At 54.6% G+C, this 109,125-nt stretch carries 131 protein-coding genes (2 of these 131 cut by a window edge); 71 read left to right on the top strand and 60 right to left on the bottom strand.

The genetic code is table 11. The annotated features are described in order from the left end of the window. The 4 genes in view from hypD to hypA are tightly spaced (each overlapping or abutting the next) and all read right to left on the bottom strand, a layout consistent with a single transcriptional unit that may run on beyond the window. Positions 1–306: the start of a hydrogenase formation protein HypD gene (hypD, locus tag GAH_RS00985; RefSeq protein WP_048094282.1), read on the bottom strand. 753 nt of this gene lie to the left of the window's left edge; only the first 306 of its 1,059 coding nucleotides appear in the window; it begins with the start codon at positions 304–306; its stop codon lies off the left edge, out of view. Then, positions 282–497 (bottom strand): HypC/HybG/HupF family hydrogenase formation chaperone, encoded by a 216-nt coding sequence (locus GAH_RS00980; RefSeq protein WP_048094281.1) that lies wholly within the window; start codon positions 495–497, stop codon positions 282–284. Before GAH_RS00980 ends, hypD begins: the two co-directional genes overlap by 25 nt. Beyond that, the gene (gene hypB, locus GAH_RS00975; RefSeq protein ID WP_048094280.1) at positions 475–1,137 is read right to left on the bottom strand and encodes a hydrogenase nickel incorporation protein HypB; all 663 of its coding nucleotides are present in this window, start codon (positions 1,135–1,137) and stop codon (positions 475–477) included. Before hypB ends, GAH_RS00980 begins: the two co-directional genes overlap by 23 nt. Then, positions 1,124–1,471 carry a hydrogenase maturation nickel metallochaperone HypA gene (hypA, locus tag GAH_RS00970; protein ID WP_048094279.1) on the bottom strand — a complete coding sequence of 116 codons (348 nt, stop codon included), beginning with the start codon at positions 1,469–1,471 and terminating at the stop codon, positions 1,124–1,126. The genes hypB and hypA overlap by 14 nt, the downstream gene beginning before the upstream one ends. A gap of 52 nt (positions 1,472–1,523) precedes the next feature. On the opposite strand from hypA, the gene hypF reads away from it, so the two are divergent. Genes hypF through GAH_RS00945 form a run of 5 tightly spaced genes read left to right on the top strand, consistent with a single transcriptional unit; the run spans position 1,524 to position 7,173 of the window. Next, positions 1,524–3,773: a carbamoyltransferase HypF gene (gene hypF, locus GAH_RS00965; protein ID WP_052747705.1), complete on the top strand. Its 2,250-nt coding sequence runs from the start codon at positions 1,524–1,526 to the stop codon at positions 3,771–3,773. Next, entirely contained in the window at positions 3,770–4,801 is a 1,032-nt protein-coding gene (gene hypE / locus GAH_RS00960; RefSeq protein ID WP_048094277.1) for a hydrogenase expression/formation protein HypE, read from the top strand. The genes hypF and hypE overlap by 4 nt, the downstream gene beginning before the upstream one ends. A gap of 37 nt (positions 4,802–4,838) precedes the next feature. Beyond that, positions 4,839–5,720, top strand: a complete 882-nt coding sequence (gene mvk / locus GAH_RS00955) for a mevalonate kinase (RefSeq protein WP_048094276.1) — start codon at positions 4,839–4,841, stop codon at positions 5,718–5,720. After that, positions 5,683–6,390, top strand: coding sequence for an isopentenyl phosphate kinase (locus GAH_RS00950; RefSeq protein ID WP_048094275.1), 708 nt, complete (start codon positions 5,683–5,685; stop codon positions 6,388–6,390). The genes mvk and GAH_RS00950 overlap by 38 nt, the downstream gene beginning before the upstream one ends. A 21-nt stretch (positions 6,391–6,411) precedes the next feature. Then, positions 6,412–7,173 (top strand): slipin family protein, encoded by a 762-nt coding sequence (locus GAH_RS00945; protein ID WP_048094274.1) that lies wholly within the window; start codon positions 6,412–6,414, stop codon positions 7,171–7,173. Positions 7,174–7,185: 12 nt separating this feature from the next. On the opposite strand, the gene GAH_RS00940 is transcribed toward GAH_RS00945, so the two are convergent. From GAH_RS00940 to GAH_RS00930, 3 genes are read right to left on the bottom strand one after another with little or no spacing between them, the layout of a single operon-like run. Then, positions 7,186–7,569, bottom strand: a complete 384-nt coding sequence (locus GAH_RS00940; RefSeq protein WP_048094273.1) for a PaaI family thioesterase — start codon at positions 7,567–7,569, stop codon at positions 7,186–7,188. Positions 7,570–7,573: 4 nt separating this feature from the next. Further along, positions 7,574–9,784, bottom strand: coding sequence for an efflux RND transporter permease subunit (locus GAH_RS00935; protein WP_048094272.1), 2,211 nt, complete (start codon positions 9,782–9,784; stop codon positions 7,574–7,576). Then, complete coding sequence (locus tag GAH_RS00930) at positions 9,781–11,586, bottom strand: COG1361 S-layer family protein (RefSeq protein ID WP_169745329.1); 1,806 nt, start codon at positions 11,584–11,586, stop codon at positions 9,781–9,783. Before GAH_RS00930 ends, GAH_RS00935 begins: the two co-directional genes overlap by 4 nt. Before the next feature lie 58 nt (positions 11,587–11,644). Here GAH_RS00930 and GAH_RS10250 point away from each other — a divergent pair, with 58 nt between their 5' ends. Further along, positions 11,645–12,283 carry a TrmB family transcriptional regulator gene (locus GAH_RS10250; protein ID WP_052747703.1) on the top strand — a complete coding sequence of 213 codons (639 nt, stop codon included), beginning with the start codon at positions 11,645–11,647 and terminating at the stop codon, positions 12,281–12,283. Here the strand turns inward: GAH_RS10250 and GAH_RS00920 are convergent. From GAH_RS00920 to thsA, 3 genes are all read right to left on the bottom strand, one after another. Then, positions 12,280–12,537: a helix-turn-helix domain-containing protein gene (locus GAH_RS00920; protein WP_048094270.1), complete on the bottom strand. Its 258-nt coding sequence runs from the start codon at positions 12,535–12,537 to the stop codon at positions 12,280–12,282. The two genes, GAH_RS10250 and GAH_RS00920, sit on opposite strands and share 4 nt — an antisense overlap. A gap of 65 nt (positions 12,538–12,602) precedes the next feature. Then, entirely contained in the window at positions 12,603–13,970 is a 1,368-nt protein-coding gene (locus tag GAH_RS00915) for a single-stranded-DNA-specific exonuclease RecJ (RefSeq protein ID WP_048094269.1), read from the bottom strand. 37 nt (positions 13,971–14,007) lie between these two features. After that, on the bottom strand, positions 14,008–15,657 hold the full coding sequence (gene thsA / locus GAH_RS00910; protein WP_048094268.1) for a thermosome subunit alpha: 1,650 nt from the start codon (positions 15,655–15,657) through the stop codon (positions 14,008–14,010). Between the two features lie 130 nt (positions 15,658–15,787). Here thsA and GAH_RS00905 point away from each other — a divergent pair, with 130 nt between their 5' ends. From GAH_RS00905 to udg, 4 genes are all read left to right on the top strand, one after another. Continuing rightward, positions 15,788–16,861 carry an acyl-CoA dehydrogenase family protein gene (locus GAH_RS00905; RefSeq protein WP_245604036.1) on the top strand — a complete coding sequence of 358 codons (1,074 nt, stop codon included), beginning with the start codon at positions 15,788–15,790 and terminating at the stop codon, positions 16,859–16,861. Positions 16,862–16,927: 66 nt separating this feature from the next. Continuing rightward, entirely contained in the window at positions 16,928–17,518 is a 591-nt protein-coding gene (locus GAH_RS00900; RefSeq protein WP_048094266.1) for a DUF4350 domain-containing protein, read from the top strand. Between the two features lie 57 nt (positions 17,519–17,575). Next, positions 17,576–18,889 (top strand): FAD-dependent oxidoreductase, encoded by a 1,314-nt coding sequence (locus GAH_RS00895; RefSeq protein WP_048094265.1) that lies wholly within the window; start codon positions 17,576–17,578, stop codon positions 18,887–18,889. A 37-nt stretch (positions 18,890–18,926) separates the two neighbouring features. After that, a complete protein-coding gene (udg, locus tag GAH_RS00890; protein ID WP_048094264.1) occupies positions 18,927–19,535 on the top strand; it encodes a type-4 uracil-DNA glycosylase in 609 nt (202 codons plus the stop codon). Here udg and GAH_RS00885 read toward each other — a convergent pair. Further along, entirely contained in the window at positions 19,528–20,205 is a 678-nt protein-coding gene (locus GAH_RS00885; RefSeq protein WP_048094263.1) for an HFX_2341 family transcriptional regulator domain-containing protein, read from the bottom strand. The genes udg and GAH_RS00885 overlap by 8 nt on opposite strands. A 244-nt stretch (positions 20,206–20,449) precedes the next feature. Then, the gene (locus GAH_RS00880; RefSeq protein WP_245604034.1) at positions 20,450–20,737 is read right to left on the bottom strand and encodes a transcriptional regulator; all 288 of its coding nucleotides are present in this window, start codon (positions 20,735–20,737) and stop codon (positions 20,450–20,452) included. A 55-nt stretch (positions 20,738–20,792) separates the two neighbouring features. Between GAH_RS00880 and GAH_RS00875 the strand changes: the two genes are divergently transcribed. From GAH_RS00875 to GAH_RS00855, 5 genes are all read left to right on the top strand, one after another. Then, the gene (locus GAH_RS00875; RefSeq protein ID WP_048094262.1) at positions 20,793–22,337 is read left to right on the top strand and encodes a type II/IV secretion system ATPase subunit; all 1,545 of its coding nucleotides are present in this window, start codon (positions 20,793–20,795) and stop codon (positions 22,335–22,337) included. Next, complete coding sequence (locus GAH_RS00870) at positions 22,312–22,971, top strand: hypothetical protein (RefSeq protein ID WP_048094261.1); 660 nt, start codon at positions 22,312–22,314, stop codon at positions 22,969–22,971. The genes GAH_RS00875 and GAH_RS00870 overlap by 26 nt, the downstream gene beginning before the upstream one ends. 26 nt (positions 22,972–22,997) lie before the next feature. Then, positions 22,998–23,804: a rhomboid family intramembrane serine protease gene (locus GAH_RS00865; RefSeq protein WP_048094260.1), complete on the top strand. Its 807-nt coding sequence runs from the start codon at positions 22,998–23,000 to the stop codon at positions 23,802–23,804. Next, a complete protein-coding gene (locus tag GAH_RS00860) occupies positions 23,801–24,715 on the top strand; it encodes an archaeosine biosynthesis radical SAM protein RaSEA (protein WP_048094259.1) in 915 nt (304 codons plus the stop codon). The genes GAH_RS00865 and GAH_RS00860 overlap by 4 nt, the downstream gene beginning before the upstream one ends. A 110-nt stretch (positions 24,716–24,825) precedes the next feature. Next, entirely contained in the window at positions 24,826–25,299 is a 474-nt protein-coding gene (locus GAH_RS00855; protein ID WP_048096608.1) for a pyruvoyl-dependent arginine decarboxylase, read from the top strand. Here the strand turns inward: GAH_RS00855 and GAH_RS00850 are convergent. Further along, the gene (locus tag GAH_RS00850; protein WP_048094258.1) at positions 25,276–26,724 is read right to left on the bottom strand and encodes a dihydropteroate synthase-like protein; all 1,449 of its coding nucleotides are present in this window, start codon (positions 26,722–26,724) and stop codon (positions 25,276–25,278) included. The genes GAH_RS00855 and GAH_RS00850 overlap by 24 nt on opposite strands. 36 nt (positions 26,725–26,760) lie before the next feature. Between GAH_RS00850 and GAH_RS00845 the strand changes: the two genes are divergently transcribed. Then, positions 26,761–27,387 carry a PHP domain-containing protein gene (locus GAH_RS00845; RefSeq protein ID WP_048094257.1) on the top strand — a complete coding sequence of 209 codons (627 nt, stop codon included), beginning with the start codon at positions 26,761–26,763 and terminating at the stop codon, positions 27,385–27,387. A 128-nt stretch (positions 27,388–27,515) separates the two neighbouring features. Here GAH_RS00845 and GAH_RS00840 read toward each other — a convergent pair whose 3' ends face one another. Beyond that, positions 27,516–28,055, bottom strand: coding sequence for a CDP-2,3-bis-(O-geranylgeranyl)-sn-glycerol synthase (locus GAH_RS00840; RefSeq protein ID WP_048094256.1), 540 nt, complete (start codon positions 28,053–28,055; stop codon positions 27,516–27,518). Positions 28,056–28,125: 70 nt separating this feature from the next. On the opposite strand from GAH_RS00840, the gene tes reads away from it, so the two are divergent. Genes tes through GAH_RS00810 form a run of 6 tightly spaced genes read left to right on the top strand, consistent with a single transcriptional unit; the run spans position 28,126 to position 32,664 of the window. Beyond that, on the top strand, positions 28,126–29,652 hold the full coding sequence (gene tes, locus GAH_RS00835; RefSeq protein WP_245604033.1) for a tetraether lipid synthase Tes: 1,527 nt from the start codon (positions 28,126–28,128) through the stop codon (positions 29,650–29,652). Continuing rightward, positions 29,649–30,170 carry a nicotinamide-nucleotide adenylyltransferase gene (locus GAH_RS00830; RefSeq protein ID WP_048094254.1) on the top strand — a complete coding sequence of 174 codons (522 nt, stop codon included), beginning with the start codon at positions 29,649–29,651 and terminating at the stop codon, positions 30,168–30,170. The genes tes and GAH_RS00830 overlap by 4 nt, the downstream gene beginning before the upstream one ends. After that, positions 30,151–30,621, top strand: coding sequence for a methylated-DNA--[protein]-cysteine S-methyltransferase (locus GAH_RS00825; protein ID WP_048094253.1), 471 nt, complete (start codon positions 30,151–30,153; stop codon positions 30,619–30,621). The genes GAH_RS00830 and GAH_RS00825 overlap by 20 nt, the downstream gene beginning before the upstream one ends. A gap of 22 nt (positions 30,622–30,643) precedes the next feature. Beyond that, positions 30,644–31,057 (top strand): MarR family winged helix-turn-helix transcriptional regulator, encoded by a 414-nt coding sequence (locus GAH_RS00820; protein WP_048094252.1) that lies wholly within the window; start codon positions 30,644–30,646, stop codon positions 31,055–31,057. Further along, positions 31,041–32,405 (top strand): MATE family efflux transporter, encoded by a 1,365-nt coding sequence (locus GAH_RS00815; protein WP_048094251.1) that lies wholly within the window; start codon positions 31,041–31,043, stop codon positions 32,403–32,405. The genes GAH_RS00820 and GAH_RS00815 overlap by 17 nt, the downstream gene beginning before the upstream one ends. Positions 32,406–32,442: 37 nt before the next feature. Continuing rightward, complete coding sequence (locus GAH_RS00810) at positions 32,443–32,664, top strand: hypothetical protein (protein WP_048094250.1); 222 nt, start codon at positions 32,443–32,445, stop codon at positions 32,662–32,664. Here the strand turns inward: GAH_RS00810 and GAH_RS00805 are convergent. The 9 genes from GAH_RS00805 to GAH_RS00765 are packed head-to-tail and all read right to left on the bottom strand — an operon-like array spanning position 32,627 to position 38,074. Then, a complete protein-coding gene (locus tag GAH_RS00805) occupies positions 32,627–33,613 on the bottom strand; it encodes an NOL1/NOP2/sun family putative RNA methylase (protein WP_048094249.1) in 987 nt (328 codons plus the stop codon). The two genes, GAH_RS00810 and GAH_RS00805, sit on opposite strands and share 38 nt — an antisense overlap. Continuing rightward, positions 33,610–34,155, bottom strand: coding sequence for a ferredoxin domain-containing protein (locus GAH_RS00800; protein WP_048094248.1), 546 nt, complete (start codon positions 34,153–34,155; stop codon positions 33,610–33,612). Before GAH_RS00800 ends, GAH_RS00805 begins: the two co-directional genes overlap by 4 nt. Before the next feature lie 10 nt (positions 34,156–34,165). Further along, a complete protein-coding gene (locus GAH_RS00795) occupies positions 34,166–35,008 on the bottom strand; it encodes a UbiA family prenyltransferase (RefSeq protein ID WP_048094247.1) in 843 nt (280 codons plus the stop codon). Beyond that, complete coding sequence (locus GAH_RS00790) at positions 35,005–35,694, bottom strand: phosphoglycerol geranylgeranyltransferase (protein WP_048094246.1); 690 nt, start codon at positions 35,692–35,694, stop codon at positions 35,005–35,007. Before GAH_RS00790 ends, GAH_RS00795 begins: the two co-directional genes overlap by 4 nt. 40 nt (positions 35,695–35,734) lie before the next feature. Next, positions 35,735–36,385: a hypothetical protein gene (locus GAH_RS00785; RefSeq protein WP_048094245.1), complete on the bottom strand. Its 651-nt coding sequence runs from the start codon at positions 36,383–36,385 to the stop codon at positions 35,735–35,737. Positions 36,386–36,424: 39 nt separating this feature from the next. Next, positions 36,425–37,000, bottom strand: a complete 576-nt coding sequence (locus GAH_RS00780; RefSeq protein ID WP_394298888.1) for a pyruvate kinase alpha/beta domain-containing protein — start codon at positions 36,998–37,000, stop codon at positions 36,425–36,427. Next, positions 37,000–37,323, bottom strand: a complete 324-nt coding sequence (locus tag GAH_RS10245; RefSeq protein ID WP_052747702.1) for a TIGR00304 family membrane protein — start codon at positions 37,321–37,323, stop codon at positions 37,000–37,002. The genes GAH_RS00780 and GAH_RS10245 overlap by 1 nt, the downstream gene beginning before the upstream one ends. Before the next feature lies 1 nt (position 37,324). After that, positions 37,325–37,540, bottom strand: coding sequence for a TIGR00304 family membrane protein (locus tag GAH_RS00770; protein ID WP_048094243.1), 216 nt, complete (start codon positions 37,538–37,540; stop codon positions 37,325–37,327). Positions 37,541–37,555: 15 nt separating this feature from the next. Further along, on the bottom strand, positions 37,556–38,074 hold the full coding sequence (locus GAH_RS00765; protein WP_048094242.1) for a flavin reductase family protein: 519 nt from the start codon (positions 38,072–38,074) through the stop codon (positions 37,556–37,558). A 109-nt stretch (positions 38,075–38,183) separates the two neighbouring features. On the opposite strand from GAH_RS00765, the gene GAH_RS00760 reads away from it, so the two are divergent. Genes GAH_RS00760 through ftsY form a run of 9 tightly spaced genes read left to right on the top strand, consistent with a single transcriptional unit; the run spans position 38,184 to position 41,993 of the window. Further along, positions 38,184–38,423, top strand: a complete 240-nt coding sequence (locus tag GAH_RS00760) for a YhbY family RNA-binding protein (protein WP_048094241.1) — start codon at positions 38,184–38,186, stop codon at positions 38,421–38,423. Between the two features lie 3 nt (positions 38,424–38,426). Further along, on the top strand, positions 38,427–38,876 hold the full coding sequence (locus GAH_RS00755; protein ID WP_048094240.1) for a 30S ribosomal protein S19e: 450 nt from the start codon (positions 38,427–38,429) through the stop codon (positions 38,874–38,876). A 45-nt stretch (positions 38,877–38,921) separates the two neighbouring features. After that, complete coding sequence (locus tag GAH_RS00750; protein WP_048094239.1) at positions 38,922–39,257, top strand: DNA-binding protein; 336 nt, start codon at positions 38,922–38,924, stop codon at positions 39,255–39,257. Positions 39,258–39,266: 9 nt separating this feature from the next. Then, positions 39,267–39,419, top strand: coding sequence for a 50S ribosomal protein L39e (locus GAH_RS00745; protein WP_048094238.1), 153 nt, complete (start codon positions 39,267–39,269; stop codon positions 39,417–39,419). 10 nt (positions 39,420–39,429) lie between these two features. Beyond that, a complete protein-coding gene (locus tag GAH_RS00740; protein ID WP_048094237.1) occupies positions 39,430–39,699 on the top strand; it encodes a 50S ribosomal protein L31e in 270 nt (89 codons plus the stop codon). A gap of 1 nt (position 39,700) precedes the next feature. Next, positions 39,701–40,357: a translation initiation factor IF-6 gene (locus GAH_RS00735; protein ID WP_048094236.1), complete on the top strand. Its 657-nt coding sequence runs from the start codon at positions 39,701–39,703 to the stop codon at positions 40,355–40,357. A 10-nt stretch (positions 40,358–40,367) separates the two neighbouring features. Further along, a complete protein-coding gene (gene rpl18a, locus GAH_RS00730) occupies positions 40,368–40,544 on the top strand; it encodes a 50S ribosomal protein L18Ae (protein ID WP_048096606.1) in 177 nt (58 codons plus the stop codon). After that, positions 40,541–40,966: a prefoldin subunit alpha gene (gene pfdA / locus GAH_RS00725; RefSeq protein WP_048094235.1), complete on the top strand. Its 426-nt coding sequence runs from the start codon at positions 40,541–40,543 to the stop codon at positions 40,964–40,966. The genes rpl18a and pfdA overlap by 4 nt, the downstream gene beginning before the upstream one ends. 1 nt (position 40,967) lies before the next feature. Beyond that, positions 40,968–41,993 carry a signal recognition particle-docking protein FtsY gene (ftsY, locus tag GAH_RS00720; RefSeq protein WP_048094234.1) on the top strand — a complete coding sequence of 342 codons (1,026 nt, stop codon included), beginning with the start codon at positions 40,968–40,970 and terminating at the stop codon, positions 41,991–41,993. A gap of 70 nt (positions 41,994–42,063) precedes the next feature. Here the strand turns inward: ftsY and GAH_RS00715 are convergent, their stop codons facing one another. The 4 genes from GAH_RS00715 to GAH_RS00700 are packed head-to-tail and all read right to left on the bottom strand — an operon-like array spanning position 42,064 to position 46,135. Next, positions 42,064–43,734 (bottom strand): ATP-dependent DNA ligase, encoded by a 1,671-nt coding sequence (locus GAH_RS00715; RefSeq protein ID WP_048094233.1) that lies wholly within the window; start codon positions 43,732–43,734, stop codon positions 42,064–42,066. A gap of 25 nt (positions 43,735–43,759) precedes the next feature. After that, a complete protein-coding gene (locus tag GAH_RS00710) occupies positions 43,760–44,863 on the bottom strand; it encodes a LutB/LldF family L-lactate oxidation iron-sulfur protein (RefSeq protein ID WP_052747701.1) in 1,104 nt (367 codons plus the stop codon). Then, positions 44,860–45,231, bottom strand: coding sequence for an LUD domain-containing protein (locus GAH_RS00705; RefSeq protein WP_048094232.1), 372 nt, complete (start codon positions 45,229–45,231; stop codon positions 44,860–44,862). The genes GAH_RS00710 and GAH_RS00705 overlap by 4 nt, the downstream gene beginning before the upstream one ends. Then, a complete protein-coding gene (locus tag GAH_RS00700; RefSeq protein WP_048094231.1) occupies positions 45,218–46,135 on the bottom strand; it encodes a (Fe-S)-binding protein in 918 nt (305 codons plus the stop codon). Before GAH_RS00700 ends, GAH_RS00705 begins: the two co-directional genes overlap by 14 nt. Positions 46,136–46,197: 62 nt before the next feature. On the opposite strand from GAH_RS00700, the gene GAH_RS00695 reads away from it, so the two are divergent. From GAH_RS00695 to GAH_RS00685, 3 genes are read left to right on the top strand one after another with little or no spacing between them, the layout of a single operon-like run. Continuing rightward, positions 46,198–46,422, top strand: a complete 225-nt coding sequence (locus GAH_RS00695; RefSeq protein ID WP_048094230.1) for a hypothetical protein — start codon at positions 46,198–46,200, stop codon at positions 46,420–46,422. Positions 46,423–46,444: 22 nt separating this feature from the next. After that, on the top strand, positions 46,445–46,993 hold the full coding sequence (locus GAH_RS00690; RefSeq protein WP_048094229.1) for a GMP synthase subunit A: 549 nt from the start codon (positions 46,445–46,447) through the stop codon (positions 46,991–46,993). Then, complete coding sequence (locus tag GAH_RS00685) at positions 46,994–47,545, top strand: MFS transporter (RefSeq protein WP_048094228.1); 552 nt, start codon at positions 46,994–46,996, stop codon at positions 47,543–47,545. Here the strand turns inward: GAH_RS00685 and amrS are convergent. Together amrS and GAH_RS10240 are read right to left on the bottom strand one after the other, a co-directional pair. Further along, entirely contained in the window at positions 47,505–48,533 is a 1,029-nt protein-coding gene (amrS, locus tag GAH_RS00680) for an AmmeMemoRadiSam system radical SAM enzyme (protein ID WP_048094227.1), read from the bottom strand. The genes GAH_RS00685 and amrS overlap by 41 nt on opposite strands. A gap of 4 nt (positions 48,534–48,537) precedes the next feature. Continuing rightward, a complete protein-coding gene (locus tag GAH_RS10240; RefSeq protein WP_169745328.1) occupies positions 48,538–50,070 on the bottom strand; it encodes a sensor histidine kinase in 1,533 nt (510 codons plus the stop codon). A gap of 131 nt (positions 50,071–50,201) precedes the next feature. On the opposite strand from GAH_RS10240, the gene surE reads away from it, so the two are divergent. The 5 genes from surE (at position 50,202) to GAH_RS00650 (ending at position 55,315) form a co-directional block, all read left to right on the top strand. Next, positions 50,202–50,975 carry a 5'/3'-nucleotidase SurE gene (gene surE / locus GAH_RS00670; protein ID WP_048094226.1) on the top strand — a complete coding sequence of 258 codons (774 nt, stop codon included), beginning with the start codon at positions 50,202–50,204 and terminating at the stop codon, positions 50,973–50,975. Further along, entirely contained in the window at positions 50,968–51,636 is a 669-nt protein-coding gene (rpiA, locus tag GAH_RS00665) for a ribose-5-phosphate isomerase RpiA (protein WP_048094225.1), read from the top strand. Before surE ends, rpiA begins: the two co-directional genes overlap by 8 nt. 109 nt (positions 51,637–51,745) lie before the next feature. Continuing rightward, complete coding sequence (locus tag GAH_RS00660) at positions 51,746–52,969, top strand: ATP-binding protein (protein ID WP_048094224.1); 1,224 nt, start codon at positions 51,746–51,748, stop codon at positions 52,967–52,969. A 58-nt stretch (positions 52,970–53,027) separates the two neighbouring features. After that, positions 53,028–55,046, top strand: a complete 2,019-nt coding sequence (gene metG, locus GAH_RS00655) for a methionine--tRNA ligase (RefSeq protein WP_048096602.1) — start codon at positions 53,028–53,030, stop codon at positions 55,044–55,046. Beyond that, positions 55,043–55,315 (top strand): hypothetical protein, encoded by a 273-nt coding sequence (locus tag GAH_RS00650; protein WP_048094223.1) that lies wholly within the window; start codon positions 55,043–55,045, stop codon positions 55,313–55,315. Before metG ends, GAH_RS00650 begins: the two co-directional genes overlap by 4 nt. Here GAH_RS00650 and GAH_RS00645 read toward each other — a convergent pair. After that, the gene (locus GAH_RS00645) at positions 55,305–55,631 is read right to left on the bottom strand and encodes a dihydroneopterin aldolase family protein (RefSeq protein ID WP_048094222.1); all 327 of its coding nucleotides are present in this window, start codon (positions 55,629–55,631) and stop codon (positions 55,305–55,307) included. The two genes, GAH_RS00650 and GAH_RS00645, sit on opposite strands and share 11 nt — an antisense overlap. Before the next feature lie 48 nt (positions 55,632–55,679). Between GAH_RS00645 and GAH_RS00640 the strand changes: the two genes are divergently transcribed. The 7 genes from GAH_RS00640 to GAH_RS10610 all read left to right on the top strand — a co-directional run bounded on the left by GAH_RS00640 (position 55,680) and on the right by GAH_RS10610 (position 63,553). Continuing rightward, complete coding sequence (locus tag GAH_RS00640) at positions 55,680–57,029, top strand: bifunctional hydroxymethylpyrimidine kinase/phosphomethylpyrimidine kinase (RefSeq protein ID WP_048094221.1); 1,350 nt, start codon at positions 55,680–55,682, stop codon at positions 57,027–57,029. A 101-nt stretch (positions 57,030–57,130) separates the two neighbouring features. Further along, a complete protein-coding gene (locus GAH_RS00635; RefSeq protein WP_048094220.1) occupies positions 57,131–58,567 on the top strand; it encodes a pyruvate carboxylase subunit B in 1,437 nt (478 codons plus the stop codon). Between the two features lie 321 nt (positions 58,568–58,888). Continuing rightward, positions 58,889–61,468: a PGF-CTERM sorting domain-containing protein gene (locus tag GAH_RS10915; protein ID WP_048094219.1), complete on the top strand. Its 2,580-nt coding sequence runs from the start codon at positions 58,889–58,891 to the stop codon at positions 61,466–61,468. A 133-nt stretch (positions 61,469–61,601) separates the two neighbouring features. Further along, entirely contained in the window at positions 61,602–62,417 is an 816-nt protein-coding gene (locus tag GAH_RS00625) for a translation initiation factor IF-2 subunit alpha (RefSeq protein WP_048094218.1), read from the top strand. Position 62,418: 1 nt separating this feature from the next. Then, positions 62,419–62,607, top strand: coding sequence for an RNA-protein complex protein Nop10 (locus GAH_RS00620; protein ID WP_048094217.1), 189 nt, complete (start codon positions 62,419–62,421; stop codon positions 62,605–62,607). Further along, positions 62,604–63,383, top strand: a complete 780-nt coding sequence (locus tag GAH_RS00615) for a proteasome assembly chaperone family protein (RefSeq protein ID WP_048094216.1) — start codon at positions 62,604–62,606, stop codon at positions 63,381–63,383. The genes GAH_RS00620 and GAH_RS00615 overlap by 4 nt, the downstream gene beginning before the upstream one ends. A gap of 2 nt (positions 63,384–63,385) precedes the next feature. Continuing rightward, complete coding sequence (locus GAH_RS10610) at positions 63,386–63,553, top strand: hypothetical protein (protein ID WP_156967339.1); 168 nt, start codon at positions 63,386–63,388, stop codon at positions 63,551–63,553. Here the strand turns inward: GAH_RS10610 and GAH_RS00610 are convergent. From GAH_RS00610 to GAH_RS00560, 12 genes are all read right to left on the bottom strand, one after another. Further along, positions 63,550–64,332: a sugar phosphate isomerase/epimerase family protein gene (locus GAH_RS00610; RefSeq protein WP_048094215.1), complete on the bottom strand. Its 783-nt coding sequence runs from the start codon at positions 64,330–64,332 to the stop codon at positions 63,550–63,552. The genes GAH_RS10610 and GAH_RS00610 overlap by 4 nt on opposite strands. Next, the gene (locus tag GAH_RS00605) at positions 64,329–65,342 is read right to left on the bottom strand and encodes an ATP-grasp domain-containing protein (protein ID WP_048094214.1); all 1,014 of its coding nucleotides are present in this window, start codon (positions 65,340–65,342) and stop codon (positions 64,329–64,331) included. Before GAH_RS00605 ends, GAH_RS00610 begins: the two co-directional genes overlap by 4 nt. After that, positions 65,318–66,079, bottom strand: a complete 762-nt coding sequence (gene cofE, locus GAH_RS00600) for a coenzyme F420-0:L-glutamate ligase (RefSeq protein WP_048094213.1) — start codon at positions 66,077–66,079, stop codon at positions 65,318–65,320. Before cofE ends, GAH_RS00605 begins: the two co-directional genes overlap by 25 nt. Next, positions 66,076–68,787, bottom strand: coding sequence for an alanine--tRNA ligase (alaS, locus tag GAH_RS00595; RefSeq protein WP_048094212.1), 2,712 nt, complete (start codon positions 68,785–68,787; stop codon positions 66,076–66,078). Before alaS ends, cofE begins: the two co-directional genes overlap by 4 nt. 32 nt (positions 68,788–68,819) lie before the next feature. Further along, entirely contained in the window at positions 68,820–69,104 is a 285-nt protein-coding gene (locus GAH_RS00590) for a hypothetical protein (RefSeq protein ID WP_048094211.1), read from the bottom strand. A 25-nt stretch (positions 69,105–69,129) separates the two neighbouring features. Beyond that, the gene (locus GAH_RS00585; RefSeq protein ID WP_048094210.1) at positions 69,130–70,299 is read right to left on the bottom strand and encodes a radical SAM protein; all 1,170 of its coding nucleotides are present in this window, start codon (positions 70,297–70,299) and stop codon (positions 69,130–69,132) included. Then, positions 70,296–71,366 carry a (Fe-S)-binding protein gene (locus tag GAH_RS00580; protein ID WP_084632209.1) on the bottom strand — a complete coding sequence of 357 codons (1,071 nt, stop codon included), beginning with the start codon at positions 71,364–71,366 and terminating at the stop codon, positions 70,296–70,298. Before GAH_RS00580 ends, GAH_RS00585 begins: the two co-directional genes overlap by 4 nt. Further along, positions 71,318–72,583, bottom strand: coding sequence for an FAD-binding oxidoreductase (locus GAH_RS00575; RefSeq protein WP_048094208.1), 1,266 nt, complete (start codon positions 72,581–72,583; stop codon positions 71,318–71,320). The genes GAH_RS00580 and GAH_RS00575 overlap by 49 nt, the downstream gene beginning before the upstream one ends. A 66-nt stretch (positions 72,584–72,649) precedes the next feature. Further along, positions 72,650–73,645 (bottom strand): transcription initiation factor IIB, encoded by a 996-nt coding sequence (locus tag GAH_RS00570; protein ID WP_048094207.1) that lies wholly within the window; start codon positions 73,643–73,645, stop codon positions 72,650–72,652. Next, positions 73,548–73,874: an H/ACA ribonucleoprotein complex subunit GAR1 gene (locus GAH_RS10510; RefSeq protein ID WP_245604032.1), complete on the bottom strand. Its 327-nt coding sequence runs from the start codon at positions 73,872–73,874 to the stop codon at positions 73,548–73,550. The genes GAH_RS00570 and GAH_RS10510 overlap by 98 nt, the downstream gene beginning before the upstream one ends. A gap of 96 nt (positions 73,875–73,970) precedes the next feature. Then, complete coding sequence (locus tag GAH_RS00565; RefSeq protein ID WP_048094206.1) at positions 73,971–75,563, bottom strand: radical SAM protein; 1,593 nt, start codon at positions 75,561–75,563, stop codon at positions 73,971–73,973. Beyond that, positions 75,560–76,558 carry a nucleotidyltransferase family protein gene (locus GAH_RS00560; RefSeq protein WP_048094205.1) on the bottom strand — a complete coding sequence of 333 codons (999 nt, stop codon included), beginning with the start codon at positions 76,556–76,558 and terminating at the stop codon, positions 75,560–75,562. Before GAH_RS00560 ends, GAH_RS00565 begins: the two co-directional genes overlap by 4 nt. A gap of 71 nt (positions 76,559–76,629) precedes the next feature. Between GAH_RS00560 and moaC the strand changes: the two genes are divergently transcribed. From moaC to GAH_RS00510, 10 genes are all read left to right on the top strand, one after another. After that, the gene (gene moaC, locus GAH_RS00555) at positions 76,630–77,097 is read left to right on the top strand and encodes a cyclic pyranopterin monophosphate synthase MoaC (RefSeq protein ID WP_048094204.1); all 468 of its coding nucleotides are present in this window, start codon (positions 76,630–76,632) and stop codon (positions 77,095–77,097) included. 28 nt (positions 77,098–77,125) lie between these two features. Next, positions 77,126–78,130, top strand: coding sequence for a ketol-acid reductoisomerase (gene ilvC, locus GAH_RS00550; protein ID WP_048094203.1), 1,005 nt, complete (start codon positions 77,126–77,128; stop codon positions 78,128–78,130). Positions 78,131–78,306: 176 nt separating this feature from the next. Further along, positions 78,307–78,669 (top strand): 50S ribosomal protein L7Ae, encoded by a 363-nt coding sequence (gene rpl7ae, locus GAH_RS00545; RefSeq protein ID WP_048096600.1) that lies wholly within the window; start codon positions 78,307–78,309, stop codon positions 78,667–78,669. 27 nt (positions 78,670–78,696) lie between these two features. After that, positions 78,697–78,912 (top strand): 30S ribosomal protein S28e, encoded by a 216-nt coding sequence (locus GAH_RS00540; protein WP_048094202.1) that lies wholly within the window; start codon positions 78,697–78,699, stop codon positions 78,910–78,912. Between the two features lie 10 nt (positions 78,913–78,922). Then, on the top strand, positions 78,923–79,105 hold the full coding sequence (locus tag GAH_RS00535; protein ID WP_048096598.1) for a 50S ribosomal protein L24e: 183 nt from the start codon (positions 78,923–78,925) through the stop codon (positions 79,103–79,105). Between the two features lies 1 nt (position 79,106). After that, positions 79,107–79,565 (top strand): nucleoside-diphosphate kinase, encoded by a 459-nt coding sequence (ndk, locus tag GAH_RS00530; protein WP_048094201.1) that lies wholly within the window; start codon positions 79,107–79,109, stop codon positions 79,563–79,565. Next, entirely contained in the window at positions 79,562–81,328 is a 1,767-nt protein-coding gene (gene infB, locus GAH_RS00525) for a translation initiation factor IF-2 (RefSeq protein WP_048094200.1), read from the top strand. Before ndk ends, infB begins: the two co-directional genes overlap by 4 nt. Before the next feature lie 11 nt (positions 81,329–81,339). Next, entirely contained in the window at positions 81,340–81,729 is a 390-nt protein-coding gene (locus GAH_RS00520; protein WP_048094199.1) for a 30S ribosomal protein S6e, read from the top strand. Positions 81,730–81,731: 2 nt separating this feature from the next. Further along, positions 81,732–82,349 (top strand): methyltransferase domain-containing protein, encoded by a 618-nt coding sequence (locus GAH_RS00515; RefSeq protein ID WP_048094198.1) that lies wholly within the window; start codon positions 81,732–81,734, stop codon positions 82,347–82,349. A 9-nt stretch (positions 82,350–82,358) separates the two neighbouring features. Further along, on the top strand, positions 82,359–82,997 hold the full coding sequence (locus tag GAH_RS00510; protein WP_048094197.1) for an RNA-binding protein: 639 nt from the start codon (positions 82,359–82,361) through the stop codon (positions 82,995–82,997). On the opposite strand, the gene GAH_RS00505 is transcribed toward GAH_RS00510, so the two are convergent. Continuing rightward, complete coding sequence (locus GAH_RS00505) at positions 82,992–84,047, bottom strand: phosphotransacetylase family protein (RefSeq protein WP_048096596.1); 1,056 nt, start codon at positions 84,045–84,047, stop codon at positions 82,992–82,994. The genes GAH_RS00510 and GAH_RS00505 overlap by 6 nt on opposite strands. 105 nt (positions 84,048–84,152) lie before the next feature. Here GAH_RS00505 and GAH_RS00500 point away from each other — a divergent pair, with 105 nt between their 5' ends. The 4 genes from GAH_RS00500 to GAH_RS00485 are packed head-to-tail and all read left to right on the top strand — an operon-like array spanning position 84,153 to position 87,084. Then, the gene (locus GAH_RS00500) at positions 84,153–84,473 is read left to right on the top strand and encodes a hypothetical protein (RefSeq protein WP_048094196.1); all 321 of its coding nucleotides are present in this window, start codon (positions 84,153–84,155) and stop codon (positions 84,471–84,473) included. Between the two features lie 30 nt (positions 84,474–84,503). Continuing rightward, entirely contained in the window at positions 84,504–85,514 is a 1,011-nt protein-coding gene (gene fen / locus GAH_RS00495; protein WP_048094195.1) for a flap endonuclease-1, read from the top strand. Then, positions 85,514–86,023, top strand: coding sequence for a MogA/MoaB family molybdenum cofactor biosynthesis protein (locus tag GAH_RS00490; RefSeq protein WP_048096595.1), 510 nt, complete (start codon positions 85,514–85,516; stop codon positions 86,021–86,023). Before fen ends, GAH_RS00490 begins: the two co-directional genes overlap by 1 nt. Continuing rightward, positions 86,020–87,084 (top strand): AAA family ATPase, encoded by a 1,065-nt coding sequence (locus tag GAH_RS00485; protein WP_048094194.1) that lies wholly within the window; start codon positions 86,020–86,022, stop codon positions 87,082–87,084. The genes GAH_RS00490 and GAH_RS00485 overlap by 4 nt, the downstream gene beginning before the upstream one ends. Here GAH_RS00485 and GAH_RS00480 read toward each other — a convergent pair. The 14 genes from GAH_RS00480 to GAH_RS00415 all read right to left on the bottom strand — a co-directional run bounded on the left by GAH_RS00480 (position 87,062) and on the right by GAH_RS00415 (position 98,487). Next, entirely contained in the window at positions 87,062–88,105 is a 1,044-nt protein-coding gene (locus GAH_RS00480; protein ID WP_048094193.1) for a tRNA (guanine(10)-N(2))-dimethyltransferase, read from the bottom strand. The two genes, GAH_RS00485 and GAH_RS00480, sit on opposite strands and share 23 nt — an antisense overlap. Next, positions 88,095–88,601, bottom strand: coding sequence for an NTPase (locus GAH_RS00475; RefSeq protein WP_048094192.1), 507 nt, complete (start codon positions 88,599–88,601; stop codon positions 88,095–88,097). The genes GAH_RS00480 and GAH_RS00475 overlap by 11 nt, the downstream gene beginning before the upstream one ends. Then, positions 88,601–88,993 carry a biotin/lipoyl-containing protein gene (locus GAH_RS00470; protein WP_048094191.1) on the bottom strand — a complete coding sequence of 131 codons (393 nt, stop codon included), beginning with the start codon at positions 88,991–88,993 and terminating at the stop codon, positions 88,601–88,603. Before GAH_RS00470 ends, GAH_RS00475 begins: the two co-directional genes overlap by 1 nt. A gap of 23 nt (positions 88,994–89,016) precedes the next feature. Beyond that, positions 89,017–89,985 (bottom strand): nucleotidyltransferase domain-containing protein, encoded by a 969-nt coding sequence (locus tag GAH_RS00465; protein WP_048094190.1) that lies wholly within the window; start codon positions 89,983–89,985, stop codon positions 89,017–89,019. Continuing rightward, positions 89,966–90,535, bottom strand: a complete 570-nt coding sequence (locus GAH_RS00460) for an HVO_0476 family zinc finger protein (RefSeq protein WP_048094189.1) — start codon at positions 90,533–90,535, stop codon at positions 89,966–89,968. The genes GAH_RS00465 and GAH_RS00460 overlap by 20 nt, the downstream gene beginning before the upstream one ends. A gap of 2 nt (positions 90,536–90,537) precedes the next feature. Then, entirely contained in the window at positions 90,538–91,323 is a 786-nt protein-coding gene (locus tag GAH_RS00455; RefSeq protein ID WP_048094188.1) for a DNA-directed RNA polymerase subunit D, read from the bottom strand. Positions 91,324–91,353: 30 nt separating this feature from the next. Continuing rightward, on the bottom strand, positions 91,354–91,755 hold the full coding sequence (locus GAH_RS00450) for a 30S ribosomal protein S11 (protein WP_048094187.1): 402 nt from the start codon (positions 91,753–91,755) through the stop codon (positions 91,354–91,356). 1 nt (position 91,756) lies between these two features. Then, the gene (locus tag GAH_RS00445; protein ID WP_048094186.1) at positions 91,757–92,281 is read right to left on the bottom strand and encodes a 30S ribosomal protein S4; all 525 of its coding nucleotides are present in this window, start codon (positions 92,279–92,281) and stop codon (positions 91,757–91,759) included. 11 nt (positions 92,282–92,292) lie between these two features. Then, on the bottom strand, positions 92,293–92,739 hold the full coding sequence (locus GAH_RS00440; RefSeq protein ID WP_048094185.1) for a 30S ribosomal protein S13: 447 nt from the start codon (positions 92,737–92,739) through the stop codon (positions 92,293–92,295). A gap of 115 nt (positions 92,740–92,854) precedes the next feature. Beyond that, positions 92,855–93,076: a hypothetical protein gene (locus GAH_RS00435; RefSeq protein WP_048094184.1), complete on the bottom strand. Its 222-nt coding sequence runs from the start codon at positions 93,074–93,076 to the stop codon at positions 92,855–92,857. Positions 93,077–93,194: 118 nt separating this feature from the next. Beyond that, positions 93,195–94,157: a diphthamide biosynthesis enzyme Dph2 gene (dph2, locus tag GAH_RS00430; protein WP_048094183.1), complete on the bottom strand. Its 963-nt coding sequence runs from the start codon at positions 94,155–94,157 to the stop codon at positions 93,195–93,197. Then, entirely contained in the window at positions 94,129–94,689 is a 561-nt protein-coding gene (hpt, locus tag GAH_RS00425; protein WP_048094182.1) for a hypoxanthine/guanine phosphoribosyltransferase, read from the bottom strand. The genes dph2 and hpt overlap by 29 nt, the downstream gene beginning before the upstream one ends. Further along, positions 94,689–96,947, bottom strand: a complete 2,259-nt coding sequence (ppsA, locus tag GAH_RS00420) for a pyruvate, water dikinase (protein ID WP_048096594.1) — start codon at positions 96,945–96,947, stop codon at positions 94,689–94,691. The genes hpt and ppsA overlap by 1 nt, the downstream gene beginning before the upstream one ends. Before the next feature lie 322 nt (positions 96,948–97,269). After that, a complete protein-coding gene (locus GAH_RS00415) occupies positions 97,270–98,487 on the bottom strand; it encodes a dihydroorotase (RefSeq protein ID WP_245604029.1) in 1,218 nt (405 codons plus the stop codon). A gap of 71 nt (positions 98,488–98,558) precedes the next feature. Here GAH_RS00415 and ftsZ point away from each other — a divergent pair, with 71 nt between their 5' ends. The 6 genes from ftsZ (at position 98,559) to GAH_RS00385 (ending at position 102,502) form a co-directional block, all read left to right on the top strand. Continuing rightward, a complete protein-coding gene (gene ftsZ, locus GAH_RS00410) occupies positions 98,559–99,647 on the top strand; it encodes a cell division protein FtsZ (RefSeq protein ID WP_048094180.1) in 1,089 nt (362 codons plus the stop codon). A 33-nt stretch (positions 99,648–99,680) separates the two neighbouring features. Beyond that, complete coding sequence (locus GAH_RS00405) at positions 99,681–99,854, top strand: protein translocase SEC61 complex subunit gamma (protein WP_048094179.1); 174 nt, start codon at positions 99,681–99,683, stop codon at positions 99,852–99,854. After that, on the top strand, positions 99,851–100,309 hold the full coding sequence (locus GAH_RS00400; RefSeq protein ID WP_048094178.1) for a transcription elongation factor Spt5: 459 nt from the start codon (positions 99,851–99,853) through the stop codon (positions 100,307–100,309). Before GAH_RS00405 ends, GAH_RS00400 begins: the two co-directional genes overlap by 4 nt. A 3-nt stretch (positions 100,310–100,312) precedes the next feature. Further along, the gene (locus tag GAH_RS00395) at positions 100,313–100,786 is read left to right on the top strand and encodes a 50S ribosomal protein L11 (protein WP_048094177.1); all 474 of its coding nucleotides are present in this window, start codon (positions 100,313–100,315) and stop codon (positions 100,784–100,786) included. Between the two features lie 103 nt (positions 100,787–100,889). Continuing rightward, positions 100,890–102,116, top strand: a complete 1,227-nt coding sequence (locus GAH_RS00390) for a translation initiation factor IF-2 subunit gamma (RefSeq protein WP_048094176.1) — start codon at positions 100,890–100,892, stop codon at positions 102,114–102,116. Continuing rightward, positions 102,083–102,502, top strand: a complete 420-nt coding sequence (locus GAH_RS00385; protein ID WP_048094175.1) for a type II toxin-antitoxin system VapC family toxin — start codon at positions 102,083–102,085, stop codon at positions 102,500–102,502. Before GAH_RS00390 ends, GAH_RS00385 begins: the two co-directional genes overlap by 34 nt. On the opposite strand, the gene GAH_RS00380 is transcribed toward GAH_RS00385, so the two are convergent. Genes GAH_RS00380 through GAH_RS00370 form a run of 3 tightly spaced genes read right to left on the bottom strand, consistent with a single transcriptional unit; the run spans position 102,496 to position 105,301 of the window. Continuing rightward, on the bottom strand, positions 102,496–103,368 hold the full coding sequence (locus GAH_RS00380) for an ATP-binding protein (RefSeq protein ID WP_048094174.1): 873 nt from the start codon (positions 103,366–103,368) through the stop codon (positions 102,496–102,498). The two genes, GAH_RS00385 and GAH_RS00380, sit on opposite strands and share 7 nt — an antisense overlap. Continuing rightward, positions 103,365–104,819, bottom strand: coding sequence for a site-2 protease family protein (locus tag GAH_RS00375; protein ID WP_048094173.1), 1,455 nt, complete (start codon positions 104,817–104,819; stop codon positions 103,365–103,367). Before GAH_RS00375 ends, GAH_RS00380 begins: the two co-directional genes overlap by 4 nt. Positions 104,820–104,857: 38 nt before the next feature. Further along, positions 104,858–105,301, bottom strand: coding sequence for a hypothetical protein (locus GAH_RS00370; RefSeq protein WP_048094172.1), 444 nt, complete (start codon positions 105,299–105,301; stop codon positions 104,858–104,860). A 53-nt stretch (positions 105,302–105,354) separates the two neighbouring features. On the opposite strand from GAH_RS00370, the gene cutA reads away from it, so the two are divergent. The 5 genes in view from cutA to GAH_RS00345 are tightly spaced (at most 23 nt apart) and all read left to right on the top strand, a layout consistent with a single transcriptional unit that may run on beyond the window. Next, positions 105,355–105,666, top strand: coding sequence for a divalent-cation tolerance protein CutA (gene cutA, locus GAH_RS00365; protein WP_048094171.1), 312 nt, complete (start codon positions 105,355–105,357; stop codon positions 105,664–105,666). Beyond that, complete coding sequence (locus GAH_RS00360) at positions 105,663–106,364, top strand: nucleotidyltransferase domain-containing protein (protein ID WP_048094170.1); 702 nt, start codon at positions 105,663–105,665, stop codon at positions 106,362–106,364. Before cutA ends, GAH_RS00360 begins: the two co-directional genes overlap by 4 nt. A 23-nt stretch (positions 106,365–106,387) precedes the next feature. Beyond that, complete coding sequence (lysS, locus tag GAH_RS00355) at positions 106,388–107,881, top strand: lysine--tRNA ligase (RefSeq protein WP_048094169.1); 1,494 nt, start codon at positions 106,388–106,390, stop codon at positions 107,879–107,881. After that, on the top strand, positions 107,878–108,870 hold the full coding sequence (locus GAH_RS00350; RefSeq protein ID WP_048094168.1) for a radical SAM protein: 993 nt from the start codon (positions 107,878–107,880) through the stop codon (positions 108,868–108,870). The genes lysS and GAH_RS00350 overlap by 4 nt, the downstream gene beginning before the upstream one ends. Positions 108,871–108,874: 4 nt before the next feature. After that, positions 108,875–109,125, top strand: partial view of a DUF2551 domain-containing protein gene (locus tag GAH_RS00345; protein WP_048094167.1) — the 5' portion only. Its footprint extends 49 nt past the window's final position; only the first 251 of its 300 coding nucleotides appear in the window; it begins with the start codon at positions 108,875–108,877; its stop codon lies off the right edge, out of view.

Genomic DNA, 109,125 nt, shown 5'->3' with positions numbered 1-109,125 from the left:
GCCCCTGCTCCTGTAGTAGAAGAGGCTCCTGTCCTCGAAGGGCACCCTCGCCATGTCCCCGAATGTGGCGAGCACGACGTCCTTCCTCTCTATCAGGTGGAACACCTTCTGCAGGTCTGTGTCGGGTATTATGCACACCGGACATCCCGGCCCACTGAGGAGCTTCACGTTCTCCGGCATCAGGCTCCTCAGGTTGTACTTGGAGATTGTGTCCTCGTGTGTCCCGCACAGGTGCATGAGCGTAATCTCTCTGCCCTCGCTGATCTCCTCAATCTTTCTGGTCAGTCTTCCAATATCTTCTGCCATAGGCTCTCAATCTCCTCGACTTCCTTTTTGCTGACCTTCTGGATCGCCAGCCCCACGTGGATCAGCACGTAGTCTCCGGGTTTCACGTCATCGAGCAGATCAACTCTCACCTTCCTCTTCGCTCCGTTGAGGTCAACCACCGCGTATGGCCAGTTCACCTCAACTATCTCAGCCGGAATTGCCAGACACATTCAGAACACCCCTCAGAAACTCGAGCCACTCATCAAATCCAACACCCTTCTTGAGATCCATCCTGATTATCTTGGCGTTCGGGTTGAGCCTCCTCGCGTCCTCGACCATCTTCTCAACGTCTGCCTCAACAAACTCGGCGAGGGCGACCTTGTTGATTATGATCACGTCAGCGAGCCTGAATATCTCGGGATGCTTCTCGACAACGTCGTCCCCTTCAGTCACGCTGACCATTACAACCCTCACATCCTCTCCCAGATCGAAGTCCACTGGGCATATCAGGTTTCCAACGTTCTCTATGAGTATGAGATCCACATCGCTGAACTTCTGGATGCTGTGGTGAATCAGGTGAGCGTCAAGGTGGCACTCCTTGCCCGTGTTTATCGGCTCCGCCAGCACGTCATGCTTTTGAACCCTCTCGTAGTCAGCCTTGCACACCACATCTCCCAGAATCACACCCACCCTGATATCCCTGAGCGCGTCTACCGTCTTCTCTATCAGCAGCGTTTTCCCGGAGCCTATCGCACCCATTATGTTCACGGCCTTGATCCCGTGCTTCTTGAGAAACTCCCTGTTCTCCCTCGCGAGCCTCTTGTTCTCGCTGAGCAGGTCAACCTCGGCATCCACCTCAATTCTGTGCATCCTCCACCTCCATAACCACGCTCTTTAAAATCATTTCCTTGCCGCCATTAACGCTCACAAACCCTCCGCACTCGCAAACACCAAGGGGAACGTCATACTGCCTCCCGCACTTGATGCACCTGATGTCCGGCTTCACAAACTCGATCTCGACCTCTGCCCCCTCCATGGGGGTTCCCCTGCTTATGGCGTTGAGGCAGAAGGTGAGCTGATTGGGATTTATCAGGAGGAGCTCCCCTATGACGAGCTTTATCTTTTTGACTTCTTTTGCTCCATTCTCTTTTGCCAGTCTCACGACCTGCTCGAGTATCGCCTCAGCGTAGCTCATCTCGTGCATTTTCAGCACATGGATGAATAAGAGTAATATAACCCTTTTGCGGCCGTTGATTGTGTACCGCATCACTGTGACTGGCAGAGTGCAGGGGGTCGGATTTCGCCCCTTCATCTACCGTCTCGCCACGTCAATGGGCCTCAGGGGCTACGTGAAGAACGTTGGGGATGGGACGGTCGAGATAGTTGTTGATGGAAGTGCGGAGAGGTTCGTGGAGAGGATGAGGGGAGAGAAGCCTCCGATGGCAGTCATAGAGAGGGTGGTGATTGAGGAGTTCGGGCCTGCTGAGGAGTTCAGCGGCTTCTCAATAATCGAGAGCGGTGGGAAGTCCGGACTCTTCTCCCTACCACCCCCCGACTTCGCCGTGTGCGAAAGATGCCTGAAGGAGGTCTTCGACCCTGCCAACAGGCGCCACCTCTACCCCTTCACCACCTGCACGGACTGCGGTCAGAGGTTCAGCGTGTCCTTCAGGCTGCCCTTCGACAGGGAGAACACGACGATGTCCGCGTTTCCGCTATGCGAAGACTGCCAGAGGGAGTATGACGATCCGGGGGACAGAAGGTACTACGCGCAGTCAATCGCGTGCCCGAAGTGCGGGCCCCGCTACTTCCTCCACCCCCACGGTGCTGAGGGGGTCGAGGCAATCAGGCTTGCGGCCAGAATCCTTGATGAGGGCGGGATAGTTGCGGTGAAGGGCATAGGCGGGTACCACATAGCCTGCCTGACAGACGATGGTGTGGTGGAGAGGCTGAGAAAGCTCCTGAAAAGGCCCCAGCAGCCCTTCGCCGTGATGGTGAGGGATCTGGATGCCGCGGGCAGGTACGCTCACATAGGTGATCTCGAAAGGGCTGAGCTTGAAAGCTATGTGAGGCCAATAGTCGTGCTCAGGAAGAAAAAGGAGCTCCATCAGGTGGCTCCGCATCTTGACACTGTCGGAATCATGCTGCCCTACACGGCTCTGCATGCGATCCTGTTCTCTTTCCTTGAAGCAGACGCTCTCGTCATGACCTCTGCAAACCTCCCTGGGGAGCCGATGGCTATCGAGTGGCCAGACGTTGAATGCGATGCCGTGCTGCACCACAACTTGAGGATACACAACAGGGTTGACGACTCTGTCGTGAAGGTGGTCAATGGCAGAAGAATGATCATCCGCAGGTCGAGGGGATTCGTTCCCACCCCAATTCCGGTAGGAGTAGAGAGGGAGGCGATAGCCCTCGGAGCTGAGCTGTACAACTCCGTAGCCGTCCTCAAGGACGGCAAGGCAATCCCCTCCCAGTACATAGGCAACACCTCCAACTTCAGGACATTCAGCGAGTTCTTCAAGAGAGCCGTGGACTTCTGGATCGAGTATCTGGACGTTAGGCCAGAGTATGTGGTGAGAGACCTCCACCCGCTCTACAACACCTCGTCATACGCGGATGAGCTGGCAGGGAGGATGGATGCGAGGGTGATATCTGTCCAGCACCACCTCGCACACGCGCTGTCGGTCATGGCCGAGAGGGGGATTGACGAGGCTGTTGCCATAGCTGTTGACGGAGCTGGCTTCGGGGCCGATGGCACCATATGGGGAGGGGAGGTGCTGCACGTCAACGCCAACGAGGGCGTCTTTGAGAGGGTCGCGAGGATGGAGAGGATAAAGCTTCTCGGTGGAGATCTATCCACTGCTTACCCCCTCAGGACTCTCTTCTCCATAATTTACGAGCACACTGGAAGCTGGGAGCTCCTCGAGGACTATTCGAAATACCTGAGGGAGAACGAGAGCTTCGAGCTGATGGAGATGCAGTTCAGGAGGAATTTGAACGTCGCTCCCGCATCGTCTGCCGGAAGGTACATGGACGCGATATCCGCGATGCTCGAGGTCTGCTTCGAGAGAACCTACGAGGGAGAGCCGGCCATGAAGGTGGAGAGCGTGGCGAGGAGGGGAGAGCAGATTTACGAGCCTGAGATAGGAGAGAGCTTTGAACCGAGCACATTCTCGTTTGATGGCAGGGAGCTGGGCAAGGGGCACGTCAGGGTTCTGGAGTTCGGCAGCGTTTTCGTGGACTCGCTCGAGAGGTACAGGGCTGGAGAGGACAGGGGCGTGGTTGCGTGGAGGCTCATCGATTACCTCGCGATGTGCTTCGCTGAGGTTGTGAGGGACTTCGACCTCCCCGTGGTTCTCAGTGGAGGTGTGGCCTTCAACACCCACTTCTCCCGGTCTCTTGCCGAGAGGGTTGATTACCTGACAAACGAGCTTGTTCCTGCCGGGGACAATGGCATTTCCCTCGGGCAGATCTATGCGCTGAAATCTCTGGAGGTGTTGGAATGATAAGGAGAGAGGATGGCGCCGGTGGAAAGTACATGACCGAGTTCCTTAGGAAGAGGATATTCTCGAGGCTCGATTCCAGAGCTGGAGAGATCTCGCTCTCGGACATGGAGGATTCTGCGGACTTCGATGAGAAATACGTGTTCACGACCGACAGCTACACAGCATTTCCACCAATTTTCAGGGGTGGCAGCATTGGCAGCTTGGCTGTCTGCGGGACATCAAACGACCTCGCGGTAATGGGCGCTCAGCCGGCATACATGTCCCTCGCGCTCATAATTCAGGAGGGGTTTGATGAGGGGACGTTCGAGAGGATAATGGACGATGTGAGGTACTGGAGCGAGAGGATTGGAGTTAAGGTGATAACAGGCGACACAAAGGTTGTGGAGATGAACGCGGGCATATTCGTGAACACCTCAGGCATCGGTGTGAGGAACGAGGCTCTGGAGAACAACCTGAGAGTTCTGAGGGAGTACAGGGACTACCCGTACAGGTGGGTGAGGGACAGGGGTCTGAAGGCGGGAGATGCGGTAATTGTCACCGGAAACATAGCCGAGCACGGGCTTGCAATGCTCCTCGAAAGGGAGGATCTCGGATTCGAGGTGGATGTTGAGAGCGATGTTCAGCCTGTGTGGTTTGCCGTGAAGGCTGCGATGGAGGTTGGGGGAGTTTCGGCCATGAAGGATCCGACGAGGGGTGGTGTGGCCGAAGCTCTCAATGAGATGGCGGAGAAGAGCGGTGTTGGGATACTTGTGGAGGAGGAGAGGATACCCGTCAGGGATGATGTTAAGGGCGTTTGCGACGCCCTCGGGCTCGATCCCCTCACAATGGCCAACGAGGGCAAGGTGGTTATGGGCGTGGAGGGTGAGATGGCTGAGGACGTGCTCAGGGTTCTCAGAAAGTTTGACGAAAGTGCCGAGATAATCGGCTACACGACCGACGAGTTCAGGGAAGTCGTGGTTAAGACGAGGATAGGGACGACCAAGATACTGCCGTGGCCCACGATAGACCCGATTCCGAGGGTGTGCTGACAGCACATTTTTATTTATCCCTGCAGGAGTTGTGGTGATGATCGCCTCTGCCCCGGGGAAGGTGATAGTCTTCGGAGAGCACTCCGTGGTTTACGGCAAGCACGCGGTAGTCTCGGCCATAGACTTGAGGTGCTATGTGAAGGCCGAGAAATCCGGAGAGGTCAGGATAACCTCCTCATTCGGAACAACCGGATACGACTTCGCCGGAAAGCACGCCTACATCTCCCACGCGATCAGGAGGTTCTCGGAGGTCTGTGAGGTTGGAGGAGTTGAGGTGGAGGTCAGAAGCGACATTCCACCTGCAAGCGGGCTTGGTAGCTCTGCTGCAGTTACTGTGGCAACCCTTGGAGCCCTGAACGCCGAGTTCAACGCCGGCCTTGGAAGGGAGGAGATATTCGAGCTCGCGAGGAAGGTTGAGCTGGACGTTCAGGGGATAGGCAGCGGGACAGACCCCTTCGTCTCCACATTCGGCGGCAGCTGGGTTCTGCCGGAAAAGAGGAGGTTCCACACGGACCTCGAGTTCGAGGTAATTGACAGCGGGGAGACCTCGGTCACGGCGGAGATGGTCAGGAGGGTGAGGGAGCTCAGGGACGCTTACCCGGACGTCATCCTCCCCGTGCTCGATGCCATGGACGCGATAGCGGTGAGGGGTGCGGAGGCGCTGGAGAGAAACGATATTGCTGAGGTATCGAGGCTGTTCAGGATGAACCAGAGCCTTCTGAGGGCCATAGGCGTGAGCACGCCTGAGATAGACAGGATAGTGGCGAGGGTTGAGGAAGCCGGCTATTCCGCAAAGATAACAGGTGCCGGAGGTGGAGGCTGCGTTCTCACCACCGGAATGGGGGAGATGAGGATATCACTTTCAGCGGAGGGGGTAAGGGTTGAGGATTTTGAAGATTGGGGGAGCGCTGATAACTGACAAGTCTGATGGAGCGTTCGAGGTGGCGAGGCTCGACGTGATCGAGAGCATCTCCCGCCAGCTGGATGGAGAGGTGATTCTTGTCCACGGAGTCGGCAGCTTCGGCCATCCGCACGTGAAGATGTACGGGCTCAGCAGGGAGGGCGTGGCGAAAACCCACCACGCCTGCCTGAAGCTCAACTCGATCGTCTGCGAGAGCCTTATAAGGGCCGGGAAGCACCCCCTCCCCGTCCACCCCCTCGAGTTCTTCTCCAGCCCGGACTTCGACTTCCTGAGGTCTGCGGTGGAGGAGGGCTTCATCCCCGTCATGCACGGCGACATCGTCTACGAGGCGGGAAGGTTCAGGGTCATGAGCGGAGATGAGGTCGTGAGGATTCTTGCGGAGAAGCTCAGGCCGGAGGCCGTGGGATTTGCCAGCGATACTGCTGTTGTTGTTGACGGAGAGGTGGTCGAGCTCGTTCACTCCGGCAACGTTGACTCGGTTCTTGAGGCAACGTCTCCAGCAAGCGGCAAGGCTGATGTGACGGGGGGAATGAGGGGGAAGCTTGAGGAGGCGCTCAGGATAGCGAGAATTTGCGACGTGTACATTTTCAGCGGTTACGAGAAGGATGCGATCAGGAGGTTTCTGAGCGGCGAGCATGTTGGCACGAAGGTGGCAAAGGTTTTTTAACATCTAAACCGCTCTTTTGATATGGTAAACGAGATTGTGATTAGTGCGATAGCCGTAGTGCTACTCTTCCTGATCTCGGGGCTCAAGATAGTCAAGGAGTACGAGAGGGGTGTCATCTTCAGGCTCGGAAGGCTCGTGGGTGCGAGGGGTCCGGGCCTATTCTTCGTCATCCCGCTGCTTGAGAGCATGCAGGTGGTCGACCTGAGAACGGTAACCTACGACGTACCCTCTCAAGAGGTCGTTACGAGGGATAATGTGACAGTTAGGGTGAACGCGGTCGTCTACTACAGGGTTATGGATCCGGAGAAGGCAGTTACCGAGGTGTTCGACTACAGGTTCGCCACTGCTCAGATAGCCCAGACCACCCTGAGAAGCGTGATCGGTCAGGCGGATCTGGACGAACTGCTTTCGGAGAGGGAGAAGCTGAACGTCAAGCTCCAGCAGATAATAGACGAGGCCACGAACCCGTGGGGAATAAAGGTCTCTGCGGTCGAGATAAAGGACGTTGAGCTTCCCAAGGAGATGCAGAGGGCAATGGCCATGCAGGCGGAGGCAGAGAGGGAGAGGAGGGCCAAGATAATCAGGGCGGACGGAGAGTTCCAGGCGGCCATGAAGCTCAAAGAAGCGGCAGAAATCTTAGCTCAGAGCAGAAACGCCCTGATGCTCAGGATACTGCAGACGATGAACGAGATAAGCAACGCTCAGAACACAACAATAGTGTTCCCGATACCCATCGAGATCCTCGAGTACTTCGCGAGGGAGAAGGAGGAGAAGAAGGAATAACCTTCTCCTCTTTTATTTTTCCAGAACGTGTTTTTCCGGGATGTAGCAGTGCATAACTCCCTCGAGAACCGTTCTGTCGGTCTTGGCGACCACATTCACCCTGACCTTCCTGCCCTCCCTCTCCTCAACCCTCGCCTCGGCCGTTATAACCTCTCCAGCCCTCACCGGGGCCGTGAACCTCACCTCTGCCCTGTACAGCACCACGTTAGGGTGGTTGACGGCAACCATTGCCGCGAGGTCTGCGGCGCCGAACGTGAATCCTCCGTGGACGAGACCGAGCTCGTCAACAGCCATCTGCTTTGTGGTCTTCAGCACAATCCTCGCGTAACCCTCTTCAGCCTCCACGACCTCCCCAACCAAATTTCTGTCTGCAAGCCTGTGGGTTCTGACCTCCATGTCCTTATGCTTCTTCGCCTGACTTCACCTTTTCTGTTTTGTTCAGGTTGTCGGTGAAGACGAGGAACGCTGGCACAACTGTGAGCGCGGCGAGGAGGCTGAGGAGTATGGCCATCAGGCTGACAACTCCGAAGTCAGACATTATCGGGAAGGGTGATGCGAGCATCGCCGCAAACCCACCTGCCATGGTCAGGCCGGATGTGAGGATCGGCTTTCCGATGTTCGTTATGGTTATCTCCACCGCCCTCTCTGGAGACAAACCCCTCCTGCGCTCCTCGAAGTACCTCTCCATGACGTGGATGGAGAAGTCGATTCCCAGCCCTATGGTCAGCGAGTTCAGGCTTGCTGTGACGAGGGTTCTCGAGTAGCCGAGGACGTACATCAGCCCGCCGTTCACTAGTATAACGACCGTTATCGGGATTATAGGCACTATCGCCTTCCTCGGGCTCCTGTAGACGAAGAGCAGGAGCATGAACACGAGAGCGAAGCTTGCGAGGGTCATCTTGTTCTGCCCGTTCACGATGATGTCGGCGACGAACATCTTGAGCACAACGTCTCCCGTGAGGAAGAACGGGCTGTCGCTGCCGTAGAACTTTATCTCCCTCGTGACCCTCTCGTACAGGTCTCTGAACTCCAGCCAGTCCATTGGTGCTACGGTAAAGTAGATTGCGTAGCTTGACCCGGAGAGGTAGGATGAGACCCTGTCGTCTCCGATCCTCGCAAGCTCCTTCTCCAGCTCGTAGCTCGTTTCAGGGATAGAGCCGAACTGCATCTTCAGAATCTTGCCGAGGGAGGAGTAGTCTATGATGTTCTGCTCCGAGTTGAGCACGTAGCTTGCGAGTTCCTCGAACTCCTTTATGGTGTCTGGGTCGAAGGAGTCTATCTGGAACACCGCGATTATCCTGTCCTGACTGCCGACAAGGCTCTGGAGCTCGTTGAACTTTCTCATCGCCGGCAGATCCTGAGGGACGTACTTCATGAAGTCCGTCTGGAGTGGAACCTTTGAGTAGCCGAAGTAGCTTGCGGACGTTATGATGAGGGTCGCGAGGAGGACGATTTTGTAGTGTCTGGCGGAGAGGAGCGAGGCGGTGTCGAGCAGTCTCTCCGTAAGCGGAACACCTTCCTCCTCTCTTCTCTTCCTCTCGCTCCTGTCGGTTGTGAGCATTATTGCCGGCAGGAGTGTGATGCTGAGGAGGTAGGCTATGACAAGGCCGATTGCTGAGACAATGCCGAACCACCCGAGCGCCGGAACGCCGGAGAACACCATCGAGAGGAAGCCTATGACCGTCGTGATCATCGCAAGTGAAAGGGCGAGACCCACGCTCTTTATTGAGATCACGGAAGCCTCCACGACGCTCAAACCCTTCCTCCTCTCCTCCTCGTACCTGCCCATGAACTGGGCAGCATACTCTATGCTCAGCCCTATGAGTATGGGAGCTATTGCGTTCGTCACCTCCGTCAGCGGGATGCCGAGGAGGGGCATGAGGCCGAACGCGAGTGTTGCGGTGAGAATGGAGACGAGGAGGGGGAGCAGCAGGTACTTCTTGTGCTCCACAACCCCCCTGAAAACGACGACGAGGGTAATGACCATCAGCAGCACGGCAACTCCGCCCATCACCCTCATGCTCTGCCCGATGCTCTCCTCGATCTGGTACCTTATCATCGGGTTCCCTGTGGCCTCTACCGTCACTCCGGGAGGCGGGTTGAGCTCAGCAATTCTCTCCTCGACCTCCTTGGCGATCCTGTTGTACTGGCTCTCGTCAGCCGTTACCTCGAACTCCATCAGCATGAGGGACTTCTTCGGGATGTAGAACGCCCCGTACTCGTAGGCAATCTCTTTGAGCTTGTTCTCGTCCGCAGGGAGGTATCCGAGCACGTTCACGACCGTGTGGGCTGGGGACTTCACCCTCCCTATCCCGTCCACCTTTGAGATCTCCCTGCCGAGCTTGAGGGCGAAGTCGAAGGTTTCGTAGTTTACGACGTCATCTCCCTTGATGAAGACGAAGATCGACGCGACCCCTCCTCCGAACTTCTTGGAAAAGAGCGTGTACTGCTGGTACTCTTTGTAGTCCTTGCTGAAGTACGTCTCGTACCCCTGATTCATCTGGATGTTCTGGGTGTTGTAGCTGGCCAGCAGGAAGGCCAAGACGACGATCACTATGATCGCGTACCTTCCCTTTACCACAAGGGAGGAGAGGAGGTCGAGTGCCTTCATCTTCTCATCCAGTAGGCTGCGAGGAGTATCGAAACTGCAGCCAGAACCACTCCTGCGGAGGGTATCACTTTCCTGCTCTCGGTGACGTCAATCGGGAGCTTTACGGGGTCGCTGATCACCCACTCGCCGTTGAAGTCCCTGTACTTCACCTCGAGGTTGAGGGCGTAGCTCTTCGGAGTCGCGTCCTTGTCGGCCTTTATCTTGAACGAAACATCCTTCTCCTCTCCCGGTCCGAGCTCTCCGATGTAGGACGAGTCGTCAGTCGTTGAGAACGGATCGACGACCGTTATCCTCGCCGTCGCGTCCCTGATCGCAACGTCCCCCAGATTCTTGATTTTGACCGTAACTATTCTCTCCTCTCCTGCCGGAATCTCACCCTTGCCGATTATCTCGAACCTCGTCTTCTTGCCGACCTTCACGCCAACGTCGAAGCTCTCCTCTACCTCCTTCCCGTTGATGTCGTAGTAAATTGTCAGCTTCGCCGGGTAAACGGTGTCCTCAGCATCTCCGCTCGCCTTCACCTTGAACTTCAGGACGGCCTTGTCAACATCGCCTGCAAAGTACTCCTCAGCGAGGGCTGTGAGGGGTGGCTTCACCTCGAGCTTTGCCCTCAGGGAGTGGAGAACCTGATCCGCTTTTATGGTCACCTCCACGTCTCCCTTGCTTCCCGCGTGCACGCTCGAGTTCACCCTCTCAACCAGAATCTCCGGCCTGTCCTTTACAGGCACTCCGAAGGCCCTCGAGGGTGTTTGCTTCACCTCGCCGTTGAGGGAGTAGATTCCCTGAATCTGGAACGGGTAGTAGCCGCCCTCATCGGCGCTCACGTCAACTGTGAAGCTCACATTAACGCTCTGCCCCGGCTCGAGCTCTCCTATGTACACAGAGCCCTGTGAGAGGATGGCCTGAAGCTGCGGCGGCAGGTTGAGCTTCAGACTGTCGAGACCCAGCATGGAGAGCTGCGGATTCTGGGAGGCGAGGTTCTGCAGGGCCTTTGTGTACTCCTCGACGTCAACCTGCTGCACGCCTTCCACGCTGAAGCCTGACGGGGCTGTGAGGATCAGGAACAGGTTCTCCGCCACGCTCTGCCCATCGTTTTTGACCGTGAGTGTGATTCTCCCCTTGCCTCCGGCTATGAGGTCGGAGCTAACGTCAGTAACGTTGAGGAGAACGTCTGGCCTTTCAACCACGACCTTCAGGTCTATCCTCTGCTCCTCCTCGGTGTAGGTGAACTTCAGGTACTCCATGTAGTACTGGGTCATGTTCTCGAGAACCTTCTCCTTGGAAACCGGGAAAGTTGGGCTGATGGAGAGGTTGTAGTAGTAGATCTCCTGAGCCGGGAATGGGGTTATGGACGTCTTGGACTCGATGCTGACGTCATCCACCGCCTCGTAGCTTATGTTGAGGGTGAGCACGTACTCACCCGGCTTTACGTTCCTCGCATCCAGAACAACTGGTATCTGGAGCGGCTGGAAGGCTGGAACTGCGGGGAAGAACATCTCGGGGGTCTTCACCTTCAGTCCATTGCTCTCAAACCTGACCGAGACGTTATATGCAGTTGTCAGCATCTCGGGGTTCTTGGAGATCAGGTTGTACTCCTCCATGCTGTCGTAGCTCTGCTTCCAGAGCCTTGCGCTGTTCTGCAGCACTACCATAACCGTGCTCTCCTTTCCCGCGTCAATGTGGTTGCTCTGGGCTATGTATGCTGTAAAGTAAGGCTTGTCCTTGTAGCTCAGAGCAGAAGAGGTTCCGATGAGCAGACACATCGCGATAATCAGCATGAGCACCCTTCTCATATCGACCACCTGTCGTAGCGGTAGCTACAAAAGTTATATAAATATTGCGGGATCAACATTTTCTGTCATGGACAGGATAGTGGAGGTTCTCAGGGACTTCAGGTTCTCCGACTACGAGATCAGGGTACTCCTCGCCCTTGTGATGGAGGGGGAGATGACCGCCTCAGAGCTTGCCGAGAAGAGCGGGGTGCCGAGGACGTCCGTTTACGAGGTGGTCAGGAGCCTTGAGAGCAAGGGCTTTGTGGAGTCCTTCGGCAAGCCCCTGAAGTTCAGGGCCCTGTCTGCAGACAGGCTTGTCGAGCTCTTCTCCCTCAGAATCAAGGAGAAGATCGAGGTGCTGAGCTCGGGGCTGAAGGAGCTGGAAAAGCACAGCAGGAAAGAGGTAGTGGAGTTCTATAGAGGTGATATCGCGTATCAGGTTGTTGACGAGTTTGTCAGGCATTCTGATGGCGTTGAGGTTTACGCGATCTCGCTAAACGGTGAGATGAAGAGGATCTTCGAGAAGTACGAAGACAAGGTGAGGGTTTTTCTGTCCGGAAAGAGCGAGGTTGTGCACGGAATTGCCTTCTCCGGAGAGAAGGTGCTGATATTCACTGTGAGGAACGATGAGCCCCACATAATGGTCGGGTCGGGAGAGTTCGTTGAGTTTTACAGGGATATGGTTGAGGCCTTCAAAAAGAAAAGAGACGGAGGTGTGGAGGTTTAACCGGCCTCGAGAAGCTCGATTCCGTCGTCAGTTAGCTTGAGCTTTCCATCTTCCTCAACCACAAAGCCCTCCCTTATCAGCCAGTCGAGGTTGAACTTCAGCTGGAAGTCCGTCAGGTTGAGCTCGTTCTTTAGCTCCTCCCTGCTTTTACCGTGAATTCCAATTGCCGCGACTATCTGCCTCCTGATCGGGCTCATGGAAGCCTTGAAAAGCTTCTCGTGGTGCTCCCTATTTCTCTCCTTCTTCTCTGCCATCTCTAACCACCTCTTCTGTAGTTGAAAGTGTATTCCTTCATAATAATTTTTTCGAATTTTTCGGTTCACTTGCAAAACTGTTCACCTATCACCCTGTCCAGTATCCTCAGGAACTCCTCCTCGCTCCCCTTTGGTATCGTCGCTCCGGCAGCTATGCTGTGCCCACCCCCTTTTCCACCAACCTTCTCGGCGGCGATCTTTATTGCCTGTGCCAGATGCACGCCCCTTTCCACGAGAAGCTTCGTTGCTCTCGCAGACACCTTCACCCCGTCCTCGTTTTCCGCGAAGGCTATGATGGGCTTGTTCCTGTTCGCGAAGGAGTAGCTCATTCCCGCGACTATTCCCACTATCGTGTCCAGTATCTTCCTGCCCGCGTGGAAGTACTGGATGTTTTGCATCTCTTCTATTCCAATCTCGTCAACGAGCCTCAGCCCATCGCTCAGGTTTCTCCTGTGGTTCTGCAGCAGCGACCTTGCCCTTGAAAATGCCTTCCCCCTGTCACCGAGGCAAACGAGAAGCCCGACCTCCTCCTCTCCATACCTCGCAGTTGCGTTAAGCAGCGTGGAGAACTCCATCGCGTCCCTAAGCTCGCTCCCTTCCTCCTCTTCCAGCAGGATGTATGTGTCCCCGACCATCCTCATTATCTGGCTGAACGGGGTGTTGCTGCTCATCAGAAGCCTCACTATCTCGGACACAGCCTTCCTCTTCTCCTCCTCGCTGAGGTCTATCCACCTGAGCCACCTCTCCCCGTCCTTCACCCTCACACCTATGGAGTCAAGGAACCTGATCGCTCCTCTCTCACTTCCGCTTATCCCGGGCATGTAGGGGTCGAACGTGTACTCCAGCATCTTGTAAACGGGCCTCGTCTGCTTCCCGAAGAACTTCAGGTCCCTGACAACTTTAACGTACCCGTTCCTCACGGCCTCGTCCACAATGCTGCTGTTCAGCCCGATGAGTCTTCCGTAGTTGCTGTCCTGCAGATCTCCAACCGCTCCGACTATGGCTATGGCTGAGAGGTCGTAGTTCAGGCCAAGAGCCCTTGCGAGGAGGTATGTGGTTGTCGCTCCGCTCAGCTCGTAGCTGCCATCGTATCCGAAAATGTGGGGGTTCAGCTGATTCTCCGTGACCTTCTCAGGAACGTGATGATCTGTTACGATAAAATTGAGTCCGGATTTCTCTATGGAGCTGATCTGCCCTGAGCCAAGATCCGTGAACCAGACGAACGTGCTCTCGTTGGCTATTCTCTCAATCTCCTCATCATCGAGCGACTTCACGAACCTTATCCTTACCTCCTTTCCCGCCCTTTCTAAGCACCTGTAGGCTATCGCCCCGGAGGTTATGCCGTCTGCATCAATGTGGGTGACAACCGTAACCTCTTCTGCCTTTCTTACAACATCTGAGAGCTCAGAAGCCCGCTTTAGAATTTCTTTCACAGAAAAATGGTGGGGAAAAAAGAGTTAAATTTTTTGCTCAGAAGCCCATGCCGCCCATTCCGCCCATGTCGCCGCCTTCGTCGCCCTCGTCCTCCTTGCCCTTGCTGAGCTCCTTGGCGGCTATGACGTCGTCGATCCTGAGTAGCATGACCGCAACCTCAGTCGCGCTCTCGATGGCCTGCGTCTTGATCCTGAGCGGCTCGAGGACGCCAGCCTCCTTCATGTCCACGACCTTGCCGGTCTCGACATCAACGCCAGCGTACTTGTTACCCTTCTCGTGCTCGGCCTTGAGGTCCACCAGCACGTCAATCGGGTCAAGTCCAGCGTTCTCGGCAAGGGTCTTGGGTATTATCTCGAGCGCGGCAGCGAAAGCCTCTGCAGCGAGCTGCTCCCTACCACCAAGGCTCGGTGCCCACTCCTTGAGTCTCAGGGAGAGCTCGATCTCTGGCGCACCAGCTCCGGCAACGACCTTACCATCCTCGAGAGCGACCGCGACAACCTTCAGCGCGTCCTCGATTCCCCTCGCGATCTCATCGACTATGTGCTCCGTTCCACCCCTCACGAGGATCGTTACGGCCTTCGGGTTCTTGCAGCCTGTGACGAAGACCATCTTCTCGTCGCCGATCTTCTTCTCCTCGACGAGCTCAGCCTCTCCAAGATCCTCGCTGCTTATGTCCCTCAGGTCCGTCAGAATCTTAGCTCCGCAGGCCTTGGCGATCTTCTCGATGTCGCTCTTCTTGACCCTTCTGACTGCGAGTATTCCAGCCTTCGCGAGGTAGTACTGGGCCAGGTCATCGATACCCTTCTGGCAGAAGACAACATTAGCTCCAGCCTCTGCAATCTTGTCCACCATGTCCTTGATCATCTTCTCCTCCTGCTCGATGAACTTCTGGAGCATCTCAGGATCGGTTATGTTGATCTTCGCGTCGGTTTCAGTCTCCTTGACCTCAAGAGCGCCGTTGAACACCAAAATCTTCGCGTTCTTCACCTTCTTGGGCATCCCCGGATGGACGACCTCCTTGTCGAGGACGATTCCCTCGATGAGCTCAGTCTCCTCAACGCTCGCACCCGTCCTCTTCTCGATCTTGATGTTGTCTGTATCAACCTCAATCTTTCCGTTGCTCTCCTCAGCAACGGCCTTCACCGCCTTCACAACAATCTCCGAGAGCTTGTCAATCGCAACCTCGGCACCCTTTCCGGTCATTGCGGTTGAGGCTATCTTCTTGAGTGTCTCCTCGTCCTCCTTGCTCACGTCAATGGCAATCTCTCTGAGAATCTCCATCGCCTTCTCGGCCGCAAGCCTGTAACCGTTCGCGATGACGGTCGGGTGGATCTCGTTGTCAAGCAGCTCTTCAGCTCTCTTGAGCAGCTCTCCGGCGATTACAACAGCCGTGGTGGTTCCATCGCCTACCTCATTCTCCTGAGTCTTGGCGATCTCGACAACCATCTTGGCAGCCGGGTGCTCGACGTCAATCTCCTTGAGAATCGTAACGCCGTCGTTCGTTATCACAACATCGCCAAGGCTGTCAACCAGCATCTTGTCCATTCCCTTCGGGCCGAGTGTGCTCCTCACGGCCTCGGCAATAACCCTCGCGGCAAGGATGTTCATCCTCTGCGCATCTCTGCCAACAGTCCTCTGGGTTCCCTCCTTCAAAATCAGCACAGGCTGACCCTGCAGTGTTGCCATTTCACATCACCTCAAAGTTTGGTGGGTGGGTATTTCTATATAAGAATTTCGGTAGTGACTCGTGTGCTCCTTGAAAGGAGTTGGAGGGTTTACGAAAACGTTATTATGCATGATTAATGAAAACAGAAGTATGCAGGAGGTTGTTGAGAAACTCAGGGCCGTTCTGGCCGAAAAAGCCGGAGAGATTGACAGGAACAATGATATGGGTGACGTGCTCGACTTAATCAAAAGCTCTGGAATCCTCGGTCTGATGGTACCGGAAGAGTTTGGCGGAATGGGTAAGGGTTACTACGAGGCCTGCGTGGTTGGGGAGGAGCTCGGTAAGGTTTCGGGAGGTGTGGCTCACAGCGTTGTTGTTCACAACATGGCCGTTGATGCCTTAAGACTCTTCGGCAGCGAGGAGCAGAAGAGTGAGTTCTTCCCGAAGCTTGTCAGGGGTATAGGGACGATTGCCATAACAGAGGGGAAGGGCGGCAGTGATGTGGCGAATGCGGTGAGCATGAAGGCCGAGAAGCAGGGAGACAGCTACATACTCAACGGGAGCAAGACGCTTATAACCAACGGCATGTATGCGGATGTTTTCGTGGTCGTTGCGAGGACGGGGGAGGGTGCCAAGGGACTCACGGCGTTTGTTGTTGAGAGGGGTGACGGGATAACGGCGACGAAGATAGACCTTGCCGGCATGAGAGGCAGCGGGCTTGCGAGCGTCAGGTTCGAGAATGTAGAGGTGCCTGAGAGCAATGTGCTCGTTGGAGAGGGCAAAGGGATGAGGGTCGCTCTCGGAACGCTCGCGCCCAACAGGATACCTTTCTCTGCCATGGGGCTGGGTATAGCGGAGAGGTGCTTGAACCTCGCTGTGGAGAGGGCCAAGAAGAGGAAGGCCTTCGGAGGAACGCTCGCAGACCTTCAGGCGGTTCAGTTCATGCTCGCAGATGTTGCGGTTGAGATTGAGGCTCTGAGGAGGGTCATCTACTCGATGGCTGAGAAAATGGAGGACCCGGGCTACGAGGGCGCGGTGGCGAAGATTCTTGCAGCAAGAGTTGCTAAGAAGGCTGCAGATGTCGCGGTTGAGATACACGGAGGCTTCGGCTTGCTTTCGAGCAGCGAGGTTGAGATGGCCTACAGGGATGCGAAGGTTCTGGACATAGCTGAAGGTGCTACAGAAGTGATGAAGCTGCTCGTGGCGAGGAAGATCTTCTCTTAATTTTTTCCTGCAATTTCGCATTTTTGCTTAACCTATTTATATCCCGTCGCCCCCTCACGGGGACTGATGAGGGTCGGGTGGAGCTCCAGCCACGGCGAGTTCCTCATTGACGATTACTACTACTTCAGCAAGCTCAAGAAAATTGCAGAGGATGAGGGGATTGTTGCCGAGTGTGTGGACTCCTTCTACAGGCTCGAGAACTACGACGTCATCGTCTTCAACTATCCAGAGGTGCAGTTCAAGCTCAGGGAGCTCAGCAGGATGAGAGGGTGGCTGAGGAGGAGGAAGACGGTAGTCTTCGCCTCCTACTACAACAACCTCGACAGGGTGTCGGAGGTCATAAACCGCGCCCTCAAAAGGCTGAACTCCGAAATCAGGCTGGAGATGGACATGGTTGTTGATGAGGAGAACAACCTGGGTGACCCGAGGTTCCCTGTTGCCGAGTGGAACGGCAGGAAGGTTGTCATGCCGTGCAGCTCCTCTGTCAGCGGTGGAGTACCTGTTGTGAAGAGTGAAAAGGCGGTTTTTGCCTCGTATCAGGAGCTGTGGAGCGGGAAGGTCATAGTGCTCGGAACCTGCGTTTTCTGGGACAACTACTCCATCGACCTGCTCTCAAACCGTGAGCTTGCCCTTGCAATCCTCGCGGATGACCTCTGAAGCATAAGAGAGAAAGTTTATTTTGTTTAATAATTTCAGTTCTTGAGTGGTGATTGCATGAGGGTAGTCATAGTGGGTGGTGGAGCAGGAGGAATGACCGCTGCTTCGAGAATAAGGGCTCTGAAGCCCGACTGGGACGTCAAGGTTTTTGAGGCCTCATCTTTTGTGAGCCACGCTCCATGCGGCATTCCCTACGCCATAGAGTTTGACTTTCCGAGCGACGAGCTGATGTACTACAAGCCCGAGGTCTTCGTGAAGGAGAGGGGCATAGACCTGCACATGAACGCAAGGGTGATCGAGGCGAAGGATGGTTACGTTGTGGTCGAGGAGAATGGGGAGGTGAAGGAGTACGAGTGGGATAAGCTCCTGATAGCGACAGGCGCATCTCCGAAGGTACCGCCTGTCGAGGGAGTGGATCTCGAGAACGTCTTCACGGTCGATCTTCCGCCAGATGCAGACAGGATCAGGGAGGCTGCGAAGGATGCGGAGAATGTTGTTATAGTTGGGGCAGGCTACGTTGGCGTTGAGATGGCCGAGGCGTTCAGCGCGAGGGGCAAGAAGGTGACCGTGATTGAAATGGCCGACCAGCCGCTGCCGAACTTTGACTCGGAAATCGCGGAGATAGTCAGGAAAGAGATGGAGCAGAAGGTGGATCTCAGGCTTGGTGAGAAGATCGTGGCCATAGAGGGTAAGGACAGGGTTGAGAGGGTTGTGACTGACAGGGGTGAGTACAGGGCCGATCTCGTGCTCATGGCAGTTGGCGTGAAGCCCAACACTGAGCTTGCTGAGCAGCTCGGCGTGGAGCTCGGGGAGAGCGGGGCGATTAAGGTCAACGGGCGCATGGAAACGAGCGTTGAGAACGTCTACGCTGCAGGAGATGTGGCGGAGGCCAAGCACTTAGTGACTGGGAAGAACGTGTGGATCCCCCTCGCCCCATCGGGGAACAAGATGGGGTACGTGGCTGGAGTGAACATGGCCGGAGGAAACATCGAGTTCCCGGGAATTGTTGGAACCCAGATAACCAAATTCCACGAGCTGCAGATCGGAAGGACGGGGCTGACCGAGAGGGAGGCCAAGCAGGAGGGCTTTGAGGTCAAGAGCGCGTTCATCACTGCAAACACCAAGGTTCACTACTACCCGGGGGCGAAGAAGACGTACCTCAAGGTCGTAAAGGATGTGAAGACCAACAGAATCCTCGGAGCTCAGGTGGCTGGGTACGAGATGGTAGCGATGAGGACGAACGTTTTTGCGGTCGCCATTCAGGCCCAGTTCACGACAAGGGACCTGTTCTTCTTAGATCTCGTCTACGCACCGCCATTCACGCCGATCTGGGATCCGGTGATAGTCTCTGCGAGGGTGCTCAAGTTCTGACAAAAGCTTTTTCAGCTATCTTTTTTTGTGATGCCTGATGGCCGAGTCGCTTGAGGACATTGTCAGGGACATACTCTCCTGCAGGAACTGCAGCCTTTACCTCACGAAGAAGAACTACGTGCCCGGAGAGGGAAGTGAGAGAGCGCAGATAATGTTCGTTGGGGAGGCTCCGGGCAGGGAGGAGGACGAGCAGGGGAGACCGTTCGTGGGTAATGCGGGAAAGCTCCTCACGACGCTTATAGAGAACGAGCTGGGCCTGAGCAGGAAGGATGTTTACATAACCAACATTCTGAAGTGCAGGCCGCCCAACAACAGAGACCCGACTGAGGAGGAGATAGACGCGTGCTTTCCCTATCTGGCCCGTCAGATTGAGGTCATAAGGCCGGACGTGATCGTATGCCTTGGAAGGCACGCTGCAAAGACCATATTTGAGTACTTCGAGATCCCGTTCACGACAATCTCGAGGGAGCGGGGGGTGCTGAAGGAGAAGATAGTGGATGGGAGAAGAGTCCTGTTCATGGCCACCTACCATCCGGCCGCGGCCCTTTACAGGCCACCGCTCAGGCAGGTGATAGAGGAGGACTTCAGGAAGCTGAGGGGGTTGATAAAAAGAAAAAACACAACCTTGTTTGACTTCTTCAGTTGATTGTGCAGAAGGCCTCTCCGAGCGGCGTCAGGGTGATTCTGACGTTCTTTCCGTCTCTCCTCATCTCTATGAGCCCGTCCTTCTCAAGGCCTTTAAGGTGGTAGCTCATCTTGGCCCTCTGGGCCATGTACGCCTTCTGCTTTTCGAGCTTGCCCTCTATGAGCTTTATCAGGCTGTTGATCGAGTCTACCTCCTTTCCGTTGTTGTAGATCGCCTTCAGTATCCTCAGCTTGTCCTCGCCTATCTTCTTGAGCGGAGGCACAGGAATCTCGACGATCTTGTCCACGCCTACCTCCTTTCCGCCCTCGTACTTTGGCAGGGCCACGTACATCTTCCCGTCCACGAGCTGGGCGGTGATGTAGCACGAGATCATCAGGGTTCTCGGGGCGTCGGTGGCGTTTATGTATATCTGGTTCCCCTCGTCCTTCTCCTTTTTGAGGGCGCTGAGAATCTTTATGGCCGATCCGTAAACGTCCGACTCGTCCACGTAAATCTTCTCAATCTCTACAAGCACGCTGAGGGCCTTTTCGAGCTCTTCAGCAACGCTCTCGTACTCCTTTGACTTCGGCATCGCAAGGTACGCTTTCTGAATCGGGTAACCGCTCATCTTCAGGCTCTCCATTATCCTGTCCTTGTTCATTCCAACTGCTATGACGTGCACGACCTTCATGTCTTTCATTTTGTGCAAAACTTAATAAATTTTTCTATAGGATGATGAGCATTGGTCAGTGAGAACACTTGACATGATAGTACACAAAAACTCAATTGGTCAACTTTTCGTGAGTAGCTCCCACAGAATTGAATGAGTGAACTGATTCGGAATACTTACAATTATCTTGATTCTGACACGAGTTCAGTTTTGATAACAGCGTTTAAATTTGCAGGTGTATATTACGCACAATAAATCATTAAATTTACTTAATAATAAACTTCGCTTCTGATATTCTCTCCGACCTGCACTCCGGACACTTCGACGGGTTCAGGCTCCTGAACGTGAACCCGCATGAGAGGCATGTGGCCGGCATGACGTAGACCCTCATCCCCTTCCTCTTGGCGATCCTGCCCAATGACTCAATTATTCTGAAGACCTCCTTTCTCATTGATGGGTCGAGGCCGAGCTCCCTGATTATCTCGGAAACGCTCATCTCCCTCTCCATCAGCAGGTCGAATATCTTCTCCCTCAGGTTCTTCTGGTTCATCATGTCACTCTCTCTATCTCCTCAAGGGATTTGACATTTCCGGCACTTCATAATAATAATGAAAATGGTTAAATACGCCTGCGGGAACATGGTAATGATGAACAACCTCAAGGAGTTCGCGGAGAGGCTTCTGGACTCGCCCGTTCCAGAGGGCTACGAGGAGGTTGATGCATATCCCGTTTACGGAGATCACGTTTTCTCTGCAATCAAGATTCTTGAGAAGGATCTCGATCAGCTCTACTACGTTATTGAGCCCCCCCTTGATGAGTTTGAGGAGGCGAGGCATGAAATTCTGAGGAGGCTTGAGTTCGTCCTCCCCTCCCTCCCCCACAGGAAGGACAAGGTGGAGACGCTGAAGGACGCTTATGAGCGAATTATCGAGTCCATGAAGCTCAGGATCGAGGACGACTACCACTATCATGCTCTCTTCTACTACGTTCTCAGGGACACGATCCTCTACGGCCCCATCACCCCCCTCATGAAGGACCGCCTGATAGAAGACATCTCCTGCAACGGCTACAACAAGCCCATCTACATCTTCCACCGCAACTACCAGAACCTGAGAACGAACATCACCTTCAGTGAGGATGAGCTGGACAACTTCGTCATCAAGCTCGCCCAGATGTCTGGAAAGCACATAAGCATAGCCGAGCCCATGCTCGACGCAGCACTTCCAGACGGCTCCAGAATCCAGATGACCTTGGCAAGAGAAGTAACAGACCACGGATCCACCTTCACCATAAGAAAGTTCAGAGATGAACCTGTAACACCAATAGACCTTATCGCCTGGGGAACGTTCAGCGTCGAGCAGATGGCCTACCTCTGGCTCTGCATAGAGAACAAAAAGTCTCTGATCTTCGCCGGAGGAACTGCGAGCGGAAAAACCACCTCCATGAACGCCGTCTCCCTCTTCATCCCCAAGAACTCCAAGATAGTCACCATAGAGGACACGAGGGAGGTCATGCTCCCCCACGAGAACTGGATTCCCGCAGTGACGAGAGAGGGCGGGAAGACCATAGACATGTACGACCTGCTCAGAGCGGCTTTGAGACAGAGGCCCGAGTACATAATAGTCGGTGAGGTCAGAGGTAAGGAAGCACTGACACTCTTCCAGGCAATGAGCACGGGCCACACCACCTACTCAACTCTCCACGCCGACAGCGTTAATGGAGTCATCCACAGGCTGGAAAACCCACCCATAAACGTCCCCAGAGCAATGATAGAAGCCTTAGACATAGTCAGCATCCAGGCCCAGGTCTTCCTGGGCAGGAAGAGGGTGAGGAGGAACATGGAGATCGCAGAGATAATAGGCGTCGACCCCCACACCAAGATCATGAGAACAACAACCGTCTTCGCCTGGGACTCGACCAAGGACGAACACGTGATGGTCGGCAGCTCAAAGGCCCTCGAGGAGATAAGAACCCTGAGAAGCTGGACGAGAAAGGAGCTCGAACAGGAGCTCAAAACCCGCGAAAAAGTCCTCCAGTACATGCTCGACAACAACATCCGCGAGTTCAGAGAGGTAGCGAGAATAATCCAGACCTACCAGATTGATCCCGAGAAGGTGATCAGGCTTGTTGGGGGCTCTGAAGGAGGAGCTTGACACACTCGCCAGAAAGAGCCCCGAGACGCTGAGGTTCTGCGGGAAGGTTCTGAGATCTGAGAGGTATGGTGGTAGCGCTATTCTCATGGTTGTGGACGCGGCGATCACGTCTGTGGGCGTGAACTACTTCTCCGTCGTTGTTCCGAGGGTTCTCCAGTTCAAGGAAAAGTTTGTCGACTCAGGAGAGATTTCCACCCTCGAAGATCTGGTGAGGGCAGATGAAAGCAGACTTTACAGCATCTGGAGGAACAGGAGGAGCTGGAGCGTTGCTAAAGGTGTGGCTGAAGAGCTGCTTGAGCATGGAGATGGTGTTGAGGCGCTGAGAAGGTGGGCGTCGAAGGCTGAGCTTGAGAGCTGGAGGGAGTGGCTCAAGGTTAGCGGTGCCGGAATTAACACATTTCAGTACCTCAGGATGATGGGTGGCGTTGACACGGTGATGCCGGACAGAATCGTCAGGAGGTTCGTTGAAAGGCATGTCAGCGCGCCTAAGAACCAGGTGGAGTTCGTGAGGTTTGCCGAGGACATTGCTCATGACCACGGCTACATGGCGGTGGAGCTCTGCTGGCTCTCGTGGCTCTCAAGCTACGACGACGAGAGGATACGGAAGTACTCGGCTCTTCTTGAGAAAATTTAAAATATTGCTTCTCTCCACTCGAAGCAGTGGCGAAGTGTGATGTTTGCGGTAAAGATGAGCTGCTCCCCTACAGGTGCAGTTATTGCGGAGGCACGTTCTGTGCTGACCACAGGCTCCCCGAGAAGCACGGCTGTGAGGGGCTTTACGACATACCCGTGAAGGTCAAGAGGGACATAGGTGTGGAAAGGTGGAGGGAAAGCAGGAGGCAGTACGGGGTGGAGTATTACGACCCCGCGCTTAAGAGAAGAAATCCTCTCGAGGCTTACGGTTACAACAACGTAATTCTTGCCATTATAACCGTAATGTTTGCCGTGTCAATCATCTACCGCCCGGTTTTCGGCCTGCTTGCCCTCTACCCACACGACTTCTACCTCCGCCCCTGGCAGCTTGTCACCAGCATCTTCATGCACGGCTCCTTCGACCACTACCTTGTCAACGCGATAGTCCTGCTGTTCTTCGGCAGCGAGCTTGAGAGGAGAGTGGGTGGGAGGAACTACCTGAAGATCTTTCTGCTGTCCGGGATTGCTGGGAATGTGATGTACATCGCGTTCTCCTACGCAACCGGCTCATTCGCACCTGCCGTTGGAGCGTCGGGTGCGATATACGGGATAATGGGAACCCTCGCCATAATCGCGCCCGAGATCAGGGTGCTGCTGTTCTTCTTCATACCCCTCAGCATAAGAATGGCGGTCGTGCTCTTTGCAGCATACGACCTGCTCATGACGCCCTTCTCCATCTTCACTGGCGTCGCACATGTTGCTCACCTTGGAGGACTTGCGGTTGGCATATACTTCGGTGAGAGGTTCAGGGCACTGCGGAGGAGGTACTATTGAAGGCGTGGATTGAGAAGGAGAGACTTCACGGGGAGGTCGTGGACTGCCTCACCATTATCCTTCCCACCCGGGGCTGTGCATGGGACTCCTGCCACATGTGCAGCTACACGCTCGACTCCAGAAGAGATGCGAGTCAGGAGGAGGTGTACAGGAGCTTCCTCAAGGCCCTTGAGAGGGGCAGGGGTGAGGTGCTGAAGATATTCACCTCCGGTAGCTTCTTCGACGACAGGGAGGTGTCAGGGGAAACGAGGATGAGGATCTACGAGAAAGCCTTGGAAGAAGGGTACAGGAAACTCGTTGTGGAGAGCAGACCCGAGTTCGTCAGGGAAGAGATCGTGGAGGAGATAGAGGAAGCGGGGATTGAGGTAGAGGTCGGAATAGGTCTGGAGACGTCCAGCGACGAGTATAGAAGCTTGTTGATAAACAAGGGCTTCACGTTTCAGGACTTCGTTAGAGTGAGCGAGATGCTGAGGCGCGTTGCGAGAGTTAAGGCTTACCTGCTGATGAAACCACCCCTGCTGACTGAGGGGGAAGCGATCGAGGACGTTCTGAGGTCTATCAGGGATGTTAAGGGGCATGCGGACATCGTCTCCCTAAACCTCATGACCGTGCACAGGAAGACCCTCGTTGAGAGGCTGTGGCAGAGAGGAGCATACAGGCCGCCCTGGCTCTGGAGCGCGGTTGAGGTTTTGAAGAACGCTGACATGGAGATCGTGTGCGATCCTGTGGCGGGAGGAAAGAGCAGGGGACCGCACAACTGCTTTAAGTGCGATGAGAGGGTGGTGGAGGAAATAAGGCGCTTCTCCCTCACACAGGACAAAGGGGTGTTTGAGACCGAGTGCGAGTGCAGAGAGAGGTGGGAGCTGAGCCTTGAGGCTGAAAGACTCACAGACATTTTCCTTTTTCCGTGAACGCCAAAAGTCTTAAATATCTCATTTCGGAAACTTGCAATGTGAGAATCGAAAACGGAACAGAGGGTTTCTCTGGAGCCGAAAGCGTACCTCTCGACGTAAACAAGCTCTTGGTGCCAAAGAAGGTCTTCTTTACCTCAGGCGTTGGCAGGCACGAGGATGCGCTGGTCAGCTTCGAGCTCGCGCTGAGAGATGCGGGCATCGAGAGGTTCAACCTCGTGACCGTCAGCAGCATCTTCCCGCCCCAGTGCGAGGTAATCGGGATAGAGGACGGTCTCAGGGAGCTCTATCCGGGGCAGATCGTCTTCTGCGTGATGTCGAGGGAGACCAGCGATGCGGAGGGCGAGAGGATCTACGCCAGCATAGGCGCAGCCATCCCGGAGGATCCATCCTTGCACGGCTACCTCACCGAGTATCATGGCATTTACAGGGGGGAAGACGTGGGCAGGAAGGCTGAGGAGAGCGCAGCGTACATGCTTGAGACAGCCTTCGGAATAAAGCCTGCGAGAACCTTCAACGTAACGAGGGTGGCTGAGGTCAGGGAGACGACAACGGTCGTCTCAGCAGCTGTTTTCGTCTTTTAAATCCCTTTCGTAGTATCCGAAGTTCAGCTCCTCGTCCTGCACGTAGTTCTTCTTCAGCTTAAGCGCTATCTCTGCCTTCTTCAGCTCCCTCCCGAGGTACCCTGCATGATCGAGCCTGCTGACCAGCCCCATTCTGAGAACGGTGTCTATGATCTCCTTCGCGGTTTTTCCGTGAACGCATGCTTTCTCATGGCTGCACACTATCCTGTCTCCCGAGATCCATATCCTGAAGTCTCCCAGCGGGTCTCTGTGGAACTCTTTACTCTCCACGGCCTTCTGGCAGTTCTCAGGCACCTCCGCTTCAGGAAAGCGCACCTTCTCTTTAAGGACGAGCAGGCTCATTCCGAGGTCCTTTGGCGGAGTCCCCTTCAGCCTCGCTCCCTTCACCATGTAGCTCGCTATCCTCAGCTCCCTGATCGACCCCCTCGTCTTCGGGCTCGCCTCGGTTGTGAACAGCAGGCTCGCTCCTACCTCTTCGGCTATAAGGGCAAGGAGGGCGTTCACACCAATTGAGTCGGCGTCAAAGAGCTCGGTCACGTTGCCAGCTCCGAAGAGCACCGGGGTTCGCGGGTCTCTTCTCCTGAACTCCGCATACCTTAGAACTGAGGGGACGAAACCGTCCATGTCGAGCACTGGATCGGCAATGACCTTCTCGGTCTTCGTTCTGACAAGATCCACGAGCCATGAGAGTCTCTCAACGTTCCTCTCCACCACCACAACAGCCTGACCCTCGATGTGGTCGAGGGCTCTGATGTTCTTCTCCGAGATGCTCATGACCATGTCCACCCCGCTCTCAACCGCCGTCCTTATTGCTCTGGGGGAGAAGGTGTCGACGCTCACAGCATCGCAGCAATCCTTCGCCACCTTGACGACCCTCCTGACGTCCTCGACAGAAAAGCTCAGGGGAACTCCGAGATCTACTATGTCCGCCCCGCTTTCGAGGTAGTACTCTATCCTGCCGGCGAGCTGATCCCTGTCGAGCTCCGTCGCATCCACTACTTCTGCAACAACCTTCATCCTGCTCGTTCCACCAATCTCAACCCCGTTTATGTCGAAAACACCTTTCTCAACGCTCTCGACAAGCTCAACGAGCTCCCTCTCCCTGTTCATATCTATGAGCCTGTCGGCCGGCACCTCGTGGGACAGCTCAACCGAGCCAATTCTCTCCATGACCTTCGGAATGTCGTACGCGTGAATTGGGCCGAGTCTGACCTTCGTGCCCGTCCTCCTCTCCAGCTCCCTCCACCTCCCCTTTGCGAGCCCCGGGACGAGGACGAGGTCGTATCTCGAGATGTCCACGCTGCTGAGGTGTTTTTCTGTGATGAAGGCAGCAACATCAACGTCTGCGACGTGAACATCACAGCCAGCAGAATTGGCCTTCACGATGCCCTCCGCGAGCCTTCCGGTGACGAGGAGGACCTTCATAAAGTTTATTTTCTCCGCAAATCAAAAAACCTTCCCATGTTCAGGGCCGAGCTTCACGTTCACTCTACATACAGCGACGGGCTGGATGGAGTTGAGAAAATCGTCATGAGGGCCGTGGAGCTCGGCCTCTCGTGCATATCAATAACGGATCACGACACCGTTCAGGGAAGCTTGGCTGCCATGGACTTCGTGAGGGACGAGCACCTTGGCATCACCGTGATTCCCGGAGTGGAGGTTACGACGAGGGACGGCCACCTCCTCGTGTTCTTTGTGGAAGACGAGATTGACAGGGGGATGAGTCTGGTCGAGACTGTGGAGGAGGTGAGGAGGAAGGGCGGGCTGTGCGCGGTCTCGCACCCATTTCAGGTTGAGAGGAAGGGGGTATTCAGGCCGAACCTTTTCAGGTACGTGGACGCGGTTGAGGTTTTCAACGCGAAGTACATAACAGGATTCTTCAATCGCCTGGCGAGGAGGTATGCCGAGAGGTACGGGAAGGCGATGATAGCCGGGAGTGATGCCCACAGCTCGAAGGAGGTCGGTTATGGAGTAACCTACTTCCCTGAAAACCTTAGAAAAGACATTCTGAGCAGGAGAACGGAAGCCGGCGGGAGGAGGATTCCGATAAGCAGAAGAGTCTCCTACCTTCTCGGAAAGCTTCAGTGAGGGTAATCTCTCATTATCCCCTCCAGCAGGGGGCAGGAGGAACACTCCTGTTTGAACTTGCACTCCATGCTCGGGTCGTGCAGGCAGACCATTGCAGAATCTATCTCAATTAAACATTATAAGCTTTTTCACCACGGCACGTCCTTCAGCCTCAGCAGGTAGGCTATCACGTTTATGAGCTTGTGCAGTAGGGGTGTGAGGATCAGGGCTATCACTATGACCTCTGCGGTGTAGAGGGAGGAGAAGTACTCGTGGAAACTTGCGAACACGATCGCCACGACAAGGAAGTCGAGCTGGTCGAGGAGAGGTGCCTTGCCACCCCTCTCTATGCCCAGCCTCCTCTTGATGAAGCTGCCGAGCAGGTCTCCGGTGAGGGATCCGAGGGAGAGCAGGAGGAAGAGGGTGAGGGCGGAGCTGAGGGGCATGGTGGTAAAGAATTCCAACCCCGCGATCTGCTCGATCTTGTACTGTGCGAGCCCCGTAATAAGCCCACCAAAAAGGCCGCCGAAAAAACCCCTGAAGGTTTTACCGTCACCCAAAATACGTTTACCGTCAACAAAATTTTTCCCGAGATCTATGGGTTTTCCGCCTCCAAAGATTACCGCAAAGTTGTTGGGAGTGTATGCAGGGAGAAAAAGCCAGATGGTTTTAATTAACGTCCAGAGCATAATCCGCAGATACGAAACGTTGATATATCGTTTTCGATAAATTGACTAAGATAATATTGGAGGTGGTAACGTGAACGGCCAGATCGATTATCAAACCAAGTCACTGTGTCCGGAATGTCTCAAGGTCATTCCTGCTCGCGTTTACGAGGAAAACGGAAAGGTGATGATCAGCAAGCGTTGTGATGAACACGGGGAGTTTGTAGACGTTTACTGGGGAGATGCGGAGATGTTCCGCAAGGCCATGAGGTACGCCCACGATGGGCACGGCCTTGCGACACCCATAGTTGAGGAGTCCAACTGCCCGTTCACATGCGGCCTGTGCTCGAACCACAAGAGCCACACAGCACTTCTAAACCTCGTCCTCACCAACCGCTGCGACCTGGCATGCTGGTACTGCTTCTTCTACGCGAAGCGCTCCGGGTATGTGTACGAGCCAACGCTCGAGCAGATTGTGGAGATGGTTAGAACAGCGAAGAACATGAAGCCAATCGGAGCGAACGCTGTGCAGCTCACGGGTGGAGAGCCAACTCTCAGAGACGATCTCGTGGACATAATCAGGGCGATAAAGGCTGAAGGGATAGACCACGTTCAGCTGAACACCAACGGAATAAGGCTCGCCCACGATCCCGACCTCGCGCTGAAGGTTAGGGAGGCTGGGGTGAACACAATCTACCTGTCCTTCGACGGTGTTGATGAGAAGACCAACCCCAAAAACCACCACGAGGTTCCAAAGGTTCTCGAGAACTGCAGGAGAGCGGAGCTTGGAATAGTCCTCGTTCCGACGGTGATCAAGGGCGTGAACGACCACCAGCTCGGAGACATCATTAGGTTCGCTTTCCAGAACATAGACATAGTCAGGGGTGTGAACTTCCAGCCGGTGAGCATAACCGGGAGCGTTCCGAGGAAGGAGAGGGAGCAGATAAGGATCACCATCCCGGATGCAATAAAGAGGATAGAGGAGCAGACGAACGGAGAGATCTCGAGGGAGGATTTCTACCCGGTTCCGAGCGTTTCCCCGATCTCCCACTTTGTCGAGGCCATAACGGGCAGACCGCAGTACGAGCTCACCACCCACTTCGCGTGCGGAATGGCTACCTACGTGTTCAAGATGAACGGAAAGATGGTTCCGATCACAAGGTTCGTGGACGTGGACGGGTTCTTTGAGTACCTGAACGAGAAGGCTGAGGAGATCTCCAAGAGCAGGATAAAGACCGTTCGGGCATTAAAGGGCATAGTTGACCTCAGGAAGTTTGTGGACAACGAGAAGGCGCCCTTCGACATAAGCAGGATACTGTTCGACATCCTCGTGAGGCACGACTACTCGACCCTCGGCCAGTTCCACGTGAATGCTCTCTTCATAGGCATGATGCACTTCATGGACCTCTACAACTACGACATATCGAGGGTAGAGAGGTGCGAGATACACTATGCATCCCCTGACGGGAGGATAATACCCTTCTGCACGTTCAACGTAATTCCCGAGATCTACAGGGACAGGATTCAGGCGAAGTACGGCATCCCGATAGAGGAGTGGGAGAAGAAGACGGGCAGGAAGCTCAAGGACGACATCGTCAGGGTGGTGAGAAAGGCGACATGAGGGCATTCTTCATAGGCAGGTTCCAGCCATACCACCTCGGCCACCACGAGGTGCTCAGGGAGATCTTCTCCGAGGTGGAGGAGGTCGTGATCGGCATTGGGAGCGCTCAGGAAAGCCACACCATCGAGAACCCGTTCACCGCAGGAGAAAGGGTGATGATGGTTGACAGGGCAGTCGGAGAGCTCATGGCCGAGGTGGGGGAGAGGAAGGTGTACATCATACCCCTCGAGGACGTCTACAGGAACAGCCTATGGGTCAGCCATGTGGTGTCCATGACCCCCTACTTCAATGTGGTGTACAGCAACAACCCCCTCGTCATAAGGCTGTTTAGGGAAGCGGGCTTTGAGGTGAGGAAGACCAAGCTGTTCAACAGGGTGAGCTATCAGGGGACTGAGATAAGGAGGAGGATGATCTGCGGGGAGAGGTGGGAGGACCTCGTGCCAAGGCCGGTCGTGGAGGTAATCGAGGGGATAGACGGGGTGAAGAGGCTGAGAGACATTGCGGGAACCGACGTTTGAGAGGGTTTTCGTTAAGTGGAAGCGGAACTTCGTCGCAGAGCTTGAGAATGGCGTTATCGTCAGGGCCTACTTCACCGACGGAGTTGTTGAGGAAAAGGTAGAAACGGAAACCGCGGAGATTCTGAAGGAGAGGCTGACCGACTACTTTTCAGCAAAGCCCGTCGACTTCAGCGAGTTCAGGGTCGTCTACCCGACAAGGTTTGCGGAGCGGGTTTTGAGGGAAGTGAGAAAGATACCCTACGGAGCGGTGGAGACGTACTCATCCCTCGCAGGAAGGCTCTCCACCTCTCCCAGGGCTGTTGGCGTGGCATTGAGGATGAACCTCGTCCCGGTAATCGTCCCCTGCCACCGGGTTGTGGCGAAGGGTGGGCTGGGCGGCTTCTCCTCGGGAGTTGAGGTGAAGAAGCTTTTGCTCGAGATGGAGTCAAAAGTTTCGCAGGAAACTTTATAATACCTGCCGGCCTCGTCTTTCAGTGGACGTTCTCAAGCAGCTTTTTCTCCTAAACAAGAACCTCAGGAGGATCGTGGAGAGGAGACTGGAGGGCAGGCTGACGTTTCTCGAGTTCAAGTTCCTCAGACTGATATTCTCCGGCAGGAAGTCGCAGAAGGAGCTTGTTGAGCTAACGGGAATGACGAAAGGCACGGTCTCCAAGGTTCTCTCGTCGCTCGAGGAGAGGGGGCTGATCGTGAGGGTAAGGAAGGGCAAGGGCTTCGAGGTCGAGGTCACGGAGAGCGGTAGGAGGCTCATGGAGGAGTTTGACACCCTGACGGATGAGATCCAGAGAATCCTCCTCAGGGGCTTCAGCGAGGAGGAGGTCAGGGTGATCGAGGATCTGTTCCGCAGAATGGTGAGGAATCTGGAGGAAGAGGATGGATCGGAGAACTGAGGGCGTGAGGGTTCTTACCGGAGAGCCGGAGAAGGCGGTAGTTAGGTTGTCCATACCCATAATGATCAGCAACCTTGTTTTCACGCTCTACAACTTCGCTGACGGAGTCTGGGTTGCCGGGCTTGGAGCTGAGTCGCTCTCTGCGATAGGCCTGTTCATGCCCCTGTTCTTCATGTTTGTCTCCCTGTCACTCGGCCTTGGCATCGGAACGAGCTCGGCCATCGCGAGGAAGATAGGTGCAGGGGACAAGAGGGGGGCGGACAACGTCGCAACCCACTCCCTCGTCATCGCCGCCATGCTCTCGATCGTGATCCTCTCGACGTACTTCAGGCTCGAGCAGATCCTCGCCCTGCTCGGGGCAAGCGGAAAGGTGCTGGAGGAGGCTCTGACCTACGGGAGGATTGTCGTGGCGGGCTCCATGTTCATAGTCTTCAACAACGTCGCCGTTGGGATACTGAACGGGGAGGGCAATACCAAGAGATCAATGTACGCCAACGTTGCCGGCTCGCTGCTGAACATAGCCCTTGACCCGGTTCTCATCTACGTCGCAGGGCTCGGAATTGCGGGTGCGGCATATGCAAGCGTCCTCTCCATGGTTTTCTCCTCACTCCTCATCGTTTACTGGATGTTCTACAACTCCAAGACTTATGTCAGGGTGTCGTTCAGAGAATTCAGCCCGAGCAGGCAGATAGTCTTCGACATACTGCGTGTGGGCCTCCCTTCTGCGTTTTCCATGCTCACCATGTCCTTTTCCCTGATATTCATAAACGCCATGATCGTCAGGGTGAGCAGCGCTGATGGCATCGCGGTCTTCACGAGCGCCTGGAGGGTGGTTCACTTCGGCTTCATCCCGATGTTCGGGCTGTCGGGTGCTGGCACTGCCGTGATGGGTGCCGCTTTCGGCGCGAGAAACATCGAGAAGCTCGAGAGGGCATACAGGTATGCGATAAAGGTGGCGGTGATCATAGAGGCCGTGCTGGTCGTCCTGTTTATCTCCCTTGCAGGCTACCTCGCGATGTTCTTCACTTACAGCGAGGCATCTGCCAGAATCTACGGCATGCTCGTCGAGACCCTCAGAATCCTTCCAGTCTTCCTCGTCTTCGCACCTCTCGGAATTCTGACGGTGTCGCTGTTTCAGGGGATAGGCAGGGGTGAGAATGCATTTGCCATCACCGTGCTCAGGACGATAGTCTTCCAGCTGAGCTTCGCGTACATTTTCGCTTTCCTGCTCGGGCTCGGGTTTGACGGCATAGTCTATGGAGTCGTGCTGGGCAACATCCTCGCCTCAAGCGTTGCGTTCCTCTGGGGGAGGAGCGTGATCGGGAAGCTTAAGAGGGAGTGCTGCTGACCAAAACTGTTATCAATTTCCGTAACAAGCTCTGAGGGTGTGCCTGTCTCAGAGGGAAAGGGAGTTCATTCAGGACTGGCTGAGGTATGTTGATGGGGAGATGAGCCTGACGGAGTTTGTGGAGAAGTGGAGGAGCGAGGGAAGGGACTGGAAGGTTTACATGCGCGTTCTGAGGCACAGGATCAACAGGAAGTACCAGAGGATGCTCTCCGACCTGATACTCATGAAGAGGTTTCTCGAGCTCGACTACCACCCGTGACAAGCTTGGCCACGAAGAAGCCCGAGCACCTGTGGATGTGGGGGTAAAACCGCTTGGCCTTCTCCAGCTCGGGGCTTAGCTCCACGTCACCGACCCTTGTCATCGCAGGCTCTCCGTACTCCACCTCCTCGAGCCTGACATCGTGCTTCCTGAGCACCTCATCTATAACCAGCTCGTTCTCCTCTGGCGTGAGCGAGCACGTGGAGTAGACAAGAACCCCTCCCGGCTTCAGGCTCCTCAGCGCCGACTCGAGCATTTTCCTTTGAAGGGTGGAGCAGAACCTTATGTCCTCAGCCCCCCTTGAGGTCTTCCTTGCAGGGTCTTTGTGGATTATCCCCTCCCCCGTGCACGGGGCGTCGAGGAGAATCCTGTCCGCTTTTATGCCGGTCCTCCAGAACTCGGCGGAGTTCATGTGGATCACCGCGGTGTTCAGAACGCCCATCCTGTGGATGTTGTCGACGAGCGGCTGGATCCTTTCCCTGTTGCCCTCTATGGCAATTATCCTTCCGGTGTTGTTCATCAGCTGGGCGAGCATGGTCGTCTTTCCCCCGGGAGATGCGGCGAAGTCCACAACCGTCTCCCCCTCCTCTGGCTTCAGGGCAAGCGGTGGCACGCATGAGCTCTTGTCCATCACGTAGTAGTAGCCGAGCAGGTATTCTGGCGTAGCTCCAACGCTGTACGGCTCCTCCACGATCTCGTAGCAGAACCTGACCTCAGTCTCTCTCAGCCTGAACCCCCTCCTCTCGAGCCTTGAAAGTAGCTTACTCTCATCGCACTTCAGGGTGTTGACCCTGATGTACTTGGGAACCTCTTCCATCGCCCTTACGAGCCTCTCGGTCTCCTCTCTGCCAAAGAACCTCTCCCACCTTCTTATGATGAACTCGTCGTAGCCGTACCTTTCCGCAAGCTTTCTCGAAAAAGGGGTTGAGGGAAAATCGAAAATCATCATCTGTCGAAGAACGGGTTCTTGCCAGTCACGGCGATCGGAATGCCCATGACGACATCCGACTTCGCCAGCCCGAGCTCCTTGGCTGCAGCACCAATCCTGTACATGACCCTGCTGTCTGCTCCAAGAACAGATCCGAGCTTTACGGCAGAGCCTATTGCGATGCCCAGGTCTATGAGCTTGAACGCGCAGTTGGGCCCCACGAAGTCCTTCCCTTTCTTCCTCTCAGCCTTCTCGAACTCCTTGCAGTTCTTGAACCCGCACGCTCCGCATCCAACCCTTATCGGGTTTTTGCCGTAGACTCCCACCAAGAGAACAGCGTCGGCCTTCTTGACGCTCTCTCCATCCCTTACAAAGTTCGCGTCTCTGTTCGGCTCCTCTGCCATCTTCACCATTTTCTCGGCGAGCCTGTCCTTCTCCTCACCCTCAACGAGCACGATCTCCACGTCGTCCTCTCCCCTCGACTTGGGGGCGGTCTGGGCCGTAAGGGCCATAAGCTTCGCCGAGAGGGAGGCGACCTTTTTCCTTAGGTTCTCGTCCAGCATAGGTACCACCTCACATGCTTCCAAGAAGGAAGGCCAGTAGCCCTACGGACAGGGCGAGCATCGTCCTCTTCCTCAGCCTTCCGATTTCCTCTTTTCCGACCCCCTTTAAAAGCTTGCGGGATGTTGAGAGCAGGAGGTAATCTGTCACAGACACCGGAAGTATGTACTTCAGATCCCTGTATTCGGGGATCACGAGAACCAGCATGCTCGCAATCACCGCCAGAATGAAGAGCAGGGCCGAAATCCTGCTGGCCACCCCCACCCCATAGGTTCTCGCGACCGTCTTGACATCCCTCAGCGCATCCCCCTCGACATCCTCTATCCCCTTCATGATCTCCCGCGCAAGTCCCGAGAGGAAGGCTATGAGCGACAGAACCACAACCTCGGTGTTAACTCTGCCAGCAACAATCGCGCCGAAGAGGAAGGGGGCTGCCATGGAAAATGCGATGTAAACGTTTCCGGCCACTCCGTACTCTTTCAGCTTCACGTCGTACAGGTAGCCGAAGAGCGTTATGGCGAGGGCGAGGGCGAACGCGAGGGGTGAGATGTAGAGGGCGAAGAGAAACCCCGGGAATGCGAACGCGACAGCTATCCACAGCGCCTCTCTCCTGCTCAGGTCCCCTCTGACCAGAGGGCGGTCAAAGCGTTTGTTTGCCCTGTCCACCTCATAGTCGTAGTAGTCGTTCAGCGCGAAGGCCGAGGCCTGCAGGAAGAGGGCGGTGAGAAAGCCGAAAACTGAAAGTCTGAGGTCAAAGTACCCGAGGGATATGAAAACTCCAGCGACAACCCCGAGACCGTATATAAGGCCGTGTTCGAGCCTCGTTACCTCCCAGACGGCCTTCAGCTTTTTCATGGTATCGTCGAGAGGTACGCGTCAATCCCCTTCTCGTAGATCACGTTCCCCACGATTATCGTGTCCGCGTACTTCAGCATCTCTCTCGCCTTCTCTCCGCTGTCTATCCCTCCTCCGTAGAAGAGCCTGGCTTTCCTGAGCACTCCGCTTATCTCCCTGACAACCTCCGGATCTCCGTACGTTCCGCTGTACTCGACGTATATCACGGGCAGGTTCAGCATCTCCTCTCCAACAAAAGCGTAGCTCGCAGCCTCTCTCGCAGAGATCCTGCACTTCGCCCTCGTCACCCTTCCGACTGCCGAGTTCTCGTTCAGCACTATGTACCCCTCAAGGATCACCTTGCTATTGAGCATCTCCCTGAAGCTCTCCAGCCTGCTGTAGTGCATCTCAACCCAGCTGGCGTGCTTTCCGGTGATCCACTCTCCGTCCTCAGAGTTCAGGACGAGAGGGACGAATATGTAGTCCGCCTCGTAAACAACGTTCGACGGATCGGAGGGCTCGAGAATCGTGGGAAGGCCGTAGTCCCGAATCTCATCAAAGAGCCTCTTGGCCTTCTCGAAGGTCACGTTCTGAGTCCCGGAAACCATCACCGCATCAGTTCCGCTCTCCGCAACAGCCTTTATGAGCTCCGGAGGGTTATCTCTATCCGGATCGAGCTTGGTTATGTGCCTCAGTCTCTCCAGCATCCAGTCTGAGAGGGGAAGATGAAAATAAAAATGTTTCCGGCTAAATGTACTCCTCCCTCGATTTGATGGTGAACTCCTTTATCAGGAATCCCTCGGTTATCATGTACCCTATCTTGTTGGTCAGCTGCTGCAGAGCCGAGTGCTCCACCTCGAACACGTACCTGTCGGGATGCTCCTCGACCCTCTTTATGCTGACGAGAACGTCGTACAGGCTCTTCTGGTAGGTGGTGGTCGCCTGGTCGGCTATGTCTATCAGGCAGAAGTTGATCAGCGTCACATCGTCGGGTATGAGGTCGAAGAGTATCGAGAGGTTCATAACCCCCTCCTGTCCATAAAAGAACACGAAAGTTGGGAACCCGAAAATGACCATTATCTTGTCTCCCTTCTCGTTGATCAGCCTTCTGAGCTTTTCGAGAACGATTTTGGATGGGACAACATCTCTGTCCTTGTGGACGAATATCTCCCGTATTTCGATGTCGCACTCGATTCCAAACTGCTCCCTTATTATCTTGAACAGCCTCCTGTCCTTTCTCGTGAGGAACACCAGAATTATCTCATCTCTCCCGAACTTCGGTATTATGTGGTTCAGTGTGAGCATGACGGGTATGACGGGGTTGTCCACCTTCACCAGCGTCCTGAATCCCTTGAGGGACGAGAAGAACTCTCCAAGTGTGGAGATGCCGTTATTCATCAATTACATCTTCTGCGTGCAAATGTAAAAATGTTTTTGTTATCTCTTGTTTCTTGGCATGCAGATTATCTCCCTTATCTCCATGTTGAAGAACGTATTCATGTGGGCTGGCCTGAGGATGACGGCGGTATCTGCCCCCCTGCTCCTCCCTCCTATCGTCACGACCTCCTCTATGGGTATGGCTCCGCTGTCTGCCGCCATTATGGCTATCTCAACGCACACCTTCAGCCCGTGCCCGAACAAAGCTCTCAGAGCTTCGGCAATCGCCTCGACCCTGCTCGCCCCTCCGAGCTTCCTGCTCATGCTCCTCTCCACACCGCTGAGCATGTGACTCTGCCTGACTATCTTGACCTCATTCTCCCTCAGAAACCTCTCGGTCTCCTCGTCCATACTGTTCTTTCCTTCCTCGTAAAATCCGGTGTGGTATGTGACGCAGACCAGATTCAGGTCCCTGCCCCTCGCATGCTCGAGAACCTTCCTCGCGGTGTAGCCTGTGGACGAGGCGAAGACTATGTACCTTATTCCCCTCTCCACAGCCCTCTCAACCGCAAGCCTGACCGCATCGTCTGTATTCTCCTTCCCGGGCTTCTCGAAGTAGTAAATCCTCTCCTCCATCATACTCTCACCATGAGCGCTATAGCGAGAAGCATGAGCACGATTGAAAGGATGAGAGCGTAAACCGCGTATTTGGAATCCCCGAAGACTATGGGTATCGGGCCTATGAGCACGACCCCTCCGCCTTTGACCTCTACCTTTTTCTCATCCTCCCCCCATTCCCTCTCTACCGATTCCCTTTCATACAGATCCTCGAACTCCGGCTCCCTCTCCCACATTTCTCTTTCCGGGAAGCTGTGGTGGGCTCTGCTCTCCTCAGTCAGTCCTTTGATCAGCAGGTAGATCCCGAGAACCACCATCGCCACGGCTATGTACTCGAGCACCCTACCACCTCGCCGAGAGCGTGAGGATTACGAGCATCGCAGCGATGAGCAGGATCGCGACCATGAGTCCAGCGCTGTTTCCGACGAGTATCGGGAAGGGGCCGATCATGATGATTCCCGCAAACTCTACGTTATCTGCCGGGATCTGGGAGAGTGAGTACAGCATGAGACCGAGAACTATCAGTGCAATGCCAGAGAAGACCTTGACGGGGTTCATGTAAAAAAGTTGGAGTCAGGGTTTAAGAATTTCGTCACTCTGGTACGTGAAGTTCGAGCCCGTGAATGCGTGCATCAGGAACTTGTAGTTCCTGGTGTCTGGCTTTCCGTCGGAGAACGCGTCTCCGTGGGTCACGTTCACTATCTCTCCCACGAAGAAGATGTGGTCTCCCGTCTCCACCTCATTGACGACCCTGCACTCCAGATTGGCCTGACACTCCTTAATGGAAGGAGCCTTCACCTTCTGGGACTCAACGAATGTCACGCTCATTTTGTCTGCCTTCCTCTCCTTAGCCCCGCTCACCGTGCCTGCGACCCACACGTCCTTCAGAAGCTCCACTGTCGGCACGGCTATCACGAAGTCCTTCTGCTCCTCTATGAGCTTCCTCGTGTGCCTCGTCTTTCCAATCGCGACACCGAGCATCGGTGGGTTGAAGCTCAGCGGAACGACCCAGTCAGCTGTCATGGGGTTGGGGTTTTCGATCGTTCCGGCGACAACGAGATAAGTCCTGAGGGGATAGAGATATCCGAGCATGTTTCTAACTTGAAAATCGGTGAATTTATGGCTTTCGGAGTTCTGAAGGTGCAGGGAGCGGAATTCACCTACACAAAATTTTTAAAACCACATGTTTATTGTGGAACGCATGAGCGACAGGGTCATCACGATCAACGTTGGCAAAAAGGGGATTAACGATAACCTGATCAGGGAAATCAACACCATTCTGGAGAAGAGGGGAATGGTAAAGGTCAGGATGCTGAGGAACTTCAGGAACATAACCATGGGCGGGGCTGACAGGAAAACCCTCGCCATGGAGATCGCGGAGAAGGTTAACGGTGAGCTTGTTGATTTTAGGGGTTTTGTTCTGACTTTCAAGAGGTGTTGACGGATGGCGACGGTGTATGATGTGCCCGCTAACATGCTGATTGAGAGGGTCGCGGAGAGGCTCAAGGAGATGGAGGAATTCAAGCCACCTGCGTGGGCGAGCTACGTGAAGACTGGAGTGCACAAGGAGAGGAGCCCGGAGCATGAGGACTGGTGGTACTACAGGGTCGCGGCGGTGTTCAGGAAGGTTTACGTGAACGGGCCCGTGGGCATCGAGAGGCTCAGGACAGCATACGGTGGAAGGAAGAACAGAGGAGTGAAGCCGGAGAAGTTCAGGAAGGGAAGCGGCTCAATCATAAGGAAGGCTCTCCAGCAGCTCGAGAAGGCAGGCTTCGTAGCGAGAACGGAAGAGGGCAGGGTCGTAACTCCTCAGGGCAGGTCTTTCTTGGACAAGGTGGCCGCTGAGATAAAGAAGGAGCTGGAGAAGGAGATTCCGGCCCTCGCAAAGTACTGAAAAACTTTTTTATCTTCAAAACGAATTCCAGTGAGGTGAGTGTTCATGGACGACTTAGAGGAAATAAGGAGAAGGAAGCTCATGGAACTTCAGGCACAGAGGCAGAAGGAGCTTGAGGAGCTCGCGAGACAGGAGGAGATGGCCAGGAAGATCCAGGAGCAGAAGAAGGCAATTTTGAGGGTTATCCTTGAGCCTGAGGCGAGGGAGAGGCTCACGAGAATCAGGCTTGCTCATCCCGAGGTTGCTGAGGCTGTTGAGAATCAGCTCATAGCCCTTGCCCAGTCGGGCAGGCTGAGGAGCAAGATAAGTGACGAGATGCTCAAGGAGATTTTGAGGAGGGCCATGCCCCAGAAGAGGGAGACAAAAATCATCAGGAAGTAGGTGGTTTAGATGGGGAAGAAGACGGTTGGTGTTAAGAGGAGGCTCGCGAAGTTCTACAAGCAGAACAGGAGAGCCCCGATCTGGGTAACGCTGAAGACGAACAGGAGGGTGATTTACAGCCCCAAGAGGAGGCACTGGAGAGCGAGGAAGCTGAAGGTGTGAGGTGTTGGCCATGGCGAAGGTTGAGGTTGAGAGGGTGTATACGATAGGTCTCAGGCAGAAGATGAAGAAGTATCCCAGATGGCTCAGGGCGAAGAAAGCCGTGAAGTACGTTAGAAACTTCCTCAGCAGGCACATGAAGACAGAGCCGGAAAACGTGAGGATAGATGCGAGCATAAACGAGAAAATCTGGGAGAGGGGCGGAAAGAAGGTTCCGGCCAGAATAAGGGTTAGAGCTGTCAAGTTCGACGACGGAATAGTTGAGGCTGAACTCGTAGAGTGACATGCCGGAAACCGCAGCGATTCACGGCAACCCGCTGGTTGGACTCTACGTCAGAGCGAGCGAGGATCTGGCGGTGATTGGGGTTAGGGACGAGAAGGTCGAGGGACTCATAGCTGAAGAGCTGGAGGTTGAGGTGACGAGGACTACAATATGCGGGTCAGAGCTTGTGGGCGTGATGATGGCAATGAACTCCAAGGGCGCGGTCGTGAGCAAGAACATCCTGAGAAAGGAGCTTGAGGCCTTGGAAAGGAAGGTTGATGTCCTCGTGCTGGACACAGAGATAACGTGCATGGGCAACGTCATAGCTCTGAACGACAGGGGGGCGATAGTCCACCCGGAGCTCGACCGGAGGCTTATGGACAGGATCTCGGACTTTCTGGACGTTGAGGTCGTTCAGGGAACCATAGGCGGGATTAAGACGGTCGGCATGTCTGCTGTGGTCACGAACAGGGGTGCGCTCGTCAATCCGAACGCAAACGACTGGGAGATGAAGAGGATTGAGGAGGTGCTTGGAGTCGAGCCGGTCAAGGGTACGGTCAACTTCGGCAGCGAGATGGTTGGAACCGGCGTAGTGGCAAACTCCAAGGGTTATGTTGCTGGTAGAGACACGACGGGATTTGAGCTGGGTGTGATTGAGGAGGCTCTCGGGTTTTTGTGAGGTGGTGGTGATGAGGTTCGAGGTTAGCGGGAAGTTCAGGAACGGGATGGTCTGGATGCCCTTCAGGAAGGTTGTGGAGGCTCACAACGAGAAGTTTGCCGTGGAGAAGGTTTACTCCCTCATCGGCAGCAACCACAAGGTGAAGAGAAACCTTATTAAAATCGAGAGTGTAAGGGTCAGTGAATGACGGAGATTGAGAGGGCCATTCAGGAGAGGCTCATTTTTCTCGAGGAGCTGAGGAAGGAGGCAGAGGGAATACAGGCCAGAATAGTTGAAGTGCAGATGCTAAAGGACGAGCTCGACAGAACCATAGAGAGCCTTGAGTTCTTCGAGAAAGCTGAAGGAGACGTGGAGGCGCTGCTGAACCTTGGTGGCGGGGTTTTTGCCTACGTTGATGTGAAGAACAGCAAGAAAATGCTCGTGGACGTCGGAGCTGGCGTTGTGGTGGAGAAGGAGGTTAAGGAGGCCATAGAGACGCTGAGGAACAAGAAGCAGAATGTGGAGGATACTGAGAAGAAGCTCAGGGAACTTCTCACCCAGATAGCCGGTCAGATGGAGAAGCTCCAAAGAGAGATCTCGGAGCTGGCGAAGTCTGCTGGCAAGGAGTAGCATGTTCAGGGCGATTAAGGAAAAGCTGTCTGCCTTCAGGAAGAAGGTCGATCAGGAAGCTGAGGAAGAGCTTAAGGAAGAGGCAAGGGAAGAGCAGGGAGTGCAGGCTGCGGAGACTGAGGAGAGGAAGGCTCCCGATGTTAAGGAGAAGCTCACCTCCCTCATCCTCAAGAGGGAGGTCGTGATTGATGATTCAAAGCTCGACAAGATTCTGCCCGAGCTCGAGATGATTCTTCTGGAGAGCGACGTGGCCTTTGATGTTGTTGACAGGATCTCCGAGGAGCTCAGGAGCAGGCTGAGGGGAAGGAGGAAGAAGATAGGCGAGAGCCTATCCGACGTCGTTCTCGAGGAGCTGAAGAACGTCCTTAAAGACATTCTTAATCAGAACGCATTTGACTTCGACGAGTGGGCAGAGAGGAAGCTTGAGGAGAAGAGACCTGTGGTGATACTCTTCGTGGGCGTGAACGGGACTGGAAAGACCACGACGATTGCGAAGGTTGCCAGAAGGCTGATGAACTCCGGCCACTCAGTCGTTCTCGCAGCTGGAGACACATTCAGGGCCGGGGCGATAGAGCAGCTTGAGGAGCATGCCAACAGGCTTGGGGTCAAGATGATCAAGCACAGGCAGGGCAGCGATCCTGCTGCGGTGATCTTCGACGCCATAAAGCATGCGGAGAGCAAGGGCATAGACTTCGTGCTTGCAGACACTGCCGGAAGGATGCACACGAAGAAGAACCTGATCGACCAGCTCGAGAAGATAAAGAGGGTTACCAAGCCTGATCTCATAATCTTCGTGGACGAGAGCATAGCTGGCAACGATGCGATAGAGAGGGCGGAGATGTTCAACGAGGCGGTGGGCATAGATGGCACAATACTCACAAAGCTCGACGCAGACCCTAAGGGTGGCACGGCAATCTCGATAGCCTACGTCACCTCGAGGCCCATACTGTTTCTGGGCGTCGGGCAGGAGTATGATGATCTGATCAAGTTCGATGCTGACTGGCTGATAGAGAGGATTTTTGGATAGGTTTCTCGTGTTTTGCGTTTTTAGGACTCTTCGTGCAAGGCTATTTGAATAAAGACTTCAAAATCTGCTTTCAGTTGCTTGATCCCTTCCCGAACTGCATCTCGTAGAGCCTTGCAACCCTCTCTATGGTGTCCGCCTCCTCAACGCTCTTGTCGTCTCTCAGCCTCACAAACCTCGGGAATCTGAGCGCGTAGCCGCTCTCGTACTTGGGACTCTTCTGTATCTCCTGATAGGCGACCTCGAAAACGTACTTGGGTCGGAAGACGATCTTCTTCCCCTCCTGGTACTCTATCTCTGGCTTGAACAGCTCCGTCAGCTCCTCCAGATCCTCGTCCGTGAATCCCGTCGCCACCTTGCCAACCCTGAGCAGGTTTCCGTACTCGTCAAGGCAGGCGAGCTCGAAGGAGCTTATCAGGTTACTCCTCTTGCCCTCTCCCCACTCTCCTCCAACGACCACGAGGTCAAGGGTTTCCATGGTCGCCTTGAACTTCAGCCAGTTCTTCCCCCTCTTTCCGGGAATGTATCTGGAGTCGAGGTTCTTCAGCATAACTCCCTCGTGTCCTGCCTTTATCGCCTCGTCGAATATCCTCCTTATCTCATCTGGATCTCTCGTAACGGTCTGATTCGCCACCCTCAGCGTGTCGCTTTCCTTCACCGCAGACACAAGCCTCTCCCTTCTCTCCCTCAGCGGCAGGTCTATGATCTCCTCTCCGTCGTACATTATGTCGTATAAGTAGACCTTGAGCGGAATTTTCTCGACCATCTTCGACACGTCGTGCTTCCTCCTGAACCTCCTGAGCACGTGCTGGAACGGCATGGGTCTGCCGTCCCTCACGGCTATGACCTCTCCGTCCAGAATCACGCCCTCCCTGACGTTCCTCTTGATCTCCTCCACGATCTCCGGCAGAGCGTTTGTGACGTTCTCGAGCCTTCTCGAGTATATTGTGACCTTCCCGTCGGCATAGTGAACCTGAACCCTGCTCCCGTCAAACTTCCACTCCACCGCGAGGTGAGGTATCTCCCTCACAGCCTCCTCCAGACTCTCCGCGACCTGAGCGAGCATCATCTTCACCGGGACGTGTGGCGTGATCTTGAGGGAGAGCAATGCATCCCTTCCACCCCTCTTCGCCTCCACCGCAACCCTGCCATAGTCGTTGGTGACCATGTACGCCCTCTCCACGATTTCGCTCTCTATTCCGAATGCCCTTGCGATCGCATCTCTAATTATTCCCTCACCGACGCCCAGCCTCATCTCCTTCAGAATGAGCCTTGTCAGGTACCTCGCTTCGATGGGTGTGCAGGAGATGTAGAGTTCGGAGAGGAGGATGATCTTCTTCTTCTGGCTTCCCTCTCCGGTAAGGCTGCTCATTTCGTCGAAGACCTCTCTGAGCTTCCTTATGGTGAGTTCCTCCGAGAAGAGGGACGTCTGGGTCTTTCTCTTCACTACCTCCTCGGCGGCAAGCCCCATGTCACCCTTCTCCCTCACGAGGTTCTCGATTGTCCGCCTGTCAACTCCGGTCGAAATTCTAAGGGCCTCGTAAACAAGCCCTATCCCAACCCCGAGATCCCTCTCGCTCCACTCGGGGTAGACCCTGCCCATCAGGAAGAGAATCGTGTTGTAAAGGTCATCGTCATCCTCAATCTTCTTTATGAACGCGGAAATTCTCGCGGTCTTCTCGAGGGTTGAGGAGATCTTCTCCACAACGCTGCACAGCTCGACAAACTCTGAGAACGTGAGCATACTAATACTTGGGGGCGGGAGTATATTACAGTTTATCCTCTCCTTGCACAATGCTCCTTTTCATCTCCCTGAGCATAGAGGGCATGTCTATCTCCATCGGGCACACCTCCATGCACTTCCCGCACAGCGTTGAGAGGAAGACGTTTTCCGGGATCTGAGCAGTTATGGCGCTCCACACCATCCCCATGGGGCCGCCGTAGACATCGCCGCCCCATATGTTGCCGGCGAGCTGGAAAACCGGGCACTCAAGCTGGCACCTACCGCACTTGACGCACGACAGCTGCTCCCTGAACCTCGCCTCACTCCTGCCGTTGTCAATGAGGATCACGTGCATCTCCTGCCCCTCGATCCTCTCGTTCACGTTTATGTAGGCGGGAGGGAAGGTTCCGAAAAAGGCGGACTGCACGAACACGGACTTGAGGCACAGCTCATCGTTCGGCAGTATCTTGTCTATGCTCACGAGGGCGATGTACGTCTTCGGCAGGGTCGTGGAGAGCCTGATGTTTCCCTCATTCTCTATAAGGAATATCCTGCCCGATTCAGCGGAAAAGGCGTTGCACCCCGAAATCCCGACATCCGCTTTCAGGAACTTCTCCCTCATGAACCTCCTGACACCCTCGGCAAGCTCCTCAGCGCTTTTGCCGGTAACCCCTATTTTCTTCAGAATCTCGGCAACCTCTCCCTCGGAGTAGTGCAGGGCTGGAATGACCATGTGCATCGGCTTCTCGTTGGCGAGCTGGACTATGAGCTCCCCCAGATCCGTCTCCCAGACCTCGTTTCCGAGCCTCTCGAGGTGCTCCCTCAGGTGTATCTCCTCAGAGACCATGGACTTGGCCTTGACCACCACCTTCCCGCTGCCCACGATCTCTCCCGCAATCTCCCTCGCCCTCCTCGCATTTCTGGCAAAGTGCACCTCCACACCCCTGCTCTCGAGCACATCCCTCGCCCTACTCATCCATTGGCTGTAATTTTCGGCAACGCCGAGCCTCGCCTCCCTGACCTCCCTTGCGTAGTCGAGCAGGTAGGGGTGCTCCTGCACGTTCCTCTCCACGGCGCTGCTAAGGTTTCTGAGCGATCTGAGGATCCCCTCCCTTATCGACTCTCTTTTGATAGCCTCCTCGACCCTCATTCTCCCACCTCGATTATCACCGTCACTCTCCTCGGCCCGTGCATCCCGAAGACGAGCTTTCCCTCGATGTCCGCGGTCTTTGACGGGCTGCTGGTCGCAAAAACGTGGTTCGACCTCGCTCTCGCGTGAGCGTACGCTGAGAGCACATCTTCCATGATGTCCTCAGCCCTCAGAACTATTACGTGGTACTCTGCCAGCGCGCTCTGCCTCTTATCCTCAACCCCTCCGAGGAAAATCACCCCTGTCTTCTCGTCCGCGCTCAGTGCGTGGCTCACATATGCGTCTCTGAACTTTTCAAGAACCTCGTTCGCATCCCTGACGACCAGAACGTCCGCGCCGTTTCTCCTCAGCACCTCAGCAATCCTCATCTCCAATCACCGTCGCCAGATCAACGACCTCTCCTCCGGCCCTCCTCAGGTTCACCATGCAGATCGGGCATGCGGTGACCACCACTCCTCCCTCAAGCTCGCTCAGCCTGAGCTTTGCGATCTCCTTCGACACCGAGGGTGAGATGGCCTCTATCGGACCTCCGCAGCAGTTGGTCATTCTCCCAGAGTATTTCGGCTCGGTGAATTCTACTCCGGCATCTCTCAGGAGCCTTCTGATCTCGTCGGATATCTCTAGATACCTGCCGTAGTAGCAGGGGTCGTGCACAACCACCTCTGTCTTGTTGCCCTTCTTTCTGGGCCTTACGAGCTCGATGTAGCTTGAGACCTCGAACTCAGCTCCGGTGTACTCCGGGTAAAGAACCTTCAGGGCGTAGCTCGTGTGGGGGTCGGCGGTGACGATCCTCTCGACCCCAGCGCTTTCAAGGGTTTTAGCGACCTTCCTCGCATGCCTTTCGAAGCCCTCATCGTCTCCAAAGTCGTAGAGCAGGATTCCTGTGTAGGCGTCGAGCTCCGGGAGGTAGAACACCTCAACTCCCGACTTGAGCAGGAGGGAGTGGATGCACCTGAGGATTCTGTCCGCCTCTCTCCTCCTCTCCTCGGGGGTGGTTCTGCTGAGGATTCCGAATGGCAGGGGGAGGTTCTTGGACAGCCCGAGCAACCTCTGAAGCCCGGAGTTCTCGACCTTCTCGAGGTAGCTGACGATTGACTCAATGTAGGGGGAGAGCTGGTACATCATCCCCGTGAAGAACAGCCACTCCCCATCCTTCTTCACTTCAGTGTCACTCCACCATGTGTTTATCTTCGAGTTCTCGACCCCTATGGGGTTGCCGCTCCTCTCAATGTTGCTCGACAGCATTTCGACGAGAAACCGCGGGTCTATCATTCAGACACCCCTGCTCCAAACTAAAAGTTGAAATAGTCGTATAAATAAGTTAATTTTGAGTCATGAGGGAAGAGGTCTACTTTAAGCTTAGGGAGAGTGTGGAGAGGTACTTCAGGGAGGCAGAGGAGGGAGGGTTCAGCTACAAGCGCGTTCAGTGGGAGCTGGACAACCTGATTTATCCGTACATAGGCAGCTTCCTTGCGAGCGGCGAGATCAGCAGGGAGCAGGCTGAGGAGCTCTTCAGGATGTGTGAGGAGAGGCTGAGGGCCCTTAAGGAACCTTTATAAACTAACGCTCGAAAGCTCTTCTGTGAAGGTCTACATAGTCTACAACCTCGGCCAGTACAACCACCTCATCCACAGAACCCTCAGGGATCTGGGTGTGGAGAGCAGGCTGATAGACAACACGACCCCGCCTGAGGAGATAGATGCTGACGGACTGGTCATCGGCGGAGGGCCGAGCATAGAGAAGTCCGGGAGGAGTGTTGAGTACGTAAAGGAGCTTGACATACCGATCCTCGGCATATGCCTCGGACACCACATAATCGCCAAGGCCTACGGCGGTGAGGTTGGAAGGGGCAGCGTTGGTGGGTACGCGGAGGTTGAGGTGACGGTTCTCGACGAGGACGAGATCTTCAGGGGATTTCCGGAAAAGATCAGGGTGTGGGCCAGCCACATGGACGAGGTCAAGCAGATGCCCGAAAACTTCGAGCTTCTTGCAACGTCAGATGTTTGCAGGGTCGAGGCGATGAGGCACAGGGAAAAGCCAATTTTTGGGGTTCAGTGGCATCCCGAGGTCTACCACAGCCAGTACGGAGAGGAGGTTTACAGAAACTTCATTGAAATATGCAGGAGATAGATGAAGAAGACCGTAGTTTTGAGCGCCACCCTGCTACCCCTGATGATCTCCAGCGGAATGGTGTACTCTGTTCTGCCCATATACATCTCAGAGGAGCTGGGGGCGAGCAGGACTGAGGTCGGCGGTATATTCACGCTCGGGGCGACGGTTGGCCTGATAACTGCCTACGTTCTCGGGAAGATCGCCGACAGGCTTGGCAGGAAGCCGCTAATTCTCCTCGCCCAGTGCGGATTCGCCTTTGTCATGCTCTCCTACTCCCTAATAAGCGACAAGAGCTACGCCTACTTCATTCAGGTCTTCGAGGGTCTGTCGTGGACGATGCTCGGCGTCTCAGCTCCGGCGTTAATAGCCGACATAACCGAGAAGGGTGAGAGAGGAGAGGCGATGGGGATCTACTCCACAAGCTGGAGCATGGGGTGGGTTCTCGGCCCCATAACAGGTGGACTGCTCTCAGACCTCTACGGCTTCAGGTTCATGCTCAGAGCCTCGTTCATCATGCTCGTTTTCGGCCTTATTGCGAGCTACCTCGTTCTGAGGAGGATTGAAGAATGATGTTCTGCCTGTATCCGCATGCAGGGCATTTACTGCCATCAAGGTTGATTCTCCTGACGTAGAAACCCTCCCTCTCTATTAAGAGCTCTCCGCAGTTCGGGCAGTACGTGCTCTCGTACTTGTGCCCCCACACGTTTCCGATGTAAACGTACTCAATTCCCGCGTTTCTCGCAATCTCGCACGCCCTCTCGAGGGTTCTTACCGGTGTTGGTGGAACGTCGAGCATTTTGAAGTCCGGGTGGAAGCGGGAGAAGTGGACGGGGATTCTTTTATCTACGCCCGCAACCCACTCTGCGAAGTTTCTGAGCTCCTCCTCGCTGTCGTTTTTGCCCGGAATGACGAGGTAGGTTATCTCCACGAAAACACCCTTTCTGTTCAGGTGCTCCACGCACTCCAGCACCCTGTCGAGCTTCGCTCTGCAGATCTTCCTGTAGAACTCCTCACTGAACGCCTTCACGTCCACGTTTGCGGCATCGAGAACATCGAACTGCTCAATCGCCTCGTGGCTCATGTACCCGTTGGTCACGTAGGTGACGTAGTAGCCGTGCTTTTTCACGAGCTTGCTGGCATCCAGATAGAACTCGTGGCTTATCGCCGGCTCGTTGTACGTCCAGCTCACTCCATCTGCGGAGGAGCTTCTGACCATCTCCAGCACGTCCTCGGGGCTGAGCTCTCTCAGGTACGGGTAGTCAAGGCCGGCGAAGCTTATCTCATGGTTCTGGCAGTGGTCGCAGCGAAAGTTGCAGCTCACGCTTCCGAAGGACAGAGCTTTGCTGCCGGGCATGAAGTTGTGGAAGGGCTTCTTCTCTATTGGGTCGAGGTTTATTGCCGAGACGAGGCCGTAGTTGTAAACCACAAGCTTTCCACCCTCGTTCTTCCTGACCCTGCAGATCCCCCACTGCCCCTCCTTCAGCCTGCAGTAGTGCATGCATGTTCTGCACTTCACCACTCCATTCTCTTTCTCGTATAGGTAAGATTCTACCATCATTCCATTACAACTCTCCCTCAGCCTTCTTCAGCTTTATGGTGAACACCGCTCCTCTTGGCTCATTCTCCGAGACCCGTATCTCTCCTCCGTACTTCTCAACGAGCTTTTTGACAATGTAGAGCCCGAGGCCGGTTCCGGAGGTGCTGAACCCCTCCTCGAATATCCTGTCCCTTATCTGGGGTGGAATTCCCTTTCCGTAGTCAGCTACCCCCACAACCACCCACTCGCCCTCATCCCTCACCTCGAACTCGACCCTCTCCGTTCCGCCGTGCCTTATGGCGTTGCTGACGAGGTTCTCGAATACGGAGAATATCCCGCTGTCGGCCAGCACGACTCCGTCTCCTTTAAGCTCCCACTCCACGTCGAACTTCGACATGACCTCGTCGATGACCTCCGAAACCCTGAACCCGGAGAGCTCCGTTTCTCTCAAAGCTTCCTCTACATTTTTGAGTCTTTCAATCGCGTCAACTGCCTGATCGACCCTTGTGACGATTCTCTCACACATCTTGCAGCCCTCGCAGTGGCCGAGCTCGGCGAATCCCCTTATGACCGTGAGGTCGTTTAGAACGTCATGCCTGAGAATCCTGTTGACCACCCTCAGATTCTCGCTGACCCTCCTGAGCTCCTTCTCCCTCCTCTCTATCTCCTCCAGAGCCTCGTTTATTGAATCTGCGAGAACCCTTATCTCGTCATCTCCGGTCAGAAAGATCCTCTCTCCCGTGTAGTACCCCCTCTCCTTGATGTTCCTCATGAAATTCCCCAGTATCTCCACCCTCCTCGTGACGTTCCTGTCTATGGCGGTTGAGGTGATCAGGATTGCCGCGAAGGTTATGAAGGCTGAGATCACGAGTCCGGTGTAGAACGACTTCGTCACGAGCGGGTGGATGGTGTTGACGAAGGCGAGCCTGAAGTATCCTACAGTCTCTCCCGAAGCGCTTCTCACCTCGTAGTAGCTGCTGATCTCACCCCTCCTCTCCCTCTTTTCCCTCAGAAACTCCAGAACGTCCACGCCAACGAGCTCCCTGATCCTCTCGAGCTCTGAGGGACTGAGTATCTCGACCGTGGCTACGTAGCCCACAAAGTCTCCGTGGTAGTAGACGGGGTACGAGGCGAACATGTAAACCCAGCTGCCGACCAGAAACCCCCTCCTTAGCTCCCCGCGGGTGAAAGCTTCGCGGGCTATCTCCCTGCACTCGTTCTCGAAGCTCGAGTCATCGACGAGCGCAGCCTTGATAATCTTCACGACCTCCCCTCGCTCGTTGCAGAGTATTATGTACTCCACGTCGTGCACCTTCGCTATCTCGAACAGCTTCGTGCTCGACTCGGCATTTCCAGATGCGAGAATGGCAGTTTCGACGAGCTGCTTGTACTTGTCCTCGAGCAGCTTTTCGAACACCTGCACCCTCTCATCTATCCTCATCCTGTAGTTCTCCTCGGTCGTCTGGGACATCAGGGTGGTGACAAGAATGGCAAGTAGGATGAAAAACACGGTGAACGCGAGGGTTATCACCATCGTCATTTTCAGTTTGATTGACATTATTTCACCCATTATAATAATGATGCATCTATACTTACACTACCTGTGTTCACCAACCCTTAAAGCTTTTTCCTTAACATTGTTAACTTTCCGGTAAGTGTTTTAATTCCCCCTGAAAGAGATGCTGGTGTATGAAAATACTCGTCACGAACGATGATGGTCTCTACTCTCCCGGCCTAAGGGCATGCTACGAGGCTCTCAGGGAGCTTGGAGAGGTGTTTGTCGTAACGCCAGCAGTCCAGAAGAGCGGGGTGGGGAGAAGCATATCGATAATGGAGCCCATAAGGGTCAGCGAGGTCAGGGTCAACGGGATGGAGCTGTACGCTGTTGATGGCACGCCAACAGATGCCGTCATAATTGGAATTCACGAGATAATTGGGGAGCTCCCGGATCTCGTGGTTTCGGGAATAAATCTGGGCGAAAATCTCTCGACAGAGGCTGTGACCACGTCCGGTACGGTTGGTGCAGCTCTTGAAGCTGCAACACAGGGCAGCAAGGCCATAGCGATAAGCCTCGAGATGAAAGATGTCTACAAGTTCGAGTCATTTTTCGCCCCCGCGGACTTCTCAAACGCGAAGCTTGTGCTGGAGAAGCTCGCGAGGAGGGTGCTGGAGAAAGGGCTGCCGGATGGAGTCGATGTGCTCAACGTCAACGTTCCGGAGAGGTGGAACGGGAAGTATGCGTTCACGAGGCTCACCAGAAGGCTTTATAAGACAAGGATAGATACGAGGTTCGACCCCCGGGGCAGGAAGTACTACTGGATTGATGGTGTGGAGGAGGAGAACGCCGAGGAGGGCACTGATCTGCATGCGATAAGGAGCGGATACGTCTCCATAACTCCAATCTGCCTCGACATGACGTCCCGGGTTGACTTCAGTCTGCTTGAGAGGTGGTTCAATGATTGAGAAGGTTAACTGCGCTAAAAAGGCTATCGAGCTCGTTGAGGACGGGATGATAATCGGGCTGGGCAGCGGAACCACCGTCAGGGTGTTCGTGGAAATGCTCGCGGAAAGGGTGAGGGAGGGCATGGATGTTGCTGTCGTCCCGTCATCAATCGACTCCCACATGCTTGCCGTGGAGCACGGCATCAGGGTTGTGAGCCTGCTCGAGCATCCCGAGCCTGACGTGTGCGTAGACGGTGCGGATCAGGTCGACAGGGACTTCAACCTCATCAAGGGTGGTGGCGGAGCTTTGACGAGGGAGAAGATCGTGGCTTCGGCTTCAAAGAAATTTTACGTGATCGTCGACGAGTCAAAGATGGTTGACAGGCTGAGCATGCCCGTGCCAGTTGAGGTTCTCGAGTTTGCCTACGGCTTTGTTAGGAAGAGGCTGGCCGATCTGGGTTACGTTCTGAAGCTCAGAGAGGGAAAGGGCAAGCTTAGACCTGTCATCTCAGACAACGGAAACCTGATAGCCGATGTGGACGCTGGGGTGATCGAGAGTCCGGAGGAGGTCGAAGGTGCATTGAGGATCCCCGGAATTGTGGAGAACGGGATATTTCTGGCGGAGATGGTTGACGGGGTTGTTGTGGGAAGGAAGGACGGGGCTGAGGTGCTGAGGAGGTAGCTCATTATACTTTTTTACGGTGTTATTTGCCGTGAGCAGCAACCGGAAACAATTGGGGCCATCTTCATCGCCAGAAATGCATAAATATCCATAAATAACTCTATAATTTATGGAGTATTATCCAAGAATAATAGAGTTAAAATTGGAGAAGTGGTTAAAGAGAAGAGAGGTAATACTCCTAAAGGGTCCGAGGCAGGCTGGAAAGACCACTCTCTTTCTGCATCTCATGGAAAGAATGGGTGGTAATTACATCACTCTTGAAGATGAGGAAATGCTCAGGACATTTGAAGAAAATCCCAAAGCTCTCGTAAAGAGGTTCGGAAAAGTTCTATTCATCGATGAAGCCCAGTACTGCAAAAAGGCCGGGAAGGTGATAAAACTTCTCTTCGACCTTCACCCCGACCTGAAACTCTTTGTAACGGGTTCGGGTTCATTTGACATAAAGGTCGAGGTGGGAAAGTATCTGGTCGGAAGGGCAGTGTATTTTGAACTTCTCCCTTTGAATTTTGAGGAGTTTCTACTTTGGAAGGCGAGAGATTTGGTGAGCATCTTCAGAGATCAGAGAGAGATGGTTTTTGATTTTCTTAGGGGAGAGGACGTTCGTCCAGAGTCATCCTTCGAGCAAGAATTCCGAGAATTGCTTGATGAGTATGTTGTTTTTGGAGGGTTTCCGGCGATCGTCAAGGAAGATGATGTTGAGATCAAACAAGAGCTGCTCAGAAACCTTTACATGACATATTTGGAAAAGGATGTCTTCTTCTTCCTGAACGTACGGCACCTCGAGAAGTTCAGGAACTTGATGAAATCGCTGAGCTTTATGGTTGGTGAAATGCTACAATATTCGAGCCTGAGTTCTGACCTAAAAATGGATTTTAGAACTTTGGAGAGCTACATAGACATCCTTAGAAACACCTACATCGTTGGTCTCTTACCACCTTTCCACAGAAATCTCGTGACTGAGATAAAGAAGGCAAAGAAAGTTTACTTTTCAGATACTGGTCTGAGAAATGCTGTGCTTGGGGACTTCTCACCACTGGCCAGCAGAACGGATAAGGGCAAGTTGCTGGAGAACTTCGTGCTGAATGAGTTAAGGAGCTACGGGGAAGTGAGGTACTGGAGAACGACGGGGAAAGCGGAAGTGGACTTCATCCTGAAATTTGAGAACAAGATAGTTCCTGTGGAGGTGAAATCCTTCGGTAGGGTGAAGAGGAGTTTCCTGAGCTTTCTTAGAGCTTACCATCCCGAGAGAGCACTGGTCTTAACGGAAAACGACTTTGGTGTTAAGAAGATAGGAGGTGCGGATGTTCTGTTTGTTCCGCACTGGTTCGTGTGAGTGGTTATACCGGTGGTGAATGAAAAACTAAATTAAGCCCTCAATGTTTTCCACAACCATGAAGCTCGTGACCTGTGGCCTGCCTTACGCTAACGGTAAAGCCCATATCGGCCACCTCAGGACTTACATTCCTGCCGACGTTTACGTCAGGTATCAGAGGCTCAAGGGGGAGGATGTGGTCTTCGTCTGCGGGAGCGACAGCCATGGAACGCCCATAGTTGTGAACGCGGAGCAGCAGGGCTTAAAGCCGAAGGAGCTCGTTGACATCTACCACAATCACTTTCAAAAGGTTTTTGAGGCGCTCGACATAAACTTCGACTTCTACGGCAGGACTGACAGCGATTATCACCACAAGAGGACGAGGGAGATCGTGGAGAGGCTGCTCGAGAACGGATACATCTACCCGAAGGAGATCGAGCTCGCCTACTGCCCCAACTGCGACAGGTTCCTGCCCGACAGGTATGTGGAGGGAATCTGCCCCTACTGCGGAGCCCTTGCGAGGGGCGATGAGTGCGATCAAGGGTGCGGGAGGCATCTGGAGCCGGGAGAGATTCTGCAGCCCAAGTGCAAGATCTGCGGCACACCGGCGGTCTTCAAGAAGCAGAAGCACTACTACTTCAGGCTTACGGCGTTCAAGGACTTTCTCGAGGAATACATATCCAACCTGAGGGGTACGGAGAACGCGCTGAACTATGCGAGGGAGTGGGTGAGGGGCGAGCTGAAGGACTGGTGCATCACGAGGAACTTGGAATGGGGCGTGAAGTTCCCGGGAGACGAGAATCTGGTCGTTTACGTCTGGGTTGACGCGCCGATAGGCTACATAAGCTTCACCGAAAAGGCGTGCGAGAGGCTTGGCAAGAACTGGAGGGAGATATGGATTGATGGGAAAGCTGAGATCGTCCATTTCATCGGACTCGACATAGTCTACCACCACTGCATATTCTGGCCCGCGATGCTGAAGGGTGCCGGTTATGCTTTGCCGAATGCCGTTGTTGCGAGCGGGATGGTGAAGATTGAGGGCAAGAAGTTCTCCAAGAGCAGGGGATATGTGGTCTGGGTCGAGGAGGACTACCTGAAGGCGGGATTCAGCCCCGATTACCTGAGGTACTACATAGTCAACTACACCTCCCACCAGAAGGATCTCAACTTCTCATGGCACGTGTTCAAGGAGAAGGTGAACAACGAGCTGATCGCGACCCTCGGCAACTTCGTCTACAGGGTGCTCCACTTCGCATGGAAGAACTTCGGGGAGGTCAGGATGGAGGTCGATGGAGAGGTCATCGAGCAGATCAGGCTCGCAAAGGAGAAGATAGAGGACGCCATAGAGAGGTGGGAGTTCAAGGAGGCGAGCGATGCGTTCATGGAGCTCGCAAGCTTTGGAAACAGCTACTTCCAGTCCGCGAGGCCGTGGGATCTGATCAAGGAGGATGAGAACGCAGCAAGGGATGTCATAGCCTCAGCACTCGCGATCGTGAGGGCACTGGCTATCCTCGCGTATCCTGTACTTCCGAGGGCAATGAGCAGGGTTGCTGAGACCATCGGCCTCGACCTGGAGTCTGCAACGCTCGAATCCGCTCTCGAGGTTCCAGACGTCATAAGGGTGTCAAAGCCGAAGGTTCCCTTTGAGAAGATAGACGACAAGCAGGTCGAGGAGCTTGAGAGAATAATGATGGAGCGTGTTAGGGAAGCGGAGAGGAAGGAGAAGGGTGAGGAGAGCGGTGGAGAAGGTGAAGAGGAAGGTGGTAGCGTGGATGAGCGGATAAGCATTGAGGAGTTTGCGAGGCTGGACATAAGGGTCGGAAAGATCCTGAAGGCCAAGAAGATCAAGGGAAGTAAGAAGCTCATGAGGCTCGAGGTTGATATTGGGGATGATGTGAGGCAGATCGTTGCGGGGATAGCCGAGGCGTACAGGGAGGATGAGCTGGAGGGGAGGCTCGTTGTGGTTCTGACCAACATAAAGCCGGCAAAGCTCATGGGTGTTGAGAGCAACGGAATGATCCTCGCTGCAGACGTTGACGGAAAGCCCATCCTGCTGGAGCCGGAAAAGCCAGTGGAGCCGGGGGCGAAGGTGAGATGAGGGTAAGGGCGAGCATGGACGACTTCAGAAGGTGGCTCGAGGAGAGGGGCTACAGGGAGAGAATGGGAAACGCGGGATTCGAGGCCTTCCTGAACTCCGGCTTTCCCGCCCTCTTTTTCAGCAACTCCCAGCTGCTCTTCGCGTTCATATACTCAAACCTCGGTCTGCAGTCCGAGAGGGTGAACGAGAGAGTTAGATTCGAGCTGGCGAAGAGGATAAGCGCGATTTTTATGGAGAGGGACTACATGGAGATCGAGTTCAGCGAATGAGCCTCATGAGCGGGTACCTCTTCTCCTCATCCCACTCCAGCACTCCTGTGACCTTCTCACCCTCCACCTCCACCTCGACCCTCGCCTGCAGCATCTCTCCGTCGAGAGAGCAGTAGTTAAAGCCCGAGAGCTTCTCCTTCAGCTTCTCCCTGTTTATCCTGACCTCTGCACTAACAACGTATGGCTGGAGCATCACGCAGCTCTCCATGGCCTTCTCGAGAATTTCGGCGTTCTTAAGGCTTACAGGCGCTCCGATGAACTGGTGGAAGAGCGCGCCGAGCTTTATTCCAACCTCGAAGGCGGCAACCTCCTTCATGGCTGAAGTCTGGAAAAAGGTTATTTCACACTTTTGACCACTTGCGTTATGCGAAACGTCAGGGTTGCGATGACGATAGCCGGGAGCGACAGCATTGGCGGGGCGGGAATTCAGGCTGATCTGAAAGCGTTTGCGGCATTCGGAGTTTACGGCACCTCAGCCATAACGGCCATAACCGCCCAGAACACGTTTGGGGTCTCCAAGTCTGTCATCCTGTCAGGAGATATGGTTTACGAGCAGATAAAGGCGGTTGCTGAGGATTCTGGCATTGACGCTGCAAAGACGGGGATGCTCGGTAATGCCGAGGTTATCGAGGCGGTTGCGAGGACTGTCGATGACTTTGGCTTCCCTCTCGTCGTCGATCCGGTTATGGTTGCGAAGAGCGGTGCGAGGCTACTTAGCAGCAACGCGGTCGAGGCGCTGAAGAGAGTATTGATTCCCAGAGCGACCCTCGTCACCCCGAACCTCGACGAGGTGAGGGTGCTCACAGGCTTTGAGGTCTCGGATGTTGGGGACATGGAGCGGGCCGCTGTGGCAATTGCTGATGAGACTGGTTGCAATGCCGTCCTTGTGAAGGGCGGTCATCTCGGTGGAGGCAAGGCTGTGGATGTTCTCTATGATGGAGAGAGGTTCCACAGGCTCGAGAGTCCAGCTCATCAGGGCTGCTTCCACGGAACTGGCTGTTCGCTTTCAGCAGCAATAGCGGCAAACCTCGCACTCGGGAGGGACTTGCTTGAGGCTGTGAAGGCAGCGAAGGAGTTCATAAGTGCCGGCATTGAGTACGCGGTGAGGGCGGGGAGGAACTGCGACTCCGTGAACGCCATTGCGATTCTGGAGAGGGATGCGATCGCCTGGAGGATGCTTGCGGAGATGAAAGCAGAGGTTTCGAAGCTTTTGAGGCTTGACGGGCTTGAGAGGCTGATTCCGGAGGTAGGAATGAACCTCGCCTATGCCATGCCTCCCCTTTACGCGAGGACAGAGAACGACGTCATCGCGGTGGATGGAAGGGTCACGAGGGGAATTGCGGGGCCGGTCTGCTCGGGCAGGTTTGAGTTCGGTGCCTCAAAACATCTGGCAAGAGCTGTTCTTACCTACATGCGCTTCTTCCCGGATTACAGGGCGGTTGTGAACCTCAGGTTCAGCGAGGAGCTTGTTGAACTGCTCTCCGGCAGGTTTGTGGTGTCGAGCTACGACAGGCGAGAGGAGCCGGAGGAGGTGAAGAGGAGGGAGGGGGCAACGATCCCGTGGGGAATCGAGAGCGCGATAAGGAGGGCGGGCAGGAGGCCGGACGTGATATACCACAGGGGTGATCTGGGGAAGGAGCCCATGGTGCTGCTGTTTGAGAGGAGCCCGGCCAGAATCGTGAACGCTCTTGTAGAAATTCTGAGGGAGTATTAAGCTTTATTAACTGTTAACACCCATCGCTACTCAATTTTTTCCGGAACAAATCGCAAATGTTAATAATTATCCATTCAGAAGTTTCCGCGGAGGTAATAAGCATGGCGCAGGATGTGAAAATTATCGACCTGACGCTTAGGGATGGGCATCAGTCCCTTGCCGCGACGAGGATGAGAACGAGGGACATGATACCGATCCTCGAGCTCATCGACGAGGCGGGCTTCTACAGCATCGAGATGTGGGGTGGGGCGACTTTTGACGTGATGCACCGCTTCCTCAACGAGAACCCGTGGGAGAGGATAAGGACGGTGAGGAAGTACGTAAAGGACACGCACTGCCAGATGCTCCTGAGGGGGCAGAACCTTGTTGGCTACAGGCACTATCCTGATGACGTTGTGGAGAAGTTCGTTCAGAAGGCGTGTGAGAACGGAATCTCATTCTTCAGGATCTTCGACGCGCTTAACGACGTCAGAAACCTCGAGACGTCAATAAAGGCTGCTAAGAAGTATGGGGCGGAGCACGTGCAGGGATCGATCTGCTACGTCATCTCCCCCGTCCACACGATCGAGAAGTACGTGGAGACTGCAAATGAGCTCGCCGCTCTGGATGTTGATTCAATAGTCATAAAGGACATGGCGGGACTGCTGTCCCCGAAGGCTGTCTACGATCTTGTGAAGGCCCTCAAGAAGGAGGTCGGCCTGCCTGTGAACGTTCACTCTCACTACACCAGCGGAATGGCCACGATGGTCATGCTCAAGGCCGTTGAGGCCGGGGCGGACATGATCGACACGGCAATGTCTCCATGGGCCACGGGCACATCCCACCCTCCAACAGAGTCGCTCGTCTACGCGCTCGAGGAGCTGGGGTTCAAGACAGGCGTGAACATGGACGTGCTGATGGAGATACGGAAGCACGCGCTCAAGCTCAGGGAGAAGTATGCAGGATACATCAAGATGCTCTCCACGATCCCTGACACAAGGGTGTTGAGGTACCAGATTCCGGGAGGGATGTTCTCCAACATGCTCTCACAGCTTGAGGAGCAGAACGCCCTCGACAAGCTCGAGCAGGTTCTCGAGGAGGTGCCGAGGGTTCAGGCCGATCTCGGCTACCCGCCCCTTGTCACACCAACGAGCCAGATAGTTGGAGTGCAGGCCGTGCTTAACGTGCTCTTCGGCAGGTACAAGATGGTCACCAAGGAGACCAAGGATCTGGTGAGGGGGATGTATGGCAGGACTCCAGCCCCGATAAAGGAGGAGATCGTGAAGCTGATCCTCGGAGATGAGAGGCCGATAACTGAGAGACCCGCGGACCTTCTCGAGCCCGAGTTCGAGAAGAGGAGGCAGGAACTAATCGAGGCTGGAATAGAGAACCCGAGCGATGAGGATGTGCTGATATATGCCCTATTCCCGCAGACAGGGCTCAGGTTCCTTAAGGGGGAGGTTGAGGAGGAGCCGTTCCCATCTCCGGCGGGAGAGGTCAGGGGAGAGTTCACGGTCGAGGTTGATGGGAGGAAGTACAGGGTGAAGGTTGGAGAGTAACAAACACAAATTTTTTATCATGATATTTTTTCGCCTTTTTTGTTTGCGCACCTCATAATCATCAGGGCATGCTGGCCGTTGGCCCGGTAACTGTTTGGAGCATCACAGGTTACTGCATGTTCTGGAGATTGGTCTGACGGGCCATTTCATCCCGATTCTCAGTGGAAAATAGCAAAAGGTTTAAATATGCAATTTGATTAATAAAAACAAGGTGGCGGCGGAGTTGGGACTGTCGAGCTTAGCTTCGCCGCCAGTCGACAGTAGAGTATATATATCTGAAAGAAAAAGGAAAAGTGCGTATAAAAAGGAGGTAGAGAGAGTATGAGTAGGGTATGGAAAGTAGGAATAGCGGTTTTAGCGACACTACTGGTAGCAATGGCTACAGTGAATGCAACATCCATTAGTGCAACTGACGAAAATGTGCTATACGGAGATCCCATCGAGATTAATGTGGTTATAAACACTACAGGGACATATACTTTAACTGTTAAGAACCTTGGAACTGGTTCTACGGAAGTCTTAGAGGTGTTCAACACACAAGGTATTTTCACGAGGACCTATGATACTGAGGAAAAAGGTTGGTACCCTGGAAAATACTATTTCAGTCTTAGCAATGGTACTTCGGAGATAAGCAGCGTTACTGTGAATGTCACAATGGGTGAACCATATGTCGTCGTCACTCTTGGAAGCAACACGGTAGCAAACGGCGATGCGCTTACATATAATCTGGAAACCTACTACCACTATAACATCACCAACATAGCAGCGTGGGTCACCGGTCCATTCACTAATGGGTCTAACGGTCTGTACTTTAATGACTCGACGAGCAGTTGGTCAGTTATCTACATGAACCTTAGTAACAACAGCTACTCTAGCATTGCAAACAACTATGCAATAAAGTTTACCGATTTGGTAATTGACACTTCGTTGTTCCCTAACAAAACGCTTGATGCAGCATATACGCTGAACGTCAGGGTTAATGCGTCAGATGGTTCAACGAAGACTGTGAGTTTATTGTTCAGGGTCGAGTCGCTCACTCTTGATGTGACTCCTGAAGCAAATGAGGTCGCAAGAGGTGCTAGCATTGATGTAGTCATCAGAACTAATGTTGCAGATACTGGCTCACCGGCTGACATTAGTGGGCCGAACAAAGTAATGTATGAATTTGCGGGTACATATAATTCAACTGGTATCAAGTATGTTGACGTCTCAGAAGGTGAGGCGACTATAACTCTCAGTCCAGAGCTGAGTTGGAAGACTGGCACTTACACGCTTACAGTCACAGTAAACACGACTGCTTCAATCAACAAGACCGTTGAGGTAGACATCGAGGTTGTTAATCCAAGTTTAACGATAACTCCTGACAAGACAACAGCTGCAAGAGGTGAAACAGTGTCTATAACTGGGACCACTAACTTACCTGAGGGCATTGAACTGAGGCTTAACACAAGTGGCCTGACTGGAAATCAGACGGCATACGTTGATGCAGAAGGAAAGTTCAGCTTTGAGTTTGACGTGCCGCTTAGCGCGGATCTCAAGACTTACACGATAAAAGTGATTGCTGTTGGATACGATGTTGAAGACAGCTTTTCACTAAAAGTCGTAAGACAGGGCGTTAAGGCTGAAGTTAGCAGTGCATCAGTACTCATTGGTGGCTCTCTTGAAGTGAATTTGACAAAGACTGAAGGTGTTACAGTGTATGTCTACGCATCGAAGGATGGTGTGTTCAAGAATGTTATTAAGATTCCGAGCCTGACTACTAAGATAACTAACCTTAACACGTTGAACACAACGGATAACTCTTTGACCCTTGAAGTTGAACCGGATGCACAACTCGGGACCTATACAGTGTACTTCTTCGCGCCAGCAAGTTCTAGTGAGATTGATCCGATAAAAGACCCACAAGATGTGCTCTATATAACAGTAAGGGATATCTCGTTCACTGATGTGCCAACTGAAGTTAATTTGGTTAGAGGTGGCTCAGTAGTTGTTACAATTAAGGCAGATGTACCTAAAGAGAACTTTGGAAATCTAAGTGTTACCTTCAGCGGAAATGGGGTGTTTACTGATATCAGTAAAAACTCAAATAGAGCTTACACGGATGAAGATGAAGATACTGGTGAGGTAGGAGTTTACAAGATCACGTTGTATGGTAAGGTAGACAGTGCAACTCTTGAAATGGCTGACGATGGCGATAAGATGCTCGCCACCGGCACGTACACGCTCAAGGTCTCCCTGATGAGGGGCACCACAGTTGTCGACACCAAGACCATCGTGGTCAACGTTGTCAACCCGCAGATCGAGGTCACCGTACCTGATCAGGTGCTCAAGGGTGACGAGATCACCGTGACGATCTCGTCCAACAGGGCTGAGGACTACACCGGCTTCTACGTCTTCCTCGAGACACCGAACCAGGTCTACGTGCAGAACCCGATAACAGATGCCAACGGCACTGCGGTGGCGATATTCCAGACCTACGGCCTTGACTATGGAACCTACAAGATCTACGTGAGGGACACGATGACCACTGGAGTCAACACAACTAATCTCCAGAAGTTCTACAACCTCGACCCGGCTGACTCAACTGCCAAACAGATCGGATTTGCCGATGACATACTGTTCGGACCATTCGAGGTCAGCGTCGTGAAGGAGCTTGCACCGACACCAACCCCAACGCCTGAGGAGACCCCGACACCAACCCCGACACCAACCGCAACCCCGACGCCAACCCCGACCAAGACCCCAACACCCACGCCAACACCGGTAGAGACCAAGGAGGAGACCCCGACACCGGCGCCAACCAAGACCACTGAGGAGAAGAAGGAAGGACCTGGCTTCGAGGCAGTGTTCGCCGTTGCAGGACTGCTTGCAGTAGCCTACCTCCTCAGGAGGAGGCAGTGAACCAAATTTTTCCCCTTTTTTCTTTATTTGATTCGAAACGCGATTCTGTGCTGTTTGCTGAAGAACTCTTTCTGAGACGATTCTGCTGCATGCTCACCAAACCTTAAAATATCCTTCCGGGAATGCTAAGTTGATGTCGGAGAAGAAGTCTGAAGGAAGGTTCATGATCAAGAGGTCTGGTTTTCCCTCGAAGGGTGAGATCGTCATCGGCACGGTTACGAGGGTCATGGACTTTGGAGCCTTTGTGAGCCTCGACGAGTACGAGAACAAGGAGGGCATGGTTCACATAAGCGAGGTTGCGCCGGGCTGGATCAAGGACATAAGGGACTACGTCAAGAAGGGGCAGAAGGTTGTGTGCAAGGTTCTGGACATCAACCCCAAGAGGGGGCACATCGACCTGAGCATCAAGGATGTGAACGAGAGGCAGAGGAGGGAGAAGCTTCAGGAGTGGAAGAGCGAGCTTAGAGCATTTAAGTGGCTCGAAATTGCAGGTGAGAAGGCCGGAGTTAGCAGAGAGGAGCTTGAGAAGATCGGAAAGAAGCTCATGAAGAAGTACGACAGCATCTACGCCGTGTTTGAGGACGTGGCTTACGAGGGCTACGAGGTCATAGCCAAAATCACCGGAGAGGAGCTTGCGAAGCAGATCGCTGAGCTTGCGAGGGAGCATATCAAGCCATCCAAGGTCAAGGTGAGGGGCTACTTCGAGCTCAAGTCCTTCGCTGGAGATGGAGTTGAGAGGATAAAGAAAGCTTTGTCTGTGGTGAGCAAGTTCGCCAAGGACGACGTCGGCATTGAGGTGGAGTACGTGGGCGCGCCGAAGTACAGGATAGTCATCGAGAGCGAGGACTACAAGACTGCCGAGACCGTGCTGAAGAAGGTTGTGGATGAGGTAATAAAGACGATGAGGAAGCTTGGTGGCGAGGCCAACTTCATAAGAGAGGCAGTCTGAGATGAAGTCCAGAATCAGGAAGTGCTGCAGTTGTGCGCGCTACACGCTGAGCGAAGTCTGCCCAGCGTGTGGTGGGAAAACGTACATGCCAATTCCACCGCGCTTCTCCCCGGAGGATCCGTACGGGAAGTACAGGAGGATGCTGAGGAAGCAAAAGGGGTTCTGGATCAGGAGGTGTGAGAACGAATGATGGATAGGGTGGATATAAGGTACCTGAGGAGACCAGAGGAGGTCGGACTTGAGAGTCCGGTGATGATCGAGGGGCTTCCGGGAATAGGCCATGTGGGGAAGCTTGTGGCTGATCACCTCGTTAAGGTTCTTGAGGTCGAGAAGGTTGTTGAGCTCTACTCCCACCACTTCCCCCCTCAGGTGATGGTTGACGAGAACGGGATGATCAAGCTCCCCAAGAACGAGGTTTACGCCTACAAGAGCGATGGAGACTCCCCGGACTTGCTAATTCTGGTTGGAGATTACCAGAGCATAAGCAACGAGGGGCACTTCGAGCTCGCGAACGCATACTTAAAGATAGCCAAGGACTTCGGAGTCAGCAGGATCTACACCCTCGGTGGCTACGGGGTTGGGAAGCTGATAGAGGAGCCGTACGTGATTGGGGCAGTCAACGATGAGTCTCTCGTGGCAGAACTCAAGGAGGCTGGGGTCAAGTTCGAGAACGGAGAGCCCGCTGGCGGGATAATCGGTGCAGCCGGTCTCATAATCGGCTTTGCGATGCTTGAGGGCATCCCGTCTGCCTGTCTTATGGGCACCACTTCAGGCTACATGGTCGATCCGAAGAGCGCGAAGGTCGTGCTTGAGGTTCTGATGAAGCTGCTGAAGCTTGAGGTGAGCACGGAGGATCTCGAGGAGAGGGCCAAGGAGATGGAGAAGCTGATAGCCCAGATAAAGGAGATGCAGGAGGCACAGACGGTGCAGTTCAAGAGCGACGAGGATCTGGCATACTTCAGGTAGAGATGAGGTGCGGCGACTGCTACTACTTCATACCCGACCACGGCAGCGCGGGGATGTGCTCGGCGAGCAACACGGACAAGGTGTGCGCGCCGGGAGGGTGTACAGGGCTGCCGTTTAAGCGAGTCTTTGCTCACGACACGGCCTGCAGCCACTTCAGGAAGAAGGATTAGCGCCTGAAGATTTTTTCAATGAATTCCCTTTCTTTTCTAAGCTCGTCCACCTTCTTTCCGTAGTCCATGTATCCGTATCCGAGGTCGTCGAGCTCCACTGTGACCATACCCTCGTAACCTGCGTCTTTTAGCATCGCGAGCACGTCCCTCACCTTGCCATTATTCCTCGCCGCCACATGCCTTCCTCTCTCGTCATACCCGCTAACGTGTACGTTCTCGATCAGATCAAGCGCCTGAACGTATCTGTCAGCATCTCCATTCTTGAGGGCGTGGTTCACGTCGAATGTAATCCCGAAGCCAAACCTCTCCGCACACTCTAAAACTTCGTCAAAGTCCCTGCACAGGTAGTTGATTCTCGGCTCGCTGTTCTCGAGGAGCAGCCTCGTTCCCTTGATCTCCGCATACCTCGACAGAATCCTGAAGTACCTCTCGTTTGCCTCGTAATCTTCTCTGACCGGCTCCCTCGCCGCACTCCTCTTTCCCGCGTGTATCGTCATGCTTACTCCAAGCTTTGCCGCCACGCTAACTGCGTGCAGGTTCGTTTTCAGCGTCACCTCTGCCACCTCGTGGTTGACGCTGCACGGGTTGAGGTCGAGGACGGCGCAGTGAACGGACTTTACCCATTCCCTGATCGACTCGGCCTTTCCGTAATCCATGTCTATCCAGTAGTGGGGCGTTTCGATCCAGAACTCAATCCCGTCGTATCCCGCGAGCCTGCAGGCTCTGGCTATCTTCTCGACCGGGTACTCGTATAGGAACATGGATGAGAATAATATCATGCGATCATCTCCGTGAACAGCCTCTCTCTCTCCACAAGCCTCCTCATCACATCTTCCTCATCCCCGCCAGAGGCGAGGACACTCACGAGAGGATCATCCTTCCTGTACCTCGCGCCCCTCACCGGGATGTCTGCGAAGAAGGGGTTTCCAATGGGGCTGCTGCCGATTTTCACATCTCTGTCCGCGAACACAACCGCCCTGCCGGCGAACCTCCTCACCCTGCAGTCGGAGAGCTTTCCCTCAACAGCATTAACGTGCATCCTGAAGAGGTTGCAGTCGCACGCCCACTCTATGGAGTCAAGGCTGCCCTGAAAGCGTGGGTTTATCTCGAGAACGTACGGCTTGTCGGCGAGTATGAAGTCCACTCCCACGTTTCCTGTCAGCTCGAAGTACAGGACGAGCTCTTCAGCTATGCTGACCATCTGTCTTGCCGCATCACTCTTGAACGGGGTGATGTTCCCGCAGTACCTGAAACCGGTGGCGTTGAACTCCTCAAGCCCCACAAGCATCCTGTTCACTGCAATCCCTTTCGCCTCCTCTCCCGTTGAGATCACGGAAACTGAGCAGGGGGTGCCGGGGATGTACCTCTGCAGGATGAACCCCTTTTCCCTTCTCTCTCCGATCCTGACCTCCTCTCCACCGCCACCCTTCTCGGGCTTGAGAATCCCCCTCTCTCCATCGCTGAGAAGCTCCGGATAGTCTATGCCGATTCTGTCGAGCTCCGCGTAGAACCACCTCTTGTTCACAACTCTCTCGACACTTTTCCCCTGAAACTCCTCGTAGCCTGAGGCCCATATGATCTCGGCTTCCAAGCTCTCCGAGAGCTCTAACGCCCTCTTCCTTACCCACTCTCCACTCTCATCCTCTATCCTGAAAACCTGCTTCGCGTATAGCCTCAGATCAGCATCCGCGTGCTTCGTCAGAACGTAAACCTCGTATCCGGCCTTCCTTGCTGATTCCGCAACGTTTCTGACGTTGCTGCCCACTATGAGGTATCTTTTTCCCTCCATTCCCTGATTATCCTCCTGATGACGTCCTCTTCCTCGCTCCTGTATATCTCGTCCATCCTCCCCTCACCGGAGACGCTCAGTCCCCTGAAGACGACCGCCGGGATCCCCTCCCCGCCCTCGCCCATCAGGAGGTTGGCGAAGGCTGCGATCTCGTCAGCCACGCACTCCACTGTTACTTCAAGCTCTCTTCCGTAGATGTCCCTCTCACCCCTCCAGTCCCTCATGGCCTTAACGCCTGCGATGCCCACGGCAAAGCCAACTACGCCCTTCCTGAAGCACCTTCCGTTGGTGTCAGTAACTACCACTCCAACACTCTTGCCACTCGCCTCGGCAATCTCGTTTCTTATCCTCTCCGCCGATCCGTCCGGGTTTTCGGGGGGGAGCAGGATGTATCCCTCTCTCACATTCGACGTGTCGATCCCGGCGTTTATGCAGACGTTCCCGAACCTTGCCTTCGTCAAAAGAATGGGGAATTCTATCAGAACCTCCTCGCTCTCGTCCAGCACGGCCTGAACGAGTCTTGCGTCCTTGCCGAGCCTCTCGGCGATCCTGATCGCCTCTGCAGTGGGAGTTATCTCGTCTATTCTCCTGAACCTCCCCTCGGCCTTTGAGACTACTGTGGAGCATACCGCTACGACATCTCCATCCTCGAAGCTGAAGTGGGATGAGAGGAGCTCGCCCAAGCGATCTCCCTCTTTCACCTCCGGAATTCCTGTTACCGGGAACACCCGGATCATAGCCTCTCTCTGAGGTAGGCGAATATCTCCGCCATCATCTCGTCTGCATCCGGCATTATCTGGCCTGCTCCCTGAGCGAGGTCTTTCCTGCCACCTCCACCTCCCTTGGAGAGCCTGCCGGCGATCTTTATCAGATCCCTCGCATCCACCCTCTCGTCACCGCTGAATGCGACCATCTTCACCCCGTTGTAGTCCGAGAAAAGCACCCCCACGTATCCGTTCTTCGCAAGCTGGATGCCGATCTTGGCGAGCATGTCCGGGGAGACATTCACGACCTCTACCACGATTTTGACGTCCTCGAACTCCTCGGCCTTTTCTGCAAGGCTTTCAGCCCTCATGCCCGCTATCTCCTCCTGAAGCTTCTCTATGGTCTTCTTCTGCTCCTTCCACTCGTCGAAGAACCTCTGCACGGTCTTGGGAAGGATGTCGGGCTGAACCCTGAGTATGGAGCTCGCCTCCCTGAGCAGCGCCTCCTCCTTTGCTATCTGCTCCAGAGCTGCCTCGCCTGCAGCGTACTCGAACCTCAGCACGCCGTCCTGTATCGACTCCACCTTGAGGATCTTGAACACGCCAATCTCTCCGGTCTTCTCGCAGTGCGTGCCTCCGCAGGCCTGCACGTCATCTCCGACTCTCACGATCCTTATCTCTCTGCCCGGGGGAACTCCGCCCTGATACAGCCTGAACCCGTACTTCTGCTCGGCCTTTATCCTGTCCATGAACTCCCACGTGATGTCCTTGTTGGCCATAATCTCTCTGTTGACCTCCAGCTCGATCTCCCTGATCTCGTCCTCGCTGAGCTTCTTGTAGTGGGTGACGTCAAGCCTCGCCTTGTCCCACTCCTTCCTCGCTCCAGCCTGCCACACATGCTTTCCGAGCTTCTTCTGCAGGACGTGGATCAGCAGGTGGGTTGCGGAGTGGTGCCTCATGTGCCTGAACCTTCTCTCCCTGTCCACGACACCCCTTACCTCCGCTCCAACCGGGACATCTCCCTTGACCCTGTGGATAACGACTCCGTTCTCCTCAATCACATCCACCACATCCACCTTCCTGCCATCGAACTCCAGAAATCCGGTGTCGTTGTCCTGACCGCCGCTCTCGGGGTAGAACGCGGTTCTGTCGAGGATGACATAGCCCTTCTCGAATCCGATCACTCTTGCGGTGAACTCAAGGAGCTTGGAGTTGTAGTAGAGCTTCTCAGTCGCCGGATACTCCTTTTCCAGAATCCTCTCCTTCTCCTTCCTCTCTGCTCTCGAGTGCCTGCTCGCGAGCTCTGCGTAGAAGTCCTCCGGGATCTCAACCTCGACGTTCTTCGACCTCGCCACCTCCACCACGGTTTCGGGAGGAATTCCGTGGGAGTCGTAGAACTCGATCAGATCTTCCTTCTCGATCCGCTTCTTCTTCTCTATCGTCCTCTCAACCAGAGAGAGACCCTTGCTCATCGTGTCCCTGTACCTCCTCTCCTCGAGCTCCAGAATTTCCTGAATCGTCTCCATCGGCACGTCAAAGCTGAACTCCTTCAGGAGCTTCCTGTGGAGGCTGACAAGGTCGAACAGCTTCAGCCTGAGCTCGAGCTCCTCTGCCATTCTGAGGCTCCTTCTTATCATCAGCCTTGCCAGATACCCCGAGCCTGCGTTGGACGGAACGAGCGCGTCTCCGAGCATGAAAAGTATGGCCCTCGTGTGGTCTGCGAGGGCGTAAACCTTCTCGAGCGGCACAACAATTCTTTCGAGCTCCTCCACGGTAATTCCGAACCTGTCGGCAATGCTCTTCCTTAGCTCCAGCAGCCTCTCTCCTCTCAGCTCTCCCATAACTCCCGCGAGCTTCGAGCTCTCGGCGATTATTTCCCTGACCTTCTCGTCGTCCTTTGAGAAGGATATGTTGCTGTTGGCCATTATCTCGTCCACAACCTCCCCGAATATTGCGTCGTAGACTGTTGGCGTTCCCTGCGAAGCCCAGACGAACCTCTCGAGCCCGTATCCAGTGTCGACGATGTAGTTGTCCATTTTCCTGTACCTGACGCCCTTGATCTCTATGTCTCCCTCGGGATGCTCCTCGAGGTTCATGAAGACGAGCGTGGCAACCTCCAATCCCCCAACTATCGCCTCGAGGCACGGGCCTGCGTTACCTCCACCTGCCCACGGCTCCTCCTTGTAGACTATGTTCTCCTTCCTCACTCCAAGCTCGTTCAGCAGCTCCGTGCAATACTTCACGGTCTCGTTCTTCCAATATATTTCCTCATTCGGATAGTTGAATGCGTGGTGGGCCATCATCTCGAAAAGCGTGAGGTGTCTCCCCGTTCTCCCAACAGAGTCGAGATCGTCCATCCTTATGCATGGCTGGGAGATTGTGAGGGGATTAGCGGGAGGAGGCGCAACCCCAGCTGTGACGAAGGGCTGGAAGTCCGCTATGCTGGCAATCGTCAGGTATATGTCGTCCCTCCACCTCGCCACGACCGGATAGCGTTCTATCCTCTTGTGCCCCCTCTTCTCGAAGAATGACAGGTAGTACTCTCTCATCTCTCCGAGGGTGAACTTTCTGTTGAAAACCGGGTTTCCTATGAACTTGTACGTGTCGCACGGAGGGTCTCCGCACACCTCCCTGCTCTCGTCAGCAGTCCAGAAGTACTTGCCGCACTTCGGGCACTTCTTTCTGACGAATCCGTTTTCCGTCAGGTAAGTGATGTCGAGATACTCCTTCTCCAGACTCATCAGAAATAGGGAAGAAAGGAGGGATATAATCTTTACTCTTTCAGGGCCTTTCTCAGCTCAAAATACTTTTCCGGTGTTATTGTTTCGGAATACACGGTGCACGAGACCTCGAACTCCCCAACGTTCTCGGTTTTTGATGCGAAGGCCCTGATTCCGCTCCCGCTTCCCTGCACGCTGCCGAGCGTGTAACCCTTGCCCACAAGCTCTCTGATCGTGTCGAGGCTCGCATCGTACACATAAACGTTCACGGCCTTCTTGGAGGCGAAAACTTCCTTCACGTCCTGTATGTACTTCGAAACAACATCTTCCACATCCATAACCTGAATTTTGAAAAGGAGGTATTTAAGCGATTCCTATCTCGTCCTCGTACAGGTAGCAGCTCGGGTCATCTCCCCACAGGTCACCGTTTCTCATGGCTCTCAGCCTGAAACCCCCGCAGACGCTCTTGAACCTGCACCTGCCGCACCTGTACCCCCTTATGTGCTTCTCTTTCTCCCTCAGCTTTATCAGGAGCTCGTCCGTCGGGTTAAGCCAGATCTCGCTGAACTTCCTCTCTCTTATGTTTCCCACAGTGTAATCGAACCAGAACTGGTTCGGGTGGACGTTACCGAACATGTCCACGTCTGCAATCCTGTATCCTGAGCTGTCTCCACCCCTGTACCTCAGGAACTGCAGAGCATCCTCCGCAAGGCTCTCGTCAAGCTCTCTGAGCTTCAGGTAGAAAAACACGCCATCTGCCGGGTTGTCCACTGTGAGGATCTCGGTCACCTCTCTTGCATCCCTGAGCTCCAAGGCCTTCTCAAATAGCCACTCCATGAGCTCCCTCCTCTCGGCGAAGGCGATGTCTATGCTGAAGTCCGCCCTTCCTGAAGGAACGAGGTGGTACAGGCAGAACCTCGGAATCTCGTTCTCTACCAGCAGATTCACGACTTCGGGAACATCCTTCAGGTTGTACTTTGTCACGGTGAACCTTATCCCTGTGAGGATTCCAGCCTCCTTGGCGTTAACGAGCCCCTCGAAAGCCCTCTCGAAGGCTCCCTTGAGACCCCTGAACCTGTCGTTCGTCTCGGGCATTCCGTCGAGGCTCACACCAACGTAGTCCACGCCAGCCTTGGCAAGCTTCTCAGCCACCTCCTCGCTTATCAGGGTGCCGTTTGTTGACAGCGAGACGTGCAGACCCTTAGATTTCGCGTAACTGATCAGCTCGAATATGTCCTCCCTCATCAGCGGCTCTCCACCGCTCAGCAGCAGAACAGGGACCTTCATGTCCGCAAGGTCGTCTATGAAGGCCACAGCCTCCTCGTGTGTCAGCTCACCCTTTTTTGCACTCCCAGCTTCTGCGTAGCAGTGAACGCATCTCAGGTTGCACCTCGCCGTGGTGTTCCAGACCGTAACCGGAACTGGCCTCTTGCTCGCCTCGACGAGCCTTACAGGGATCTTCTCCCTGCTCTTGTACGTGAGCCTCTCCGAAACCGTAACCTCTCCTCCAACCATCTTGCTGAGAGCAATCATCTCTCCAACCTCTCTGCCAGAAAGATTGTGATGTCTTTTATATTTAACCTCTCGTCTCCATTCTTCAGGTTCCTGTAGCAGTAGGGGCAGGAGGTGACAACAACATCCGCTCCCGTTTCTCTGAGCTGCCTGAGCCTCTCGTCCCTCACTTCCCTCGTTATCTCCCTGTACGAGAGCTTGGCCCCACCGCCTCCACCGCAGCAGAAGCTGCTTGTGCCGTGGTTCTCAGGCTCCATGAGCTCTCCCGCCATCCTCAGGACCTTTCTGGGCTCCTCGAATATCCCCATGTGCCTACCGAGGTGGCAGGAGTCGTGGTACGCGATTCTGATGTCCTCCCTCTTTAGCCTGAGCCTGTCGATGTGTTCTGCAAGAAACTGCACCATGTGCTGAACCTCCGCACCGAGGTCACCGAACTTTCTGTAGTCCCTCCCTATCGTTCTGTAGCATCCGGGACAGCTCACGATGATTTTGCTCGCACCCGTCCTCTTCACGACCTCTCTCAGCCTCTCAAAGTTCTTTCTCGCATATCTGTCATCTCCACCGATTCTCAGCGCAGTGGAGCCGCAGCAGTACCTGAACTCTATGGAGTAGCTCACCCCCATCGCGTCCAACAACCTGACCGTGCTCTCGAAGATCTCCCTCTCCTTGGCGATGGACGTGCATCCCGGGTAGTATATCACGTCCACACCCTCTGCAGCCTCGTAGCTCTCGATCTCCACCCCGTAGGGGTTCCCCGAGCTCTCCATTCTCTCGAGCAGAAGTGCATGCCTCTCTGGGAGGAGGGAGTGCTCGACGAACTTCCTTCTGACATCCTCGATTATCTCCGTCACTCTGACGCTTGACGGACAAACGACCTCGCAGATCCCGCATGTGAGGCAGGAGAACACGGACTTCACAAGCTCTTCATCATTCTCAACGTACCCAGCTAAGAGGAGCCTGCCCCTCGGGCTGAGATGCTCCCACTTGGTTACGAGGTACGTCGGGCAGGAGACCACGCACCTGCCGCATTTGGCGCAGTTCAGACTCCAAACTTCCCGGGGTTCATAATTCCTGTTGGATCCAGACAATATTTCAGCCTCCTGACTATCTCTCTACCCTTCAGGAACTCCCACCTCTTGGCCACTCCGTGCTCCCCGACTGTTGCTCCCAGCTTTATCGCGAGCTTGTAGAGCCTTTCAGCCAGCCTCAGGCTCTCCTCAGGGCTCTCGGAAACTATGGCTGGATGGAGGTTGGACGTGTCGAGGTGACCGTAAATGTAAACCTCCGCATCAAACTCCCTCTCCACCTCTCTAACAGACGATATGAACTCACCTATCCTTGAGAACGGGACTGCAAAGTCCTCTCCGGCGTATATCCTCGTCCCCTTTCTGGCTATCTCAGCTCCGAGTGTCTCTCTTCTCTCCCAGAACCTCCTCTCTTCATCACCTTCAAGCATTTCGCAGTTAAGGTCGGCGAGGTGATCCTCAAGGACTCTGTTCTCTCCGAATACCTCTACGGCGAGGTAGTGGGCTTCGCTGAAATCAAGAAGTGACGCACACCTCTCGTCTATGTACTCCACCGAGTCCGGGAGGTGCCTGAGAATTTCGGTCAGATGGGTGACCATCTCTCCCGCGTCATCGAACTCTATCAGGTATGTTTTTCTGGAGCGGGGAGCTGGCAGAACCCTCAGGTACACCCCGGCTATGATTCCGAGGGTGCCCTCGCTTCCAACGAAAACCTGACAGGACATCCCCGGAACCCTGTGCGTCTTCCCCGGAATTCTTACGACCTTCCCGTCCGGAAGAACGACGTTCATCCCGACCACGTAGTTCCTTATCGTCCCGTACTTCAGCCCCCTCTTTCCGCTTCCGTTGTTGGCGACAAACCCGCCAATCGTCGCAATTCTGACACTTCCTGGCTCTGGAGGGAGAAACAGGTCGTGCTTTTCAAGCTCCCTCTTGATGTCGCTTATTATCGCACCCGCCTGAGCAAAAACGATCATGTCCTCCGGAACCACCTCTATCCTGTCCATCTTCTTCATGTCAACTACCACTGCATTCTCCGGCACCGCACCTCCGGCAGTCCCGCTTCCAGATCCGCGCGGGACGACCGCTATCCCGTGCTTTTCTGCGAGCTTCAGAAATTTTGAGATCTCCTTCTCGCTTTCCGGTCTGACCACGGCGAGAGCCTTACCGTAAAAGGGGCTCGCGTCGGTAGAATAGACCTCGAGGACTCTCGTGCCGTGGAGAACGTCCTCCTCCCCGAATATCTCCTTCAGAGCATTCACAAGGCTGGTGCTGAGCACATTGTAATGATGGACGCAAAACTTAAATTTTTTTCCTGAAGAAAAATAATAATTAATTGTTCGGAATCAGAGTATTATCTCGATTCCGAGCTTCTCGGCGAGCTCCTTGTACCTGTTTCTGATCGTAACTTCTGTAACTCCCGCCACCTCGGCGACCTCTCTCTGTGTCCTCCTCTCTCCGCTGAGGATTGACGCTATGTAGATCGCGGCAGCAGCAACGCCTGTTGGCCCCCTTCCGCTCGTGAGCTCCTTCTCCTCGGCCTTCTTTATGATCTCAATGGCCTTCTTCTGCACCTCTCCGCTGAGGCCAAGGGCGGTGCAGAACCTCGGGATGTAGTCTGCGGGGCTCGTGGGCATCAGCTTGAGCCCGAGTTCCCTCGCTATGAACCTGTACGTCCTTCCGACCTCCTTCCTGTCCACCCTCGAGTAGGCTGCAATCTCGTCGAGCGTTCTCGGCACCCCAGCCTGCCTGCATGCGGCGTAAAGCGCAGCTGCAACGACGCCCTCTATGCTCCTACCCCTGACGAGGTTCTTCTCGACCGACTTCCTGTAAATTACCGAGGCTATCTCCCTCACACTCTTCGGGAGACCGAGGGCCGAGGCAAGCCTGTCAAGCTCAGAGAGCGCGAAGGCCAGGTTCCTCTCGGTAGCGTTGCTTATCCTTATCCTCCTCTGCCACTTCCTCAGCCTGAACAGCTGGGCCCTGTTCCTGACGGATATCGCCTTTCCGTAGTAGTCCTTGTTTCCCCAGTCGATTATCGTCGAGAGTCCCTTGTCGTGGATCGTGTAGGTTATAGGGGCTCCAACTCTCGCCCTCTTCTCCTTCTGCTCGCTGTCGAAGGCCCTCCACTCGGGGCCGCTGTCTATGTACGTCTCCTCAATAACAAGACCGCAATCCTGACAGATGAACTCGCCCCTCCTGTAGTCCCTAATGAGCCTCGGGCTGCCGCACTCGGGGCAAACTTCAATTGTTTCTTCCCTTTCTATTTCCTTTCTTTCTACTTCCTTTTCTACTTCCCTTCTTTCTACTTCCCTTTCCCTTACCTTTTCCACCTCTACCATCGTCCACCACCACAAACAGAGTATCCTCATCAACGAATTTTCTCGAGTAAGGTCTCACAACAACGTACGGGCTCGTGACCGGGCCGATGATATCATAAACGAACCCGATCTTCTCCATCTTTCTGGTGAAAACGTCCGAACCGGTTTTCGGGAGGTTCTTGGGGTCTGCGATAACAATGATGTTGCCCGTCTTGGACTGGTGCAGAACCTTCCCTATCTGTCTGAGCACAAGATACTGGTTGGTATGACAGACTATATAAACTTTTCGAAAGAGATATATTTAAAATCGCGTTTCGACAGATAAGCTTTTTGCGGCTTCTGGTCATCACCCGATCTCGAGGTACATTGAGAGAATCCTCGCCTTTTCAGCACCCACCACCTCTTCGAGCTCCTTCAGGCTTTTGAACGGCCTTTTTGCAAGTATCTCAGATGCCGTTGCCTTCCCAATCCCGGGAATCGCCAGCAGCTGGTACATCTTCACCTCATTTATGCTTACCCTCGGAACGGCCGTGATGCTCCGCCTTCCGTAATCCACAACCCTCGCCTCCACGATCTCGTTCCTCTCGAACTCCCCGTACACCCCGACGAGGAGAGGGTATGTGGCGAGCTGCCTCGAGAAGCTGACCCTTCCCTCTCTGGTCTCGACTCTGAGGTCTCTCAGAAGCCGCCCTCTCGGGACTATCCTCTCGAGCATCCTCCTGTCGAAGTCCCTTCTGATCTTCTCCTTGAACAGCCTGAAGTACCTCTTGTGCCTCCTGACGTTCCTGTCCCCGACCCTCGCCATGGGCGTGAAGGGGAATACCTTCACCTGTCTCAGGTTGACCCTCCTCACCATCAGCCCCCTGTCCAGTAGCTCCATCAGGAAGCTGTAGTTCTCCTCGAACGTCCTCTTCGTCTCACCCTTCAGCCCGAAAACGAAGTTCACTCCGGGGAGGAAGTAGGGCAGCCCGTTGTGTCCCGCGTACCTCCCATACCTGTTTATCTCCTTTATCGTGAACATGACCTCTTCAGGCGTTGCAAGGAGGCTGTTCTCCCTTATAACCCTCTCGTCAGCGCTCTCAATGCCCATGGCGGCAACGTTTCCGGGAGTCTGGTAGGTCACAATCGTCTTTATAATCTCCCTGCTCTCCTCGGGATATTCAGCAATCGTCTTTGGGTTCACGTTGTCGAGGTGAAGGGTCTTTATTTTCGGGCACTCCCTCCAGATTGCCCTGTGGAAGTTCCTCATGAACTCCGGATTTGGCCTCGGAAACTCCCTGTCGAAGTCGGCCATGTAGGTGAAGAAGTCGGTCTGATTGCCGAGCCTGAAGTGCCTCACACCCTGATCGTAGAGGGCCTTTATCTCCGCTATCACCGCTTTCGGATCTCTCATCGAAACCATGTGAATCCTTTCTATGCAGAAGCTGCACCTTCCCCAGTAGCACCCCTTGTAGGTCTCGATCTCGCAGATGACGTGTGGGAAGTCGGGGTGCTGCCTGACGACCTTGGCTCCCAGAACCGCGAACCTGTTCACGAAGTTTCGCGATCTATCCTCACCCCTTCCGCCAAGAACCTCGTAAAGCTCGTGCTCGAATGGGAACCTCAGAACCTCGTAACCGTCCAGCTCTTTCTCGAGCTCGAGGGTTATTGGGCCAACGAGTATCTTCTCTTTATCAGGAGCTATTCCGGGCAGTTCTGCCAGCCCAAGCGGCCTTCCGCCCAAATACTTCCCCGGAACTGCGATTCCGGCGATGACTATTATCTTCTTAGCCTTCTCGAGAATTGCAGGGTTCTTCCTGTACTCGTCAGCGGTCACGTAGAACCACGGGATCCTCAGATCCTCCAGCATTCCGGCTATGTACCTCGGGTAGGGGGAAATGTACGGCGGCACTCCGAGGCAGGATGGCTCGTCAACGTATCCATCGAGTATCGCTATCATTCTCCCCTCTGAATCTTCGCGTGCCCACCAATAATCGAGCTGCTGAGCTCTAAATTCCTGATCTCGCACTTCTCGTCGATTATGCTCCTCCAAACCTTTGCCTTCCTCAAAACGACGTCGTCAAATATAACCGAGTCGCTCACGTCACTCGTCTCTATCTCGCATCCCCTGCCTATGTAGGCGTAGGGCCCTATGATGCTCCTCTTCCTGATGACCACACCCTCCTCTATGACAACAGGAGGGATGATCTTGGACGTTTTGTCTATCTCAACATCCTCGCTAACGTGGTTTGTGAGGTACATCTTGAACGCCTCGAGGTAGCTGTCGGGATTGCCCACGTCATACCAGTTTCCGTTCTCGAAGACGAACCCGTAAACCTCCTCCCTGCTTATGAGCCACGATATGAAGTCTCCGAGGTTGTCCTTCCTCTCACCCCTCACGTACTCCCCGAGCATGTCCTTGGTTCTCCTGTCGAGGGCGTAGATGCCTATTCCCGCAAGCGTGCTCTTCGGCTTTTCTGGCTTCTCCTCGAAGGACACTATTCTTTCCCCATCGAGGATCGCGACACCGTACCTTCTGGCAAGCTCAACATCCCCAACGTCATACAAAGCGATCAGCGGCTTTTTCAGGCTCCTGTATCTCTCCACAAACTCCTCAAGCCCGAACGAGAATATGTTGTCACCAGCGAGAACAAGGATGTCATCCTCTATCTCCTTAGTGACTTCATACAGTGCTCTGACGGCTCCGAGCTTCTCCTCCTCCTTTGTCGTGTTTTCGATCACAAGCTCGACATCCTTGTCCTCCGCCCACCTCTCGAAGTCCTCCTTGAACCTGAGGTTTGTGGAAACGATGATGTCGAACCCAAATGGCTTAACCTTCTCGTAGATGTAGTCTATGATTCTCTTCTTCCCAAGCGGCAGAAGGGGTTTCGCCTTCGTCTTCGTGATTGGCCAGAGTCTCGTTGCATAGCCACCTGCCATTATCACTGCTTTCATTGACTCCGAGTCTGTGCTGTATATAAAAAACATATCGGAAGCATTAACTACTTTCGTGAATACTGCCTGCCATGTTCACTCACATCGATGACAGCGGCAGGGCCAGAGTGGTTGACGTCTCCGGAAAGGATGACGTGGTGAGGATCGCGAGGGCGGAGGGAGTGATTTACCTGAAGGAGAGCACTGTTGATGCCATCAGGGAGAACAGGGTGGCCAAGGGAAACGTCCTGAACACCGCAACCGTTGCAGGCATTCTGGCGGCGAAGAAGACGTCCGAGCTAATTCCGATGTGCCACCCGCTCCAGATCTCAAGCGTGTCGGTGGACTTCGAGCTCCTTGAGAACGGGGTCAGGGCTGCGTGCGAGGTGAAGTACGTCGGCAAGACGGGGGTGGAGATGGAGGCCCTCGTGGGAGTAACGACCGCCTTGCTGACGGTCTGGGACATGGTCAAGTCCCTTGAGAAGGATGAGGGTGGACAGTATCCAGTTACGAGAATTTCGGATGTCAGAGTGGTTGAGAAGGTGAAAAGGGAAAAATGATTTAAATTTCCGCATGCCACTCTAAAGCATGGCGAAGATCTATTACGACGGAGATGCGGATCTGAACCTTCTGAAGGGCAAGCAGGTTGCGGTTATTGGTTACGGAAGCCAGGGACACGCCCACGCCCTGAACCTCAGGGACAGCGGGATTGATGTGGTTGTCGGCCTTTACGAGGGGAGCAGGAGCTGGAAGAGGGCTGAGGAGGACGGTCTAAAGGTCACGACGGTCGAGAAAGCCGTCAGCGAGGCTGACGTGGTCATGATGCTCATTCCGGATACAGTTCAGCCATCAGTCTATAGGAAGTACGTCCATGAGGGGCTTGAGGAGGGCAACATGCTCATGTTCGCCCACGGATTCAACATCCACTACGGTCAGATCATTCCTCCAAGCTATGTGGACGTGACGATGGTCGCGCCCAAGAGCCCGGGACACATCGTCAGGAGAATGTATCAGGAGGGCAAGGGTGTTCCGGCCTTAGTGGCAGTCCATCAGGACTATTCTGGGAAAGCTCTTGACCTCGCTCTGGCCTACGCAAAGGGCATCGGCTGCACGAGGGCTGGAGTGATAGAGACCACGTTCAGGGAGGAGACTGAGACTGATCTGTTCGGTGAGCAGGTCGACCTCTGCGGAGGTGTGGCCGAGCTCATCAAGGCCACGTTCGAGACTCTTGTGGAAGCAGGTTACCAGCCCGAGGTTGCGTACTTCGAAGCTCTTCATGAGCTGAAGCTCATCGTTGACCTGATATATGAGGGCGGGATCTACGCGATGTGGTATTCCGTGAGCGACACCGCGAAGTACGGAGGAATGACGAGGGGCAGGAGGGTGATAAACGAGTCGGTCAGGGAGGAGATGAGGAAGATCTTGAAGGAGATACAGACCGGTGAATTTGCGAGGGAGTGGATTCTGGAGAACATGGCCGGAAGACCAAGCTACTCGAAGCTCCTCGAGATGGAGAAGAACCATCCAATAGAGGAGGTTGGAAAGAGGCTCAGGAAGATGATGCCGTGGTTGAAGGGGATAGATCTGGAGTGAGTGCCTTCAGTAGGTGCAGTTCTGTAATCTTTTTTCATGCCCTTCTCCCCTCAGCCCGAATCTCTCCAAAGTTTTTATAAACCCACAGACTGAAGTGCAGAAAGATTTAAAACCACGCGACAGAATGGGCTGAGAAGCCGATGAATGATGAACGCATGTGAAGGAGGTGGATGAAGATGGTGTATGTCAGGTTTGACGTTCCTGAGGAGTTGCAGAACGAAGCTCTCGTGCTGCTGCAGAAGGCGAGGGAGACCGGGAAGGTGAAGAAAGGCACCAATGAGACGACGAAGTCCGTGGAGAGGGGTCTGGCAAAGCTCGTGTACATAGCCATGGACGTAGACCCTCCAGAGGTAGTGGCGCATCTGCCGCTTCTCTGTGAGGAGAAGAACATTCCGTACATATACGTGAAGAGCAAGGAAGAGCTCGGAAAGGCTGCCGGGATACAGGTTGCCTGTGCTGCCGCAGCGATTCTCAGTGAGGGTGAAGCGAAGAAGGAGCTTGAGGATGTCGTGTCCAAGGTAAGCGGCCTCAAAAAGTAATTTTAATCCATTTTGGGGTGATGGTTTATGGCTGAAGATGAGGACATTCAACCAGCCGAGGTTGTTGAGATTGTTGGAAGGACGGGAATGCACGGTGAGGCGACGCAGGTGAAGGTCAGGATACTCGGCGGAGAGAACAAGGGCAGGATAATCACCAGAAACGTCTTCGGCCCCGTGAGGGTTGGGGACGTGCTGATGATCAAGGAGACTGCGAGAGAGGCCAAGAAGCTTGCAGTGAGGTGATCTTGTGGCAGTGGAGAAGAGGATATGCTCGTTCTGCGGTGAGGAGATCGAGCCGGGGACGGGTAAGATCTACGTGAGGAGGGACGGCAAGATCCTCCACTTCTGCTCGAGGAAGTGCGAGAAGAACATGGTTGTTCTGAAGAGGAACCCGAGGAAGCTCAAGTGGACAAAGTACTACGTGAGGGGGCAGTGAAATGGAGGTTGAGAGGACTTTCGTGATGGTAAAGCCCGATGGAGTGCAGAGGGGGCTCATAGGCGAGGTAGTGTCGAGGCTGGAGAGAAAGGGCCTCAAGATCGTTGCGATGAAGATGCTCAGAATCCCCAAGGAGATGGCAGAGACCCATTACGCGGAGCACAGGGAAAAGCCGTTCTTCAACGCCCTCGTCAGCTACATAACTTCCGGCCCGGTCGTGGCGATGGTCGTTGAGGGCAAGTCGGCCATAAGCGTCGTCAGGAATCTGGTCGGCAAGACCAATCCTGTTGAGGCCGAGCCGGGAACAATCAGGGGAGATCTGGCGATGGATATCGGGAGAAACGTGGTGCACGCCTCAGACTCCCCCGAGTCTGCCAAGAGGGAGATCTCGATATTCTTCAGCGATGACGAGATAGTGGATTATGCCAAGGTTGACGAGGACTGGGTTTACGAGAGATGAAGGTCCTCAGAACCCCGATAGTGGCAGTGCTCGGACACGTTGATCACGGCAAAACGACCCTACTGGACAGGATCAGGAGAAGCAACGTAACCGCGAGAGAGGCTGGAGGCATAACCCAGCACATTGGCGCAACAGAAATCCCGCTTTCTGCGATAAAGGAGATCTGCAAAGACATCTGGAACGTAAACGTCGTAATTCCCGGCCTTCTTTTTATTGACACCCCCGGGCACAAGGCGTTCACGAACCTCAGGAGGAGGGGCGGGGCTTTAGCTGACCTCGCGATCCTCATCGTTGACATAAACGAGGGCTTCAAGCCTCAAACGGAAGAGGCGCTGATGATCCTCAAGACCTTCAAAACGCCGTTCATCGTGGCTGCCAACAAAATTGACAAGATACCCGGATGGCAGAGCAACGAGGGAATGCCGTTCATGAAGAGCTACGCGATGCAGGATGAGGTTGTGAGGCAGAGGCTTGACAACAGGATCTACGAGCTAATAGGCGAGCTTTACCAGCGTGGTTTTTCTGCTGACAGGTTCGACAGGATAAGGGACTTCACGAGGAACGTGGCCATTGTGCCAATCTCAGCGCTCACCGGGGAGGGTATCCCCGAGCTTCTGATGCTCCTCGTCGGACTTGCACAGAGGTACCTCGAGAAGTCGCTCAGGCTGCACGTTGAGGGGAAGGCGAGGGGGACTGTTCTCGAGGTCAAGGAGGAGAAGGGACTCGGTCTGACCTTCGACGCCATACTCTACGACGGAACGCTGAGGGTTGGCGACAGGATTGCGATTGGGGGAGTCGAGGGAGTGATAGTCACTCACGTCAGGGGGATACTGAGGCCGAGGCCGGCCAAGGAGATGCGGCTCGAGAGCAGGTTCAAGAGCGTCGAAAGCGTTACTGCCGCTGCAGGAATCAAAGTTGTCGCTCCAGACATAGAGGGTGTGCTTGCGGGCAGCGAGTTTGAGGTTGTTGAGAGCGACGAGGACATAAAGGCCTTCGAGCAGAGGATAAAGCAGGAGTATCAGGAGATTGCGATAGAGACGGACGAGGAGGGTGTTGTGATCAAAACCGACACGCTCGGCTCGCTTGAGGCCCTGATCAACGAGTTCAGGGAGCTGGGCATTCCGATAAAGAAGGCCGATGTGGGGGACATAACCAAGAAGGATGTTGTTGAAGCCTCTGCCAACAGAGACGAGCTGAACAGGGTCATCATAGGGTTCAACGTGAAGCTCCTGCCCGGAGTCGAGGAGGAGGCGGCAAAGTACGGGGTGAGGATCTTCACGGATCAGATAATCTACAGCCTGATTGATAACTTCACCCAGTGGAGGGACGAGGAGAAGAGGCTCAGGGAGAGGCAGAAGATTGAGTCGATTATCATGCCGGGCAAGATCCAGCTCCTCAAGAACTACATCTTCAGGAGGAGCAAGCCCGCAGTTGTTGGCGTCAAGGTTCTGGCGGGTGAGCTTAGGAAGGATGTTAAGCTTATAAAGCCCGACGGCACTCCGGCTGGAGTGGTAAGGAGCATGCAGAAGTCGGGCGAGAACATATCCGTTGCGAGAGAGGGGGATGAGATAGCAATAGCAATAGACGGCGTGACCATCGGCAGGCAGCTTGAGGGGGATGAGGTCCTCTATGTTGACGTGCCCGAGAGGCACGCGAAGGTTGTTGAGAGGGAGCTTATGGAAACGCTTAGCGAAAACGCGAGGTCTGCGTTTAGGGAGTTTCTGGACATAAAGAGGAAGGATAATCCTTTCTGGGGTAAGTGAGGTGATGCGTGATGGAGTTTAAGGTTGTGATTTCGGATCCGTCAACCGGAAGGGCGTACCAGAAGGTGGTGAGCGGAGCGAACGCGAACAAGCTGATCGGGAAGGAAGTAGGGGATGTGATAAATGGAACGATAGTTGAGCTCCCACCGGACTACGAGCTTCAGATCACGGGCGGGAGCGACAAGGACGGATTCCCGATAAGGCCGGACATACCCGGTCCGGTAAGGAAGAGGATTCTGCTCTCCGGAGGGGTTGGATACAGACCGAAGGAGAAGGGAATCAGGAAGAAGAAGATGGTCAGGGGCAGGGTCATAACGAGGGACATAGTCCAGATAAACATGAAGGTCGTGAAGCACGGCAAGGTGCCGCTGGGGGAGTACTTCAAGAGCCAGCAGGAGTGAGCATGGGGATTCTGGAGAATAAGAAGAGGGCGCGAAACTTTTACAGGTATTTTTCCAAGATATACGACTTTGTAAACCCCTTTTTCTACTCCGACGAGATGAGGAAAACGGTTGTCGACATGGCCAAGGTCGCGAAGGGCGACCTCGTTCTCGAGGTTGGCTGTGGAACCGGGTTCACGACCGAGGAGATTGTAAGGAGAGTGGGAGAGGAGAACGTCGTTGCCGTTGATCTCACCCCCGAGCAGATGGAGAAGGCGGTGAACAGGTTCGAAAGCGCAGAGTTTCTGAGGGGGGACGCGGAGAACCTGCCCTTCAAGGACTCATCATTCGACGCGTCAATTTCCGCGGGAAGCATCGAGTACTGGCCGAATCCTCAGAAGGGTGTGCAGGAAATGGCAAGGGTTACGAAGAGTGGTGGTAGGGTGGTAATTCTCGCACCGAGAAAGCCGGACAACGTGCTGGTGAGGAAGTTTGCCGAGAGCATAATGCTGTTCCCGTCGACCCAGCAGATGGTTCTCTGGATGGAGAAGGCCGGGCTCGAGGACATAAGGTATGTTGAGATGGGCCCCTACTCATTCTGGAGCAAGCTCGTCGTTATAATTTCAGGAAGAAAGCCGTGAGGTGGTGTTGTGGACACAGCCAGTGATTTCAGGATAAGGCTGGCCGAGAAGGGCGTGGAGGAGCTGGAAAAGTCGCTGAACAACGTGAAGGTTCAGAGGAGGAAGGAGCTCATTAGGGCAATCTCAGGGCTGAAGAGCGAGGTTCAGATAGTCAAGTACTCCTACATGCCGTTCGAGGAGCTTGCCGAGCTCGAGTCTGTTGTTAAGATATCCGAGACGGCCAAGTCTGTGCTCGAGGTGGTTTTGAAGGCCGAGAGGGACTTCCACCAGCTCAACTCCAAGTACTGGCTCGAGTACCTCGCACATTTGCCGGAATTGCTGAAGAGAGGGGAGATCGAGAAGGCGTATGAGGCGATCAGGTACTTTTCTGGAGAGATAGTTTCGAGCGTGCAGATAGCCGACAACCTGTGGCTCTGCTCCTTTGACTGCGGATTCAAGATGGAGATCGTTACGAATTCTCAGGAGTTCAAGGCTGGAGGGAATGCCGTCGTGAGCTTTTTGCCTCCAAGGCAATTTGGGGACGTCATCAGCGAGGGCATGTTCGTTTCTGCGAGGTTGGATAAAAAGGGAGGGTTAACCCACGAGGAGATTCTCTCGATAAAGGACAGGCTCGGAGAGGTTGAGTCCATAGTCCTGAGCCTGCTATAGCCCGAGGTACCTCTTCACCTCCTCTATTTTCAGATTGCTCCTCACGAGCTCCTCTATCCTCCTGAGCTTGACCTCCCCCGTCAGCCTCGCTCTCCCGAACACCTGCTCGAGCTGCGTCATCGTTGTGAGCGTGTCCTCGCTCACGAGAATCACCGGCACCTTCCTCTCCTCTGCCATTGAGAGTATGATTCTCTCAGGCTCCAGATTGCCTGTGAGTATGAGGCACTTGATGTTGTGCACCTCAAGCGCGACCCTCAGAATGTCGCTTCTATCCCCTCCGGTTATCAGAGCCGCGTTCCTCGTCTCCCTGAAGTACTTGAGCGCGGACTGTGGAGACATCGCCCCGATTATCAGGTGCTCTATGACGTCGTCTCTCTCAGGCTCAACTAAGAATTCTCCATTCAGCGCGCTCCTTATCTCGCTAACGAAAACGCCTGCGAGGACTGGATCCTTCGGCAGGACTCCTATGACATCAAGTCCCGCTCTCTCGAGAACTTTGGACGAGATGGCCTGCACGTAGGTGGTCTTGTAACCCGAGAGCTGGTTTATTATCACCTTTCCGAGCCTCTCTCCAAAAACGTCCTTTGAGTTGAGGAGCTTGTCAACAACGAAGTCGTTTCTGTATCTGGCCACCATCAGAACCTTCAGGTTCAGCAGCTCCGCGACCACCGGGTCTCCTATGCCGATGGCTCTGCCGGTCTTGTAGTCTGTCGAGCCCTCCACGAAGAGCACGTCTCTTCCCTTGGAGAGCTCCTCGTACTTCTCCACTATCTTCCTCTTCACCTCCACGGGGTCTGCGTACGGGATGAACTCTATGTACGGTCTGTCGAGAACCACACCCACAACATCATCCTCGAGTCCGAGGTTCCTCGCGGTTGTGAACGCGTCCTCGTCCACAAGCTCCTCTCCCACCTTGGTTGCGCTGACGCCAAAGGGCTTGAAGTATCCCACCTCGTACCCCTCGCTCTGGAGAATTCTTCCGAGCCCGACTATTATCGAGCTCTTTCCCGAGTACTCCTCAACTGAGGAAATCAGCACGCTTCTGACCATCCTGCTCCCCACCGGAATTTTGCACGGCAGCTTTTTATCGTTTTCCCGGGCAGGAAAAATTGACTAAAAATTATAAATACGTGGAGAGCGAGATTTTTCTGGGGGATGATAATGGAGAGAGACGTGGTTTTCGCGGGGCTGATGGTGATCTCGGCGATCACTCTAACTTGGAAATGGCTCTCCCTCTACGACAACGTGGATGGGGTTGTGATCTTCTCCGCCTTCCTGCTGACACTCTCGCTGAGCCTCCTGCTGATAAGCATGGAGTACAGGATGCAGAAGATGAAGGAGGAGTTCGAGAGCGTTAAGAGGGCGGTGGCGATCAACTCGGCAGACCTCGAGGAGAAGATAGAGGGCAAGATAAGGGCGTACATGGAGTCCATAGAGTTCAGGCTGGACAGAATCGAGAAGAGGCTCTACAGGTAGCTATTTTAAATTTCCAGAGCAAGTGTTGTTATGGGCTCAGACATTGGCGAGATCCTCGAGAGGGAGAGCGTAGAGCTCGAGTACTTTTCGGGCAGGAAGATCGCCATAGACGCGTTCAACACTATTTACCAGTTCATCACCACGATAAGGCAGCCTGACGGAACCCCGCTCAAGGACTCGCAGGGCAGGATTACCTCTCACCTCTCCGGGCTGCTCTACAGAAACGCGAATCTGATTGAGAACGGCATAAGGCCGGTGTACGTCTTCGATGGAAAGCCGCCAGAGTTCAAGGCCAAGGAGATTCAGGAGAGGATTGAGAGGAAGATTGAGGCCGAGGAGAAGTGGAAGGCCGCGCTCGAGAGGGGAGAGGAGGCCAAGAAGTACGCGATGATGGCTGCGAGGGTGGATGAGTACATAGTCTCGACGTCGAAGCGCCTTCTCGAGCTCCTCGGGATCCCCTACGTTGACGCTCCGAGCGAAGGTGAGGCGCAGGCCGCGTACATGACCTCCAAGGGTGATGCTGACTTCACGGGGAGTCAGGACTATGACTCCCTCCTCTTCGGCTCCCCCCTTCTCGCGAGGAACCTCACGATAACGGGCAGGAGAAAGCTTCCCGGGAAGAGTGTGTACGTGGAGGTTAAACCTGAAGTTATCTCGCTGAGCGAGAACCTCAAGAGGCTGGGCATAACGAGGGAGCAGCTCGTTGACATAGCCCTGCTCGTCGGCACCGACTACAACGAGGGGGTAAGGGGGGTGGGTGCCAAGAAGGCTCTGAAGTACATAAAGACCTATGGCGACGTGTTCAGAGCACTCAAGGCGCTGAAGGCCAGCATAGAGAACGTGGAGGAGATAAGGGAGTTCTACCTGAACCCGCCGGTCAGCGACGACTACGACATCTCTTTCGGGAAGCCGGATGTTGAGGGGGTTGTCGAGTTCCTGTGCGAGGAGCACGACTTCAGCAGGGACAGGGTTGAGAAGGCGGTTGAGAAGATCGCCGAAAACTTGGCCGCGAGCCAGATGACCCTTGACAGGTGGTTCTGATGCACGAGCATGATGTCGCTTTGGAGTATACTGTGAGGGTCGTTACCGTTTCAACATCCCGATTTGAGAAGTACGGGAGGGTGAGGGGTGTAGAGAACATCCCGGAGGACGATGGCTCCGGGAGGCTTATAGCTGAGAGCTTTGGGGAGAGGGTAAGAGAATACGTGCTCGTTCCGGATGACGTGCAGGAGATCAGGAGGGCAGTGATCGAGAGCGAGGAGGACGTGGTGGTGATAACCGGAGGCACGGGCCTGAACCCGAAAGATGTGACAATAGAGGCTGTCGAACCTCTCTTTGACAGGAAGATAGACGGTTTCGGTGAGATTTTCAGGCTCGAGAGCTACAAGGAGGTAGGCTTCAACGCCCTTCTCTCCAGAGCGACGGCCGGGATTGTTGATGGAAGGGTGATCTTCTGCCTTCCCGGCTCTAAAAATGCGGTCAGGACAGGGCTCGAGATAATCCACTCCGTCGTGACCCACATCCTCTCCCACGCAAGGGGAATGAGATGATAGTCAGGTACGAGGTGTTCGACGAGGACTACGTGCCGGAGGAGATTCTGTTCAGGGACACTCAGATCAGGAGAATTGCTGTCAACCTGAAGCCTGCCGAGCACGGGAGCAGGCCTGTGAACATGCTATGCCTCGGCCCTCCTGCGACGGGAAAGACGACCGTGATCAAGCACGTGATGAGAATGGCGGAGCATGCCGTTACAGGGGTGTACGTGAACTGTCAGGTGCACCAGACGAGGCAGCAGATATTTTTAAGAATATTCGAGCACCTTCACGGCTACATCCCACCCTCCGGCATCTCGTTCCAGAAGCTCTACTCCGCGATCCTCAGGAACGTGGTTGAGGAAAGGAGAATCCTGCTCGTTGTTCTGGACGACGTGAATCTGCTGCCGGCAAAGCTGGCGGATGAGGTCATATTCCTCATACTGAAGGGTCACGAGGAGGTTGACGGATTCAAGGCGGGGCTAGTGGGTATCTCCACGGACATGAAGTTCCTCGCCTCCCTTGACGCGAAGACCACTTCGGTGTTCCACCCCGATGAGGTGGTATTCCCCGTCTACGACTTCGAGGAGATGCTTGAGATCCTGAGGAAGAGGGTACTCGAGGGGGTTGTTGGTGGCAGAGTTAGCGATGAGGCCCTCGAGATGATCGCCGAAAGGGCGTTCGAGTACCTCGACCTCAGGTTCGGGATACAGGCGCTGAAGATGGCGGTGCTGAATGCCGACAGAAAGGGCAGGGATGTCGTTGGCGTCGAGGATGTCGAGGAGGTTCTGGAGCAGAGCAGAACAGCGTTTTTCAGGAAGATGATCTCGGCCCTGAGCAGGGAGGAGGCTGACGTTCTCGCTGCTATCTACACATCCGACGTCAGGTACACCGGAGACATATATGCCATGTTCAGGTCGAGGCTGAGCTACACGAAGTTCTACGAGATACTCAGGAAGCTCGAGAACCTGAGGCTGATAGATACGGCCACGAAGTACGACAGGGGACTGAAGAGGTACGTCGTTCGCAGATTCAGGGCAGACGAGGTTCTCTCGGCTATCGACGAATTTCTGAAATGATCCTCCTTATCTCGGAGATGCTCGCGTCCGTCTTGAACGTCGGCCCCGGGAACCGCGTTCTCGACGCTCTGAACCCGTGGCTCCTCAGCGCCTCTATAATGTCGTCGAGCTTTGGTGGGGAGATCCCTAGCCTTTCAGTCAGGTTGTGAACGTCGTAGTGCGTCACGGTGTCGATTTCCTGCTCTATCGCTGAGAACAGCCTGCCAGCTTTACCTTCCTTTGAGAGCCCGCTGACGAACTCCGGGTCGTGGAGCTCTCCTGTCCACATCGGGCCGTACATCCTGAACATCCCTCCGCAGGAGCAGTACCTGTCGGGCGTTTCGAAGACGCTCATCACGACTCTGTTCCCGCAGTGGTTGCAGTGGAGCACGTAGCCCATCTTCTCGTAGACCTTGCCCGCCATTCTGCTCGACTTCCTGACCCTTAGATGCACCCTGTAGTAGTGCTCCTTGGCCCATGACACCAAAACCTCTGCGTACTTGTCGTACTTCGTCACCTCTCTCACAATTTTGCCGATCAGCATCCTCAGGCCCGTTTCGTGGTAGTACTCCGTCTTCTCGGCAAATGCTCCGTACTTTCTGAGGCCTGAGATGGGTGCGCTGCCGCAGAGGGCAGAAGTGTCCGTTGCCGTAACGCTGACGAACCTCCTCGCAGACCTTACAGCTGAGTCTATGAACTCGGCTGGAGAGCCGAACGGGTCGAGGTCTATGTGGTCGTAGCTCCTCTCCCTCATTAAGGCCACAGCATCCCTGTTGTGGACTCTCGCGTTCAGACCGTTCAACCTCAGGTTCTCCTCTATCACCCTCACCGCCCTTTCATCAATGTCGTTGAACTCCACGTTCTCGAAGCCAGCCTCGAGCATCGCCCTTATTCCCCTCACACCGCTCGCTGCGAGGGCGTCGAGGTAGCTCTTGCTCCTTAAGTGCCTGAAAACCTCCATGTCCGCAGTCCTGCAGAACTCCATTCTCGGGTTGTAGAACACTCCTTCGGTCAGTATCCTCGCCTTTCCCTCAACTATCAAGCCTCTCCAGCACCTCCTCCACAACCCTGTCCCTGTTCTCGGGCGTCAGCTCAACGACCTCAAACTCCCTCTTTATCCTCAGAACGAGCGGGTGAGTTGACCTGTAGTGGACTGTGAGGAGCAGGTTCTCATGCGAGTCAAGCAACCTCTCAACAGCATCCACAAAACTGCGGCTCTTCAGCTCCATCGGGCCAACCTCGTCGAGTATGACGAGGTCGGCGTTGGCGTAGCCGGCAATTCGAGACGCCACGATTTCGAGGTTCTCGACGAAGACCCTGTACTTACTAACCCTCGGATAGCCATCCCCTTTCCTCGCGAGAACGTATGTTTCGTTTGTTGTGAGTTCCACGATCTCAAAGCCCACCCTGACTCCCTTCTCCCTCACTTCCCTCGTCACGAACCCCCTGATGTCCTTCTTTCCTCTAAGCCTCTCGTAGATTTTTAGACATGCCGTGGTCTTCCCGACTCCCGGCCTTCCGGTTATTGCGACCCTCATCACTCCAGAACTACCAGAACATCTCCAGTCTCGACCCTCTGACCCTCAGACACCCTGACCTCCTTCACCTTCCCGCTTGATGGAGAAACGATCTCGTTCTCCATCTTCATTGCCTCGAGTATAAGCAGCGTCTCTCCCGCCTTGACCTCATCACCCGGAGAAACGAGGATCTTGATAATCGTTCCGGGGAGCATGGCCTTGACGACCTTCTGACCCAGATCAACGCTCTCCGGCCTGTAGGAGGGAACGCCCTTAACGGACTTGATGACCTCCTCCTCGACCTCAACCTCGACGACCTTGTCGTCGACCTTAACCTTGTAGAGGGCGTTCGAGACCTTCTCCACCTCGGCATAGTACACGTTGCCTGATAGGGTGACCTTGAACTTCTTCATGCCCCTCCATTCTCAGGAAAATTTTAAACACTTTCGATACGGTCGTTCAGGTACTCACTCACTCCCATCCTCTCGAGCAGGGTTCTGGAGACTATGTACTCATCCTCAGTCTCCCTTTTCGTTCCGACTATGAGGTACCTCTCTCCGTCAATCTCCTCAAGCTGACCGTACGCTTCGAGTACCTCCCCCTCGAACACCTGCCCCGCGTAGGTGTGGGTGAAGCTGAGCACGGCTCTGATCTCCGGGTGATCCACCGGGTAGTATGCGGGGTAATCGAACACGTCCCTGTCGCTGATGACTCTTGCCACCACCCTCATCTTCCCCAGCTTCGTTCCAACCTCCTCGGGTATTGGCTTGTTCAGCTCCTCGTAGCCTCTCACGTAGAGCAGGTCGAAGTAGGTGCTGCCTATGAACGCCCGGTGGTACTTCCTCCTCTCGTGCAGGAGGAATGCCTCGTAGCTCAGAGGGGGTTTTCGCTTCCTGAATATGAACTCCCAGGTCTCGTCATCCGGTTCAGAGAGCTCTCCTCTCTCGATTCCCCTCTTTATCCTCTCCCTCGCCTCGAACCAGTATCTGCCGTACACGACAAAATCCACGTCGCTCTCCTGACCCTTCAGCCCTATGAGCCTCGAGCCCGTAACGCCCATCTCTTCGCGCGGAATTTCATGCAGAAAATCTACAACCTTCCTGACCTCGGAATCCATGGCCTCGCTGAGCCTCTCTTCGGGCTTGAATACCTCGTCGATCTCTGTGTGATTCACCCTGAAAACGCCTTCCTTAGGGCTGAAGTACCTCTCTCCAACAGCTATGGCTTCCTCGTGGCTCAGCTTCCTGTACTCCCTGCCGTCCTTGAACCTTCCACCCTTCCCTGGGGCGTACCTGAGGAAGCACTTCACGCTCTCGTCGTTTCTGTATCCAACAACGGAAAAGAAGAGGTCTCCAACCCTGATGAAGTCCCTGAGCCTTATCGGCTTACCTGATGAACTGGGCATATATCCTTCTGATCTCCTTGGCCTTTGCGCTTCTTCCCTCCTTCTTCAGCAGGCCACCGTTTATCAGCTTTATCCTCGTAATTTTGTACTTCCTACCCTCCACCGGGAGGATCTCCCCAACCGTGAACTCCACCTCTCCAGACGTGAAGATCTCGTACGGTGTTGTGACTGGCCCCTTGTGAAGGCTTATCCTGACCTTCACCTCTCCCACATCTCTCAGCCAGACAGTCTCTATGTCCTCAGCACTCGCCACGTCCACCCTCTTGCCGTTCTTCAGCTCGAGGGACGTTATCTCTCCGACTCTGTACCCCTCTCCGACCTCTACGACGACCTCCTCTCCCTTCGTCAGCACCTCTGACCTCGGAACCTCTATCTTCCCCCTCTCCGAGACGTCGTCCCTGCTTATTATTGCCCTCAGCTCGACCCTCTTTTCCGGGAGAACTTCCATAACAGAACCGCAGACCTCACACTGAAAAAGGTGTTTTGAGGGGTTTATCAGAACGTGTGGGGTTTCCTCTTTACAGGAGTCGCAGTATATCTCTCTCTTCATCTTTACAGCTCTTCAAGAAGCCTGTTCATCTCTTCGGCCTTGCTCTTCAGCGCCTCAAGCGCCCTTCTGGCTATCTCCCTTACCTCCATCTGGCCGACGGACTCTACTTTGAACACGAAGTCGTCAGTTTCAGTTATCTTTATCGCATTCTCCTCGCAGACCTTCACGCAGTCTCTGCAGAGGGAGCACTCGTACTCGTTCTTGACCACTACCTTCTCTCCCTCCTCTGCGAACACGCCCTTTGGACAGATCTCGATGCATCTGCCGCAGTCCGTGCACTCCTCTCCTATCTCAACCTTTCCGAGGATCCTGTAGGTGCATACAGATACGGGCTGGAACTTGGCGTGCTCTCTGCCGAATCCAAGTCTTGCAACCGCCTCGAGCATCAGCTGCTGCCCCTCGTAGAGCTCGACAATCGGGATGTTGTCAAAGACTGGCTGGGTTTCGGGATCATCGGAGATGAAGTCTCCAGAGTAGACAACCTTCGGCCCCTCAACGTTCAGCCTGAGGGACACCTGACAGCTCGGGCAGCCCTCCCCACCGCAGACGCAGTTCTCCTGCAGGTTGAACTTGTCTACGTTGGTCTTCAGGGGCACGAGGCCTATCCTGTGGGCGAGGATCTCGTCGTACAGGTAGGACGAGTTCATGTAGAAGTCAACGTAGTCCACAGCAAGAGTTGGAACGTGGCTCTTCATCGCCCTTCTCCATGCGTTGGCGAACGCTGGATTAGAGTCCCTCAGAATGAACTCCGCTGTGATACCGTCGTCCCTGACAAACTCGACCTTCATGGCAGAACACCGGTCAAAAATGGGAGAGGGTTAGACCCTCCTGCCCCTCTTTCCGCCCTTGGGCCTCGTTCCGTCGTGCGGTATCGGAGTGACGTCCTCGATCCTGCCGATCTTCAATCCAGCCCTTGCGAGGGCTCTTATTGCCGCCTGAGCGCCCGGACCGGGTGTTGTGTGCTTGTTTCCGCCCGGTGCCCTGACCTTGATGTGAACGCCCTCAATCCCCTTGTCCTTGGCCACCTCGGCAACCCTGAGGGCTGCCTGCATCGCCGTGTACGGGTTGCCCTCGTCCCTTCCGGCCTTGACTATCATTCCGCCGCTTATCCTCGCTATGGTCTCGCTGCCCGTGATGTCGGTTATCGTTATTATCGTGTTGTTGTAGGACGAGAATATGTGCGCGATACCCCAAATACCCTTCTTTTTCTTCTCAGCCATATTATCCCTCCGTCACCTGCTGCTTGGCGAAAGGTGAGTTTGAGTAGTAACCTATCTTGCTCTCCATCTCCCTCTCCACTATGAAGCTCGGAGATGTGACCCTCCTGCCGTCAACGGCTATGTGGCCGTGGACTATCAGCTGCCTCGCCTGCTTTATGGTCTTTGCAAGCCCCTGCCTGTAGACTATCGTCTGCAGCCTTCTCTCGAGGAAGTCCTCAACCGTGAGGTTCAGGATGTCGTCGAGCGTCGCGTTCTCGGGCAGAATGCCCATCCTGTTGAGCTTCTTGATGACCTGCTGGGCCTTGGCCTTCGCAAGCTCTCCCTCCCTGCCGGGGAAGTTGACTTTGGCGAGCAGATCCCTCGCGACCCTCCTGTACTTCCTCAGGAGGTTCTGGAACCTCCAGAGCTCCCTCTTGTTCCTGAGACCGTACTTGATTACGAGAGGAGCCTCCCTTTCGAGCCTCACCCTGTCCCACGGCTTTGTGGGGGTTGTGTACTTCTTCTTCGGCTTCTTTGGATCACCCATTAACTACCACCTCACTTCTTCCTCCTGATAACACCAACGGTCGCACCCTTCCTGCCCGTGGACCTCGTCCTCTGGCCCCTGACCTTGTAGCCCCTCGCGTGCCTCATTCCTCTGTAAGCCCTTATCTTGATCATCCTCTCTATGTCCAGCATCCTCGCGAAGTCTATGTCCTTGTTGAGGAGGTGGAGATCCTTACCGGTGTGGTAATCCTTCCTCCTGTTGAGCATCCAGGAGGGCAGGCTCTCGATCTCCTCTTCCACGAACTTCTTGAGCTTCGCAATTGTCTCGTCGTCAAGCTCTCCGAGCTTCGTCATCGCCGGTATTCCGAGGTGGTTTGTGATCGACCTCGCCATCCTGAGTCCTATGCCCTTGATACCCGTGAGCGCGTGAATTACCGGTTTCTTTCCGTCCAGATCCGTGTCCGCAATTCTGACGATGTGCCTGAATCCCTCCTCCATCTTACCACCTTCTGCCCTTTGCCTTAAAGAGAAGATATTTAAATATTGCTGCAGCCAGCCGATTGAGGAGAAGAGGGGAAAGGTTCGTTACTTAAACCTGACGGAGTGAATCGGATTACCTGTTCTCAACTATAACTTCCGCCTTTGGCTTTCTCCTCTTGAAGGCGAAGTCCTTAGCTGCGACAACAGCCTCGCAGAACGGAACGCAGCTGAAGCACCTGCTGTTCATCAGGTTGCACTCGATGACGTTGACCTTCCTGTTCTTTATGTTGATTATTATCCGGGTCTCTGTCTTTCGGACTCTGACTCTCACTTTTATTTCTGGGTCTTGAGACATGATGTCACATCCTAATAATTGTTATTACAACGTGATTTTTGGAAGATATAAGCTTAACGCAACTCATGCAGTTAACATTGACAAACTAATGCTGGAAAAATTCGAACCAAATGCGAGTTTACAGCAAGTCGAGAGTAAGCTCCTCGCTCAAACCGAGGACGATTTCGAACTCCTGAGGGGTTATAACAGGTTTTGAAAACCTTCTGTAATCATCGTACGCTATTCTGGGGCAGGCCGTGCTGACGTAGCAGTCGAACCTGAAGCCCTCGACGAGGCTCGGATCTATCTCGTCCGCCAGTATGACCTCTGCCTTAATCCCTTTCTCCTCAGCAAGCCTCTTGAGCCTCATCGCAAGCCCCAGCCTCTTCTGCCCCGGCTTAGTTGAGACGAGGATCGCAAAGCTGTCGCACATCTTGGCCCTCGATACCTGAAAGTACCTCCTCCTCACGAAGTCGGAGGTGTCCACGACCCTCAGCTCTTCGGAGAGGGGGCTGTACGCGTAAACCCTTCTACCAGCGTACAGGCTCGCCCCAATCGCGTGAAACTCTCCATCTCCGATGAAAAGGATGGCCTTCGCTCTCGTCCCCTCAAGGCACGAGTAGTTGCACCCCAGAACCTGTCCCGGGTACGCGACCCTCTTTCCCTTCCTCAGCTCCACCTCGAAGCCTACGTCTCTCAGCCTCTCGGCCACGCTCTCAAACTTCCAGGCGTAGCTTGCGGTTCCAATGATTGCGATCCTTTTTTCTTTGATTTCCCTTCTGAGCAGCTCGGCATCTACGCTGTAGTCGATGTTGTAGGGGACGTAGATCACCCTCTCGATGCTGAGCATCTCCGTGTGCCCGAAGTGGAGCAGCACGTCCGCAACCTCTAAGAGTGAGACGTCAATGTCGCAGGCACCGTAGGATGGCTTTCCGGAGATTATCACCTCGTACCCATTCTCCCTGAACCTGTCCGCTATCTCTCCGGCGTAGTACTTCAGACCGTCCGGGAGCTGGATTCCGACAAGCCTTGCAGAACCGAGTTTGGAAAAAATGGATTGAAAATCGATTCTTTCAGATATGGTCGAGGATTCTGACGCCATCCTTTGAGACCTCTATCTTCACGAGGCTCTTGACGTTGTACCCCATCTCCCTGAGCATCTTTGCCCCGTCTCCCTTCTCAACGACGGCGACGAAGTCCTTGATCACCGCTCCGGCCCTTTCAAGAGCTTTGAGCGTTGCGAGGGCCGTTCCTCCGGTGGATATGACGTCGTCAACCAGAATCACCCTGTCTCCCTTTTCTATTCCGTTTATGTACAGCTTCCCCTTGGAGTATCCCGTCTGCTGGTCAACCACTATCTCGTTTGGCAGGTTGTAGGCCCTCTTCCTCACGACAACTATCGGTATGCTCACCGCCAGGCTCAGCGCCGTTGCCACGGGGATTCCCATGGCCTCGACGGTAACGATCTTGTCCACGTCGAGGTCAGCTATCCTGATTATTCCGGAGACCGCTTCCCTGACTATGTCCGGGTCGAGCTCTGGGACTCCGTCGGTCAGGGGGTGGATGAAGTAGGGGTAGTCCCCCTTCATTATCACCGGTGCGTTCTCGAGGCTCTTTATGAGCTTGTTCAGCATCAGAGACCCCTCAGCTTGTCGAGCATTATCTTCTTCTCAACCCTCGCCACCGTCTCCCTCACCCTCTCAACAGCATCGGGGTTGGCCGACACGCTGTCTATTCCGAGCATCACCAGCTTCTCCACGACGTGCGGATAGCTTCCGGCCTGTCCGCATATCGACGTCTTCACTCCGTGCTCCTTGCACACCCTGATCACGTGCTCGATGAGCTTCATAACTGCTGGGTGGGTCTCGTCGTAGAGATACGCGACGTTCTCGTTGTTTCTGTCCACCGCGAGGGTGTATTGGGTGAGATCGTTGGTGCCGAAGGACACGAAGTCTATGCCCTCCCTCACGAGATCCTCGATTATCAGCGCGGCCGCGGGGGTTTCAACCATCACACCGAACTCTATCTTGCTGAGCGGCAGACCCTCCTCTTCGATTATCTGCTTGGCCCTCCTGACCTCCTCGACCCTCGTGACGAGCGGCAGCATTATTCCAACGTTGGTGTATCCCTCGTCCACAAGCCTCTTGATCGCCCTTATCTCCGCCCTGAAGTGTATGTCCTCGACGAGGTCTCTTCTGATACCCCTGAACCCGAGCATCGGGTTTGCCTCGATCGGCTCGTTCTCTCCGCCCTCCATCGCTCTGAACTCATCCGTTGGGGCGTCGAGGGTTCTTATCCAGACGGGTTTGGGGTAGAACGTGTCAACAACGGCCTTCATTCCCTCGTAGAGCTTCTGGATGTACTCCTCTATCTCCCCGTCCCTTATGTACTTCATCGGGTGCTTGGGCAGGCCGAGAACCATGTGCTCAATTCTGAACAGACCCACTCCATCCGCTCCGGTCTCGTAGGCCCTCTTAGCACCGTCCGGTATCGATATGTTCACCTTGACCTCCGTTGCGGTTATTATCTTGGCCTTCGCGACGACCTCGGTCTTTTTGTCCTCCTTCCTCTCTATCTCCACCGCCCCCTCGTACACAACTCCCTTCTCTCCATCCACTGTGACGACCATTCCGTCCTTGAGCACCTTGGTTGCCTCCTTCGTACCAACAACCGCCGGAACTCCGAGTTCTCTGCTTACTATCGCCGCGTGACACGTCATTCCGCCCTCGTCGGTTATTATCGCCGATGCCCTCTTCATCGCCGGAACCATGTCCGGCGTGGTCATCGTGGTCACGAGGACGTCGCCCTCCTCGACCTTGTTTATCTCCTTCTCGCTCGAGATTATCTTGACCTTGCCCACTCCAATTCCCGGAGAGGCTCCAAGACCCTTCAGAATCACCTTGAGGTCCCCCTTCACGGTCTCAGCCTCCTTCTTGCCCTTTATGGTCGTGATCGCCCTCGACTGGAGGATGTAGACCTTACCCTTCTCGATTCCCCACTCAACATCCTGTGGGTGGCCGTAATGGTTTTCAATGAGCTCGGCAAACTTGACGAGCTCCTCTATCTCCTCGTCGGAGAGCACCCTCTCCCTTGCCTTCTCCGGAGGGAGCTCCAAGGTTACGGTCTCACCCTTCTCGTTCTTTGTGATCATTATCTTCTTCTCAGCGACGTTTACCTCCACAAGCTTCCTCTTCACCCTGTCGTAGACGTACGTGTCAGGGCTGACCGCCCCGCTCACTATTGCCTCTCCAAGGCCGAAGGCGGCCTCGATTATGCAGAGCTTCTCTCCTGTGACGGGGTGGGAGGTGAACATGACTCCGCTCTTCTCGCTGTTGACCATCTTCTGCACAACAACGGCGATGCTCACATCCTCGTGCTTGAACCCCTGCTGGACCCTGTAGTAGATTGCCCTCGGCGTGTACAGGCTGCTCCAGCACTTCCTGACCTTGTCAACAACCTCATCCTCTCCCTTCACGTTCAGGTACGTCTCCTGCTGCCCGGCAAAGCTCGCCTCAGGCAGATCTTCTGCCGTAGCAGAGCTCCTTACGGCAACGAAGACCTCCTCTCCCTCTTCCTCGCAGAGCTTCCTGTACGCGTTCCTTATGTCCCTCTCTATGTTCTCCGGGATCTCGGCTGACTCTATGAGCTTCCTGATCTTCTCAGACACGCTGTTCAGCTCGTCTGTGTTCTCTACATCGATCCCCCTGAGCATGTCGTTTACCTGATACCAGAGGCCCGTGGCCTCCATGAACTCGAGAAACGTCCTGCTGTCAACCACAAAACCGTTCGGAACGGGAATTTCGTTCCTCAAAAGCTCTCCGAGGTTCGCCCCCTTTCCGCCGGCCAGCGGTATGTCATCCTTACCTATCTCATTGAGCCACAGAATCCCCATAACAACCACCTGTTGCAACCAGAGTCCTGAAATTATAAAGGTTTTTCCTTAGCTTCCTTCCGGTTTAAAATCGTGAGAAATTGGAGGGTGTTGCTCCGCCAACCGACCCATGCTCATGCTCGTCACACGGGCGTGGGAAGCGGAGCACTGATTACTTGGCCTGAGGAGTTAATAAGCTTTATCACTCCCTCGACCTCTTCAGCTTTGCCTCGACGAACCTCTTGTTGAGCTGCTCCCTCCTGCAGACCTCCCTCCTCATGTTGAGCTCGAAGTAGTAGTCGAGAAGCTCGTCATCGTCCATGCTGTTATGCTGGCAGGACTCTTAAAAACCTGATCCGCTCTTGTAAACCTCCCCCAAACCCTCGACAGCCTCATCACCCTCCTTCACGATCTCCCCTCTCAGCACGACCGTGTGGGGGAAGATGGCTGGGAATCCTTCAAAGGGAGTCCAGCCGCAGAGGCTGTGGAGCGAATCTGCCCTCACCCTCTCAACCCTCGATATGTCGAAAACTGCGAGGTTGGCGTAGTTCCCGACCCTTATCTCCCCGTATCCCTCGAACCCGAAGATCTCTGCCGGGTTCTTCGCAATCTTTTCGACGACTTCGAAGACGCTCACCCTTCCATAAAACACGAGCCCCATCATCAGCGGGTACATTGTCTCCACGCCGGGGTAGCCTGAGGCTCCACGCTCCTTCTCCTCCGGAAGGTGGGGGGCGTGGTCTGAGGCCAGCACGTCTATCCTCGAGAAGTTCTCGAGCAGAAACTCCCTGTCGCCCCTCTCTCTCAGAGGGGGGTTCACGTTCACGAACCCGTTCAGCCTCTCGTACTCAGAGCTGTCGAGGAGGAGGTGGTGGGGGGTTACCTCCACGAGCGATGGGGATGGGGTGATTGTCTCAAAAGCATCTCTCGTCGAGATGTGGCAAAAGTACCTTCCGAGGGGGGCGAGCTTTTTCACCGCCTCTATCTCGGCCCTCCTGTCCCTGTGCAGGAAGTTTGGGATCTCGTTTGACTCCACGAACTCGGGCAGTTCGGCGTGTATTGTTGTGAGGTGCTCGACATCTCTCACAATCTCTGGGTCAACCTGAAACTCCGGGTTGTCGTGCTGCAGGAACACCTCGCCCACAGCGGGGTTGTAGCCCTTCTCTTTGAGCTCACCCACGATCTCGTTTATTCTGTCGGAATTCCTCCTCGTTAGCCCCATGTTGAGGGAATAATCAACGTTGAGGTGTTTCTCCGCCAGTCTCACTCTCCTCTCGTACTTTTCTGCGGAGTCTATGAATGGGCGGGTGTTTGGCTGGTCAACAACAAGGCAAATCCCGCCGTGCAGTGCGGAGAGAGTGCCGCTCCTTATCGTCTCCTTATGGCTCTCCTCAAAATCTCTAAGGTGGACGTGAACGTCTATTCCGGCGGGCAGTATGAGCCCTTTAAGCCTCTTGCCGGTGAGCTGCTTGCTTATCTCTACGATCCTCCCCTCCTCTATTTTCATGCCTGCTGTGACGAGATCTCTGCCGATGATGAGCTTTCCGGAGAGAATCATCATGGGGGATGGGGAACAAAGGTTTAAATACTATTCTGGCCACTAAACTAAAAAAACTCTGCGAGGAGAGGATTATGGATTCAATCGTGAGGGAGGCAATTAAGAGGGCCAACGAGGAGAGGAGAGCTTTTACGCGGGAGGATGAGGATGACGAAATTCTGCAGATGCTTCACGAGCTGAAGACCGTCATTAGGGTCGTTGGAGTTGGGGGAAGTGGATGCAACACAATAACGAGAATGTTCGAGGAGGGTATAGAGGGCGCGGAGCTGATCGCAATAAACACTGACGTGCAGCACCTGTACTACACCAAGGCCGACAAGAGAATTCTGATCGGCAAGAAGAGGACGAGGGGGCTTGGAGCCGGAAGCCTTCCGCAGGTTGGTGAGGAGGCTGCCAAGGAGAACGAGGAGGAGATAAGGGCACTGCTTGAAGGCTCCGACCTTGTTTTCATAACCTGCGGTCTTGGCGGTGGTACAGGAACCGGAGCGGCTCCCGTGGTTGCCGAGGCTGCTCAGGATGCGGGTGCTTTGACCATCGCAGTCGTCACGCTGCCGTTCTCTGCCGAGGGTGCGATAAGGAGGGCAAATGCTGAAGCTGGGCTTGAGAGGCTTAGGGAGGTCACGGACACGGTGATAGTCATACCCAACGACAGGCTGCTCGAGGTTGTGCCCAACTACCCAATGCAGCTCGCGTTTAAGGTCGCGGATGAGGTGCTGATGAGGGCGGTGAAGGGCATAACGGAGCTGATAACCAAGCCGGCGCTGATCAACCTCGACTTTGCCGACGTCAGAACGGTCATGGAGAAGGGCGGAGTGGCGATGATTGGCCTCGGAGAGGCGAGCGGTGAGGACAAGGCATCTGAGAGCGTCAGGAAGGCACTCAAGAGCCCGCTGCTCGACGTGGACATTACCGGAGCAAAGGCTGCGCTTGTCAACGTAACCGGCGGGCCAGACATGACCATAGAGGAGGCGGAGAGCATAGTCGAGGAGATCTACAGCAAGATCGACCCAGATGCGAGGATAATCTGGGGTGCCATGATCGACCCGTCCCTCGAGAACACGATAAGGACGCTGGTCATAGTCACGGGCGTGAAGTCTCCGCAGATATTCGGCAGGAAGGGGCCGGCGATAACCAAGAGGTACGGAATAGACTTCGTGAGGTAAATCTTTAAAAACCGATAATGGTTAGGCAGGGCTATGATCAGCGACAAGCTTAAGGATTACATAAACATCCTCAGAATGACGAGAAAACCCGACAGGGAGGAGTTCGTCACCACGACAAAGGTGGCTGTGGCGGTAATGTTCGTCATAGGGCTGATAGGCTTCTTCATCTACCTTTTGATGGACGTTCTTCCGGGGGCTCTGAAATGAGCAGGTACTTCATAGTCAAGACCACGGCCAATCAGGAGAGGATAGTGGCCAACCTGATGGCTGCGGGAGTGAAGAAGAGGGGCATAAGGCTGTACTCCATCCTCGCCCCTAAGGAGATAAAGGGGTACATCATTGTCGAGGCCGAGAGCAACGAGGACATAGTGAACGCGATAAAGGGGGTTCCGCACGTCAAGGGGCTGGTGAAGGGTGAGACGAGTCTTGCTGAGATAGAGCACTTCCTCAAGCCTAAGAAGGCTGCGGAGCAGATAAGGGAGGGCTACAAGGTTGAGATCATAAGCGGCCCCTTCAAGGGTGAGCTTGCCATCGTCAAAAGGGTTGACGAGGCCAAGAACGAGATCACCGTCGAGCTTCTGGAGGCCGTGGTTCCGATTCCCGTCACCGTTAAGGCGGATAATGTGAGAATTCTCGAAAAGACTGATGAAGAGGAGGTGTAGTGAATGCCACAGGTAGTAGAGGTTCTTGTTCCGGGAGGAAAGGCAACACCGGGTCCACCACTCGGTCCCGCAATAGGTCCGCTCGGACTTAACGTCAAGCAGGTGGTCGACAGGATAAACGAGGCCACGAAGGACTTTGACGGCCTGCCCGTGCCGGTAAAGATAATCGCCAAGGAGGACAGGACGTTCGACATAGAGGTCGGTGTCCCGCCTGTATCTGCGCTCATCAAGAAGGAGCTCGGACTTGAAAAGGGATCGAAGGCCACGGGCAGAGAGTATGTGGGAGACCTGACGATGGAGCAGGTCATCAAGATCGCCAAGATCAAGCAGAAGCAGATGCTGGCCTACGACCTAAAGGCGGCGGTGCTTGAGGTTCTGGGGACTGCTGTGTCCATGGGTGTCAAGGTTGAGGGCAAGCACCCCAAGGAGGTCCAGCAGGAGATCAAGGAGGGCAAGATAGAGATACCCGAGGAGTGACCCTCCTTTTTTGTTACATATTTTCTGTTCTGCTTCAACCTGTTCTGCCTTGCGTCTGGTGGGCATCAAATAAGTTAAATACCATTTCCTCGTCCGATGACTCATGAGCGATGATGTTCCTCTGCCAGAAGTGAACATAGGTATGGTAGGTCACGTTGATCACGGTAAAACCACTCTTGTTGCAGCTCTGAGCGGGGTGTGGACGGACAGGCACAGCGAGGAGCTCAAGAGGGGGATCTCGATCAAGCTCGGTTACGCGGACGCCACTTTCAGAAAGTGCCCGAAGTGCGAGGGGACGGAGGCGTACATGGTCGAGAAGACCTGTCCGAGGCACAACGTGGAGACCGAGGTTCTCAGGACGGTGAGCTTCGTGGACAGCCCGGGTCACGAGACTCTAATGGCGACGATGCTTAGCGGTGCCGCGCTGATGGATGGGGCAGTGCTGGTGATTGCCGCCAACGAGAAGTGCCCGAGGCCCCAGACCAAGGAGCACCTCATGGCGCTTGAGATCATCGGGGTTGACAGAATAGTTATCGTGCAAAACAAGATTGACATAGTGCCGAAAGAGAGGGTTCTGGAGAATTATCAGGAGATCAGAGAATTCGTGAAGGGGACCATAGCTGAGAACGCGCCCATAATCCCCGTCTCGGCCCAGCAGAGGGTCAACATTGACGCCCTCATCGAGGCGATAGAGGAGGTCATCCCCACGCCGGAGAGGGATCTCGAGTCTCCCCCGCTGATGTACGTGGCGAGGAGCTTCGACGTGAACAAGCCGGGGACGAAGCCCGAGAAGCTCGTTGGAGGGGTTCTCGGTGGAAGCCTGTCGAGAGGCAGGCTGAGGGTTGGTGACGAGATCGAGATCAGGCCGGGAGTTAAGGACGAGAGGGGCAACTACAACCCGCTGTTCAGCGAGGTCGTGAGCATAATGGCTTCAGGCAGGAATGTTGAGGAGGCAACTCCGGGTGGTCTGATAGGTGTCGCCACAAAGCTCGACCCGTTCATAACCAAGGGAGACGGGCTTGTTGGTAATGTGGTCGGGCATCCAGACAAACTTCCCGATGTGCTCTTCGACTTCACGATGGAGGTTCAGCTCCTCGAGAGGGTTGTCGGTGCTGAGGAGGAGCTGAGGGTGGAGAAGATCAAGATGAACGAGCCGCTGATGCTCAGCGTGGGCACGTCAACTACCCTCGGGATAGTTACCTCCGCGAGGGATGATGTGGTTGAGGTGAAGCTGAAGAGACCCGTTTGCGCTGAGAAGGGCTCCAAGGTGGCAATAAGCAGAAGGGTCGGCTCGAGATGGAGGCTCATAGGAGCGGGAAGGATAGTGTAAGGAAGGCGATAATCGACACCAACGTTCTGATGTACATCTTCACCAAGAAGGTGGACGTTTTCACCCAGCTCAGGGAGCTGGGCTTTAAGAAATTTGTTTTTCCCAGACACGTCGTTGAGGAGCTCGAGAGGCTTCAGGTGAGCCTTGACGGGACTGAGAGAAGGGCTGCGAGGTTTGCGCTGACGCTCATCAGGAGCAGGGACGACTGCGAGGTGCACGAGGTGGATGCGGTTGGCAGTGACAACGCGATTTTAAAGCTCGCAAAGTCCCTCGACGCTGCCGTTATAACCAACGACAAGGCGCTGAGGAGGAGAGCAAAGCTTGAGGGCATCGTCGTGGGCTACCTGAGGGAGCTGAAGTACGTGGAGCTCGACGAGGACTACTGATTTTTTCTCGCGTACTTTTTCACGTTCCTGCAGAACTGGCAGACGCTCGAGGTTGTTATCTCCCCGCAGATCCTGCAGTACCTGAACTCCTCATCTCCTCCATCTCTCCTCTCCCTTGCGAGGTTCCTCAGAATGCTCACCCTGAACCCCGGAACCTTCCTCTCTATCTCGTAGACGATCTCCTTCCACTTGGTCGACGGGGCGTTGGGGCACTCCTCGTTCAGGAAAGGCAGCCCCTTGGCGAGGACGTAGACCATGTTCTCCCTCTCGCTCATCTCGTAGAGCGGTCTCACCCTCGTCACAATCCTGTCGAAGCCCTCCATCCTCGGCCTCTGCTTCTCGCTCCATTCCATGTTGCCCGAGTACATGTTCTTGAAAAGGTTGGCGAGTATGTCCTCGGCGCAGTGGCCGGTGGCTATGGCGTCGTAGCCGTTTTCCCTCGCAAACCTGTTCATGATGTACCTCTTCGCATTTCCGCAGACCGAGCAGACCTTTCCCCTGACGTCGTCTATTGTGAAGCCGTAGTCCTCGAGCCTCACAACGTGCAGTCTCACGTCAAGCATCTCCGCAACTTTCTTTGAGACTTCAAGGGAGTGGCGGCTGTACCTGCCTATGCCGAGGTCTATGAACATCGCGTCAACATCAAAGCCGATTCTCTTTGAGAGCACTCTGAGGGACGAGAGCATGGCCACGCTGTCCTTGCCACCGCTCAGAGCCGTGAGCACCCTCTCCCCCTTCCTGATCATCCTGTATCTCCTGATCGCCGACTCCACAGCACCCTCGTACTTTGTTATCAGACACTCCCTGCAGTAGTATGTGCCTCTGAACTTCTCGAAGGCGTTTCTGCCACATCTCTTGCACTTCATCGCGGCATGTTGGGTATCACGATTGAAAGAATTATCGAGCCGAAGATCAGCGAGGAGAGAAACTTCGATGCGATCTCAGCGCTCCTCTTTCCACCAAGCTTCTCCGCCACATCGTAGAACACCCTTCCACCATCCAGCGGAACGGCTGGCAGGCAGTTGAACAGTCCGACATAGAAGTTGATCCATCCAATCCAGTAGAAGGTGTTGAGCGCGTAGAAAATCCAGCCTCCGACAGACGAGTGGAAGAACGCGGTGATTGGGAAGGAGAAGCTGTTGAAGAATATTATCGGCATCGATATCAGGAAGAGCCAGCCTGCCGGGTTTGTGAGCATTGACGGAATTCCCCTAAGCGTGTTCAGTATGTTCTCCGCGTAGAAGTAGCTGAACGTCACCCCCGCGAAGTACTCCGTCACCTGCACACCCATGAGCCCCCTTCCGTTCGCATCCTTCAGGGTGAGCGTGTAGTTCCTGTACTCGGAGCCGTCGAACACCTGAATCTCAACCCTGTCCCCGCCCTTCTTCCCCTCCATGGCTTTGAGGAAGTCTCTGAGCGTGTGTATCTTCTTTCCGTCAACGGCCGTTATTATCCACCCCTCCTGAATCCCTGCCTCTTTCGCTGGATAGCCGTCAACAACCTGCACGATCTTGACCCCTGTCACCCCTGAGAGCTGAACCTCTCTGCCGTCCGCAAGCTTCAGCACGATCTTGCCTTGCTCTCCAACAGCCTTCGATATGTCGTCCGGGCTCGTCACCTTTACCCCGTTTATCTCCACGACAACGTCTCCTACCTTCAGGTCAGGGTTATCTGAACTCAGAACCGCGATTGACGGAGTTATGAAGCCGAGGAGGTAGAAGAAAATTGAAAACGCGATTGCGGCGGTGATGAAATTGCTTATGACTCCTGAGGAGAACACCCTCAACCTCGTCCCCCTCTCCGAGTGGTGGAGGAGCTGCTCCTCGTCCGGCTCGGCAAATCCGCCGATTGGCACGAGAGCCACGAGGACTCCCAGTGACTTCACCCTTATGTTTTCCGAGAGCGCGGAAATCGCGTGGCTGAACTCGTGGACTATGAGGGTGACTATCAGCCCTATGAGCCCCCACACGAGGGGGATGTACTGGTTCACCCCGGGAATCAGCAGAGCGTTCCTCGGGCTCGTGAGGTCTGAGGGTGGTGGAGGGGATGTGAAGAGGGTGTAGTCCATGAACAGGATGAGGACGAACATGAACACCATCCCGGCAAAGACCGCGGGTATCCCGGCGTTTCCGAGGACGATCCAGAACCTCCTTCTCCGGGCAAGCCTCTTCAGGAGCTCTATGCCCCTCTCGGTCCTTATCATCAGCACTGGCCCGTAGGCGGTGATTCCCCTCCTCTCCAGAACCCCCCGTCTCTTGAGGAACTCGACTATCGCCCAGTATGCGAGGAAGATTGTCAGTGCGGTCAGAGCATCCATTGCTCCCAACTCTGACAGGTGCTTAATTAAACTTGCGTTCAGTCCAGCCTCCTCCCGAGCACCCTCTCCTCTATGGTCATCTCCTGCACAAATTCTGCCCTCACGTCCTTCCTTCTCAGGTAAAGCAGAATAGCACCGCCGATCAGCAGGTTCGGAACCCCCACCTCGGGTATCGCCACCGCCATTATCCCGTAGATGACGTGGATGATTGCTATGAGAATTGCAAGCTTTCTTCCCCACTCTCTCCTCGTGAGCAGGCCAATTCCCGCAATGAGGTAGGCGAGGGAGAACGCGAAGCCGACAGCGACGGCGAGGGGGATGAAGTCCTCGGGGTTCACGTCTCCAGCCCCATACTTCTCCATCTCCTCCCTGAACGCCTTCGCGAACTGGTCTCCTGCAAGCAGAATTGAAAATGCTGTGAACGCAGACACGGAGAACATGAACAGCAGAAACACGGAAATCAGAGTGATTCCGACCCTCATCCTTCAATCAGGATGGGTTAAAAATTTAAATATGTTGCGGAACAGCTTTTACCATGTACTATTTCATCTACATCACGTTTCCGGATGAGGATTCTGCGAGGAAGGTTGCAAGACACCTCCTCGAGAACAGGCTTGCAGCATGCGTCAACTTCTGGAGGATAAACTCCATGTACTGGTGGGAGGGGGAGATCCAGGACGACAGCGAGGTTGCGATGATTGTGAAGACAAGGGCGGAGATGTACTCGAAGGTCAGGGAGGAGGTCAAGAGGCTCCACCCCTACACCACCCCGTGCATATGTGCAATCAACGTTGAGGAGGGCAATGCGGAGTTTCTCAGGTGGATTGATAGCATTGTGGAAGGATGAGGGGGAAGACGGCGACATTCGGAAGCAGGAGGAAGGTGAGGTACGGAGAGGACAGGTGGAGGCTGCTCAGGGAGAAGAGGAGGGTAGCCAGGGAGATCATGGAGACCCTCGAGAGCTCAGGAATCCCGAGCATAGTCTACGGCTCAGTTGCGAGGGGTGACGTCAGGAAGACGAGCGACGTTGACATCTTCATCCCCCTCAACATCCCATCCTACAAGATCGAACTCGCACTCGAGGACTTCTACATTCTGGAGAGGAGGATAGTTCAGGCAACGCCAAACTACGCGATAAAGGGGGAGATTGTGCTGGAGAACGCGAGCGTCAGCTTCCCCCTCGTCAAGATGAAGGAGAAGGAGATGGACTTCTACAGGTTCGGCGGATATCTTGATCTGGACATGCTTCTCTCCGAAAAACGGGTTTCTGGCGTGGACAAGAGGCTTGTGCTAATTGTCCCGCTCAGGGACGGCCATTACGAGATCCCGGCTGACGAGATGGACAAGAGCGAGCTCGCGGACTTCCTCGGGGTCGGGATTGAGATAGTCATCGAGAGGTTCAGGGTTCTCGAGAGGAGGAGGGAGGTCGGAAGGACGGGCGTGTTCCTGAACGAGCCCGTGCCGGACTTCGAGTCCTTTGAAAGCCACCTCTCGGCCCTCGCCCTTCAGAACGCCTATCTCAAGAGGAGGATGAAACTTTTTTAAAACCTCCTGATTTTGGTGAGGCGATGAGCGAAATCATTCACTGGGCTGACGTCATCGCAGACAGGATACTCAGAATGAAGGACAGGGTCAGGATAGCCACCGGCATAACGCCGAGCGGGCACATACATCTGGGCAACCTCAGGGAGATGCTCACAGCAGATGCGGTGAGGAGGGCGATCGAGGACAAGGGCGGGAAGGCCGAGATCGTTTACATCGCCGACACCTTTGACCCCCTAAGAAAGCGCTACCCGTTCCTCCCCGAGGAGTACGAGAACTACGTGGGGATGCCTCTCAGCAGGATTCCCGATCCTGAGGGCTGTCATGACAGCTATGCGGAACACTTCCTCCAGCCCTTCCTCGAGTCCCTCGATATCCTCGGAATTCCCGTTACGCTCAAGGAGGCACACAGGATGTACGAGAGTGGGGAGTACAGGGAGATGACCGTGAAGTCGCTCGAGAACAGGGACAGGATCGCTGAGATACTCAGGGAGGTCTCGGGAAGGGAGGTTGAGGAGGGCTGGAGCCCCTTCATGCCCCTATGCAAGAACTGTGGGAGGATAAACTCCGCGAGGGTTACGGGATTTGACGGGAAGAAGGTCTCTTACAGGTGCGATTGCGGGTATGAGGGTGAGAACGACATAACCGAGGGGAAGCTCGTCTGGAGGGTTGACTGGCCCGCAAGGTGGGGCATCCTCGGGATAGACGTTGAGCCCTTCGGAAAGGATCATGCTGCTGCTGGAGGGAGCTACGACTCGGGCAAGAGGATCGCGAGGGAGGTGTTCGGAATAGAGCCACCTTTCCCTATCGTTTACGAGTGGATCCACCTGAAGGGCAAGGGAGCGATGAAGAGCTCGAAGGGCATTGTGGTGCCGGTCAGGGAGATGGTAGAGGTTCTGCCCCCCGAGATAGTCAGGTACATAATCATCAGGAGCAAGCCCGAGAGGCATATCGAGTTCGACCCGGGCATAGGTCTGCTTGACATGATCGACGAGTTCGAGGACGCCTACAGAAAGGGAGACAGGAGCGTGGAGCTGTCTCTTGTTGGAGACGTCACCTACTCAGACGTCCCGTTCAGGCACCTGATAGTAGTCGGGCAGATCGCTGAATGGGATGTGGACAGGGTTCTGGAGATACTGGCGAGGAATGGCCATGACATCAACGATGAGCTCAGGAGGGACGTGGAGAGGAGGCTGAAGTACGCGAGGGCGTGGCTTGAAAAGTACGCCCCGGACAACCTGAAGTTCAGGGTCAAGAGCAGGGATGAGATAACCTCCGAGTTCAGCGAGGAGGAGAGGAGGTTCCTGAGGGCGTTTGCTGAGAAACTGGAGGAGGGCATGAGCGCTGAAAGGATACACAAGCTGGTTTACGATGTCGCAGGAGAGGTGGGCATAAAGCCCGCGAAGGCTTTTCAGGCAATCTACAAGGCGATTCTCGACACCAAGCACGGGCCGAGGGCAGGCTACTTCCTGCAGTCCTTGGGTGTGGGTTTCGTCAAGAAGAGGTTCGCCGAGATATGAGGTTCAGGAGAATTGAGGGCGGGAGCTACTACTCCTACCTCACCGAGGGGTGCAGGCTCTGCAGGATGGGGGCAAAGATGGTTCTGTTCGTCACCGGAAAGTGCCCCCACGCCTGCTACTACTGCCCGATCTCCGAGGAGAGGAAGGGAAGGGATGTTGTGTACGCCAACGAGAGGTTCGTTGAAAGCATTGACGACGTTGTGGATGAGATACTCTCAATGTCTGCAGAGGGGGTAGCAATAACGGGAGGAGAGCCGCTTGCGAGGCTTGAGAGGGTCAGGGAGTATTTAGAGGTTTTTTCCCATGCAGGACTCCACACCCACCTTTACACGAGCATCCCCGCAGAGGACAAAATCCTTGAGAAGCTCGCCGAGAGCGGGCTTGACGAGATAAGGTTCCACCCGCCGGGACTGGAGAACGTGAGGGCCTACGAAAGGCCGCTCTTAAGGGCCAGATCACTTGGAATGGAGGCTGGCTTCGAGATCCCTGCTCTGGAGTTCAGGGATGATGTGGTGGAGGTCGTCAATTCCGCAGATGCGTTTCTGAACGTCAACGAGCTCGAGTTCTCAACATCGAACTTTGAGGAGCTCGAGAGAGCTGGGTGGAAGCCCGGGGAGTTCTTCGAGGCGGAGAAAAGCAAGGAGATAGCGGACATGTATGCTGGGAGGGTTGAGAGGTTCCACTTCTGCAGCGTGAGGTTCAAGGAGATCGCCCAGTTCAGGAGGAGGCTCATAAGGATGGCATTCAACCTTCCCGAGTTCTACAGGGTGACGTCCGAGGGGACGGTCATCTGCGGGCTCGTGGAGGGGGACAAGGAGGAAATCAGAAAAGTCTTAATTCAGATGGGTGCCGAGTTTGTAGAGGTTGAGGAGGGTTTCGAGGTTCCGGTTGAGGTTGCTGAAAATCTGAGCAGCTCGTTTGACGCGTCGCTTATCGAGAGGTATCCGACGCACGACAGAACTATCTTGGAAAAACATCCGTTGAGGTGAGGAAGTGAAGGTGGAAGAGATTGAAAAAAGGCTCAGGAAGTATCTGGAGAGGGACAGGAGTGGCATCAGAAAGACGCTCATAGGAATACTTCTCGATGGCAACAAGTACACGACTGAGGAGCTCCACAGGAAGCTGAGTGAGAACGGCTACGAGCTCAACCCGAGGGGAGTATCGGCAATGGTTGGTCTGATGAGCGCGAGGCTTGGCATTCTGAAGGTGGAGATGGGTGAGAAAAACAGGTACTACCTGAAGAA

The organism is Geoglobus ahangari (assembly GCF_001006045.1).
Taxonomy (GTDB): domain Archaea; phylum Halobacteriota; class Archaeoglobi; order Archaeoglobales; family Archaeoglobaceae; genus Geoglobus; species Geoglobus ahangari.
The sequence above is the reverse complement of the archived record's forward strand: the minus strand, read 5'-3'. Positions and strand labels throughout refer to the sequence as shown.

Coding starts and splice junctions, on each gene's coding strand:
- ftsZ (WP_048094180.1), top strand. CDS start 98,559: ATGGATTCAATCGTGAGGGAGGCAATTAAGAGGGCCAACGAGGAGAGG.
- rpiA (WP_048094225.1), top strand. CDS start 50,968: ATGATTGAGAAGGTTAACTGCGCTAAAAAGGCTATCGAGCTCGTTGAG.
- surE (WP_048094226.1), top strand. CDS start 50,202: ATGAAAATACTCGTCACGAACGATGATGGTCTCTACTCTCCCGGCCTA.
- GAH_RS00840 (WP_048094256.1), bottom strand. CDS start 28,055: ATGCTCTGGACGTTAATTAAAACCATCTGGCTTTTTCTCCCTGCATAC.
- GAH_RS00750 (WP_048094239.1), top strand. CDS start 38,922: ATGGACGACTTAGAGGAAATAAGGAGAAGGAAGCTCATGGAACTTCAG.
- GAH_RS00815 (WP_048094251.1), top strand. CDS start 31,041: ATGGATCGGAGAACTGAGGGCGTGAGGGTTCTTACCGGAGAGCCGGAG.
- GAH_RS00485 (WP_048094194.1), top strand. CDS start 86,020: ATGATAGTCAGGTACGAGGTGTTCGACGAGGACTACGTGCCGGAGGAG.
- GAH_RS00880 (WP_245604034.1), bottom strand. CDS start 20,737: ATGATGAACCAGAAGAACCTGAGGGAGAAGATATTCGACCTGCTGATG.
- hypB (WP_048094280.1), bottom strand. CDS start 1,137: ATGCACAGAATTGAGGTGGATGCCGAGGTTGACCTGCTCAGCGAGAAC.
- GAH_RS00385 (WP_048094175.1), top strand. CDS start 102,083: ATGGAGGCTCATAGGAGCGGGAAGGATAGTGTAAGGAAGGCGATAATC.
- GAH_RS00450 (WP_048094187.1), bottom strand. CDS start 91,755: ATGGCTGAGAAGAAAAAGAAGGGTATTTGGGGTATCGCGCACATATTC.
- GAH_RS00650 (WP_048094223.1), top strand. CDS start 55,043: ATGAGGGTAAGGGCGAGCATGGACGACTTCAGAAGGTGGCTCGAGGAG.
- ilvC (WP_048094203.1), top strand. CDS start 77,126: ATGGCGAAGATCTATTACGACGGAGATGCGGATCTGAACCTTCTGAAG.
- GAH_RS00565 (WP_048094206.1), bottom strand. CDS start 75,563: ATGATAGCGATACTCGATGGATACGTTGACGAGCCATCCTGCCTCGGA.
- GAH_RS10610 (WP_156967339.1), top strand. CDS start 63,386: ATGAGGTGCGGCGACTGCTACTACTTCATACCCGACCACGGCAGCGCG.
- GAH_RS00765 (WP_048094242.1), bottom strand. CDS start 38,074: ATGCTCGGATATCTCTATCCCCTCAGGACTTATCTCGTTGTCGCCGGA.
- GAH_RS00415 (WP_245604029.1), bottom strand. CDS start 98,487: ATGATGATTCTCTCCGGAAAGCTCATCATCGGCAGAGATCTCGTCACA.
- GAH_RS00590 (WP_048094211.1), bottom strand. CDS start 69,104: ATGGATGTGGAAGATGTTGTTTCGAAGTACATACAGGACGTGAAGGAA.
- GAH_RS00685 (WP_048094228.1), top strand. CDS start 46,994: ATGAAGAAGACCGTAGTTTTGAGCGCCACCCTGCTACCCCTGATGATC.
- metG (WP_048096602.1), top strand. CDS start 53,028: ATGAAGCTCGTGACCTGTGGCCTGCCTTACGCTAACGGTAAAGCCCAT.
- GAH_RS00700 (WP_048094231.1), bottom strand. CDS start 46,135: ATGATAGACCCGCGGTTTCTCGTCGAAATGCTGTCGAGCAACATTGAG.
- thsA (WP_048094268.1), bottom strand. CDS start 15,657: ATGGCAACACTGCAGGGTCAGCCTGTGCTGATTTTGAAGGAGGGAACC.
- GAH_RS00395 (WP_048094177.1), top strand. CDS start 100,313: ATGCCACAGGTAGTAGAGGTTCTTGTTCCGGGAGGAAAGGCAACACCG.
- infB (WP_048094200.1), top strand. CDS start 79,562: ATGAAGGTCCTCAGAACCCCGATAGTGGCAGTGCTCGGACACGTTGAT.
- hpt (WP_048094182.1), bottom strand. CDS start 94,689: ATGCTGAACAAGCTCATAAAGAGCCTCGAGAACGCACCGGTGATAATG.
- GAH_RS00380 (WP_048094174.1), bottom strand. CDS start 103,368: ATGAAGTGCAAGAGATGTGGCAGAAACGCCTTCGAGAAGTTCAGAGGC.
- cofE (WP_048094213.1), bottom strand. CDS start 66,079: ATGATCCGGGTGTTCCCGGTAACAGGAATTCCGGAGGTGAAAGAGGGA.
- GAH_RS00350 (WP_048094168.1), top strand. CDS start 107,878: ATGAGGTTCAGGAGAATTGAGGGCGGGAGCTACTACTCCTACCTCACC.
- GAH_RS00785 (WP_048094245.1), bottom strand. CDS start 36,385: ATGAATAACGGCATCTCCACACTTGGAGAGTTCTTCTCGTCCCTCAAG.
- GAH_RS00625 (WP_048094218.1), top strand. CDS start 61,602: ATGTCGGAGAAGAAGTCTGAAGGAAGGTTCATGATCAAGAGGTCTGGT.
- GAH_RS00920 (WP_048094270.1), bottom strand. CDS start 12,537: ATGGCAGAGAAGAAGGAGAGAAATAGGGAGCACCACGAGAAGCTTTTC.
- GAH_RS00445 (WP_048094186.1), bottom strand. CDS start 92,281: ATGGGTGATCCAAAGAAGCCGAAGAAGAAGTACACAACCCCCACAAAG.
- GAH_RS00790 (WP_048094246.1), bottom strand. CDS start 35,694: ATGCTGGAGAGACTGAGGCACATAACCAAGCTCGATCCGGATAGAGAT.
- GAH_RS00475 (WP_048094192.1), bottom strand. CDS start 88,601: ATGAGGGTCGCAATAACCGGAAGGCCGGGAGTCGGGAAGACCACGGCA.
- GAH_RS00770 (WP_048094243.1), bottom strand. CDS start 37,540: ATGAACCCCGTCAAGGTCTTCTCTGGCATTGCACTGATAGTTCTCGGT.
- fen (WP_048094195.1), top strand. CDS start 84,504: ATGGGCTCAGACATTGGCGAGATCCTCGAGAGGGAGAGCGTAGAGCTC.
- GAH_RS00505 (WP_048096596.1), bottom strand. CDS start 84,047: ATGGTCAGAAGCGTGCTGATTTCCTCAGTTGAGGAGTACTCGGGAAAG.
- GAH_RS00400 (WP_048094178.1), top strand. CDS start 99,851: ATGAGCAGGTACTTCATAGTCAAGACCACGGCCAATCAGGAGAGGATA.
- ppsA (WP_048096594.1), bottom strand. CDS start 96,947: ATGGGGATTCTGTGGCTCAATGAGATAGGTAAGGATGACATACCGCTG.
- GAH_RS00360 (WP_048094170.1), top strand. CDS start 105,663: ATGAGGGGGAAGACGGCGACATTCGGAAGCAGGAGGAAGGTGAGGTAC.
- GAH_RS00390 (WP_048094176.1), top strand. CDS start 100,890: ATGAGCGATGATGTTCCTCTGCCAGAAGTGAACATAGGTATGGTAGGT.
- cutA (WP_048094171.1), top strand. CDS start 105,355: ATGTACTATTTCATCTACATCACGTTTCCGGATGAGGATTCTGCGAGG.
- GAH_RS00800 (WP_048094248.1), bottom strand. CDS start 34,155: ATGCTGGACGAGAACCTAAGGAAAAAGGTCGCCTCCCTCTCGGCGAAG.
- GAH_RS00705 (WP_048094232.1), bottom strand. CDS start 45,231: ATGAGGATTGCTGAGGTGCTGAGGAGAAACGGCGCGGACGTTCTGGTC.
- mvk (WP_048094276.1), top strand. CDS start 4,839: ATGATCGCCTCTGCCCCGGGGAAGGTGATAGTCTTCGGAGAGCACTCC.
- GAH_RS00640 (WP_048094221.1), top strand. CDS start 55,680: ATGCGAAACGTCAGGGTTGCGATGACGATAGCCGGGAGCGACAGCATT.
- GAH_RS00905 (WP_245604036.1), top strand. CDS start 15,788: ATGCAGGAGGTTGTTGAGAAACTCAGGGCCGTTCTGGCCGAAAAAGCC.
- hypE (WP_048094277.1), top strand. CDS start 3,770: ATGATAAGGAGAGAGGATGGCGCCGGTGGAAAGTACATGACCGAGTTC.
- GAH_RS00900 (WP_048094266.1), top strand. CDS start 16,928: ATGAGGGTCGGGTGGAGCTCCAGCCACGGCGAGTTCCTCATTGACGAT.
- rpl18a (WP_048096606.1), top strand. CDS start 40,368: ATGAGGTTCGAGGTTAGCGGGAAGTTCAGGAACGGGATGGTCTGGATG.
- GAH_RS00610 (WP_048094215.1), bottom strand. CDS start 64,332: ATGATATTATTCTCATCCATGTTCCTATACGAGTACCCGGTCGAGAAG.
- GAH_RS00645 (WP_048094222.1), bottom strand. CDS start 55,631: ATGAAGGAGGTTGCCGCCTTCGAGGTTGGAATAAAGCTCGGCGCGCTC.
- GAH_RS10240 (WP_169745328.1), bottom strand. CDS start 50,070: ATGTCAATCAAACTGAAAATGACGATGGTGATAACCCTCGCGTTCACC.
- GAH_RS00830 (WP_048094254.1), top strand. CDS start 29,649: ATGAGGGCATTCTTCATAGGCAGGTTCCAGCCATACCACCTCGGCCAC.
- GAH_RS00470 (WP_048094191.1), bottom strand. CDS start 88,993: ATGAAGAAGTTCAAGGTCACCCTATCAGGCAACGTGTACTATGCCGAG.
- GAH_RS00620 (WP_048094217.1), top strand. CDS start 62,419: ATGAAGTCCAGAATCAGGAAGTGCTGCAGTTGTGCGCGCTACACGCTG.
- GAH_RS00895 (WP_048094265.1), top strand. CDS start 17,576: ATGAGGGTAGTCATAGTGGGTGGTGGAGCAGGAGGAATGACCGCTGCT.
- GAH_RS00455 (WP_048094188.1), bottom strand. CDS start 91,323: ATGAAGGTCGAGTTTGTCAGGGACGACGGTATCACAGCGGAGTTCATT.
- GAH_RS00460 (WP_048094189.1), bottom strand. CDS start 90,535: ATGAAGAGAGAGATATACTGCGACTCCTGTAAAGAGGAAACCCCACAC.
- GAH_RS00875 (WP_048094262.1), top strand. CDS start 20,793: ATGAAAATGGTTAAATACGCCTGCGGGAACATGGTAATGATGAACAAC.
- dph2 (WP_048094183.1), bottom strand. CDS start 94,157: ATGGCGTCAGAATCCTCGACCATATCTGAAAGAATCGATTTTCAATCC.
- GAH_RS00780 (WP_394298888.1), bottom strand. CDS start 37,000: ATGGAGGAGAGGATTTACTACTTCGAGAAGCCCGGGAAGGAGAATACA.
- GAH_RS00935 (WP_048094272.1), bottom strand. CDS start 9,784: ATGAAGGCACTCGACCTCCTCTCCTCCCTTGTGGTAAAGGGAAGGTAC.
- moaC (WP_048094204.1), top strand. CDS start 76,630: ATGTTCACTCACATCGATGACAGCGGCAGGGCCAGAGTGGTTGACGTC.
- udg (WP_048094264.1), top strand. CDS start 18,927: ATGGCCGAGTCGCTTGAGGACATTGTCAGGGACATACTCTCCTGCAGG.
- GAH_RS00850 (WP_048094258.1), bottom strand. CDS start 26,724: ATGAAGGTCCTCCTCGTCACCGGAAGGCTCGCGGAGGGCATCGTGAAG.
- GAH_RS00745 (WP_048094238.1), top strand. CDS start 39,267: ATGGGGAAGAAGACGGTTGGTGTTAAGAGGAGGCTCGCGAAGTTCTAC.
- ftsY (WP_048094234.1), top strand. CDS start 40,968: ATGTTCAGGGCGATTAAGGAAAAGCTGTCTGCCTTCAGGAAGAAGGTC.
- GAH_RS00795 (WP_048094247.1), bottom strand. CDS start 35,008: ATGAAAAAGCTGAAGGCCGTCTGGGAGGTAACGAGGCTCGAACACGGC.
- GAH_RS00755 (WP_048094240.1), top strand. CDS start 38,427: ATGGCGACGGTGTATGATGTGCCCGCTAACATGCTGATTGAGAGGGTC.
- GAH_RS00540 (WP_048094202.1), top strand. CDS start 78,697: ATGGCTGAAGATGAGGACATTCAACCAGCCGAGGTTGTTGAGATTGTT.
- GAH_RS00660 (WP_048094224.1), top strand. CDS start 51,746: ATGGAGTATTATCCAAGAATAATAGAGTTAAAATTGGAGAAGTGGTTA.
- GAH_RS00885 (WP_048094263.1), bottom strand. CDS start 20,205: ATGAAGGTCGTGCACGTCATAGCAGTTGGAATGAACAAGGACAGGATA.
- GAH_RS00500 (WP_048094196.1), top strand. CDS start 84,153: ATGATAATGGAGAGAGACGTGGTTTTCGCGGGGCTGATGGTGATCTCG.
- GAH_RS00710 (WP_052747701.1), bottom strand. CDS start 44,863: ATGAGGGTCGAGGAGGCTATCAAAAGAGAGTCGATAAGGGAGGGGATC.
- GAH_RS00715 (WP_048094233.1), bottom strand. CDS start 43,734: ATGCTCACGTTCTCAGAGTTTGTCGAGCTGTGCAGCGTTGTGGAGAAG.
- GAH_RS00635 (WP_048094220.1), top strand. CDS start 57,131: ATGGCGCAGGATGTGAAAATTATCGACCTGACGCTTAGGGATGGGCAT.
- GAH_RS00370 (WP_048094172.1), bottom strand. CDS start 105,301: ATGAGGGTCGGAATCACTCTGATTTCCGTGTTTCTGCTGTTCATGTTC.
- GAH_RS00980 (WP_048094281.1), bottom strand. CDS start 497: ATGTGTCTGGCAATTCCGGCTGAGATAGTTGAGGTGAACTGGCCATAC.
- pfdA (WP_048094235.1), top strand. CDS start 40,541: ATGACGGAGATTGAGAGGGCCATTCAGGAGAGGCTCATTTTTCTCGAG.
- GAH_RS10250 (WP_052747703.1), top strand. CDS start 11,645: ATGGACAGGATAGTGGAGGTTCTCAGGGACTTCAGGTTCTCCGACTAC.
- GAH_RS00560 (WP_048094205.1), bottom strand. CDS start 76,558: ATGAAAGCAGTGATAATGGCAGGTGGCTATGCAACGAGACTCTGGCCA.
- GAH_RS00405 (WP_048094179.1), top strand. CDS start 99,681: ATGATCAGCGACAAGCTTAAGGATTACATAAACATCCTCAGAATGACG.
- rpl7ae (WP_048096600.1), top strand. CDS start 78,307: ATGGTGTATGTCAGGTTTGACGTTCCTGAGGAGTTGCAGAACGAAGCT.
- GAH_RS00735 (WP_048094236.1), top strand. CDS start 39,701: ATGCCGGAAACCGCAGCGATTCACGGCAACCCGCTGGTTGGACTCTAC.
- GAH_RS00605 (WP_048094214.1), bottom strand. CDS start 65,342: ATGGAGGGAAAAAGATACCTCATAGTGGGCAGCAACGTCAGAAACGTT.
- GAH_RS00585 (WP_048094210.1), bottom strand. CDS start 70,299: ATGATTGCTCTCAGCAAGATGGTTGGAGGAGAGGTTACGGTTTCGGAG.
- GAH_RS00940 (WP_048094273.1), bottom strand. CDS start 7,569: ATGGAGGTCAGAACCCACAGGCTTGCAGACAGAAATTTGGTTGGGGAG.
- GAH_RS00570 (WP_048094207.1), bottom strand. CDS start 73,645: ATGGTAGAGGTGGAAAAGGTAAGGGAAAGGGAAGTAGAAAGAAGGGAA.
- GAH_RS00465 (WP_048094190.1), bottom strand. CDS start 89,985: ATGCCCAGTTCATCAGGTAAGCCGATAAGGCTCAGGGACTTCATCAGG.
- GAH_RS00760 (WP_048094241.1), top strand. CDS start 38,184: ATGAGCGACAGGGTCATCACGATCAACGTTGGCAAAAAGGGGATTAAC.
- lysS (WP_048094169.1), top strand. CDS start 106,388: ATGAGCGAAATCATTCACTGGGCTGACGTCATCGCAGACAGGATACTC.
- alaS (WP_048094212.1), bottom strand. CDS start 68,787: ATGAGTCTGGAGAAGGAGTATCTCGACATCACTTACCTGACGGAAAAC.
- GAH_RS00490 (WP_048096595.1), top strand. CDS start 85,514: ATGCACGAGCATGATGTCGCTTTGGAGTATACTGTGAGGGTCGTTACC.
- GAH_RS10915 (WP_048094219.1), top strand. CDS start 58,889: ATGAGTAGGGTATGGAAAGTAGGAATAGCGGTTTTAGCGACACTACTG.
- GAH_RS00740 (WP_048094237.1), top strand. CDS start 39,430: ATGGCGAAGGTTGAGGTTGAGAGGGTGTATACGATAGGTCTCAGGCAG.
- GAH_RS00845 (WP_048094257.1), top strand. CDS start 26,761: ATGTTCAGGGCCGAGCTTCACGTTCACTCTACATACAGCGACGGGCTG.
- GAH_RS00435 (WP_048094184.1), bottom strand. CDS start 93,076: ATGTCTCAAGACCCAGAAATAAAAGTGAGAGTCAGAGTCCGAAAGACA.
- GAH_RS00945 (WP_048094274.1), top strand. CDS start 6,412: ATGGTAAACGAGATTGTGATTAGTGCGATAGCCGTAGTGCTACTCTTC.
- GAH_RS00615 (WP_048094216.1), top strand. CDS start 62,604: ATGATGGATAGGGTGGATATAAGGTACCTGAGGAGACCAGAGGAGGTC.
- GAH_RS00375 (WP_048094173.1), bottom strand. CDS start 104,819: ATGGATGCTCTGACCGCACTGACAATCTTCCTCGCATACTGGGCGATA.
- GAH_RS00695 (WP_048094230.1), top strand. CDS start 46,198: ATGAGGGAAGAGGTCTACTTTAAGCTTAGGGAGAGTGTGGAGAGGTAC.
- GAH_RS00515 (WP_048094198.1), top strand. CDS start 81,732: ATGGGGATTCTGGAGAATAAGAAGAGGGCGCGAAACTTTTACAGGTAT.
- GAH_RS00520 (WP_048094199.1), top strand. CDS start 81,340: ATGGAGTTTAAGGTTGTGATTTCGGATCCGTCAACCGGAAGGGCGTAC.
- GAH_RS00805 (WP_048094249.1), bottom strand. CDS start 33,613: ATGATGATTTTCGATTTTCCCTCAACCCCTTTTTCGAGAAAGCTTGCG.
- hypA (WP_048094279.1), bottom strand. CDS start 1,471: ATGCACGAGATGAGCTACGCTGAGGCGATACTCGAGCAGGTCGTGAGA.
- ndk (WP_048094201.1), top strand. CDS start 79,107: ATGGAGGTTGAGAGGACTTTCGTGATGGTAAAGCCCGATGGAGTGCAG.
- amrS (WP_048094227.1), bottom strand. CDS start 48,533: ATGATGGTAGAATCTTACCTATACGAGAAAGAGAATGGAGTGGTGAAG.
- GAH_RS00440 (WP_048094185.1), bottom strand. CDS start 92,739: ATGGAGGAGGGATTCAGGCACATCGTCAGAATTGCGGACACGGATCTG.